Here is a 111969-nt window from a genome sequence, read left to right as displayed (position 1 = left end):
GCCACGGCGGCCATGGTGGTCGCGAGGGTGCTCGCGGGGAGGCTGAACGGCACCTGTTCGCCGACGAGGAGCCCGACACCGGCGGCCAGCGCCGCGCCCGCAGCGGTCCCGGCGGCGACCACGACGGCGGCCTGGGCCAGGGTGTGGCCGAGCAGGCGGCGGCGGGAGGCGCCCATCGCGCGGAGCAGGGCGAGTTCGGGGGTGCGCTGGACGGTCCAGACGGCGAAGAACGCTCCGACGACGAGCGGGGCGATGAGGAAGAGGAAGCTCTGGATGGAGGTCATGGTCAGGCGTTCGCCCTCGTAGCCGGGGGCCGCCGCGAACGCCTCCTCCAGGGGGACGGTCGTCGTGCCGTCGCGCCGGTCGGCCGCCGCGAGGGCCCCGGGGTCGGCGTCGGCGGGGAGCCGGAGGGCCAGGGCGCTGTACTGGCGCGGGAGTTCGGCGGGCGCGGTCGTCGCACCGGGCACGGTGAACCGGATCCGGCGCCAGGTGTCGGCGGTGACGTACGCGACGGGGACGTGGCCGTAGGAGGAGCGGCCGGTGGTGCCGAGGACGGTGAGGCGGATGCCGAGGCGGTCGACGATGACGGTGTCCCCGATCCGTACGCCCTCGTCGACGAGCCGGCGGGAGACGACGACGCCCAGGGGGCGGGCCGGGTCCAGGCGGTCGCCGGTGTCGGCGCCGGGGTCGATGAAGGAGCCGGGCTCGACCCCGAAGGCCGCGAGGTCGACTTCGACACCCCGGCCGGTGGTGCCTCGGGTGAGGGCGACGCCGAGCGGGGTGGCCTCGGCCGCCTGGGGGGTCCCGGGGCGCGGCGGGTCGATCAGGCCGCGGGCGAACTGGTCGGAGTCCGAGCCGGCCGCGAAGGCGATGTGGGTGGCGGGAAGCCTGCGCAGCGCGGAGACGGTGTCGTCGCCGAGGCCGGTGGTGAAGCCGGAGACGATGCCGACGAGCGCGGCGACGAGGACGACGACGCTGCCCATCAAAAGGAAGCGGCCGCGGGCCGCTCTCAGTTCCAGCAGGGCGAGGAACACGGTGTTCCCTCCAAGGGTCCGGGATGGGACGAGATGAGGTGGGGTGGGGTGAGGTGAGCCGGGATGGGCCGGGATGGGCCGGGACTAGATAGGGACGCTGCGTCCCTAAGTTGGCGAGCTCACGATAGATGATGGCGACGGTCCGTCCCCAAGGGGGGGGTGCCGGTCCCGAATATCGGTTGATGTTCCGGTGCGGGCCGGGTGCACTGGGGCCGGGCGGGGCCCCACCTCGGGGCGTCCGCGATCAGGGGAGGCCGCAGCACCCATGCACATCCGCGCCACGACCAGTGATGACCACGACGTCTTCGTCGACACGCTCCACACCGCGTTCGGGCGCTTCCCCGAGTCGGCCCCCGACGAGGACGGCGGCGGGGTGTGGTGGGCGGCGCTGGAGATGGACCGCTGCCTGTTCGCCCTCGCGCCGGAGGACGGGCGGCCGGTCGGCACCGCCGGGGCGTACGGGTTCGAGCTCACGCTCCCCGGCGGCGCCCTCGCCCCGGCCGCCGGGATCACGGCGGTCGGGGTGCTGCCCACGCACCGGCGCCGGGGCGTGCTCAGCGCGCTCATGCGGCACCAGCTCGCCGAACTGCGGGAGCGCGGGGAGTTCCTGGCGGTGCTGCTGGCGTCCGAGGCGCCGATCTACGGCCGCTTCGGCTACGGACCGGCCACCCATACGCGCCGGCTGACGGTCCGGCGCCACGAGGCCGCCTTCGCGCCGGGGCGCGCGCCCTCGGTGGCCGCACCCGGTGGCGCCGGTTCGGTCGAGGTCCTGCGGCGCGCCGACTGCGGCGAGCTCCTGGAGCGGGTCTACGACCGGTACCGCCGCGCCCAGCCCGGCGCGCTGTCCCGGCCCGCGCACTGGTGGGCGCGGGGCGCGGGACAGCCTCCGGTCGCCCGGACGCCGCGCCTGGTGGCCGTACACCGGGACGCGGACGGCGTCCCGGACGGGTACGCGAGCTACGCGCTCGACGGCGCCGGGACCCTGACGGTCGACGAGACGATCGCCATAGACGACGCCGTCTTCACCGAGCTGGCGCGTTTCCTCCTCGGTCACGACCTGGTGAGCCAGGTCGTGTTCCGGCACCTTCCGCCGGAGCACCCGCTGCGCTGGCGGCTCGCCGACTTCCGCGCGGGGCGGCTGAGCGACGAGACGGACTGGCTGTGGGTACGGCTGCTGGACGTGCCGCGCGCGCTGACCGCGCGCGGCTGGTCCGCCGACGGGGAGCTCATCCTCGACGTGACCGACCCGTTCCTCGGCGAGCACGCCCGCCACCTGCTGACGGTGCGCGGCGGCGAGGCCACGTGCGTGCCGACGGACCGGGAGCCCGACCTGTCCCTGGACGTACGGGACCTGGGCGCCGTCTACCTCGGCGGCACCGCCCCGAGCACCCTGGTCCGCGCCGGGCACGTCCGGGCCCACCACCCGGCGGCTCCCGCCCTCGCCGACGCCCTGTTCCGCGCCGAGCGGCCGCCGCACTGCCTCCACTGGTTCTGAGCGCGGCGGCGCGTTCGCCGAGGGAGGGGCCGGTCACAGGGCGAGCAGGGTCCGGCCGGTCGGTTTCGGGGCGGCCAGGGGTCTCAGCGCCAGGCGCAGCAGGGCGAGCGGGTTGTCGTCCCCCGCGACGCGGTTGGCGCTGAGCTCGTCGCAGGAGGCGCACTGGTGGATGATCATCCACTCGCCGTCCGGGCGGGCGGACAGGCCCAGCGCCTCCATCCGGCCGCGGCACTCCGCGGCGCGGTCGCCCGGGACCCTGCGGTCCACGTGCAGGCTGGCGAGGCAGTTGGGGCAGTGGTTGCGGTGCGCGGTGCCGGGCGCGTCCAGGGACACGTCGAGCCGGCAGGACACGCAGCGGAAGTCGTGGGCCCGGTGGCGGCCCTGGGTGTGCAGGACGTCCTTGCGCCGCTGGGGGCGGCGCCGTCCGCGACCGGTGTTGTTGCGCGACATGGCGGGTGCTCCTTCTCTTCGGGCGGTCAGAGGGTTCCGAACGCTTCGAGCGGGAAGGGCGGTTGGGCCAGCGGGCGGACCGCGATGCGCATGAGGATGAGCTGGTTGTCGTCGGTGTGGACCGGGTTCGAGGTCAGCTCGTCGCAGCGGACGCAGCGGTGGATCACCATCCAGTCGCCGGTGCGGAGCACGGCGATGGCGATCGGGGACATCCGGCCCGCGCAGTCGCCGGGACCGCCCTCGACGTGGTCGAGGACGTGCCGGGAGTGCAGACAGGACGGGCAGTGGTTGCGCGGGGCGCCGTCGGGGGCGTACGCGGACACGGTCAGCCCGCACCAGGCGCAGGGGAAGGTGCCGAGGCTGAGAGTGTGGGTGTGGCTGGAGTGGGAGTTGCTGGAGGTGTGGCTGGAGGTGTGGCTGGACACCCGGTGCTCCTTGCTGAGAAGTCGTCATGACAGCAAGAGCAGGCCGAGCGGCCTCGTCAGGAGTCGGCCCGAGGCCACCGTGGAACGGCGGGCGGGCAGGTCGGAACACCGGAGAACGCGTCCGGCAGCCGCCAGAGGAGACGGGCGGCGGAAAACAGCGGACGGTTACGCGGTGCGGCGAGGCGCACTCGGCGCGGTCCGGGACATCAAGACACCCTCTTCATGCGGGCGCGGAGGCCCTGGAGCGGAAACGAATCACTACGACCCCCGCAGGCTAACAAGGCACCGGGCGGGGCCGTCAACGCATTTAGACGCCGCGGGGGCGGCCTCCGGGCGACGACGGGAGTCCGACGACAGGACCTAGACTGAGGCCGTGCCCAAGATCCACGCTGCCACGGTCGCCGACCACCGCACCCAGCAGCGTGCCGCCCTGCTGGACGCCGCGCGGGAGCTGCTCGCCGAGGGCGACGCCTCCCGGGTCACGTTCGCCGAGGTGGCGCGCCGCACGGGGCTGGCCCGTAACAGCGTCTACAAGTACTTCCCGGACCGGCAGCACCTGCTGACCGAGGTGGTGCGGGAGGCCGCGCCGCGCTGGACCGAGCGCATCCGCACCGCGCTGGCCGCCGCCGGGGACGCCCCGCGCGACCGCGTCGCCGCCTACGTCACCGCGCAGCTGGAGATGGTCCGCGACGGCGAGCACCGGGTCGCCCGCGCCTCCGCCGACGCGCGGGACACGGCCGCCCTGCGCGCGGGCGCTGAGGAGGCGCACCGGGCGCTGCTCGCACCGCTCGTCGAAGCCCTCGCGGAGCTCGGCGACGACGCGCCGCTGCTCACCGCGCGCCTCCTCCAGGGCTTCGTGAACGCCGCGACGACCGCGCTGGAGGGCGGCGCCGACTACACCGCGGTGACCGCCCGCGCCGTACGCCTGGCGGTAGCCGCCCTCGACGGGGTGCCCGGCGGCCCGTGACGGCCGGGGCGCGCGGGGAACGGGCCGTCCCGTCCCCCGCGCGCCCCTAACGCGCCACTCCTAGCGCGACAGGTACTCCTGCCGCAGCGCGTCCAGGATCTGCGCCGCCTCGTCGAGCCCCGCGTGGCGGCAGCGGGCCGCGGCCGCGGTGAGGCGGGTGATGGCGTCGTTGAACTTCTCCAGGCCGTTGCCCTCGATCAGGGCGGCGATCCGTACGGCCTCGGCGCGCGGGATCTCGCCGTGCTCCCCGCCCTCCTCGTGGGCGTCGATCGCGGCCTGGGCCTCGACGAGCGCCTCGTCGAAACGGCCGGCCTCGGCGAGGACCCGGGAGCGCCGGTAGTGGACGGAGCCCGTCTCGTACCAGACGGAGAACTCCGCCTTCCCCTCCGCCGCCGCGGCGGCCACGAGGGCGTCCGCGCGGGTCAGGTGCGCCAGCGCCGTCTCGACGCCCTCGGCGTCCTGGGCCAGCATCGTCAGCCGGGCGAACTCCCGCATCATCTCGGCGATGACCGGCGGGTTCGGCGCCTCGGCGTGCGCCTCGACGGCCCGCTCGTACGCCGCGTCGGCCTGCTCCCAGCGGTCGGCCATGGCCAGCGTGGTGGCGGCCTCGGCGGCGACCAGGGTGTGGACGTACCGGTCCTCCTCCCACGCCGCCACGGTGTCCGCGAGCCGCAGGAACTCGGTGGCCGCGGCCAGGTACTCCTCCAGCTCCCGCAGGCCGCGCGCCAGGTTCAGGCGCGCCTGCGCGAGGACGGGTTCGTCCAGGCCGGTCGTCCGCTCGTCGGCGAGGACCGATTCGAGGACGGCGACCGCGTCGGCGTGCCGCCCGTCGCGGGTCAGGACGTCGGCGAGGCGCAGCCGTGTCTCGGACGCCTCCTCCTGCTCGTCCGCCTGGTCGAAGCGCGCCGCCGCCTCCGACATGTACCGGACGGCGCCCGCGGTGTCGCCGAGGTGTGAGAGCGCGTGCCCAAGGAGGGAGTACGTGGGGGCCAGCGGGAAGTCGGTCTCGTCGTGCCGCACGGCGTCGGCGATCGCCTGGTGCAGCAGCTCCACGGCCTCCTCGCGCTGCCCCCGGCCCATGAGGACCTGGGCGAGCAGGGCGCGCGGCCGCGAGCCGCGCCAGGGCCGCCCGGCGGCCTCGACCAGCTTCAGGGCCTCGCGGAGATCCGCTTCGGCACGCTCGAACTCGCCGTTCCGGGCGCTCAGGTCCGCGATGTACTGCCGCGCGTTGGCGAGCTGGTGCGGGACGGCATGACGCTCCGCCTCCGTGATCAGGACGCCGACGCTGTCGTCGAACCGGCGCCGCACGGCCTCGGGAGCCTCGGGGTGCCGGCGCGCCACCGCCTTGTAGGCGGCGAACGCGTAACCGCTCAGCACCGAGAGGTATTCGAGGACCCGCTCCCGGCCGACCGCCTCGGCGGAGCCGGTCTCCCCCGCCCCCGGGTGCTCGCCCGAGAACGGGGCCTGCGCCTTCAGAAGCTCCGCCTCCGCCAGGAAGCCGTCGAGACGGGCCCACATGGCGGACTCGTCCGACCCGGTGGCGGAATCGGTGGCCGACTCGGTGGTCGACTCGGTGGCGGACTCGGTGGCCGAATCAGTGCCCTCGGCGCCCGACCCCGTGGCCGAATCCCGCTCCGCCGCCTGCTCCTGCTCCTGCTCCTGCTCCCCCAGCTTCGTTCCCCAGGCCACCGCCCGCGTGCGTACGGAGAGCTCGTGCCAGCGCATCCCGAGCTCGCCGTACAGTTCGGCGGCCCGCTCCATCTCGACGACGGCCTCGTCGTCATGGTCGGCGTTGCCGAGCTCGGCGGCGCGGTGTTCGGCGCACTCCGCCTGGAGGAGCGCCTCCGGGCCGAGGTCGTCGGTGTGCTCGGCCGTGCCGGCGGCGACGCGCTCCTCGACGGCCGTCCACAGCCGGTCGGCCGTGGGGTGCCCGTCGGCCGACAGGCGGCGGGCCTCGCGGACGAGGGCCGCGAAGTCGTCGGGGACCGCGACGGCGGCGCTCTTCGGCGGCGCGGGCTTGGGCGCGGTGCCGACCGCGCCGGACGAGCGCAGGCCCAGCGGCAGCGGGGCGTCGACCAGCGGCTTGCGGGCGAGCCGCTCGGCGCGCCGGTCGCCCACGGCGGTCGTGCCGTTGCGCGCGTCGAAGGCCGCGGCCAGCCGGTCCGCCTCGGTACGGACGTGGGCGAGGAGCCCGGTGGCCGTCCAGCCGCGGCCGGGCGGGCCGGCGACGACGGTGTCCGCGTGCCCGTCCTCGACCAGGCGGGCGACCAGCACCTCGACCCCGGTGAGGAATTCGAGGTGGGCGAGCGGGGCGCCGGTGGCCTCGAACAGCGGCCGGTTCTCCGCCAGGATCTCCAGGCCGCGGCCCTCGTTGCGGGACAGGGCGCAGAACTCCAGGTGGAGGCCGACCTCCTCCTGGGTGCCGGTGCCGCCGCGGACCTGCCGGTAGCCGGTGAGGTGGTGGGAGCGGACCTCGTCGGTGCGGCCCTCGCGGAGCAGCGACAGCAGCACGCGGGCCTGGCTGGCCTGCGGCTCCTCGCTGCAGGACTGGGCTCCCGCGAGGACGGGGGCCCAGCTGTCGACGGCCCCGGCGTCGTCGCCGGCCAGCACCTGGTGCCAGGCGAGGTGGCGGGTCTCGCACGCCTCGCAGTCGCTGAGCCGGGTGCGGCCGCGGGTCGCCCACAGGTCGTACGCGTCGGCGACGTCGGTGCCGGTGTGGACGGCGACGTGGTAGCGCATGGCGGCCACCGGCTGCATGCCGTGCCCGGCCGCCTCGTAGCGGGAGCGCATCCGGTCGATCCAGGCGTGCACGGTGGCCAGCGGCACCTCGGGGACCTGGAGGAGCGAGGTGGTGACCCACTTGAAGCGCCAGAAGACCTGGTGGGCCTCCCAGTCGCTGAAGGATTCGGGCGCGGTGTCCCACAGCTTGAGCAGCCGGGCGAAGACGACGGGCGACTTGCGGTGCTCGCCGGTGTACTCGTACGCCGTCATGAGTTCGAGCAGTGCGGTGATGAGCATGTCGGGCTTGTCGAACGGCTCGGCCGCCTCGGCGAGCTCCTCGGCGGTGACGGTGCGGTGCAGGCCGTGCGGGCGGTCGTGGTTCTCCCGCAGCGCTTCCAGCACGGCCTCGGGGGTGTCCAGCATCTACAGTTCCTTCCGGGGCTCGGTGCCGGGTGCTTCGCCGCCCGGGTGGTGCATGGCGTGGGTCAGCAGCCCGATGAACGCGCGGTTGAGCAGGGCGCTCTCGCTCGCCTTGAGCGGGCGGCGGCTGAGCAGCAGGGCCTGCCCGTACAGCGCTTCGGCGGTCGTGACGGCCAGACCGCGCTCGGCGATCGTGATCGCCTGGCGGACCAGCGGGTTGAGGTGGTTGAGGACGAGCTGCGCGCGGGGCGTCTCGTGCCGCAGGGAGCCCAGGATGTCGGCCCACAGGCCGTCGCTGTCGGCGGCGAGGTGGGACCGGGTCCGCTCGTGGCGGGCCTCGCGGTTGTCGAGGAGCAGCGCGGGGGCGGTGACGGGCTGGAAGTCGCGCAGGACGACGTCGCAGTCGTGGATGGCGACGGTCTCGCGCGCGACGGCGAGGAACCCGGCGGCGCGGAGCTCGGCGGTCGGGTCGACGGCGTCCAGGTGGGCGGTGACGGTGGCCGGGTCGAGGTCGGTGACGCTCGTGCCGGGCCGGATCTCGGGGAGCCGGTGCACCAGGTCGCGGTCGTAGGTGTAGCCGCCGTTGACGACGCCGAGCCCGGCGGCGGAGGCGATGGGGGCGACCTGGCGGAACTCCTCGACGCTCCGGGTGACCAGGAGGGTCGGGTGGGTCCGCGCGAACTCCTCCAGGGTGACGTTGCCGTCGGTGGTCTCGAACGGCAGCCAGGGCAGCACGATCCGGAGCAGTTCGTCGTCGTAGCGGGCGAGTGCCTTGACCGCGAGGTGGTGGGTGTCGATGAAGCGGTGCAGGAGGGCCGGGTCGCTCGCGGCGAGTCCGGTGAGCCAGTCGCGGATCCGCTCGCCGAGGGCGTCGCGTACGGCGGACAGGGTGCCGTCCTCGTACAGCGACTCGCGGGAGGCGGTGGGCCGCAGGCTGGTGGTGTCGACGACGCAGCGGACGAAGAAGGCCCAGTCCGGGAGCAGTTCGGGGGCCTGGTCGGTGAGCAGCATCCCCTTGAGGTGCACGCGGTGGCCGGCGCGCTGGGCGGGGCTCACGGGGGTGGGGAGCACGTAGGCGACACCGCGCAGGCCGGCCGCCGGGAGGTCCAGCTCGATGGTGTCGAGCGGGGTGAAGTCGAAGAGGGCGCGGCCGTATTCGGCCAGCGCCTCGCGCCGGGCCAGCGGGGAGCGGTGGGTACGGTCCCAGGGCGGCGTCTCGTTGACGCGGTGGCTCTCGCCGCGCGGGCCGACGACGGTGACCTCGTGGCGCAGCAGTCCGCCGTAGTGCCGGGCGAGCTCGACGACCCGCTCGGGGCTCGTCCACTCGGCGTTGTCGAGGCGCGGGACGAGCCGCACGGTGGTGCCGGGCTCGGGCACGGCCGAGGCGGGCAGGGTGCGGATGGTGTAGCGGCCGTCGGAGTGGCCGCGCCATTCGACGGCGGGCGCGCCGGGTTCGGCGGCGGACCGGGTGAGGACGGTGATCTCGTCGGCGACGACGAAGCAGGCGAGCAGGCCGATGCCGAACTGTCCGATGAACTCCCCGCGCGCCGCGTCGAGCCCGGCGCCGTCGAGGGCGCCGTCGGGGGTGCGCTTGGAGCTGCGCCCGATGGTGGCGAGGAAGCGGTGGACGTCGGCCTCGGTCAGACCGACGCCGGTGTCGGTGACGGTGAGGGTGTCACCGGTGCGCACGGTGATGGCGCCGTGTGCCGACGGGTCGAGTGCCTGGCGGGCGGTGATGGCGTCGACGGCGTTCTGCAGCAGTTCGCGCAGGTAGACGCGCGGGCTGGAGTAGAGGTGGTGGGACAGCAGGTCGACCAGGCCGCGCAGGTCGACCTGGAAGGTGTGCGCGGTCTCGGCGTCGGAAGGGGACAACAGGCGAAGTCCTTCACTGGGCCCACCGCTCGGGGCGAGCGGGACGGGCGGGGCGTACGGGAGGGAGATGTGGGGGCGCGGAGGGGCGGGGCGGGGGCGCCGGATACGGGGACGGGGACGGGGACGGGCCCGGGGCCGTGCTCGGTCCGGACGCGGTCCGGACGCGGTCCGGTTCCCCGGGCCCGGTGTCCCCGGGCTTCGCCCCTCCGGGTGTCAGCGACCGGCCAGCGAGCGCATCTTGCGGTACGCCTCGGTCGGGTCGTCGCCGTTGAGGTAGTACCAGGGCGCCTCGGTGACCCGGCCCTCGGCGGCGCGGAAGCACTCGCGGGCGCCGGCCCGGTCGCCGGCCAGCGAGAAGGCCATGGCGAAGGTGTTGACCAGCGGCAGCCAGCCGCGGTTCCGCTGGAAGTCCGGGTGCCGGTAGGTGTGGTCGGCGGCCTCGTTGAGGGAGGCGGCGACCTGGGGGCCGGAGATGTACGCGGCGTCCTCGCCCCGGTCGAGGTCCAGCCAGTGCTCGATGTGCGCGTACGCGACGAGCTGTCCGAGCAGGTTGCCGCCGGGCGCGCCGAAGGTCGAGGCGCGGGCGAAGGCGTGCATCTCCTCGTGCGAGCCGTTCCACTTGGCGCAGAGGTGCTGGAGCTGCTGCTGGTGGGCGCCCAGGTGGAGCGGGGCGCGGCGCAGGGTGGCCTCGAAACGGCGGCGCGCGGTGTCCTTGGTGACCTGGAGGCCGCGGCCGGTGACCTGGAGGCCGTACCAGGGCGAGGTCCAGCCCGGTTCGCGCTCGGCGGCCTCGTACAGCCGGCTCTCGGCGATGCGCAGCCGCGCGTGGAACACGTCGAACTGCTCGCGCGAGACGTCCTTGGCGCGGGCGTCGGTCCGCGCCTCCCAGCCCCAGGTGATGTGCCGGATGCCGGCGACGAGCCGCGGCAGCGGGGCGTCGGGCTCGGCTTCGATCACGGGATCGATCCAGCGTTCCACCCCGGCGGCGTCCGCGACGGCCCAGAGCAGCTCGGTGCGGTCCTCGCTCTCGGGCCGGGCCTCCAGGATCGCCCGTACCGTCGGCCAGTCCGCGGCCTCGGCGGCCTCGCGTACGCGCGGCACCTCGGGATCGCCGGAGTCCTTCTGCAGTGTCAGGCCGGGCCGGCCGGCCCATTTCCCCAGCGTGAGCCCCAGATCACGGAGCAACGCCATTTCCCCACCCCTTGCCATGTCCGAACGGGCGGCTCATCGATCGTCCCGCGATCTTCCCGCCCGGTGCAGTAGTGACTATCACGGGTGACCGACAATCGCACATCAGTTTCCCCGGCCGTCCTGGCCCAGCTTCCACGCCTCGATGTCGCGGTAGCGGATCGGGCCGGGCCCGCGCCCCGTGTTGCTGCCGACGAGGTGGAGCCGGTCGGTGTGCCAGGTGCGGCCCCGGAAGTCCGCGAGCGCGGCGGCGGTGTCGACGACGCCGGCCGGGTCGTCGCGGCGGGCGCGGGCCAGGGTGAGGTGGGGGCGCAGGGGGCGCCCCTCGTAGGGGATGCCGCAGGCGCGCACGAGGGCGCGGACGTCGTCGGCGAGGCGGTGCAGTCCTTCGAGGTCTCCGTCGACGCCGCTCCACAGGACGCGCTCGTCGAAGTGGCCGCCGCCGCGCAGCGCCAGCGCGAGGGGGGCGCGGGCGGCGGCGAGTGCGGCGAGGGGCGCCCGGAGCGGCGGTACGGCGGCGACGGGGAGTTCACCGAGGAAGGCGAGGGTGAGGTGCCAGTCCTCGATGCGGTTCCAGCGCATCCGGGGGTGGGCCGCGTAGGCGGGGAGCAGCTCCCGTTCCAGCTCGTCCTTGGCGTCGTCGGGCGGGGCGAGGGCGATGAAGACGCGGGTGGTCGCCGCGCCGTTCTCTTCGTTCACAGCGGTTTTCGTACCTTGTCGTTCCCGGCGTCGCCGCCGCCTTCGCCCTCACCCGGCCCGGTGGGTCAGTCCTGGTCGCCCAGGTCCCGGCGGGTCAGCCTGCGGGACTTGCCCAGGCCGCGCCGGACGGCGGCCGGGTCCTTCTCGGAGCGGCCGGTGCCGCGCACCTTGTGCGGCGCGCACAGCGGGCAGCAGCCCTTCCAGCGCCGGTGCGGTGAGTGTGCCATCGTTCGAGTCCTTTCCCAGCCGCCCCGCCTTGGGGCTGGGCTGGCTCGGACGTCTGGGGAGGGCGGGTCGCTACCGGCATGGGGCCATTCTCACCCACCGGCCGGGGCCCTGACCAGCGGTTCTCCAGAGGCACAGGGCCGCGAGCGGCAGTTCCGCGAGGAGGGCCATCGCCAGGGCCACGGCCCGTTCGGGGCCGGGGGCGGCGGTGGCGAGGTCGGCGCAGGCGTCGGCGACGAGGAGGACGGCCGCCGCGAGCGCCGGGGCGCGGTACCGGGCGTCGCCGGCGAGGAGCCGGGTGCCGGCGGTGAGGAGCGCGGCGGCCTCCAGGGCGTCGAGGACGACCCAGGCCACCGCCTCGGCGGGCGGCAGGGTGCCCGCGAGATAGCCGAGCCAGGGCAGCAGGACCAGTCCGGCGCCGCACAGGATCCGTCCCCTGAACCGCTGTGCGCGACCGGTCCGTTGACGCGGGATCACCGCGGTGGCGTCGACGACCGGGGTGCCGGTCGGGGCGGCGGGCGCGGTGGCGGCCTGGGTGGCGGTCGGGGCCATGACGAAAGCCTCTCGGGGTCCGGTATCGCAGGAGGAGAGCGGGCCGGCCGGGGGCGTCCCGGCCGTGATCCACACTCCCCCGCGCCCGCGCCCCCGTCGTTAGCACCCGTTTCAGACTTGGGGTGGCACTGGTGCCACCCCCTCGGCGGACGCCGGCCGCATTCCGGGCGGCGGGCTCCGGACCGTACGGTTGGATCATGAAGGTCCCGCCCAGGACGCGGCGCGCGCTGACCCGCGCGGCCCGAGACACGTCCTTCCTCGCCCTGGGGGCTCCGCTCCATCTCCTCATGGGCTTCCTGCTGTTCGTCGGCGCCGGTCTCCTCGCGGAGGTCGTCGACGGCGGTGACACCAGCGCCCCGGTCGTCCTGGGGGTCGTCGTCGTCCTCGGGATCCTGGCCGTGCCCGCGCTGACGGAGGCCCAGATCCGGCGGTTCCGGCGCCTGCTCGGCATCGGGATCGCCCGCCCGGGGTGGCGGCGCCCGCTGCGGCAGGCCGGCTACCACTGCCTGACCGGCGCGTTCCTGGGCGCGCTCGAAACGCTGCTGCTCGCGCTGCTGCTGGCCGGGGCGGCCGGGAGCACGGTGTACGGGTGGATCTGGGCGGTGCCCTCGGAGTGGCGGGCCGCGCACCCCGGGCACCTGGTCCAGGCGCTGTACGTGACGGTGGCCGGGCTCGGCGCGCTCGCCGCGGTGCCCGCGCTGGCGGGGGCCCTGGTGCGCGCGGAGGCCGTGCTCGGGCCGCGGCTGCTGGGGCCGGACGCGCGCGAGGACCTGGCGCGCCGGGTCGCGGACCTGACCGAGAGCCGGGCCGGGGCCGTCGACGCGGCGGACGCGGAACGGCGCCGGATCGAGCGGGACCTGCACGACGGCGCCCAGCAGCGGCTGGTGTCGCTGGCGCTCAACCTCGGGATCGCCCGCGCGACGCTGAAGGACCTGCCGCCGGAGGCGCGGGCCGTGATCGAGGCGGCGCACGAGGAGGCGAAGGCGGCGATCGAGGAGCTCGGCGACCTGGTCCGGGGGCTGCACCCGGCGGTGCTGGACGAACGGGGCCTGGACGCGGCCCTGTCGGGCCTGGCGGCCCGGGCGCCGCTGCCCGTGCGGCTGCGGGTGGACCTGCCGCCCGGTCCCGCGGGCCCGGGGGCGCGGACGGCGTCGGCGGTCGAGGCCGTCGCGTACTACGTGGTCTCGGAGGCGCTGACGAACGTCGCCAAGCACGCCCCCGACGCGACCCGGGCGGAGGTGACCGTCACCCGCCTGGGCGGGATACTGCGGGTGGTGGTCGCCGACGACGGGGTGGGCGGGGCCGATCCGTCCCGGGGCAGCGGCCTGCGGGGACTCGCGCAGCGCGTGGGCTCCGTGGACGGGACTTTCCGGATGAGCAGTCCCGTGGGGGGACCGACCATGATGAACGTGGAGTTGCCGTGCCCGAGGTGAGGCGTGCCGTGATCGCCGAGGATTCCGTGCTGCTGCGGATCGGCCTGGTCAAGGTCGTGGAGATGGCCGGTTTCGAGGTGGCGGCCGAGGCGGGTGACGCGGAGGGGCTGCTGGCCGCCGTCGCGGAGCACCGGCCGAGCCTCGCCGTGGTGGACGTGCGGATGCCGCCCGGCTTCACGGACGAGGGGGTGCGGGCGGCCCTGTCGATCCGGCGGGAGCGGCCGGAGACGGCGGTGCTGCTGCTCTCCCAGTACGTGGAGGAGCGGTACGCGGCCGAGCTGCTGGCGGCCCACACGAGCGGGGTCGGCTACCTGTTGAAGCAGCGGGTCGCGGACGTGGAGGAGTTCGTGGAGGCGCTGCGGCGGGTCGCCGACGGCGGCACCGCGCTCGACCCGCAGGTCGTGGCGCAGTTGCTGGTGCGCAGGCCGAGCGATCCGCTGGAGCGGCTGACGGCCCGCGAGCGCGATGTGCTGGCGCTGATGGCGGAGGGGCGTTCCAACGCGGGCATCGCGGCTCGGCTGGTGGTGAGCGAGAGCGCCGTCGCGAAGCACATCAACAGCATCCTGGCCAAGCTGGACCTGCCCCGCGCGGACGCCGACCACCGCCGGGTGCTGGCCGTGCTCCGCTTCCTCGGCGTGGCGGGCTGACTGCGGCGGGCTCCGCGGGGCCCGCGGGCCCCGCGGTCACGGCGTCGGGGTCACGCCGTCGGGGTCGGGTCCGGGTCCCGGGCCGGGTCCGGGTCCGTGGTCGGGCCCGGGGCCGGGGTCTTGCCCGGGGCTTCCTGCGGGCGGCGGGTGCGCTCCGCCCAGGCGGCCAGCGGCGGGCCGGCCGCGCCGAGCGCGGCGAAGAAGACGCCGAGCAGCAGCCAGCCCGCGTGCCCGAGGCCGAGGACCGCCGTGGTGAGGACGGCGGGCGCGAGGGCCTGTCCGGCGGCGAAGCCGATGCCGAAGAAGCCCTGGTACTGCCCCTGGGCGTGGTCGGGGGCCAGGCCGAAGCCGAGGGCGAAGCCGCCGGAGGACTCCCACACCTCGCCGAGGCTGTGCACGACGACGGCGAGGACGGCGAGCAGCGGCGCGACCCAGGCGGGCACGTCGGCGGTCAGGGCCATCAGGGGACAGCTGACCAGGAAGAGGAGTCCGGCGACGCGGAGGGCCCGGCCGCCCTGCCGGGGGGTCTCCACGCGGGAGCCGATGCGGCTCTGGAGCAGCACGCACACGCCGCTGTTGACGGCGTAGACCACCGCCACCGTCCAGCGGGGCGCGTCGGTGTGGGCGGAGAGCCAGATCGGCAGGAGCAGCGACACGGCCTGGTAGTGCAGGCCCATGACGCCGTAGAGGGCGACGAAGCTGACGTACGGCCGGTCGGCGAGGACCGCCCAGCGGCGGTGGCCCTCGGGCGCGGGCAGCGGCCGGTAGTCGGGCACGCCGAAGAGGGCGACGGCGCCCGCGCAGACGAAGCTGGCGGCGTTGGCGAGGATGAGGACGGTGTAGGCGGCGCGGGTGTCGACGGCGATGGCGAAGGCGGCGCCGAGGGTGCCGAGGACCACGCCGAGGTTCACGTAGGTGCGGAGCCTGGCCCGGAACGCGGCCGGGTGCTCGCCGCCCGCGCGGGCGATGAGGGCGCCGCCCGCCGCGCCGCTCGCGGTGGCCGCGAGCCGGTCGAGGGTGGCGATGACGGTGAAGGTGAGCCAGTCGTCGATGAGGACGAACGCGGCCATGGCGACGGCCTGCACACCGAAGGAGACGAGCCAGACGGTGCGGGGCCCGTGGCGGTCGGCCAGGTTTCCGGCGGGGATCCCGGCGAGCAGCCCGACGAGACCGGCGACGGTGAGCCCGATGCCGACCTGCGCGGCGGGCAGGTGGACGACGAGCGTGAAGTAGAGGATGGCGGCGGTGTTGAAGAGGCCGTTGCCGACCCGGTTGACGAAACTGGCGGCGATGAGCGCCCGTTGGGGGCGGCTCGAGACCGGTCGGCCGGATCCGGATACACGTGTCCCGCTGCTCTCCCCGTTCACGCCCGCAGGCTAACAACCCCGCCGCGAGCCCCGGGGAGCCGGTCGCGCCTCCTCAGCGGCCGCCGGTCCGGGCGCCGTTCCGGCCGCCGCGCGCGGGGGTGTCGAGGCTGCCGGCGAGGGCCCAGATGACGAACACGTCGATCGCCATCATGAGGATCGACCAGAAGGGCGCGTACGGCAGGAAGAGGAACTGCGCGAGCAGGCTGAGGGTGACGAGGAGCAGGCCGGTGAAGCGGGCCCAGGTGGCGCCCTTGAGCAGCCCGGCGCCGGTGAGGGCGACGAGCGCGCCGAGGACGATGTGGATCCAGCCCCAGCTCGTGAGGCTGAGCTCGTACACGTACGAGCCGATGCGGGTGTACACGTCGTTCTCGGCCACGGCGGAGATGCCCTGGAGGATCGCGAGGACGCCGCCGCACAGCATCAGCACCGCCGCGAACACCACCCCGCCCGCGACCCAGCCGTCGGTGTCCCGGCCGTGCCGGGGTGCTCCTGGAGGCGGCGTTGTCTGCTGGCTCATGCCCGTGTTCCCTTCCGGTGCTCCTGGACCTGGTGCTGCCGGACCGGGTGCTCCTGGACGCGCTGGTTGGTTCGAGCGTCCTCGGGCAGCCGTCCGGCAACCACATGGAATCCGCCGAACAGGTGAACGCGGGGCCCGCTCAGGCCAGGGCGAGGAAGAGCTTCTCCAGCTCCTCCTCCGACATGGGCGGGGCGTCGGTGTCGCTCTCGGCGAGGCACTGCCGCATCCCGCTCGCCACGATCTTGAACCCGGCCCGGTCGAGGGCCCGGGAGACGGCGGCGAGCTGGGTGACCACGTCCTTGCAGTCGCGGCCGGCCTCGATCATCGCGATGACGGCGGTGAGCTGCCCCTGGGCGCGGCGCAGCCTGTTCAGCACGGGACGCACGGCCCCTTCTTCGACCTGCACGGAGACCTCCTCCACTCTCACCCCCGCCCATCATGATACCCCCAGGGGTATCAAATCGCCCTAACCGCTGCTTTTCATTCGCCACCGGGCGGCCATCGCGGCGCCTCCCCCGGCCAGCAGCACCGCGCCGAGCACGCCCCAGGTCGCCGGGTGCGTCCACAGCCCCGCGCCGAGCTGCTGGGTGAGGACGAAGACGCCCATCACCACGACGAACCAGCCGAAGACCCGGCGCAGCACCCCTTGCGGGATCCGGCCCGCGAAGCGCGCGCCCAGCGCGCTGCCCGCGACCGCCACGGCCGTGACCGTCAGGGCCAGGCCCCAGTCGATCCGCACCCCGGCGAGGTGCCCGGCCAGGCCCGCGAACGAGTTCATGGCGATGACGAGCAGCGACGTGCCGACGGCGGCGCTCATGGACAGTCCGCCGAGCAGGGCGAGCGCCGGTACGACGAGGAAGCCGCCGCCCGAGCCGACCAGGCCGGTGACCGCGCCGACGACGAGGCCCTCGACCGCGACCCGGCGCACCGGCAGCTCGCGCTCCCGGGGCCCCGGCCCGGCGTTCCGGCGCGGACCGCGCAGCATCGCGGCGGCCGTGGCGAGCATCATCAGCGCGAAGGCGATGAGCAGCGCCGTGCCGGGGACGTACTCCGCGAGCCGGCCGCCGCCGTAGGCGCCCGCCATGCTGAAGGCGCCGAACAGCAGGCCGGTCCGCCAGCGCACCCGCCGGGCGCGCGCGTGCGGCACGAGCGCGGCCAGGCTGGTGACGCCCACGACGAACAGCGAGGTCGCGATCGCCTCCTTCGTGCCCTGCCCGGCCAGGTAGACCAGGAGGGGCACGGTCAGGATCGAGCCGCCGCCGCCCAGGACGCCGAGGGTGACACCCACGAGCAGGGCGCCCGCGAGGACGAGGACGGTCACGGGGTGCTCCGCAGCTCCGCGAGGACGGTGCCGATGTCGGTGCGCGGGCCCCGGTTGTAGGGGAGCTTGGAGAGCAGGACGCCCATGGCGCAGGTGTTGCTGAGGGCCGCGTACGTCAGCCCGGCGCCGACCGCGGTGCCGACCAGGTGCGCGCCCGGCACGAACACGCCGACGAGCCCGGTGACCAGCACGATCGAGCCGGCGACGAGGCGGACCTGGCGCTCCATGTCCCAGCGCTCGGGGCCCCGGTTCGCGGGGGCGCCGGCCGCCTCCCAGGCGTTCATGCCGCCTTCGAGGACCCGCAGGTTCGGCAGGCCCGCCTCCGCGAGGGCCTTCTCGGCCTGGGTGGCCCGGGCGCCGGAGCGGCAGACGAGCACGACCTCCTCGTCCAGGTGCGAGAGCAGCTCGGCGCGGTGCTCGCGCAGGGTGGCGAGGGGCACGTTGTACGAGCCGGGTATGTGCGCGGTCCGGAACTCCCCCGGTGTCCGCACGTCGAGCAGCCGCGGCGCCCGGCCTTCACGGAAGAGCGCGTGGAGGACGGCGGGGGTGACGGAGGAAGAGGAGGGGGCTGCGGAGGAGGGGGTGGGATTCTCGGCCATGGGTGGCTCCAATGCGTCGGTACGGGTGAGGGGAAGCGAAAGGGGGAGAGGGCGGCGGCGCGGGGCGCCGGGGCGCGCGTACGGGTCAGGCGCCGGCGGGCTCGGCAGCCGGGGCCTGCTCCGCGAACTCGCTGGACAGGGCCCAGGCCGCGTAGCCGCCGAGGATGTCGGAGATGTCGTCGAAGCCGCGGTGGCGGAGCAGGCTCGCCGCGATGGACGAGCGGTGGCCGCCCGCGCAGTGCAGGACGAGGGGGCGGTCGGCGGGCAGCTCTGCGGCCCGCGCCGGGAGCTCGCTCAGCGGGATGTGCAGGGCGCCGTCGATGGTGCCGTTGGCCCCGCGCTCCCCGCAGGTGCGCACGTCGACGACGAGCGGCGGCGTGGGTCCGGCGAGGGCGGCGCGCAGGTGCGCGGCGGTCAGGCGGCTGGCGGGGGCGACCTCGTCGGCGAGCGCGGCGAGGGCGTCCTCCGGGTTGCGGAGGTAGCCGACGGCCCGGTCGAAGCCGATGCGGGCGAGGCGCGTGACGACCTCCTCCTCGCGGTTCTCCGGGGCCATGACGATCAGCTCGTCGGCCGGGTCGAGGACGGTGCCGGCCTGTTCGGCGAACCGGCCCTCGGCGGGCACGTTCACCGCGCCGCGCAGGTGCCCGTTGGCGAAGTCCTGCGGCGAGCGGGCGTCGACCACGACGGCGCCCGAGCGGCGCAGCGCGGTGAACTCGGCGAGGGACAGCGGCCGGGGCGCCGCCGCGTCGTACAGCAGCCGCTCCTTGCGGTTCAGCTCGGCGTCGTACGCGAAGTAGCCGGGCGCGGCGGACTGTCCGGCGGTGACGAGCGCGACGAACTCCTCGCGGCTCATCGGGGCGCAGGCGTAGTTGGTGGCGCGCTGTTCGCCGATGGTCGACCACTTCTCGGTGGAGAGGTTCTTGCCGCAGGCGGAGCCCGCCCCGTGGGCGGGGAACACGCGCACCTCGTCGGGGAGGGCCATGAGCTTGTGCTGGACGCTGTCGTGGAGCATGGCGCCGAGCTCCTCGGCGGTGACGCCGACGGAGGCGAGCAGGTCGGGGCGGCCGACGTCGCCGATGAACAGGGCGTCGCCGGTGAGCACGCCGTACGGGACGGTGTCGGCGGCGTGCTCGTACACGAGGACGCTGATCGACTCGGGGGTGTGGCCGGGGGTCTCCAGGATCCGGAGCGTGACGTCGCCGAGCGAGACGCGCTCGCCCTCGGCGAGCGCGCGGATGGGGTACTCGGTCTCGGCGCGGCGGCCATAGCCGATCCAGGCGCCGGTGCTGTCGGCCATCTCCAGGTGTCCCGCGACGAAGTCGGCGTGGAAGTGGGTGTTGATGACGCCGACGACGGTGAATCCGTGGGCGGCGGCGTCGGCGAGGTACTCGGAGACGTCGCGGCGGGGGTCGACGACGACGGCCTGGCCGGTGGTCTCGTCGGCGATCATGTACGACGCCTGGGAGAGGCAGTCGAGGTAGTACTGCGCGAAGAACACGACGTTTCCTCCATCGGGGACGCGCGTCCGGCCGCCTGAGCGGGGCGGGCGGGGGCGGACGCATCGGACGTCGATACCCCCCTGGGTATCGACGCATCCGACCGTAAGCAGCCCGACCCTCGCGAGTCAAATACCCCCCTAGGTATCCTGGGTCACATCTCCAGAATACGGGTGGGGGTATTGTGGCCAGCCGAAACACGGACGCGAAGGCAAAGCGAAGCGAAGGCGAAGGCGAAGGAACGAGATGAACCGGCACACGGCCGCGACCCTGCCGCCCCCTCCCGCCTCCGGTCCCGGCCCCACCCCCGCCCCCGGCGCGGTGCGTCTGGGGCTGCGGGAGAACCGGGCGCAGTTCGCCCTGCTCGTCCTCGTCACCGCGGCGGTCGGCGCGCTCGTCGGCCTGGAGCGGACGACGGTGCCGCTGATCGGGACCGAGGTGTTCGGGCTCACCGGCAATCTGGCGGTGTTCTCGTTCATCGTGGCCTTCGGCCTGACCAAGGCGCTGACCAACCTCGCGGCCGGTGCCCTCACGGCCCGCTTCCGCCGCCGCCAGCTGCTGCTCGCGGGCTGGCTGGCCGGTGTGCCGGTGCCGTTCGCGCTGGCGTGGGCGCCGTCGTGGTGGTGGATCGTGGCCGCGAACGTGCTGCTCGGCCTGAACCAGGGGCTGACCTGGTCGATGACCGTGAACATGAAGATCGACCTGGTGGGCCCGGCCCGCCGCGGCCTCGCCACCGGCCTGAACGAGGCCGCCGGATACGTCGCCGTCGGCGCGTCCGCGCTGCTCACCGGCTTCCTCGCCACCCGCTACGGGCTGCGACCCGCCCCCGAGCTCGTCGGCGTCGTCTTCGTCGCCGCGGGTCTCGCGCTCTCCCTCCTGGCCAAGGACACCGCCGCCCACCTGGCCCTCGAACTCTCCCGCCACCCGGCCCCGCCGCCGCGAGCGGGAACGGGAACGGGGCGGCCCATGTCCTTCTGGACCGTCTTCGCCCGCACGTCCTGGCGGGACCGCTCGCTGCGCGGCGCGAGCCAGGCGGGCCTGGTGAACAACCTCAACGACGGCCTCACCTGGGGCGTCTTCCCCCTCCTCTTCGCCGACCGCGGCCTCGGCATCGCGGCGATCGGCCTGATCAAGGGGCTCTACCCGCTCCTGTGGGGCCTCGGCCAGATCCCGGCCGGCCACCTGGCCGACCGGATCGGCCGCAGACCCCTCGTGGTCACCGGCATGTCGGTCCAGGCCGCCGGACTCCTCGTCGCCCTCGCGCTCCTCGACCGCCCCCTCCTCGCCGGACTCCTCTCCGCCGTCGGCCTCGGCCTCGGCACCGCGCTCGTCTACCCGGCCCTGATCGCCGCCGTCTCCGACCGCGCGCACCCGGCCTGGCGGGCCGACGCCCTCGGCACGTACCGCTTCTGGCGCGACCTCGGCTACGCGGCCGGGGCCCTCCTCGCCGGTGTCCTCGCCGACACCCTCGGCCTGGCCCCGACCGTCCTCGTCGCCGCCGTCCTCACCGCCGCCTCGGGCCTCCTGGCGGCCCGGTGGATGAGCGACCGGGCCGCCGGGGACTGACCCGAGCCGCCCGGGTGCGCGGCCCCGGCCCTCGGCCCCCGGCCCCCCCGGCCCTCAGCCCTCGGCCCCGGCCCCCGGCTCAGGCGCGGTACGCGACGAGCGCCATCATCCCCGCCTCCCCGTGGTAGGCGTTGTGGCAGTGGAGCATCCAGCGGCCGGGGTTGTCCGCGTCGAAGTCGACGGCCAGGGTCCTGCCGGGCAGGACGATGGCGGTGTCCTTGCGGGGGCCGTCGGCGCCCAACTGGTAGGTGTGGCCGTGCAGGTGCATCGGATGCCACATGCCGGTCCTGTTGACGAACCCCAGGCGCACCCGCCGCCCCTCCTCGATCAGCAGCGGGGCGGTGTCCGGGGCGTTCATGTCGAACCGCCTGCCGTTCAGGGCCCAGTCGTACTTCGCCATGCCGCCGCCGAGCTCGATGCGGTGCACCAGGTCCGGCTTCGCCGTGTCCAGCCGTACGTCGTCGGCGGCGCGCAGCCGGTCCGCCGTCACGATCCGGCCGCCCAGCTCCTTCGGCCGCACGGTCGGGGCCGGGGGCGCGCCCGCGCCCGTGCGCACGAGGGCCATGCCGGTGGCGTCCTTGCCCTCGGCGAGGGCGACGAGCGGGAAGACGCCGTCCGCGAGCGTGACCAGCACGTCGTACCGCTCCCCCATTCCGACGAGCAGCGCGTCCACCACCTCGTGGCGCACGGGGAAGCCGTCGGTGTGGGTGATCGTCATCCGGTGGCCGCCGAGCGCCACGCGGTACGCGGTGTCCGCGCCCGCGTTGACGATCCGCAGGCGCACCCGCTGCCCCGGCTTGCCCCGGTGGACCTCCGGGTCGGCGGCGACCCTGCCGTTGACGAGGTGGTGCGGGTAGGCCACGTCCCCGGCGTCACCGCCGAGCAGTTCGCTGCGGGCGCCCATCAGCATGAGCCCCGTCGCGGCGGGCGGCGCGTCCGTGCCGCCGCCGGTGCCGTGGCCCCCCATGTCATGGCCGCCCATGCCCATGTCCATGCCCCGTGTGAGCTCCGCGAACGCCCGGTCCGGTGTGCCGGTGACGCCGTCGAGCCAGTCGTCGAGGACGACCACCCACTCCGTGTCGTAGGCCAACGGCTCCCTCGGGTCCTCCACGATCAGCGGCGCGTGCAGCCCCCGGTCGAGCTGCACCCCGACGTGCGGGTGGAAGAAGTACGTGCCGGGGTCCGGGGCGATGAACCGGTACGTGAACGAGGCCCCCGCCCGGACTGCCGCCTGCGTCACGGGCGGCACGCCGTCCATGTCGGAGCGCAGGGCGAGCCCGTGCCAGTGGAGGGAGGTGGGGGTGCGGTCCGGGAGCTGGTTGGAGAGCTCCGCGACGAGCGTGTCGCCCGCGCCGATCCTGATCTCCCGGCCCGGGGCCCGGCCGTCGAAGGCCCAGGTCCTGGCGGTGATCCCGGCGCCGAGACCGACCTTGGCCGCGGCGGCGGTGAGGGTGTGCCGCCGCTCGGTGCCGGTGCCCCCGCGGGCCTTCTCGACGGCGACGACCTCGGGCCCGCCGACGCCGACGAGCGCCGCGCCTCCGCCCGCGCCCGTACCCCTGCTCGTACCGCTTCCGCCTCCGCTTCCGGAGCAGGCGGTGAGGGCGCCGGCGCCGGCCGCGCCGAGTCCGGCGCGCAGGAGGGAGCGGCGGTCGATGGGAAATGTACGCGTCATGATGTGATGCCTCGTCTCGAATTACCGGCAAGCGGAGCGGTACGCGCGTGGCGGCACGACGGGTCGCCGCCTGGAGGCGGGGCCTATATGCGCAGGCGGGACGAGGCGGAGAGGGCGGGTGGGGAGAGCCCTGACGCGGGGCCGGACATCGGCTCTCGGCCGGGGCTGACGGGCCGGTGCGTGCGGTCGGCGCCCCCGGGCGCCTGCGCGGTGAACGTGGGCGGGTCGCCGACCGGGGCCGAGCAGTGACCCGAACCGGGGCTGGGACAGGCCCCCATGGCGGCCTTCGCCTCCGGGTGCGCGTCCGTCGCCGTGGCCGCGCCCATCGGCATGGCCTGGGTCATGGCCCGCGCGGCGGACGCCGTCGCGCCGGGCGGCGCGGCCTCGTGGTGGACGAGCACGGCGAAGGCGGCCAGGAGCGGCACCAGCACCGCCAGCACGCACCGCGATCCGATCCGTACCATCCCGCCTCCCCCTCCCTGACTCCATCCGCCACCGACCACCGTCCAGCAGCTGCCGGCTAACCGACTACCGGCCACCGGCCACCGGCCACCGGCCACCGGCCAATCTGCTAAGTGGATTCACATTTTCACGTCACGGCACAGACTAGCGGGCATCGCGCCCACCCCGATCAGCCTGTGGATAACCGTTGATCAGGAGCCGGTTGTCACCATTCAGCTAAGCGGCTTAGTATTCGAGCGCTCCTCCGGCCGCCTGTCGGGCCCCGTGCCCCGGCCCCGGCCGGGGGAGCCTTCCCGAGGAAGAAGGAGCTGGCCGATCGTGGCGTCCCACCGCCGTCCCAAGACCTCCCGCCCCCGCTACGCGGGCGTGCTCACGACGACCGCGGCGGCGGCCGTCGCCCTGTCCGCGCAGACCGCGTGGGCCGACCCGGCGCCCGACCCGACGAAGAAGGGCGTCCAGGCCGAGATCGACCGGCTCTACGAGGCGGCGACGCAGGCGACGGAGAAGTTCAACGGCGCCAAGGAGAAGGCCGACACGCTCCAGAAGCAGGTGGACTCCCTCCAGGACGCCACCGCCCGCAAGCAGGGTGAGCTCAACAGACTGCGCGACCGGGTCGGTTCGCTGGCCGCGGCGCAGTACCGAGGGGGCGGGCTCGAACCGTCGATGCAGCTGATGCTCTCCGCCGACCCCGACTCGTTCCTGGAGCGCGCGAGCCTGCAGCAGCGGCTCAGCCAGCGCGACGTGAACACCCTCCAGCTCTTCGAGGCGCAGCGCCGGGAGCTCCAGCAGCAGCGGACCGAGGCGGCGCGGAAGCTCGCCGAGCTGGAGGAGACCCGCGGGGAGCAGCGCCGCAAGAAGGCGGAGGTGCAGGGCAAGCTGGCGAAGGCGCAGAAGCTGATGAACACCCTCTCCGCCGAGGAGCGGGCGCAGATCGCCGCGAAGGAGGACCGGGCCAACCGGGCGAGCTCCCGCGTGGACCTCGGCAACGAGGCGAGCGCCTCCTCACGGGGTGCCGCCGCGTTCGCCGCGGCGCAGAGCCGGGTCGGGATGCCGTACGTGTGGGGGGCGAGCGGCCCGGGGTCGTTCGACTGCTCGGGGCTGACCTCGTGGGCCTTCCGGCAGGCGAACGTGAACATCCCCCGCACCTCGCAGGCGCAGGCGAACGTGGGCACCCGGATCAACTCGCTGAGCGCCCTGCGCCCCGGCGACCTCATCATCATGCGGACCGACCTGAGCCACGTGGGCTTCTACGCGGGCAACGGGCAGATCCTGCACTCCCCCAAGCCGGGGGCGCAGGTCCGCTACGAGTCGATCGCGCGCAGCGGGATGCCGTTCATGTGGGGCGTCCGGCTCTGAGCCCGCCCGCCCCCCCGCGCGCGGGGCGCGGTCAGAAGGGCCCGCAGCCGAGGAGCAGCGGGAACAGCGGGGCGCCGGCCGCCGCGAGGGCGACGCCGAGGCGGGCCGCTCCGTGCGGCCTGGGCTGCGGGGTGAGGACCCGGCGGAGCCGGATGAGGGCGCTCGGGCCGCCCATCCCGAGGGCGGGCCGAGGTACGCGGCCCGCGGCCACCTCGCACAGCGCGGTCGCGAGGGCCTCGCGCGAGTGCAGACGCAGGGCGCGGTCGTCGGCGACCATCTCCAGCAGGAGCAGCACCTGTTCGCGGGCGTGCCGGGCGAGCGGGAGCCGGGGGAAGGCACGGGCGAAGGCACTCAGGAGCATCTGGACCAGGTGGTGGCGTCCGTCGATGTGCGCGCGCTCGTGCGCGAGGGCGGCGCGGAGCTGCTCGTCGTCGAGGGCGTCGAGGGCGCCCCGGGTGACGACGACGCGGGCGGGCCGGGCCGGCAGGCAGTACACGGCGGCGACGGGGTGTTCGACGACGGTCGCCCCGTACGCGGGTGCCGGGCGGCCGATCAGGCGCAGCGTGTCGAGCTGCCGTCGGCGCTCGGCCCGGGCGGTGCGCGCGGTGCGCAGCAGCCAGACGAGGGGCAGCGCGACGACGGCGCCCGCGGCGGCGAGCCCGGCGGCGTCCCACACGTCCGGGTCGGCGGCGCTGTCGGCGAGCGTGCCGTGCGGGCCGAGGCCGCAGGCGCTGAGCAGGCCGATCAGGCCGCCGTGCACGTGCCGGTCCGCCATCACGAGGTGGTGGGCGGCGAGCGCGGTGGAGACGACGAACGTCAGCATCAGGAGCAGCCAGACGCCGACGGCGAGGGCGGGCGCGCGGTGGGTCCAGCGGGCGCGGGCCAGGTAGCGGGGCGAGGCGGCGCCGACGAGCAGGGCGTAGCCCGCCAGGACGGCGGAGGTGATCACGACTCGGCCCGGCGCCGGGCGGCACGGAGCGCGGCGCGCAGGGCCTCCACCTCGTCGGGGGTGATCTGCTCGACGAAGCTGGCCATCACGCCGGCGGTGTCGGGACTGCCCTCCAGGGCGTCCTGCATCCGGGCGGCGGTGTACTGCTGGCGGGAGCAGGTGGGCTGGTAGAGCCAGGCCCGGCCGTCCTTCTCGCGGGTCAGCATGCCCTTGCCGTAGAGGATGTCGGCGACGGTCTTGACGGTGCTGTACGCGAGGGGCCGCTGCTTGGTGAGGTCGTTGAGGACCTCCCGCGCGGTGGCGGGGCGGCCCCAGGACCACAGGCGGTCCATGATCTCCGCCTCCAGCTCGCCCAACTGACGCACGCCCGCTCCCTTCGGCACCGGCGGCCGCACCGTCGGGCCGCGGTCCCCCCATCGTAACGGCGGTGCTCAGGGCCTGACGGCGTGCTCGGTGAACCGGCCGCAGTCGCGGAAGCCCAGGCGGCGGTAGACGGGCTCGCCGTCGGCGGACGCCTGGAGGACGGCGACGCGGTGGCCCCGTTCGCGGGCGGCTCGGAGGGCCGCGAGGGTGACGGCCCCGCCGTACCCGCGCCCGCGGTGCGCGGCCAGGGTGGAGATGTTGTAGACACCCGCGACCCCGGCGTGCAGGAACACCTCGGCGGAGCAGACCGGGCGGTCTCCCGCGTATCCGACCAGGTAGCGGGCCGGGCAGTCCGCGTCGAGGGCCCGGGGGGCCGCCCGGGCGAAGAAGCGGCGGACGGTGTCGGCGGGCGGGTCCCAGTTCGCGGCGAGGACCGTGGCGTAGTCGGCGAGTTCGGCGGGGGTGGTCACGGGCCGGATGTCGAGTCCCGGGGCGGCTGGCGGCGGGAGGGTGCCGTCCAGGGCGGCCCACATCGCCGTCTCGTGCTCGGACGCGGGGAGTCCGGCCGCCGCGAGCCGCGCGCCGAGGTCGGCGGGGGTGGAGGCGGGCCCGACCCACCAGGAGAAGGGCCGCCCGGTGGCGGCCAGCGTCCGGGCCGTGCCGGCGACGCGCGCGTCGGCGTCGGCCGGGGTGAGGCGGGCGGCGGCGACGATGTTGAAGGTGTCGTCGTCGAGCCCGCTGTCCGCGACCAGCAGGTCCCCGGTGTCGGTGACGGTGGCGCCCGCCATGCCGCGGTGGAGGTGGCAGGCGTGTTCCGCCAGATTCCGCTCCATCCGGTCCAGGAGGTCTGGGAGGTCCGCCGGGTCCGTAGACGCCGGAAGGTCCAGCGGGTCGGCGCCCTCGGAGAAGTACTCGTTCACAGGAAGCGATCCCAGCACGTCCGGACGCCCCGCGCACCCTGCTTTTTCCCCCGCTACGAGCGGCGCCGGTACTCGCGCGCGCTCTTCGGGTTCCGGGCGCAGGTCCACACGCCGTGCGGGCAGTAGTCGGCGAGCGACTCGTAGAGCGGGCGCTGGGCGCGGAACCAGTCGAGCATCCCCTTCACGTACGCCGGGTCGTCGCCGTTGCGGAAGAGGCCCCACTCCGGATAGGAGACGCGCTTGCGGTGCCGCTTGGCGAAGTCGACCTGGTCGCGCAGTCCGTACGGCTCGTCGACCTGGCGGCGGAAGGAGGTGCCGCGCGGCTGGTCGTAGGCGTCCATGCCGATGACGTCCACGTACGCGTCGCCCGGATAGCAGCGGGTCCAGGGGATGGCGTCGCGTCCGCGGCTGGGCGCGAAGTCGAAGCGGAAGCGCTGGCCGGGGACGGCGCGCATCGTCCTGACGATCCGGCGCCAGTACGCCTGCCACTGCGCCGGGGCGGGGTGGCAGCGGTGGGTGTAGGTGATGCCGTTCATCTCCCAGCCGAGCACCAGGACGCTGTCCCCGAGCCGCTGGCGTACGAGGCGCTGGGCGAGGACCCGGAAGTGCGCGTCGTTGCGTCCGCCCGCGCCCGCCTTGAGCAGCGCGGCGACGCGCCGGTCGGGCAGTCCGGCCTCGCTGCGGTCGAGCATGGGCACGTTCAGGACGAGGACCCGGCCGGGGCGCGCGGCGCGCCAGGCGGCCCAGGGGCGCAGGAACGCCTCGGCTCCCTCGATGCTGACCCAGTCGTCGCCCGGGAGGTAGGTCCGCCCGGCCTGGAGCGCCCCGTGGCCGCGCCAGCTCTCGAAGCGCGGCAGCCGGGCGACGCCCTCGGCGCCGGAGCCGAGGAACGCTCCGTGCAGGGTCGTGGCGGTGGCCCGGGGCGGTTTGGCGTCGCCGCCGCGCTCCGGGGCGGGCCCGGCGAAGGAGCCCAGCACCAGGGCGCCCACGACCCAGGGGACGATGCCGCCGCGCACCCGCCGCACCAACGGCACCTCCCTCGGGACCTGACCGATCATCAGCCTAGGTGGCGGGTGGAAGGCCCGCACGCGCGGGACGCGGGGCGGGGGGCGGCGCGCGGGGTCCTCTTGATCCCGAGGCGGCGGGCAGGGCACGGTGGGGGCATGACGTGGACAGCACCGCCGTTCGAGCGCGGCCAGGAGCTCGGGGCACTGGGTGCCGTGGACGAGCGCCGGATGCTGGAGGGCTGGCTCCGCCGGCACCGGGAGACCCTGCTCGCCAAGTGCGCGGGGCTGGACGCGGACCAGCTCGCCAGAGCCGCGGTGGAGCCCTCCGGGCTCACTCTGCTGGGGCTGGTGCGGCACATGGCGGAGGTGGAGCGGTTCTGGTTCCGCCGCTCGTTCGCGCGGGAGGCGGTCGGGCCGGTGTTCACCGGCCCCGGGGACGGCGACGAGGGGCTGGCCGGCGTCGATCCGGCGCACGCGGAGCGCGATTTCGGGCGCTTTCTGGCCGAAGTGGAGGCGTGCGACGCGGCTGCCGCCGGGCACGGCCTGGACGAGACCTTCGAGTCCACCACCGGCGTCCCGCTCAGCCTCCGCTTCGTCTACACCCTGATGATCCAGGAGTACGCGCGCCACAACGGCCACGCCGACCTGCTGCGGGAGCGGACGGACGGGGCGACCGGGGACTGAAAACGGTGCCCCGCGCGGGACGCCGTTTTCAGGGCTCGTCGGTCCAGCCGTCATCGAGGTGGATCGTCCAGGTGTCCCCGACCGCCCGCCGCAGCCGCACGAGTTCCGCGACGGCCGCGACAGGGGCCGGGGCGTCGGCCAGGCGCAGCGGGGCGGCGGGGACGCCCCGCCGGGTGTAGGTCGGCAGTTCGCCGTAGCAGGTGAAGGCGTGCAGCGGCGGTACGGGCTCGTCGGCGAACCAGCGGGGGCGGTGCTCCTCGGCCCAGGCCGCCGCGGCGTCGATCCGGTCCAGGTGCGCGAGCAGCGTCACGGGGGCGGGGCCGTGGCTGAACTGGACCAGGAGCCCGTCGGCGTCCACCGCCCACCAGTCCCAGGTGAACCCGGGGCGCGGGTGGCGCAGACGGGCCGTCACCGGCGTGCCGCGCGTGCCGTGCCGGGGACGGCGGGAGCGTCGGGGGCGCCGGAGAGCGTTGTGGCGCCTGGGACGTCCGGGGCGCTCGGGATCTCGGCGCTCGTGGCCACCGTGCCCGCGCCGCCCGGGGCGCCCGCGCCGCCGGGGGTGCCGGGGGTGCCGGGGGTGCCGGGGGCGCCGACGGGCGTCGCGAGGAGGCGGCTCAGCCAGCGGGTGCGGGTCTCGCGGGCGTGCAGGGTGAGGGCCGCGTGGGGGGCGACGCTGTCGAAGCCGTGGAAGGCGCCGGGCCAGACGTGGAGTTCGGCCTGGCCGCCCGAGCGCCACAGGGTGGCGGCGTAGGCCACGCACTCGTCGCGGAACGTCTCCGCCGAGCCGACCTCGATGTACGCGGGCGGCAGTCCGGTCAGCTCGGTGGCCCGCGCGGGCGCCGCGTGCGGCGGCAGGTCGGGGGCGCCGCGGCGGTCGCCGAGGAGGGCGCCCCAGGCGGTCGCGTTGGAGGTGCGGTCCCAGGTGTCGACGCCGGCCATCTGGTGGCTGGAGAAGGTGTCGCCGCGGTCGTCGAGCATGGGCGACAGCAGGAGCTGGCCGATCGGGACGGGGCCGCCGCAGTCGCGGGTGAGGAGGGCCAGGGCCGCGGCGAGGCCGCCGCCCGCGCTCTTGCCGCCGATGACGATGCGGGCGGGGTCGACGCCGAGCTCGGGGGCGTGTTCGGCCGCCCAGACCAGCCCTGCGTAGCAGTCCTCCAGCGGGGCGGGGTAGCGCGCGCCCGGCGCGAGGCGGTATTCGGCCGAGACGACGGCCATCCCCAGCGGCTGCGCCCAGGCGCGGAGGAGCTGGGGGACGACCGACCGGGCGTTGCCCATGATCATGCCGCCGCCGTGCAGGTAGTAGAGCAGCGGGAGGGGGCCGGTGGTCCCGGTGGGGCGGGCGCTGACCAGGGTGAGCTCGGGCGCTCCGGGCGGTCCGGGGACGCGCAGTTCCACGACGTCGAAGCGGCCGTCCGCGCGGAGCTCGTGGACCGTGGGCCGGGGGCGGGCCGCCGCGTCGCGCGCCAGGCGGGCGGCGAGGTTCCCGGGGGTGTACGGCTCTCGCGCGCCCTCACCCAAGGCGGCGAGGGCCGCGCCGAGTTCGGGGTCGAAGGGGGGCGTGGGGGCGGGGTGCGGGGCGGCCGTCATGGAGGCAGTATCCCGGGGCGCGTACAGTGGCCGCGGCGCGGCGTGACGATCGGGAGTATCCATGACCGCGGTGAGCCTTGAGCACACGACCGTCCCCGCCGACGCGGGTGAGGTGACCCTGCTGATAGCCCGGCGGGTCGAGCCCGGCTACGAAGCCGTGTTCGAACGGTGGGCGAGGGGCATCCTCGACACCGCCGCCGCGTTCCCCGGCCACCTCGGCTACGGCCTGTTCCGCTCGTCCGGCGGGGACGCCCCCTGGTTCCTCGTGCACCGGTTCCGGGACGCGGAGGCGTGTCGGGTGTGGCAGGAGTCGCCGGAGCGGGCGGCGTGGTTCGCGAACTGCGAGGGCCATCACCACACGGAGATCGCGCGGCGGAAGCTGACCGGGATGGAGACGTGGTTCGCGAAGCCCGGCTCGACCCGCCCGGCGCCGCCGAGGTGGAAGATGGCGATCAGCGCGACCGTGGCGATCTATCCGGTCTCGCTGCTGGGGGGCCTGTTCCTGGTGCCCCGCCTGACGGGGCTGCCGCTGCCGCTGAGCACCCTGGTCACCGCGTGCGTCTTCAACGTCCTGATGACGTACGTGACGATGCCGGCGGTGAGCAGGGCGCTGCGCGGCTGGCTCGGCCGCTAGGACGTGCCCCGCTCCTTGCGCCGGGCGGTGCCCAGGGTCACGGTGGCCGCGATCCCGGCGACGACGCCCCAGGTCAGCGCGGCCGGCACCCCGTGGCCGAGGTTGCCGAGCGCGCTCAGCGGGCCGGGCCCCTGGCCCGCCCCGTCGAGAGCGCCGCGCAGCGACTGGCCCGCCAGCAGGGCCAGGACGGTCGCGCTCACTGCACCGGCGGCCATCGCGGGGACCGTGACGCGGGTGAGGAGCCCCGGCAGCAGCCGCAGCGCCCACCAGACGAGGACGAGCACCAGCACGTCGACGGCCCGGTACAGCACCCACTCCCCGAGCGGTCCGGCGACGGGGGCGGTCCAGCCGCCGAGCAGCAGCCACTGGCGGAGCAGGTCGCCCGGCTCGTCGAGGAAGCCGCCCGGGGAGGGTGCCGACTGGATGGCGGCGGCGATCCCGTCGTACGACAGGACGAGCAGCGACAGCGCGACGGCCGCCGTCCCGACGGTGGCGGCGCGGCGGGCCGGGCCGGCCGGGACGGGCGTACGGGGCGGGATGCCGGCCCCCTTGGCGGCGACCCGGGCGACGAGCACGGTCACGGCCGCCGCCACGAGGGCGGCCACCACGAGCACCTGCCGTCCGGAGGCGAGGACTGCGGCGAGCTGGGGCAGGAAGCGGTAGCTGCCGCGTCCGCCGGAGGCGATGAGCCACGGCGCGGAGACCCCCACGGCGAGGGTGCCGGCGACCGTGCCCCAGCCCCAGAGCGCGAGCAGGGTGGCGGGCGTCCGGCCGTGGGTCGGGGGCAGTCGGCGGAGCAGGAGCAGGGCGCCGGGGAGGAAGAGGGCGAAGACCGCGCAGAAACGGATCTGCAGGGCGGTGGCGTGCAGGGCGAGATAGCGGCTGCCACCGACCTTGTACGCCGTGTCGCCGGGCGTCTGGCTGCCGGGGCGGAGGAAGTCCGGCGGGTCGTACGCCCAGGGGGCGAGCCAGCGTTCGAGTTCGGCGGCCGTTCCAGCGCCGAGGGTGTCGGCGCCGCCGGGCAGCCGCACGGCGGCGGTGCTCGCGCCCGCCCACCACAGCAGGGCCGTGAGCAGGAGCGCTCCGGCCAGTGCGGGTATCACCGCGCGCAGGTATGTCATGAGTCGTCCCCCGTCGACGTGGGCGCGGCTGGTCCGCGCCCGGCCCGTGGAGGGTACGGGTCGCCGCCCGCGCGGAGGCGGGCGGGGACGCCGGGGCCTGGCGGAGATACCCGGGACTCCGGGCGCGCGCGGGCTGGTGACGCTTGCGGAGCGACCCACGCCCGGACTATCTTGCATTGCATGGTTCCTGGTGAAGCAATGAACGAGACGGGGGGCCGGGTTCCCAGTCAGCTCCGCAAGGGGGTGCTGGAGCACTGCGTCCTCGCACTGCTCAGGGACGGGCCGAGGTACGGGGTGGAGCTGCTGTCCGAGCTCTCCGCGGTCAGCGTCATGACCACCAGTCAGGGCACGATCTACCCCCTGCTGTCGCGGCTGCGCCGCGAGGGGTTCGTCGAGACCGAGCTGCGCGAGTCCCCCAGCGGGCCGCCGCGCCGCTACTACACGCTGACCGCCCTCGGGCGGGCCGCCCTCACCGAGTTCACCCAGGCGTGGCCGTCCTTCCGGGACGCCGTCGACCACTTTCTCAACGACCCGCAGGGGGATCCCGCATGAACGCCATCGACCACCCGCTGGTGACCGCCTATCTCGACGCCGTCGCCCGCGAGACCTCCGTCCTGCCCGCCGAGCGCCGGGCCGAGCTCCTGGCCGACCTGCGCGAGCACGTCGAGGTCAGCGGCGCCGCCTCGGACGACGAGGTCCGCGCGGTGCTGGCGGGCCTGGGCGACCCCCGCGCCGTGGCCGCGTCCGCGCTGGCCGAGGAGCCGCACGTCCTGCTGGCCCCGGCGGCCCCGCCCGTCAGCCGCACGCGCGTCCGGGTCACCGTCGGACTGCTGGCCCTTGCCGGGCTGCTGTCGGCGCTGAACGCCTTCGTGGGAACGACGGCCCTGATCATCGGCCTCGTGCTGCTGTGGGGCTCGCCGGTATGGGACCGGCGTCAGAAGACGATCGGCACGGTGAGCTGCGCGATCGTCCCGCTCGCCCTGGTCGCCGCCGGTTTCCTGCTGGCCGGCGGGCGCCTCGGACCGATCGAGGTGCTGCTGATCATCGCCGTCTCGCTGATCGCCCCGATCGCCGGCGCCACCACCCTGCTGCGCGCCGCCCGCCGCTGACGCCCCCGGGCTCAGCCGACGACGATGCAGAACGGGTGCCCCGCCGGATCGGTGAGCACCCGCCAGCGCCCCTCGTCCGGCTGCCACTCCGGCTTCCCCGCGCCCAGCGCCAACAGGCGCGCCTCGGCCGCGTCCAGATCGGCGACGTCGAAGCACAGGTGGAGCTGCTGGGGGACGGCCGGTTCCGGCCAGGTCGGGGGCCGGTGGCCGTCGACCCTCTGGAAGCCGATGATCGGGCCGTCGCCGTCCCCCGACCGCAGGCTCGCGAAGTCGTCGTCGGAGCGGGGGTGCGGTTCGAGCCCGGTGACCTCCTGGTAGAAGGCGGCGAGGACCCTCGGCTCGGCGCAGTCGAGCGTGATCGCGCTCAGCTTCATGAGCGGGGACATCGCACCTCCGGACGTTCGAAGTCGCTGGCCCGTCCACCCTAGGGTGGACGGGCCTTCGGCCGTCAGGGGTAGGCGACCAGGTTGGCGACGTTGGTGGTGGCGTCGGAGGGGCCGCCTCGGTCGTTGACGACGTGGCGGATGGTGCCGGTGCCGCCGAGGGAGACCGTCACCATGTCGCGGAAGCGGATGCCGGGGCCGGTGGGGGTCTCGATGGCGTGGTCCGCCGTCACGCGCGGGTCGGCGTTGAAGTAGCAGTAGCTGCCGAGGCCGTACGCCTGGTGGGTGGTGACGGTGTCCGCGACCTTGTAGGCGGCGTAGCCGCGGGTGGCGCCGTTCATCCACGCCGCCTGGTTCGGCGGGTCGTAGGGCATCTCGTTCTGGTAGAAGTACGTCCGGCCGCCGTTGCCGTTCCAGACGGTCTGGTGCTTCTGGTAGTGCTCGACGAACAGGCCGTACATCGTCACGTCGTCGCCGTTGACGACGAGTCCGGTGTCGGCGGTGTTGGTGTTCCAGCCGACGCCGGTGCCGTGGTCGGCGCGCCAGATCCACATGTGGTCGCCGATGACGTGGTCGCTGTTGACGACGAGGCTCGTGGTGGCCTTGCCGACGCCCGCGCCGCCGACGCGGACGTACACGTCGTGCAGCGAGGTCGGGTTCGCCGCGTGGGAGGCGGCGGATCCGGGCGGGCCGATCTCCAGCAGGGTCGGCGAGTTCACCGGCCCGGCGTCGAAGAGGAGCCCGGCGAGCTTCACTCCGTCGACGTCGGCGACGGTCATCGCGGTGACGCCGTTGTCGGGGACGAGGGTGGCCAGGCCGAGGCCCAGGACCACGGTGTCGGGGCGGGTGACCCGCAGGGTCTGGTCCAGGTGGTAGACGCCCGGCGTGACCAGCAGGTTCTTTCCGGCGGCGAGGGCCGCGTTGAGCTGGGCGGCGGTCGCGCCCGGCTTCACGACGTAGAAGGCGTCCATGCCGAGCGAGGTCCCGGCCGGGGCTCCCGCGCCCCAGCTCGTCGCGGTGGAGTCGGTCCGCGTGGCGGGCACGAACACCTTGTAGGCGCCGGCCCCGTCCACGTACAGGAACGGCTTCTCGCGGACGACGGGGGTGCGGTCGACGGTGGTGTAGGGCGGGCTGGGGAAGCTGGTGGCGGGGACGCCCTGGCTGCCGACGAAGACCATGTTCCAGTTGGCCCCGGTCCAGCCGCCGAGCTGCGCGTTGCGGGTGAGCCACTGCTGCTGGGTGCCGGAGCGGACCTGGCCGTCGACCTTGGTGTCGGCGAGGAAGCCGCCGCTGGACCAGCCGCCGTCGCTGAGCTCCAGATTGCCCCGCACGTGCATCCGCCGGTACGCGGACGCCTGCGAGACGGCCCAGCGGTCGGTGCCGCCGGTGGGGGTGACGGAGAGGTTCTCGGCGCCGCGCCAGAAGTTCTGGGTGGCGTTCTGCGGCGGGAACCAGTCGGCCTCCACGTGCACCGCGCCGTTGATCGTCACCGCGTCCGGGGACTGGCCGAGGCCGAGGACCTGGGTGTAGAAGCCGACGTTGACATCGTTGGCATAGGTGCCCGGCTTGAACAGCACCGCGTACCGCTGCGCCCCGAACTGGTTGGTCTCCTGGCTTCGGAAGATGGCGTCGAGGCGGCTCTGGATCGTCGCGGACGGCATCGACGGGTCGAACACGGCGACGTTCGGGCCGAGGTCGACGTCGCCGGGCGGGAGCTGGGCGGCGGTCACCTGGAAGCGCTGGGCGGCCGTCCCGTTGCAGGTGTACTGCGCGAGCTGCACGCCGTCGGCGGTCGCGGCGGCGGGGACGTCGAGGCACTTGCCGCTGTTGCGGTTGACGAACCGGTAGGCCCCTCCCCCGTCGTCGACGGCCCGCCACTGCTGGTTGAGCCCGCCGCCGTAGGTCCACAGGTGGACCGGCGCGTTGTCGGCGGTGGAGACGTCCTTGACGTCGACGACCTGCGCGGAGTCGTTGCGGTTGCCGAGCCGCAGATAGCCGTCGGAGGTCGGGGTGAGGGCCCACTGCTGGGCGGTCGTGCCGTTGCAGGCGTACTGCTGCACGGCGGTGCCGTTGACGGTCGCGGCGGCGCGCGCGTCCAGGCACTTGCCGCTGCCCGCGTTGGTCACGGTCGCCCAGCCGGTGGGCAGCGCGGCGGCCTGGGCGCCGGCCGGGCGCGGGGTGAGTCCGACGAGGGCCGAGGCCAGGAGCGCGCCCAGGGCGAGGGCGGTGCCGAGGCCGGGCCGCCGGGACGGCGAGGGTCCACGCGACGTACGAGGTGCACGAGGCGTACGAGGTGTACCAGGAATACGAGGTATACGCGGCATACGGGGGCCTTTCTCGGAGTACGTGTGGGGCCGGTGGTCCGAGGAGGAACTGAGGCGTGAGTGAACTGCCGCGACGGCCCGCCGTCAAGCCCTCGCGCGTTCATCTCCTGAACACGCAACTCCCCTAACCGGCCGCATAGTTCGATTCCAGCCGGTTCCGCAGTGAACTCTTGACGCCATAGCCCCAGGCGGCGCTCCCGGTGCCGGGCGGCGGAATCCGGAACGGCGGGGGCGATTTGCCGCCATCGCACCACGAAAGGGAGTTTCGGCGGTACTGTGTTCTCAGGCCCGGCCTCGTACCTCCCCCGTGTACGAGGCCGGGCCCTTCTCATGCCCCGGCGCGCGGGTCCGGCGCCGGGAGTGCGCGGACCCGGTCGGCGCACCCGGCCCTCTCGGTCGCCGATCGTCCCGTACCGGGGCATGGCCGCCACGAATCCGTCGGCCGGAACGAGCGGCGCCCCGTACGGCATCAACGTATCGGCACCCGCGCGGGCGAATGGACGACCTCGTTCCGGTGGATTGGCCGAACTGTGCGTAGACCAGATAGGTGCCTGAGGCATGTAGTGGAGACGGCAACCCACGTCAGAGCCACCGATTCGCCCTTGCGAGGCCCCCCATGACGGAAGCCGTTGCGTTCCCGCAGGACCGGACCTGCCCCTACCACCCGCCCACCGCCTACGACCCCCTGCGCGAGGACCGCCCGCTGTCGCGGGTGACGCTCTGGGACGGGCGCTCCGTGTGGGCCGTGACCGGCCACGCGACCGCCCGGGCGCTGCTGTCCGATCCGCGCCTGTCCACCGACTCCACCCGCCCGGACTTCCCGCTGCCGACCGAGCGGGCCGCCGCCCTGCGCAGGTCGCGCCGGGCCGCGCTGCTCGGCTGGGACGACCCCGAGCACAACCACCAGCGCCGGATGCTGATCCCGAGCTTCACGCTCAAGCGCGCCGAGCGGCTGCGGCCCCGTATCCAGGAGACCGTGGACGGGCTGCTCGACGCGATGGAGGCGGCGGGGCCGCCGGCCGAGCTGGTGAGCGCGTTCGCGCTGCCGGTGCCCTCGATCGTGATCTGCGACCTGCTGGGCGTGCCGTACGAGGACCACGAGTTCTTCGAGGCGCAGTCGCGGCGGCTGCTGCGCGGCCCGACCGGCGCGGACACCGAGGAGGCTCTGGAGCAGCTGGAGGGCTACCTCGGCGACCTGATCGAGCGGAAGCGCGCCAAGCCCGGCGAGGGGGTGCTGGACGACCTGGTGGCCCGGCAGCTCCAGGACGGCGGGCCGGACCGCGACGAAGTGGTGCAGCTCGCCACGATCCTGCTGGTCGCGGGGCACGAGACCACCGCGAACATGATCTCCCTCGGCACGTACACGCTGCTCCGCCACCCGGAGCGGCTGGCCGAACTGCGGGCGGACCCCGGGCTCGTGCCCTCCGCCGTGGAGGAGCTGCTGCGGTTCCTGTCGATCGCGGACGGGATGCTGCGGGTGGCGCGCGAGGACGTGGAGATCGACGGCACGGTGATCCGCGCGGGAGAGGGGGTCGTGTTCTCCACCTCCGTCATCAACCGGGACGCCACCGCCTATCCGGACGCCGACACGCTGGACTGGGCCCGCCCGGCCCGGCACCACCTGGCCTTCGGCTTCGGCATCCACCAGTGCCTGGGGCAGAACCTGGCGCGCGCCGAGATGGAGATCGCCCTCGGGACGCTGCTGCGTCGGCTGCCGGGGCTGCGGCTCGCCGCGCCGGCGGAGGAGATCCCGTTCAAGCCGGGCGACACGATCCAGGGGATGCTCGAACTCCCCGTCACATGGTGAAAGGACCCGCACGGATGCGCATCTCGATCGACGGGGACATCTGCATCGGCGCCGGACAGTGCGCGCTGACCTCGCCCGGCTACTTCACCCAGGACGACGACGGCTTCGGCACCGTCGTCGAGGGCCGCGAGGAGGGCGCCGACGGCCCGCTGGTCCGCGAGGCCGCGCGAGCCTGCCCGGTCCGGGCGATCACGGTCGAGGAGGAGTAGGAGCAGGAGCAGGAGCAGGGGGAGGAGTGGGCGGGCGCTCGTTCCGTTCCGTTCCGTCCCGTCCCGCCCCGCCTCGCCCGGCCGCGCGGCTTTCCGTCGCGCGGCCGGACGGGCGTACGGCCCGCCGGGGTCGCGGATCCGTCGGCCCGCCCGGGTCGAGAACCCGCCCGCCCCCGCCCTCGCCCCCCGGTCGCACCTACGCCGAGACGCCCGCCCTGTGCTCCACATACTCCAGGACGACTCCCCCGGCGTGCCGCACCATGGCGTTGCGTCCGGTCGGCACCTCCTGGGGGCCCGCCAGCAGTTCGCCGCCGTGGGTGTCGAGGAGCGCGGGGAGCCCGTCGAGGTCGTCGACGAGGACCGTGCTCTGCACCGCGCGGAACGGCGCCAGCGCCTCCTCGGTGCCCGCGACCAGCAGGAAGCCGCCGATGACGGCCACCTCGACGCCGGCGTACGGGAACCTCAGGCCCACCTCCTCGCCGGTCAGTTCGCGCAGGGCGGGCAGCGCGCGGTCCACGTCGTCGACGTACAGGCGGGCCAGTGTGGTCAGTGCCTTCATCAGAACTCCCGAGAGCCGCGGGACGGCGGGCCGCCCACGCGATCGATTCGACATTCCCGAACTGTGGAACAGGGCGTCATACTAGGCGGATCACCGGCGGAAGAGGAACCGTGCGCACCCTGCCCCAGCCCCAGCCCGAGGACTTCGATCTGGCCACCGTGATGCACGCCCTCGGCGATCCGGTCCGGCTCGAACTCGTCCGGCGGCTCGCCGTGGAGGGCGAGACGACGTGCAGCCCCGAGGGGCTGCCGGTGCCGCGCTCCACGCTCTCCAACCACTGGCGCCTGCTGCGCGAGGCCGGGGTCGTGAGCGTGCGCCTCAACGGCAAGACGCGGCTGGTCACGCTCCGCCGCGACGCGCTCGACCTCCGCTACCCGCTGCTCCTGACGGCCGTTCTCGACGAGCTCACGGGGACCGGATCCGGCCACTGAGGGTGTCGGCTGCCGGGTGTCAGCCGAAGATGTCGGCTGAAGCCGTCGACCGAAGGTGTCGACTGTCCATCCCGGCGCACGGCGGGCCGCGCTTTGGCCGCCGCGTCGGACGTGCGCCCGGCGCCGGGCCCGCATGATCGTTCCACCAGCGAGAACGAGAAGGTGTGAGTCCATGTCGACCGAGATCAAGGTCCGTCCCGCAGCCCCCGAGGACTTCGCGGGGTGGCGCGCCCTCTACCGCGGCTACGCCGACTTCTACCGGGTCGAGCAGACCGAGGAGGCCGCCGGGACGGTCTGGGCGTGGATCCACGACCCCGCGCACGAGGTGAACGCCCTGGTCGCCGAGGACGCGGCCGGCCGGCTCGTCGGGCTCGCGCACTACCGGCCCTTCGCCCGCCCGCTCTCGGCGACGACCGGCTGCTTCCTGGACGACCTGTTCGTCGCGCCGGACAGCCGGGGTTCGGGCGCCGCCGACGCGCTGCTCGCGGCGCTGCGCGTGCTCGCCGCCGAGCGCGGCTGGAGCGTCGTGCGCTGGATCACCGCCGACGACAACCACCGCGCCCGCGCCAAGTACGACCAGGTGGCGACGCGCACGATGTGGGTCACGTACGACATGACGCCGGGCTCCTGACACCAGCCTCCTGGCGCGGCGCGACCCGGGCTCAGTCGGCGGCGCGCGCCTCCTTGAGCCGGGGCGCGCCGGGGCCCGTCGGGGACGGCGGGCGGGTCCGGGCGGTCAGCGGGGCGACGAGGAGCGGCTGGGCGGCGGCGAGGGCGAGGGCGAGGACCGCCGTCGCGGTCCACAGGGTGGTCGCGCCGAAGCGGTCCAGGAGCTGGGTCGCGGTGATCGGGGCGGCCGTGGTGGCGATGCCCCAGCTGATGCCGTACGAGGCGAGGTAGCGGTCCGAGCCGCCGGGCGGCGCCAGCGCGGCCACCACACCGAACACCGGGCCGAGCACGAAGACTTCCCCGAGGCTCCACAGCCCGGTGCCGACGAGGAATCCGGACAGGGACGACGCAAGGGCGTATCCGGCCAGTCCCAGCGTCATGAGGACGTAGCCGAGGGCGAGCGCCGCCGGGTCGGACAGGGCGGCGATCCGGCGCAGCCGCAGGGCGGGCTGGGCGGTGACGACGATGACGGCCGAGGCGGTGAACAGCAGCCCCGCGTCGGCGGGTTCGAGGCCGCGGAGGCCGAGGGTCAGCGGCAGCCCCATCACGACCTGCATGGCGAGCAGCGCGAAGACCGTGCCGCAGCCGAACATCGCCCAGAGCGCCCGGTCCCGCCAGGGGTGGACCGGGACGCCGCCCGCCGCGCGGTCCTCGGCCTGGCGGCGGGGGCGGTCGGCGGGCAGCACGAGGCGCAGGGCCAGGGCGCAGGCGAGGCAGGTGACCGCGTCGACGACGAACAGCCAGCGCAGGTCCCACCGGCCCACGGCCGCAGCGATCAGGCCGGCGCCGGTGCCGGCGACCGCGAGCGCGGCGTTGAGCAGGCTGAACGCGCGGACCCGGTCGGCCGGGCCGACCGCGTCGGCGATCAGGCCCTGGCTCGGCGGCTCGTACAGCTCGAAGGCGAGGCCGAGGACGACGGCGAAGACCGCGACCTGGAGCAGCGAGTCGGCGGCGGCGATGGCCAGTTGCGCGACCGCGCAGCCGGTGAGGCCGAGGACGATGGTGCGGCGGCGCCCGAGGATGCCCGCTAGGCGCCCGCCGGCCAGCCGCGAGGGGATGGTCGCGAGGCCGAACGCGGCCGAGAGCAGCCCGGCGGTGGTCATGCTCGCGCCGAAGTCGCCGCTGATCAGGACGGTCAGGAAGGGCAGCGAGAAGGCGCCCAGCTTGTTGATCGCCCGCGCGACCACCAGCGCCCACACGACCCTCGGCATCGCCGCCCCCTGTACGTAACCGTCGAATCGAGTAACGTCAGTGACGTATCAGACCATCGAAGGAGTGACTGGTCAAGTGATGTTCGACAGTCACGTGACGGTGCTGCTGGATCAGGCGGTGGCGCTCGTGAACGCGTTGACGGACGGCGAGGCGCGCGGGCGCGCCCACCCCGCGCCCCGGGGCGAGGAGCGGACGGCGGCGATCGAGGCGGCGGTGCCGAGCACGGCGTCCTCGCTCCCGCGCGCCCTGGACACGGCCGAGGCGGACGCCCTGGCCGCTGCGGCCCTACGGATGCGCGCGGTGTTCCGGGCGGTACGGGACGGGGACCTGGACACGGCCGCCGCCGAGGTGAACGCCCTGCTCCTGGACAGCGGCGCCCGGCCGCACCTGGACCGGCGCGCGGGCGAGCCCTGGCGGCTGCACTTCCACGGCGCCGACGAGACCTTCGCCGCGGGCACCACCGCCGCCTGCGCCACCGCGCTCGCGCTGGCGGTGGGCGGCAGCCTGGCCGGGCGGCTGGGGGTCTGCCACGCCGAGCGCTGCGACCGGGTCTACGTGGACGCCTCGCGCAACGGCGCGCGCCAGTTCTGCTCGACGGCCTGCCAGAACCGCGCCAAGGCCGCGGCCTTCCGGGCGCGGCAGGGCACGACGGGGCGCTGAGCGCCGGTCCCTGGGGCCCGGCCCCAGGGGGGCCGCCTCCCGGCCCCCGGGGTCCTCGTCAGAAGGGCCTGCGCCCCGGGCGGTTGCCCTGGGGCCGGCCCCGGCCGGTGCGGCGGCGGCCCGCGGGCGGGGTCGGGGCCTCGCCCCCGGCGGCGCCCGGCGAGGAGAAGCCGACCGCGACCGGCGGCGGGCCCGCGGGCGCGCCGGGGGCCGCGGCGCCGGTGCCGCCGGGGCCGGACTGGGGGGCGACGGTCCGGCCGCCCGCGAGGACGGTGGCGTGCGTGATGAGGGGGGCGCACGCCTGGCAGATCTCGGCGAGCGTCCAGACCTCGGCGACGGCCGGGTTGTGGATGAGGACGAGCAGGGTCGTGCCCGTGCAGCTGGCGCGGGCGGTGTGGTGGCGGCAGCCGCTCGCCCCGCACGCGCAGGCGGCGCTCGGGCGCGGGCTGGCGAGGCGCGCGTGGGCGCGGGCGTGTTCGCCCGCGAAGACGCGCAGGGCCGCGATGTCCCTGGACCTCGCGGGCATACGGCAGCCTTCCGTCGTGCAGCTGACGGTGGCGGAGTGGTCCGGGTGGCCGGTGAGTCGGACCGTCCAGGTCCGGCCCGGGACACGTGATCCGGGAAGCATGGTCAACGCGCGCGTGTCCGTTCGAATGAGAGGGGTGTTGGTCATGGTTTTACCCCGAAGGGGGCGGAGGTTCACATCCGGGGCCCGACATCCCGGACCGAGGTCGTCCGGTCGGCCGATCCGGTCGGGATACGCGGGGGCCGCCGGTGACACACGATCGTCATCCCCCGTGCATGGATCGCCGGACGGCCTCGCCCCATGATCGACGCTACCGCGCGGGACGCTCCCGCCGCGCCGCCGCCCCTCCTAGGAGCCGCCCCATGCCCAGTCGCCGCCGTTTCCTCGCCGGTTCGGCCGCCGCCACGGCCGGACTCGGCGCACTGCCCGGGGTCCTCTCCCCCGCCGTCGCGGCGGCGGCCGTACGGGAGACGGGGCCGGAGCCCGCCGGGGCGGGCGGCGCGGCGGACCGGCCGCCGAACCTGGTCCTCGTGCTGGCCGACGATCTCGGCTACGGCGAGCTCGGCGCGTACGGGCAGCGGCTGATCCGCACCCCGCGCCTCGACCGGCTGGCCGCCGAGGGGCTGCGCTTCACCGACTCGTACTCGACGGCCGCGGTCTGCGCCCCGTCCCGCTGCTCCCTGCTGACCGGGCTGCACACCGGTCACGCCACCGTGCGCGCCAACCCGTCCGGGGCGCAGGGCGCGCTGACCGCCGCCGACACCACCTTCGCGCAGGTGCTGCGGGCGCGCGGCTACCGCACCGGCCTCATCGGCAAGTGGGGCTTCGGGCCGGAGGCCGGCGGACAGGACAGCCATCCGAACGCCCGGGGCTTCGAGGAGTTCTACGGGTACATCGACCACGGGCACGCCCACCAGTACTACCCCGAGTACCTGTGGCGCGACGGCGTCAAGGAGCCGATCCCGGCCAACGCGGGCGGCGCGCGGGCCGTGTACGCGCCCGACCTGATCCGGCAGCGGGCGCTGGACTTCATCGACCGGCACGCGGCCGAACCGTTCCTGCTGCTGCTCACCCCGACCGTCCCGCACGCCCCAAGCGACATCCCCGACACCGGCGCGTACGCGGGGATCGGCTGGAGCGCCGCGAACAAGGGCCACGCCGCGCAGGTGACGCTCTTCGACAGCCTCGTCGGCGACGTGGTCGACCGGCTGCGCGCGCGGGGCCTCGACGGCTCCACCGTCCTGCTGGTCACCAGCGACAACGGGCCGCACGAGGAGGGCGGGGTGAACCCCGACCTGTTCGACGCCAACGGACCGCTGCGCGGCTACAAGCGCAACCTGTACGAGGGCGGGGTCCGCGTCCCGCTCATCGCCTGGGGCCCCGGGCGGGTGCGGCCGGGCACCAGCGACCGGCCCACCTCCCTCACCGATCTGCTGCCCACCCTCGCGGAGCTCGGCGGGGCGCCCGCGCCCTCCGACGTCGACGGCCTGTCCGTCGCCCCGCTGCTCACCGGCGCCGCCGCGCCCGCCCGCCACGACCACCTCTACTGGTTCCGCGACGAGAGCGGCGTCACCGCCCGCGCGAACGCGCAGGACAGGCAGCGGGCCGGCTGGCTCGCCGAGGCGCTGCGCAAGGAGAACTACAAGGCCGTCCGCTTCGCCCCGGTCCGCGACCACGCGCTGCCCGACGCGCGGTGGCAGGTCGAGCTGTACGACCTGGCCGCGGACCCCGGCGAGACGCGGGACCTGGCCGCCGACCGGCCGTCCAAGACGGACGAGCTCGTCGCCCTGATGCGCTCCTCCTGGCGGGACAGCTATCCGCGCACGCCCTTCGGCGCCGCGCTCGCGCTGCCCCCGCTCGCCGTGCCCGGGCAGCCCTTCGCCGTGACGGCCACGCTCGCCAACGGCTCCTCGCGGCCCTGGGACGCCGCCGCGCTCACCCTGCGCGCGCCCGCCGGCTGGACCGTGACCCCGGCCTCGGCCACCACCGCCGACCGGCTCGCCGCGGGCGCCCGGCTCACCGCCGCCTGGCAGGTCACCGCGCCCGCCGGAACGGCCCCGGGCGGGGCGTGGCCGCTCACCGCCGAGGGCGCGGCGCTGGCGCCGGGCGGGCCGGTGCGGTACGCCGCCGACGGGACCGTGCCGACGCCGCCGCCCGCGCCGACCGCCGACGCGTACCTCTCCGACCTGGCGTGGATCTCCGCCGTCAACGGCTGGGGCCCGGTCGAGCGCGACGCCTCCAACGGGAAGAACGCCGCCGGGGACGGCACCCCGATCGCCTTCGGCGGCACCGTGTACGCCAAGGGCCTCGGCACCCACGCGTACAGCGAGGTCGCCTACCACCTGGGCGGCGCCGCGCGGCGGTTCACCGCGCTCGTCGGCATCGACGACTTCTCGGCCCGGCAGAGCGCACTGGGCGCCACCCGTGCCACGGTCTACGGGGACGACCGGCCGCTCCTGACCACCCCGACGCTGACCGCCGCGACCGGGCCCGTCCCGGTCGACGTGGACGTGCGCGGGGTGCGGGTGCTGCGCCTGGTCGTGGAGGACGCGAACAGCCGCACGTCCTTCGACCACACGTCCTGGGCGCTGGCCCGGGTCACGGTGGCCTGACCGGGCCGCGCCCGGGCGGCCCGCGGCCCACACCCCGGCCGCGTGGGGGGGCGCGCGGGCTCGCGCCCCGGCACGTACCGCCGGAGCGTGCGCCTGCGGTGATCCTTCGCGCTGGCCGGCGGGGGTGACGGGTCGTTGAGGCGCCCGTCCCGCCCCGCGCATCCTGGACCGCATGACGAAGCATCAGCGGTGGGGCAGGGCGGCGGTCGTCGGCGGGAGTTACGCGGGGCTGGTGACCGCGCGGGTGCTCGCCGACTTCTTCGACGAGGTCGTCGTGCTCGAACGGGATCCGGTGGACGCGGGCACCGGCAGCCATCCGGGGGCGCCGCAGGGCTATCACGCGCACGCCATGCTGGCCAAGGGCGGCGAGGTCCTGGAGAAGCTGTTCCCGGGGCTGCGCCGGGAGCTGAGCGAGGCGGGCGCGCCGGTCTTCGACTACGGCGAGGGCATGGACTTCCTGCAGCCCGCGGGCACCGCGCCGCGCGCCCGCACGGGGGTGGAGATCCAGACCTTCACCCGGGACGGCCTGGAACGGCGGCTGCGGGCCCGGGTGCTGGCGCTGCCGCGGGTGACGCTGATGTCCGCGACCTCGTGCACGGGGCTGCTGCGCGACGGGCGGGGCCGGGTGACCGGGCTGTCGTACCGGCCGGCCGGCGGCGAGGGCACGGAGCCGCCCGCCGAGCTGGCGGCCGACCTCGTGGTCGACGCCTCGGGCCGGTCGAGCGCGCTGGAGAAGTGGCTGGGCGACCTGGGCGTGAGCGTGCCGCCGATGCGCACGGTGAAGGCGAAGGTCACGTACACCTCGATGAACTTCGACCGGCCCGAGCAGGGGCATCCGGACTACTTCGTCGCCTACGAGATGCTCTTCGCCCCGAAGATCGCGCGCGCCGGGGTGCTGCTGGCGGTGGAGGGCGGCCGGTGGACGTGCTCGCTGTTCGGCTTCCAGCAGCAGCCGCCGACCGACGACGCCGGATACCTGGAGTTCGCGCACTCGCTGCGCAACCCGCACCTGGCGGAGCAGCTCAAGCGGCGCGCGACGCAGGAGCCGACGTACCGCTACACCAACGTGGACAACCGCTGGCGGCAGTACCACCGGGTGAAGGACTGGCCCGAGGGGCTCATCGCGGTGGGCGACTCGGTCTGCGTGTTCAATCCGGTGTACGGGCAGGGGCTGACGGTCGCCGCGATGGAGGCCGATCTGCTGGGCGGGCTGCTGGCCCGGCGGCGGGCCTCGGGGCGCGGGCTCGCCGGGGCCGCGCGGGACTTCCAGCGGCGGGTGGGGCGGCTGGTGCTCACGCCGTGGACGCTGTCGACCAACTCGGACCTGATGTGGAACCCGGCCGGGCAGCCGGCGGGCGCCCGCTTCGCGCACTGGTACAACAGCCGGCTGTTCCGGGTGGCGGTTCGGGACCCGGACGTGTGGGCGCGGTTCGTGCGGGTGGTGAACATGACGGCGTCCCCGGCCGTGCTGTTCCACCCGGCGGTCGCGGTGAAGGTGCTGGCGGGCGCGGGCGGACCCGGCCCCGTCAGGCCGGACCCGGACGGGCGGGGCCGGTAGGCGCGGCAGGCCCGGAAGGCGCGGGCCCCGAAGGCGCGGCGGGCCCGGTCGGCGCGGCGAGGCCCGTGAGGTAGCCGTCGAGCAGGGCGACCTGGCGCTCGGGGCTGAACTCGGCGGGGGCGAAGAGGGCCTGGACGACGAGGCCGAGCACGAAGGACTGGGCGGAGGCGGCGAGGTCGTCCGGGTCGCTCGGGGGCAGTTCGCCCAGCTCCTGGGCGCGGGCGACGCGCTCGGCGAGGCGGGTGCGGCTGCGCCCGTACTTCCCGGCGTAGTCCTCGGTGAGGGCCGGGTCGGCGAGTGCGGTGTCCCAGGAGGAGACCCAGATCCGGTTGCTCGCGGTGGCCTCGGCGGTGAGCGGCAGGATGTCGAGCAGGGCGCTGCGCAGGGCGGCGAGGCCGGGGCCCGCGGCGCGCCGGGGGCGGGCGGCGGTGCGCGTGTCGAGCAGGTCGAGGGCGTGCGCGACCAGGTCGCGCTTGGCCGGGAAGTAGTGCGTGAGCAGGCCGGTGGTGGCGCCGAGCTCGGCCGCGACGGCGCGCAGGGTGAGGCCGTGGAAGCCGTGCGCGGCGAGGACGCGCCAGACGGCCTCGGAGACGTCGCGGCGGCGGGCTTCGTGATCGCCCTTGGTGCGTGGCATCCTGCTACGGTACATAACCGTAACGCTTGTTGTGTGAATGGGGTCGCCATGTTCTCCCTCCCGCTGCGGGACGGCGCCGTGCTCCGTCCGCTGGAGGTCCACCACGCCGAGGAGTTCGCCGCCCACATGGGCCGGGCGCGCGAGCACATCCGGCCGTGGGTCGGCGCGGGCTTCCTGTCCTCGGACGTCGAGGGCGCGCGGGGCACGCTGCGCCGGTACGCGGAGCGCCAGGCCGGGGACGGCGGGCGCCTGTTCGGCATATGGCTCGACGGGACGCTGGTCGGCGGCGTGATGTTCACGGACTTCTCGACGGCCACGGAGCTGTGCGAGGTCGGCTGCTGGCTGGAGCCCGCCGCCGAGGGCAAGGGCCTGATCACGCCGGCCTGCGAGCTGCTGCTGGACTGGGCGCTGGTCGAGCGCGGGCTGCACCGCGCGGAGTGGCACTGCCGGGCCGACAACGCGCGCAGCGCGGCGGTGGCGCGGCGGCTCGGGATGACCCTGGAGGGCGTGAACCGCGAGACCTGGTCGTACGGGGGCGTCCGCCACGACAAGCAGGTGTGGGCGGTGCTCGCGCCGGAGTGGCGGGCCCACCGGGGGCTCTGAGCTCCCCGGCGGCGGGCCCGCCGGGCCGCGCGTGCGGGGCCGCTCCATGAGCGGCCCCGCACCGATGTCCCCCGGGCGCGTCGGCCCGGGGTGTCAGCCGGTGATCGAGAAGGACTCCCCGTAGACGCTCCAGTACAGCGGGGTGTCGAGGGAGAGGTTGCCCTCGTTGAGGAAGCGGCGCTGGGCGGTGCTGACCCGGGTCGTGTCGCTGTGCGCCTCCTCCTTGCGCATCTCCTCCTCGCGGGCGTCGAGGAACGCCTTCAGGTACGCCTTCTCGTCGCCGCCCCGGGCGGGCGGGAGGGCGCGGGAGAGGGCGACCGTGCGGATGCTCCGGAAGCCGTCCTCGCCGTGCATGACGGCGGCGTCGTAGTACGCGAACTGGCCGAGCGCCCGCAGGCCGTCCTGCTTGGCCTGGGAGACCGCGGGGTTGAAGTAGACGCGGTCGCGCTCCTCCTCCTGGGTCTGCTGGAAGACGGCGTCCTGGGCGGCCTGGCGCCAGGCGTTCGGGAAGCCCGGGTCGAGGCCCTTGTGGGAGTCGGTGCCGTTCACGGCGCGCAGCGCGGGCAGGTAGGGGGCGAGCGGGTTGGACGGCTTCTTGGCGGTGTAGCGCTCGACGAGGTCGAGCATGTCGCCCGTGCCGGAGCAGAAGCCGATGATGCCGGCGGTGTAGCCGCGCTTGTCGCCGATGTCCTCGATGTAGGCGAACTGGGCGCGCCAGTCGAGCGAGGAGTTCTCGAAGGAGGAGACCAGCTTCATGGCGACCTCCTTCTTGCGGGGGTCGTCGAGGGGGGTGCCGGTGGTCGGCGGCGGGGTGGTGGTGCCGGAGCCGTACGCCTCCACCTCCCACAGCGAGTAGCCGTAGGCGGTGGCGCGCTGGGTGCCGAAGACCCGCAGATAGCGGCCGGTGCCGTTGACGGCGAGGTCGTCGGTGGCGCCGTCGCCGGAGGAGGTCGCGTAGAGCTGCCGCCAGGTGGAGCCGTCGTCGGAGAGCTCGACGCGGTAGGACTTGGCGTAGGCGGCCTCCCACTTGAGGACGACGCGCCTGACCTCCGTCGAGGGGCCGAGGTCGATCCGTATCCACTGGTTGTCGGCGCCCTCGGCGCTGGCCCAGCGGGTGGTGGCGGAGCCGTCGACGGCCTTGGCCCCGGCGTAGCCGCTGCCCTCGGTGGACGAGGTGGTGACCGGGCGGCCCTGGGCGAGGTTGCCGGCGGCCGCGGTGGTCGCGGCTCCGGCGGTGGTGGCGGCGAGGAGCGCGGCGGCGGCCGGGACCAGGACGCCGGTGGCCGCGGCGACGGCGAGCGCGGCGGAGCGCCGGCGCCGGAGCGCGTGGTTCGTGGGGGGCATGTCACTCCATCGTGGGGACTCGATGATCGTTGACTGTTAGGAAAGCTTCCTAACATTGGGGTGAGGCGAGAGTAGGGGGCGCTTTCACGGGGCGCAAGAGGTGCGGCGGAAAGCCGAGTTGACGGGCTTCCGCGTGTGCGGAGAGGGCGGGCGGTCCGGCCCGGTAGGGTCGCGCCGTCCCTGGATTCGCCACGGGACGCACGAGCGGCACCGGAAGCGTGGGGGTCCCTGTGAAGCGTGCGGTCGTCCTGGGCGGGAGCTACGCGGGCCTGTTCGCGGCCCGGGTGCTGAGCGGGTACGCCGACGAGGTCGTCGTCCTCGACGCGGACACCATCGGCGAGGACGGGCTCGGCCGCCTCGCGCCCCAGCGGAGCCAGCTGCACGCGCTGCTCGCCATGGGGCACGCGCGCCTGGAGCGGTGGTTCCCGGGGCTGACCGAGGAGCTCGTCGCGGCCGGGGCGCGCCTCGGCGAGGGCGACGAGGTGCGGTTCTACGTGGACGGCCGGCTGAAGGCACCGGCCGAGGGCACCCGGATGCTCGGCGTCACCCGCCCGTTCCTGGAGAGCCGGATCCGCCGCCGGGTCGCGGCCCTCCCCGGCGTCCGGCTCGTCGCCGGGGAGGCGGCCCGCGGCCTCGTCTTCGAGCGGGACCGCGTCGGCGGGGTGCGCACCGCCTCCGGGGAGGTCCTCGGCGCGGAGTTCGTCGTGGACGCCATGGGCCGTTCCAGCAGGCTCGGCGAGTGGCTGGAGGGGGCGGGCTGGGAGCGGGCGCCGCTGGGCCGGATGCGGATCGACCTCGGCTACGCCACGGCGACGTTCCGGCGCGGCGACGAACTGGGCCGCACCGTGATCGCCCACTCGACACCGGGCCCCGCGAGCGACTACCTGCCCACGCTGACCGAACCGGGCGGGCTCGCCGCCGTCGAGGGCGACCGCTGGTCCGTGGTGCTCGCCGGGTACGCGGACCGGCGGCCGGGCACCGACCCGAAGGAGTTCCGGAGCCGGATGCGCCGGTGCGTCGAGCCGCTGCGGACGGTCGCGGACGCGTGCGAGCTGACCGGCGGGGTGGAGACCTTCCACTTCGCCGAGAGCCGGCGGCGGGACTACCTGCGCCTGCCCCGCTTCCCCGGCGGCCTCGTGGTCGTCGGCGACGCGCTGGCCAGCGTGAACCCGGTGTACGGGCAGGGGCTCACGCTCGCCGCCCTCCAGGCCGACTCGCTCGCCGCGCACCTGCGGTCGGGCGCCGCCTGGCACGAGCCCGCGCGGGGCTACTTCCGCCGCGCGACGGCCTTCGTCGACGCCGCCTGGCAGCTCTCCACCACCGCCGACCTCGCCCAGCCGCACGTCGAGGGGCCGTACCCGCGCGGCTACCGGCTGCTGCGGTGGGCGGGCGACCGGATCACCGAGGCGTCGGTGCTCGACCCGGTCGTGAACACCACGTACCTGAACGTGATCAACATGGTGGAGCCCCCGCGCGCCCTCACCCGGCCCGCCACGCTGCTGCGCACGGCCCGGGTCCTCGCCCGCGCCAAGAGGACGGCCCCCGTCCGCGGGGAGCGCGGGCGGGGGCCGGATGCCGTCAGCCCTGGCGGGCCTTCGAGCGGGGGTCCTTCTTGTTGATCACGAACGTCCTGCCGCGGCGGCGGACCACCTGGGCGCCGGGCTTCGACTTGAGCGCGTGGAGGGAGTTGCGGACCTTCATCGTCAGCGCACCTCACGGAAGTCGACGTGTGCCGCCACGACCGGGTCGTACTTGCGCAGGACCATGCGGTCGGGGTCGTTCTGGCGGTTCTTGCGGGTCACATAGGTGACGCCGGTGCCGGCGGTGGACCGGAGGGTGACCACCGGGCGCTGGGTGCTGCGGGCCATGCTGTGCTCCTTCCGGCCGACACGCCCCGAGATCGATTGAGTCGGGCATGTCAGCTTCGTCGGGTGTAACAGGCGGCCCGCCCGTCCCATTCCCGGCGCCCCCACCGCCCCGCCCCCGCCGCCTCACCCGGCGGGGCGCTCCCCCGGCCGGTCCGTGACCGCCCTCGCCAGGACGGCGCTGCCGCCGAGGACCGTGCCGGCCGGGCCCGCCGCCGACGGAGCCGTCAGGACCGTGCGCTGCCCGAGGAAGGCCGAGGTCTTCCGGTCGAAGATCCACTGGAGCTGCTCGCCGTGGGCGGTGCGGGCCACGGCGACGCCCTCGCGGCCCGCCGCGTCCCGCGCGCTCGGCAGCACGGTGGTGCCCGGGATCCGGGCGGCGGCCCCGTACAGCGCGGCCGTCACCTTCGGCGGCGCCCACGTCTCGGCGAGCAGGGTGCCGATGGCCGCGAAGGCCCGCTGGTCCGGGTCGGCGCCCGCCGAGTCGGTCCGGGTCTGCGCGTAGACCAGGCTCAGCAGGGCCGCCGGGTCCGTCGGCAGCGAGGCGACGAAGGTGTGCGTCGGGTCGGTGACCGAGGCGGCCGGGCCGCCGTCGGGCGCCCTGCGGGGCGTCGCACCCCGGTGGTCGAGCGTATAGACGGGCCCCCGGGCGCCGAGTGGGCTGTCGGGCGCGCCCTGTTCGCGCAGCAGTCCCTCGCGGCTGCCGTCGGCGGAGAGCCAGACCTGCCGCCGGTGCGCCGGGGGCAGCGTGGCGGGCCCGCCGTCGGCACCGCGGGCCGCGTAGGAGACCAGGCTCTCGATGTACACGAACTGCTCGGGGCGCGCCTTCGCCATCGGACCGGCCGCCGCGGCGAGCGCCGCCCGCGTCAGGACCTGGCCCGAACCGGAGGCGGCGGCCCCCGTGTACGGGGCGGGGGCGGGCGGTACGGGCGACTCCCCGGCCACCACGACCAGGGCGACGGCGGTCACGGCGGCGGTGCAGGCCAGCGCGGGAAACGCGAAGCGCGGGACCCGGCGGCGGGCGCGGGGGGCCTCGGTCGCGTTCAGGATCCGGTGCTTCAGCGCCTGCCGGCGCGGCGGGGTCAGCTCCGGCACCTCGGGGGGCGGCAGCAGCGCGGTGAGCTCGGCGCGGAGGGCTTCGTCGGAGGGCGTGTTCACAGCGAGTTCTCCGAATCGGGACGGCGCACGCCGACGGCGGCGCGGAGGGGGACGGGGGTGCGGTTGGGGGTGGGGACGGGGGTGGGGGGCGCGGACGCGGACGCGGCAGGTGGGAGCAGTGGCGTGGTGCTGTGGGCGACGGGAGCCGGGCCCGGATGCGCGCCCGCCCTCCCCGACGGACCGCGCCGGGCCTTCCGTACCGCCTTCAGCTCCGCGTCCGCCAGCGCCCGGAGGCGGTCGCGGGCGCGGGAGAGGCGGGAGCGGACGGTGCCGACCGGGATGCCGAGGGCCTCGCCCGCCGCCGCGTAGTCGAGCCCGGCCCACACCACCAGGGCGAAGACCTCGCGGTCGCAGCGGCGCAGGCGGGTCAGGGCCGCGCGGGCGGCGGCCAGCTGCTCCGTGTCGTACAGGCGCGTGACGACCTCGTCCGCGAAGTCCGGGAGCACGCCCCGGTCGGCCAGCCGGGCCAGGGCGGTGTCGCGGCGGCGGGCCTCGCGGGCGGTGCCGCGCAGGATGTTGGTCGCGATGCCGAGCAGCCAGGGGCGCAGCCCGTCGCCCTCGGGCCGCAACTTCTCGCGGCAGCGCCAAGCCTCCAGGAAGGTGGCGGAGACGACGTCCTCCGCCGCCGCCTGGTCGCCGCAGACGCGCAGCGCGTACCGGTACAGGACCTGCGCGTGCTCGTCGTACGCCTCCCCGAGCGCCTCGGTGTCCCCGGCTCGGAAACGATTCCTCATAGGTGATTCCACATGAAGCACTGGCCGCCGGTTCGCGCGGGTTCCGGTGACCTGCGCCACATTCGCCGCAGCCGCCTCATCCCTCTCATGGACCACACACCCGCCCCACTGGCCTCATGTGGCGCAGGTCACGGGAACGGGACCGCCCGTCCGTCCAGTACTGATCATGAACAACATCGTCAAGAAGCGCCCGACCCGCCGGACCCTGCTGCGCGGGCTCACCCTCGCCGCCGCCGGCACCTGCCTGCCCGCCGTCGCCGCCGGGGCCGCCGCACCGGCCGCCGCCGCGGGCGCCGCCCCCGCCGAGACGTACACGCTGACGCTCACCCACCTCGGGCGCACCGGCGAGCCGACCACCGACTACGTGACCAATGTCGCGGGCGTCTCCGGTGCCGCCGCCGGGTTCCAGGAGCGGCTGCGCGAGCAGACGGCCGGGACCGTCACCCTCCGCGTGCCCAAGGGGCGTTATCTGCTGGACTCCTCGATCAGCGTGTTCGAGCCGCGGATCGAGACGGACTGGATCGTGCGGCCGAGGCTGGACGTCGACGGCGACACGACCGTCGTCTTCGATCCCCGTACGGCGCTGCCGATGGACGTGCGCCCGCCGGAGGCCGGGGCCGAGATGCGGCTGAGCGGGGTGCTCGTCGAGGTCGCCCACGAGGGCGGCACCGCGTACGCGCACCTCATCAACAACACGCCGACCCTGCGGATGGCGCACCAGGGCCCGGCGGCCGAACCCGGCTCGGTGCGGCAGTGGGTGGACGCGTACTGGAAGGGCGAGAAGCAGTGGTACGCCCTGGGCTACGCCTTCACCTCCGACCGGGCGCTGACCGGCCTGGTGCGCCACCCGAAGGCAGCCGAACTGGGCACGCTCACGGTCCGCGCGCCCGCGCCGGAGACCGGGCCGGGGTACGGCTTCCTCTCGCTCGAACCGTCCGGTCCGACCGTCGCCACGCTGCCCGATCCGCTCCAGGTCCCGGGGAGCACCACGTTCCTGGCGTCGCCCGAGCGCGGGTCCTGGAACGTCGGCTACAGCACCCCCCGGGTGACGGACGAGTCCACGCCGACCGTCTACGAGGCGCCCGAGGTCCGGGTGCGGGCCGGTGCCACCACGCACGTCACCTTCGACATGCCGGTCTTCGGCCCCGCCCTCGACCCGAGGCCCGGCGCGCGGCCGGCGGGCCTGCGCACCGGGAACACCCTCGGCCTCGACCTGTCCCTGCTCGCCGACGGCGAGGGGCACCTGTCGCGGGATCCGCTCTTCGAGGGCGCGAGCACCACCCTGCACCGCGACGGAGCGCTGGTCGGCACCGTGCGCGGCACGCCGGGGAAGGCCGAGTTCACCGTGCCGTCCCCGCGCGCCGACTACCGGCTCACCACGACCGCCGCCCGCCCCGGCGGCCGGGTCACGGCCGCCTGGACCTTCTCCTCGGCGGCGACGGCGGCCCCCACCGGACTCCCGCTCAGCGTCGTCCGGTTCACGCCCGAGCTGCGGCCGGACGGGACGGCGGCTCCGTACACGACGTCGCTGGTGCCGGTGACCGTGACGGGCGCGGCCGCCACGGCGGGCGTCCGGAGCCTCGCCGTGTCGGTCTCCACCGACGCCGGGACCACCTGGAACCGGGCGCCGATGACGGGGGGCAAGGTCTGCGTGCGGACACAGGGACCGGGCCGGGCGGTCTCGCTGCGCGCCGAACTCACGGACACCGCGGGCAACACGCTCGTCCAGACGCAGATCGGCGCGTACCGGGTGACCGCGGGCTGATGCGTACGGCTGGCCCGTACGCATCAGATGTACGGATCGGCCGTACGGATCAGCCGGCCGTACCGCCGCCCGCGGAGTCGGCCTCGGGAACGTCCAGGACGTCGAGCCGCATCCCCGCGAGCCGTTCGGGTTCCGCGACGACCTCGATCGCGGTGATCAGGCCGTCCGTCACCGCGAAGGTGAGCACCAGGGCCAGGCGGCCCAGGGGCGCCATCGCCAGGCCGGCCGTGCCGTCGACGAGCGCGACACCCGTGAAGCGGGCGCGGCCCATCGCCGCCATCGCGCCCTGCGCGACGGTCCGGCCGCCCCGGATGACGAGGGGTTCGGGTGTCGGGACGACCATGCGGTCGGCGTGCAGCACGACGTCCGGGTGGAGCAGGGAGACCAGCGCGGCGAAGTCGCCGCCGCGGGTCGCGGCGAGGAACGCGTCGACGACCGTCCGCCGCCTGGCCAGGTCGGCCGCTCCCGCCGGGGCGGGGGCGGCGCCGCCCTTGACCCTGCGCCGGGCGCGGCTGGCGAGCTGCCGGGCGGCGGCCGTGTTGCGCTCCAGGAGCGGGGCGATGTCCTCGAAGGGCACGGCGAACATGTCGTGCAGGACGAAGGCGAGGCGTTCGGCCGGGGCGAGGGTGTCGAGCACGACGAGGAGGGCGACGCCGACGGAGTCGGCCATCAGCGCCTCCTCCTCCGGGTCGCCGCCCGCGCGGCCGGACCCGTCGGGCCGGTCGGCCCCGGGCTCGCGGAGCAGGTCGTCGAGGGCGTCCTCGCGGCGCCGGTCGCGGGACCTCAGCAGGTTGAGGCAGACGCGGGAGACCACGGTCGTGAGCCAGCCGCCGAGGTTGTCGACCCCCTGGATCCCGGCGGCGTCCGCGCGCAGCCACGCCTCCTGGAGGGCGTCGTCGGCCTCGGCGAGCGAGCCGAGCATCCGGTAGGCCACCGCCCGCAGATGCCCCCGGTCCGCGTCGAACCGCCGGGCGAGCAGCTCGCTCTGGCCCCCGCCCTCCGCACGCCCTATGTGGTCGGTGTGCTCGGTGTGGTCTGTGTGCTCCATGGTCGTCCCCCGTTCGACGCGCCGTCCCGTCGGCCGTTCATGATCACGGCCGATCGGCACGACGCATCATGGCAGCAGGGGAGTTCACCCGGCCGGGACGGGGGTCCCCTGGTGGTAGTACATGCGCCAGCCCGCGTCGCCCGCCCCCTTCCGCCAGATCGAACTGCGGCGCGCCCGGCGGCCGTCGATGAGCGTCTCGTACGTCACGTGCACGAGGTCCGGCGCGAGCAGCACCCCGCGGAGCTCCGAGGGCTCGAACCGCGAGCCGTCCGGCAGGCCGCCTTCGAGCTCGGGGAGTTCGGCGAGCATCTCCTCGTACGTCCAGCGCCGCCCGGAGGCGCCGACCTCGACGAACTCGGGGTCGAAGAGGCGGCGGGCCTCGTCGCGGGTGCGGCGGACGGCGGGGTCGAGCAGGGCGAGTTCACCGGCGAGCGCGGCGGCGACGGCCTCGGCCGCGGACTCGGCGTCCGCCCCGGTACCGGCCGCGGTACCGGCCGCTGACCCGGCCTCGCTCCCGTACCCGTCGGGCTTCTCGTTCTGCGTCTGCTTCTGCGTCTGCTTCTCGTCGTGCATGCCCGCATCGTCTCCTGGCCGGGGGCCGCGTTCCAGGGAATTTCGTACCGATGGGTAGGCGGGCGGGCGGTCTTGTTATACCTTCCGTCTCACAGCTTGCTAGACACGCTGTCTAATAAGGCGGCGTACTCCCCGAGGTCACCAAGGAGCCGCAACCATGGCGAGCAGCACCGTCCGGCCGGCGGACCAGGCCGCGCCCCCCGAGCCCCCGGCCGAGCGCGAGGCGGCCCGGCGGCTGCTCGACTCCTCCGCCAAGCTCTCCTACGACCCGGCCGTCGAGGTGGACTGGGACACCCCGCTCGACGAGGGCCACCACGGCATGAGCCCCGAGTGGAGCACCCTCTACGGCACCCGCTACTGGCAGGAGCTGACCGAGGCCCAGCGCCGCGAGCTCACCCGGCAGGAGTCCGCGTCCGTGGCCAGCACGGGCATCTGGTTCGAGATGATCCTCCAGCAGCTCATCCTGCGTGACATGTACGCCAAGGACCCGACCGACCCGCGCTTCCAGTGGGCCCTGACCGAGATCGCCGACGAGTGCCGGCACTCGATCATGTTCGGGCGCGGCGCGGCCAAGCTCGGCGCCCCGGCCTACCGCCCGGGCCGCCTCGTCCTCGAACTCGGGCGCGTCTTCAAGACGCTCGCCGTCGGCGAGGCCGCGTACGCCTCGATCCTCGTCGCCGAGGAGGTGCTCGACGTCATGCAGCGCGACTGGATGCGCGACGAGCGGGTCACCCCCTTCGTCCGCACGATCAACAACATCCATGTCGTGGAGGAGTCGCGGCACATGAAGTTCGCCCGCGAGGAGACCCGCGCCCGGCTGCGGCGGGCCGGGCCGCTGCGCCGCCACACCCAGGCGCTGGTCGTCGCCCTCGCCTCGTACTTCATCGTCACCAGCATGGTGAACCGCTCGGTGTACGCGAACGCCGGCCTCGACACGGACCGGGCGCTCGCCGAGGCGCGGGCCAACGAGCACCACAAGTCCCTGATGCGGTCGAGCTGCGCGGGCCTGATGGAGTTCCTGGCCTCCTGCCGCCTCCTCACCCGCCCCGCCGTCGCCTTCTACCGGCGCGCCCACCTCATCTGACCTGCCCGAGCGACGAGCGGACGACCGACGACGCCATGACGTACGCCATCACCCAGACCTGCTGCAACGACGCCACCTGCATCGCCGTCTGCCCGGTCAACTGCATCCACCCGACCCCGGACGAGCCGGACTTCGGGCGCACCGAGATGCTCTACATCGACCCCCGGTCCTGCATCGACTGCGGCGCCTGCGCCGACGCCTGCCCGGTCGACGCGATCTTCCCCGCCGACGCCCTCGCCCCCGGGCAGGAGGGGTACGCGGCCGTGAACGCGGGCTACTACGAGCGGCGCGGGCCGGAGCCCGAGGCCCCCGCCGGGCCGACCTTCCGCTCCTGGGGGCAGCCCTCGTTCGCGCGGAGCCTGCCCGCCGACTTCGCGCCCGTCCGGGTCGCCGTCGTCGGCACCGGGCCCGCCGGGATGTACGCGGCGGAGGACCTGCTCCTGCACACCAACGCCGAGGTGACGCTGGTCGACCGGCTGCCGGTGGCCGGCGGACTCGTCCGCTACGGCGTCGCCCCCGACCATCCCGCGACCAAGCGGATCGGCGACTCCTTCGCCCGCTTCCACACCCACCCCCGGGTCCGCATGTACCTCGGCGTCACCGTCGGTACGGACGTGTCGGCGGATGAGCTGGCCGCCCACCACGACGCCGTCGTCTACGCGGTGGGCGCGGCGGCCGACCGGCGGCTCGGCATCCCGGGCGAGGACCTGCCGGGCAGCCTCTCGGCGACCGCGTTCGTCGCCTGGTACAACGCGCACCCCGAGGTCGCGCCCGACGCCGTGGACCTGTCGGGCACCGAGCGGGTCGTCGTGGTCGGCACCGGGAACGTCGCCCTCGACGTGGCCCGCGTCCTCGTGACCGACCCCGAGGCCCTCGCCGCCACCGACATCGCCGACCACGCGCTCGCCGCCCTGCGCGCCTCCGCCGTCCGGGAGGTGGTGCTGCTGGGGCGGCGCGGCCCCGAGGACGCCTCCTGCACCGCCTCCGAACTCCTCGCCCTCGGCGGGCTGCCCGGGGTGCGGCTCGTCGTGGACACCCACGACGAGCGGACCTGGGCCGCCGTCGAGGCCGCCGCACCCCACGAGAAGGCGGCGCTGCTGCGCGGGGCGGAGCGCGAGCGGGTGGACTGGTCCGCCCCGCCCCCGCCCGGACCGGAGCGGCGGATCGTCTTCCGCTTCCACTCCGCGCCCGAGGAGATCGTGCCCGGCGCGGTACGGGTGACGGGCACCGACCCGGCCGTGCCCACCGACATCCCGGCGGGCACGGTGCTGCGGGCCGTCGGCTACCGGGGGACGCCCCTGGCGGGGCTGCCCTTCGACGAGGCGACCGGCACCGTGCCGCACGAGCACGGGCGGGTGGCGGGGCGCCCCGGCACGTACGTCGTCGGCTGGATCAAGCGCGGGCCCTCGGGTGGCATCGGCGCCAACCGGACCTGCGCGGCGGAGACCGTGGGCACGCTCCTCGCCGACGCCGTCGACGGGACGCTCCCGCCGCCCTCCGGGGGCGCCCGCGCCTTCGACCGGCTGGTGCGCGGCCGGGCGGGGACGGTCGTGGACGCCCGCGGTCTCGCCGCCATCGAACGCGCCGAGCTCGCGCGCGGGGACGCGGCCGGACGCCCCCGGGTCAAGCTGGGGACCGTCCCCGAACTGGTCGCGGCGGCCCGCGGCCGACGCCGGTTGCGCGGCTGACACGCGCGGGCCTCCCCCGCCGTCGGCCGTCCCCGGACCGGCTCTCGTCATCGGCCGTCCCCGGACCGGCTCTCGTCATCGGCCGGTCCCGCGCCCGGCTCCCTGCTCCCGGCTCCCGTCACGCGTGCGGCGTGGCGGGAGCCGACCGGAGCGGGAGACCCTGTCCGCGCCCGCCCCGCCGGTTCCTGAACCGGGCCGCGAGGCCGTGCCGGGGCGCGCACAGCCAGACGGCGGCGAACAGGGCCGTGAGCACCACCACGACCGAGCCGCCGGCCGCCAGGTCGTACGCGTAACTCACGTACAGCCCGGCCAGGCTGCCCAGGCAGCCGAACACGGAGGCCAGCAGGGTCATCGCCCACAGCCGCTCGGTCAGCAGCCGGGCGGTGGCCGCCGGGGTGATGAGCAGGGCGAGGACCAGGATGTTGCCGACGGCCTCCAGCGACATCACGATCGTGGCCGTCACCACCACGTACAGCGTGAGGTCGAGCGGCAGCACGGGGAGCCCGGCGGCGCGGGCCGTCTCGCGGTCCAGGGTCACCGCCGTCAGCTCCTTGCGCAGCGCCAGCAGGACGGCGACGAGGACCGCGCCGATGACGGCGACCCGCAGGATGTCGCCGCCGTCGACGGCCAGCACCTGCCCGAAGAGGAACGAGGACAGGTCGGTCGTCCAGCTGTCCCGGGTGGAGACGAGCACGATGCCGAGACCGAAGGCGAAGGCGAAGAAGACCCCGATGACGGTGTCCTCCTTCAGCCGCCGGTTCTGTGAGACGAAGGCGATCAGGACGGCCGTGGCGAGCCCGGCCGCCGCCCCGCCGAGGAGCAGGTTGCCCTCGAAGGCGTAGGCCAGGGCCACGCCGGGGAACGCGGAGTGCGCGACGGCGTCGCCGATGAACGCCATGCCGCGCAGCACGACGTACACGCCCACCACGCCGCAGACCAGGCCGACGATCGCGGCGACCGCGAACGCGCGCCGCATGAACGGCAGGTGCCAGGGTTCGGCGAGCAGGGCCAGCAGCTCGGTCATGCCGCCGCCCCCGGTCGCTCCAGGCCGAAGGCGCGCAGCATCCGCTCGGAGTCGTCGAGCAGCGCGGGGCCGCCCTCCGCGACGACCGTACGGTTGAGGAGGACGATCCGCGAGCAGCTGCGGGCCGCCGCCGCGAGGTCGTGCGTGGTCATCAGCAGCCCGCACCCCTCGGCGGCGAGCCGCCCGAAGAGCTCGCCCAGGAGCTCCTGGGTCGGCACGTCCACGCCGGTGAACGGCTCGTCGAGCAGCAGCAGCCGGGGCTCGGCCGCGAGGGCCCGCGCCACCAGGACGCGCTGGCGCTGGCCGCCGGAGAGCTCGCCGATCGGGCGGCGGCGCAGCTCCGTGAGACCCGCCCGCTCCAGCGCCCGCGCCGCGGCGGCCCGGTCGCGGGCGCCGGGCCGCCGGAGCCAGCCGACGGCTCGGGTGCGCCCGCTGAGGACGGCCCCGGCGACGTCGATGGGGAAGTCCCAGGCGAACTCGTGCCGTTGGGGCACGTAGCCGACCGGCCCCGCCGCCGCCACGGAGCCGCCGCTGACGGCGGTGAGGCCGAGCACGGCCCGCAGCAGGGTCGTCTTGCCCGCCCCGTTGGGCCCGAGCAGCCCGACGAACTCGCCGGGCCGGACGCTCAGCGAGGCGTCCGCCACGGCCGGGCGGCCACCGAGGACGACGGAGACGGCGGAGACGCGGAGGAGGGGCGGCGGCGGGGCCGCCGGGTCGGCGGGGAGGGCGGCCGGGGAAGGTAGGGCGGGCGTCGGGTCGATGGTGGCGGGCGGGTCGGTGGAGGCAGGCGTCAGGTCGGTGGACGCGGGCGTCGGGTGCTTCGTCATGCCGACCGCCTCCGTGCCGTCCGTACGGCCGCCGCGCCCGCCGCCGCCATCGCCAGGGCCGCCCCGCCGAGGAGCGCGGCGGAGCCCGTGCCGGTCGCGGCCAGGGAGCCCCGGGACAGCGGCGCCCCTTCGGGTGTACGGCCCTCCGGGCGCGCGTCCGGGGTGCCGTCCCCCGGTGCGGGCGGGGCTCCCGGGGTGGCGGTGGTGCCGGGTCCGCCGGGCGCGGGCCCGCCGTCCCCCACCTCGAAGGTCAGGGTCTCGGTGTCGCTCACCCGGGTGCCGTCCGCGCCGGTCGCGGTCATCGCCACGGTCAGCCGGTAGGTGCCCTCGGCGCCGAAGGCCCAGCCGCCGTGCGCGTGCGAGTTCGGCGGGACCCGGAAGGCGTCCGGCACCCCGTCGGCGCTGTTGAAGCGGACCGTCGCGCCCGACAGGCCGTCGTAGTTGTACAGCGCGAACCGTCCCGGCCCCGCCGCCTTCACCAGCCGGAACTCCACGTCGCCGCGCGTGGCCCCGGCGGGCAGGTTGTCCGTGGACCAGCCCGGCCACAGCAGCCCCGGCCGCTGGATCTGGTCGAGCAGCCAGACCGGGTCGCCGGCCCGCCCGAGGAAGGCGAAGTGCGCGGCGGCGGGGATCTGCCGCCTGGCCGCCGCCCCGACCCGGAGCACGACCGAGGAGGGCTCGCGCCAGACGGTCCGCCCCGGGACGGTGCCGTCCTTGATCTGGATGCCGAACCGGCCGTCCACGAGCCGGGCGGCGATGTCCACGTGCCCGTCGTCGAGCACCCGGCGCCCCGTCTCGGCCGGTGCCTCCGACCGGCCCGCGGCCACCGGCTCTGCGGACGCGACCGCGCGGGCGGCCCGCCGGGGGGCGGGGGCGTCGCTGGTCGCGACGGGCACGGGAGCGGGCACGGGCGCAGCCTCGGGACCGGCTCCTGGCCCCGGCCCCAGCTCCCCGCCCTCGACGCCGTCGGCGCCACCGACGCGCACCGTGTGGCGGACTTCCGCCGAGGCGCCCGCCGGGATCCGCGCGGTGAGCGTCAGCCGGTACGTACCGGGGGTGTCGAAGACCCAGCGGTCCTCGCCCCGCCGCCCGGCCGGCAACTCGGCGCCGTCGGGCAGCCCGTCGCCGCTGTCGAAGCGTACGAGGGCGTCCGCTCCCCCGGCGCCGGGCTCCAGGACCCGGACCGTGCCCGGTCCTTCGGCGGCGGTGAGCTCCCAGTGGACGGGCTCGCCGCCCGCGCCGGCCCGGGTGGTGTCCCAGGCTGCTGGTGTCTCCCAGCGCGTGACGCCGTCGGCGCCGGTGACCCGGTGCCCGTCGCCGAGCTCCAGGACCCGGTCGGGGCCGAGGTCCAGCGCGTACCCGGTCGTGGTCGCGGTCAGCGTGACCGGTGCCAGGACGGGCGGTGCGGTCGTCTCCGCCGCCGCGTGGGCCGGAATGGTCGCCCCCGTGCCCGCGAGGGCGAGGGCGCCCGCCGCGGCGAGGGCGGTCCTGGTGCGGTGGCCGAGCCTCATCGGGCTGCTCCCTTCGGGCCCAGGCAGCGGGCCAGTTCGTTCGCGTTGTGGCGCATCATCGCGACGTAGTCGCGGACCTCGTCGTCGAAGGAGTCGCCGTAGACGGTGCAGATGCCGACGCCCTCGTCCTCGGCGACCCGGCGCAGGACGTCGGCGCGGGCGGCGAGGTTGGGTTCGAGGAAGACGGCGGGGACGCGCTGTTCCCGGATGGTGTCGCGGAGCCGCGCGACCTCGGCGGCGCTCGGCTCCCGGCTGGGCACGGGCACGACGAACCCGGCCACCTCCAGGCCGTAGGCGTGCGCGAGGTAGCCGAAGGCGTCGTGCGTGGTGACCAGCCGGCGGCGCTCGGCGGGGATGCCCGCGAGGGTGCGGGCCACCTCCTCGTCGAGCCGCCCGAGGCGGGCCAGATACGCGGCGGCGTTGCGCTCGTAGACGGCGCGCCCGGCCGGGTCGGCGCGGACGAGTTCGGCCTCGATCCGGCGCACGTACGCCTCGGCGTTGCCGACGTCCTGCCAGGTGTGCGGGTCCAGGTCGCCGTGGACGTGCTTGCCGACGACGGCCTGCGGCAGCCGCCACAGCGGCGCCCCCGGCGCGCCGAGGAAGCGGTACGGGCCCTCGCGCGGCACGGTCTCGCGCGCCCGGTCGGGGACGGACAGGACGACGGATTCGGGCGGGTGGTGGGCGCGCCGCCCGGTCGCCGGGTCGTCGGAGCGCACCCGGACGGTGCGGCCGCGCGCGTCGAGGGCGATGTCGGCGTGCCCGCCGTCGAGCAGGGTCCGGCCCTGCGCGGCGCGCGCCGCCGCCGCGCCGACGGCGAAGGTGACGGTGCCGCCGCCGATCGGGGCGCCGGTGCCGTCGAGCGCCTCGGTGCGGCCCTCGACGGTGAGCCGGTACGTACCGGGGGCGCTGAACGCCCAGTTGACGTGGGTGTGCGCCTCGGGCGGCAGGACGAAGGAGTCGGCGGCGTCGAAGCCGTCCGCCGAGTCGACGGTCACGGTCGGGGTGCCGAGCGTGTCGGTGAGGTAGACGCGCAGCTCGCCGGGGCCTTCGAGACCGGTGACGGTGGTGCGGACCTGGCTGCCGTCGCCCGCGACCTCGCCCTCCACGGCCCAGCCGAGCCAGAGGACGTCGAGCCCGAGGTCCTCCTTCAGTTCGATGACGGCGCCGCCGTACGGTTCGAGCCTGTCGCCGAGGGCGATCTTCGGGGTGCCGGCGGGGGCGTTGGTGTGGATCGTCTTCAGGATGCCGGGCTCCTCCAGGAGCAGCCCGTTGCTGAAGACGAGGTCCGAGCGGGCCACCCGGGCGGCGTCGCCGGGGCTCGGCTCGTACGAGTGGGGGTCGCCGTGCGGCGGGACGACGGAGGCGACGTCGACGCGGTCGCCGCCGACGTTGCGGACCAGGTCCGCGATGATCGCCGTGGTCGTGGACACGGTCGGTCCCGGCGCGCCGGAGCGGCCGGCCGACGGCGCGGCACAGCCGCTGCCGCCGAGCAGCAGCGCCCCGGCGAGCCCGGCGGCGACGACGGTGGTGGAGGCCGTACGTGTGGGGCGCGGGCGGCGGTTCATCGGGCACCCTTCTTCCGGCGTACGAGGACGACGAGGGCCCCGCCCGCGAGCAGCGCGGCTCCCGCGATCCCGGCGGGCAGCGCGAGGCCCGCGCCGGTGGCGGCCAGCCGTCCGGGACCGGGACCGGGACCGGCCTGGGACGGTGTACGGGTGGGCTGGGGCGAGGGGCCGGGGCCGCTGCCGGACGCGGAGGGGGACGGGGTCCCCGTAGGCACCCCGGTCGGGTCCGGGTCCGGGTCCTGCGTCGGGCTCGGGGTCGTCGTCCGCGTCGGCGTGGGACTCCCCGTCGATGTAGATGTCGGCATCGGCGTCGGGGACGGGGACGGGCCGCCGCCCGGCTCCGTGGGCCGAGGCGACTCCCCCGGGCCACCGCCATCACCGTCGCCCGCCCCCTCCCCCGGCACCACCGTCGAGGCGTCGAGGTCGCCGACGGCCACGGCGAGGGTCTCGCGGTCGGAGACCTTCGCGCCGGAGGGCAGGGTGGCGGTCATCTCCAGGGTGACGCGGTAGACGCCCTCGGTGTCGAGGATCCACAGCGGGTGGGAGTGGCTGTAGGGGCGCAGCGCGACGCGGCCGGGGTCAGGCTTCGCGCCGTCGACGAGGATGCCGACGCGGACGCCGAGTTCGGGGTCGTCGGCCCACTGGCCGAGGACGAGGCGGCCGGGTCCGACGATCCTCGGGAAGCTCACCTCGACCGTTCCCGCGACGGCGGCGGGCAGGATCTCCATGGTGCTCCAGCCGGGCCACAGCAGCCCGTCCACCGAGGCGAAGTCCTTGTCCACCCAGAGCCGTCGGCCCGGTTCGCCGAGGCCCTCGAACTGGGGGACCTCCTCGCGGGGCGGGACGACGAGGGCGTGCCGGGGGTCGAAGTGGAGGACGACGTCGGAGGGTTGGCGCCAGACGGTGCGGCCGGGCACCGTGCCGTCCTTGATCATGAAGTCGAGCCGGCCGTCGCGGAGCCGGGCGGCGAGGTCGAGGTGGCCGCCGCTGAGGACGGTCCGCTGTCCGGCGGGCGCCTCGGTCGTGGGCGGGTCGGCGGCGAGCGCGGGCGGCGGGGCGGCGAGCGGGAGGAGGACCGCGGCGGCGACGGCGGCGGTGAGGGCGGGGCGTGACACGAGTGGGGCCCGCATGGCGGGGCGGCTCCTTCGGCGGGGCGGGCGGCGGGTCGGACGGGGCCGCCGGGGGCGGTCCGCGGGGTGCGCGGACCGCCCCCGGCGCGGGGGTCAGCCGACCTGGAAGGTGTAGACGGCGGAGGTGGGGCCGACCTTGGTGCCGTTGGCGAGGGTGCCGCTCACCTTGAAGGTGGCGGTGTACGTGCCGGCCTTGGTGAAGGCCCAGTTGGCGTGGTCGTGTTCGCCCGCGGCGACGTCGCGGGTGTTGGCGAGGGCCGTGTCGGCGCTGTCGTAGGAGCGGTTGTTCTTCGGGCAGAGCCCGTTCTTGTAGACGGTGATCTTGCCGGGGCCGCTCACCGAGGCGAGCGAGACCTGGACCTTGTCGCCCTGGAAGACGCCGGGGGCGAGGTGTTCGCCGGAGACGCCGGGCCAGAGCAGTCCGGTGGTCTCGGTCTGCGGGAGGCGGTAGACGGTCGTCCCGGCGGTGCCGAGGTGGCTGTGGCAGGTGCCGGCGGGGACGGTGTACGCGGCGGCGGGCAGGACGCGCAGGACGACGTCGCCGGGCGCGTACTCGACGGCCGGTGCGACGGAGTGGTCGTGGACGTGGAACTGGAGCGCGGTGCCGTCGTATTCGACGTCGATGGCGTCGATGTGCCCCTGGGACAGGGTGGTTCCGGCGGCGTGGGCGGTGCCGAGCCCGGCGAGCGAGACGGCGGCGGCGAGGGCGCCGACGACGGTGAGCGAGCGCGGCGAGGTGCGGACCCGGGCAGGGGTCGAGGCCGGGGTCGAGGCAGGAATCGAGGTACGCAAAAGAAGCCCCCCTTGGGCTGTGTCGAGTGGAGGACGCGCGATGCGCGAACAATCGAGACGATAATCATTTTCATTAAGAACGCGCAAGGTGCTTCCGGCGTGGCATCCGAAAGGCGGCGGATGATCCCGATATGAGTGCGAAGCATGAGTGAGAAGACAGCTGTTGTGGTGGCGGTGGACGGTTCCGAGCACAGCCTGCGGGCGCTCGAATGGGCCCTCGGGACCGCACGCGCCCTGCGGGCGCCGCTGACCGTCGCCCACGTCCGCCCCGAGGCGCTCCAGCTCGGCAGCGCCCGCATCGCCTCCCTCGGGCCGGCGCCCGAGCTCCCCGACACCGTCCTGAACGCCGTCGCGAACGACCTCGGCGGCCGGACCGAGGGCCTCGACGTGCGGTACGAGTCCCTGGACGGCTCCGTCGTCGACGCCCTGACCGCGGCGGCGCGCGGCGCCCGGCTCCTGGTGGTCGGCTCGCGCGGCCGGGGCGGCTTCAAGAGCCTGCTCCTCGGCTCCACCAGCCGCACCCTGGCCGCCTCCGCGCCCTGCACCGTCGTGGTCGTCCCGCACGAGGCCAGGGCCGCTTCACTGGCCGGCGGGTCCGGGGCCGGCCGGGTGCTGCTCGGGCTGCACCCGGACGAGACCGGGGACGAGGTGGTCGAGTTCGCGTTCCGCGCGGCCGAGCGGCGCGGGGTGCCGCTGGAGGTGGTGACGGCCTATCCCGTACCGCCCTCCCCCGCCCTGCTCATCGGGGCGCCCGCGCCCGCGCTCCAGGTGCCGCCGCCGCTGCCCGACGAGACCCCGGAGCTCGTCGACACCACCACCCGCCGCCAGGAGGAGCGGCTGCGCCCCTTCACCGCGCGCCACCCCGGGGTCCGGGTCGTGCCCGGGGTGACCCCGGTCGACGCGGCCGGACGGCTGGTCGAGGACTCCCGTGAGGCCGGGCTGCTGGTCGTCGGACGGCACCGCAGGCACCGGGTGGAAACCCTGCTCGTGGGCTCCGTCGCGCACGCCGTGCTCCACCACGCGTCCTGCCCGGTGGCCGTCGTGCCGCCGCCCGGGCGGCCCTGACCGCTCCCCGGCGGCGCCGGAGCGCGAGCGGGCGGAAATGCGCCACGTTCACCTCTTCGGGTGATGGCAGAGGTGGAGAAACGTGTCTGCCCCGGTGGGGGCCGACACCCTCGACCCACGGGGGCCGATCCACTGGAGCGTGTCCATGCATCTGATCCGACGCCGCGAACCCCACCTCGCCGTCCGGTCGAGCGGGGGCCTGACCACCGTCGAGCTGTACGGCGAGCTCGACCTGGTGCTGGTGCAGCGCGTCCGGCCCGAGCTGGACGCACTCGTCCGCGAGGCCGGGGCGCTCACGGTAGACCTGCGCCACCTCACCTTCTGCGACGCGTCGGGGCTCGGGCTCCTGGTGCGGTGCGCCCAGCGCGTACGGCAGCGGGGCGCGCGCTGGCGCCTCGTCTGCGAGCAGCCGATGATCCTGCGGCTGATCCGCCTGGCGGCGCTCGACGAGACCCTGTGCCCCGAGCCCGGGAGCCCCGCGCCGGCCACGATCCCCGGGCCGGCGGCCCCACGCTCAGGACACCCGGGACGGCTGCCGGTCTGAGCCGGGGGCCGCGGGCCAGAGGCGGTCAAGGGCGGCACAAGCGCTCCGGGCGGGCGGGCCGGGTCCGAGACGGTCCGGGCAGTCCGGGCGGCCGGGGCGGCCCGGCCGCCGGAGCGGTCCGAGACGCCCCGGACCATCCCGGGACGCCTTGGCCCCCGGGACGCCCCGGCCCCCCGTACGGATGGCCCGGCGCGCCCCGTACTCCCCTCAGGCGGGCAGGAGTTCGCCCGCGCCGCCGTGCTCCCGGGTCTCGCCCGGGAAGCCGTGCCCGAGGACGCCCTGCGGGCGCAGTCCGGGGAGGCGGAGCTCGATGATGCCGCGCACCGCCGGCCACTCCTCGTCGAGGATGGAGTAGAAGGCCGTGTCGCGGACGACCCCGTCCAGGCCCCGGGAGTGCGCCCGGCGCACGCCCTCGCAGGTGGCGCCGAGGCGTTCGATCGCGGCCCGCGAGCGGGCGTTGCGCGCGTCGGCGCGCATCGAGAGCCGGCGCACCCGCCAGGTTTCGAACGCATGACGCAGCATGAGGTACTTGGCCTCGGTGTTGACGCCGGTGCCGCGCGCCTCGGTGGAGATCCAGGTGTTGCCGATCTCCACCGCGTCGGGCACCGCCGTCAGCGGATCGCCGTGCGGCGTGCCGGTGGTCGGCGGCCACACGAGGGGCCCGCGCCAGTAGTCGAGTTCCAGGAACCGGGTGGATCCCAGGACACGGCCGTTGCGGGGATTGACCAGCGCGAAGGGCAACGCCCGGCCCGCCGACTGTTCGGCGAGCGCGCGGGCGATGTAGTCGCAGGAGGCGTCAAGGCCGTGGGGCACGGCGGTATAGGCATAGGCCGCACGATCCAGTGCGCCCGCCCAGGCGAGACCCTCGGCGTGGCGCATGGCCAGCGGCTCCAGGCGCACGGTGCGCCCGGCAAGGACTACAGGTACTGGCACGGAACCTCGGGTCTTTCACGGGCAGGGGACATCCCGCGCCGGATCACGGCGGGAATGACGGGGTGAGGTTCGCGCCGGATGCCGACCACTTCGCCGGATGGGCAAAACGGGCACTGAAACGGTTCGTCACCGGTGCGAGGAGGACAGTATGCAGCCCCGAGCGCCTCCTGAACAGAACCCCACACGAACCCGAGGGCACGGCTGGGTGAATGTCCGGTTCACCCCGTTCCCTCACATGGCGCAAGCCCCCTGCCGGAGGGCCTCAGGAGGCGGTGTCGGCGCAGGTCGGATGGCCCCAGCCGTCGGCGTTCTTGGTGATCGTCTCACCCTTGTCGTACGCCTTGCCGCAGCGGCACCGGCCGGGGAACCTCGCCTTGAGCGAGGGGCTCCCGGAGGAGCCCGTCCGGCGGGCGCCGCGGGCCGCCCCGGCCGCCTTCGGGACGCGCTTGGCCGCCGCCGGGCGCGCGGAGCCGGGGTCGGGCGGCGGGAGCGGCGAACCGGCGGCGGACCCGGCGGGCTCCTGGGTGCGGGCGCTGTGGCTGGCGGCGCGGTCGGCGGCGTCGTTCAGCGGGTCGCCGTCGACCTGGTGGGCGGGGGTGTACACGAATTCGACGGAGCGGTCGGTGAGCAGCTCGTCGATGCGCACGACGAGGTCCTTGTTGGCCACGGGGGTGCCGGCCGAGGTCTTCCAGCCCTTGCGGCGCCAGCCGGGCAGCCAGGTGGTGACGGCCTTCATCGCGTACTGGGAGTCCATCCGCACCTCGGCGGGCGCGGCGGGGTCCAGGTGCTCCAGGAGCCTGAGCAGCGCGGTGAGTTCGGCCACGTTGTTGGTGGCCGTGCCGAGCGGTCCGGCCTCCCAGTGGGCGATCGCGCCGTCTCCGCCGCCGATGACCCAGGCCCAGGCGGCGGGTCCGGGGTTGCCCTTGGAGGCGCCGTCACAGGCCGCGATGATCTTGTCTGTCATCCTCCGATCCTGACATGTCCGCCGACAGGTCAGTGACCACCGGCCGCGGCGCGCAGCCGGGCCACCTCCGCGCGGAGCGCCTCGCGCCCGATGGCGTCGGTACGGGTCGCGGGCACGGTGCACGCGTACGCCCCGGCGACGGAGCCGTGCAGGGCGCACTCCGCCACGGGCGCCCCGGCCAGCCAGGCGGCCAGGAAACCGGCGGCGAAGGCGTCCCCGGCGCCGTTGCTGTCGACGACGGGGCGGGGCGGCGCGACGGGCGGCACGTGGACGAGCTCCGCGTGGGCGCCGGCCAGGAGGTGGGCGCCCGAGGCCCCGGCGGTGCCGACGACGACGGAGGCGCGGCCCCGGGCGGCGATGGCCCGCAGGGTGCCCTCGACGTCGGTGAGGGCGACGGTGGAGAGGAAGACGACGTCCGCTTCGTAGGCGAAGGGCTCGTGGTAGGCGGAGACGCCGTCCCAGTCGTGCAGGTCGGTCGAGAGGGTCACCCCGGCGTCGCGCAGCTCGGGCAGGGCGTGGGCGCAGGGCTGGGTGAGCGAGACGTGGGCGTGGCCGCTGCGGGCGGCGAGCGCCTTCACGGTGCCGGACGGCAGCCGGTCCTCGTCGCGGGCGCGGGTGGCGTCGTACAGGGAGAGCCTGCGCCCGTCGGGGCCGACGAGGTTGACGGCCCGCTTGGTCCCGGCGGGGTGCGGCACCTCGGTGAACGGGATGCCCTGCTCGCGGTGGAAGCGCCGCACCAGCTCGCCCTCGGGGTCGGCGCCGAGCTGGTCGAGGTGGTGGACGCGCAGGCCGAGCCGGTGCAGCCCGAGCGCGACGAAGTCGCCGGTCTGTCCGGCGCGGGTCTCGATGCCGGGCCGGATCAGGTGGCTGTCGGCGTAGGGCAGCGGCAGCTCGGGGACGTACACGATGGTGTCGACACCGGCGCCGCCGAGGACGAGGACGTCGATGTCGTCGTCCTCGCCGCCCTCGTCGCCGTACTCACCGACGTACTCGCCGACGTCTCCGTAGTCGTCCGCGTGATCGTCCCCGCGATCGCCCTGGTGATCGCCCTCGTGATCGTCCTCGGCGTCGAAGGGTCCGGGGGCGCTGTCTCTGCTCATGCGCGCAGTCAAACAGCGCCCGCCGAAGCCCTGCAAGATCCTGCAAGAACTTTCCGCAAGGGTCGGCCGGGCCCCGCCCGGCCCCCGGTCAGTCCTCGGCCGGGAGGCTGTCCATGAAGGAGCTGACGGAGAAGACCGCGCGGCCGGGCCCGGCCTGGCCGTAACCGGGGGGCGAGCTGAGCCCGTTGGCCTCCATGGTGGCGCGGTACGCCTCCAGCAGCCGGATGTGGTACTCCAGCGGCGCGCCCGCCGGGTTGGCCTTGCCGAGCGGCGTGGTGGGCTCGGGGCACCAGGTGGTGAAGCGGGGCGTGATGCCGCGCGACATGAAGTACTCCAGGCCCTCCGTGGTCGAGGCGATGGCCTCGTCGACGGTGGTGAAGCCGAAGGGCTCGGCCATCTCGACACCGGCGACGAAGTTGGGGATCACGTTGCGCGGGCCGAAGACCTCGGCGGAGTCCAGGATGCGGCGGTGCCACTCGTCGCGGCCGACGTAGCGCTCCTTGCCGGGGCAGTAGAGCTCGAACAGGCGCTTGTCCCACACCTCGTAGTTGGGGTGGTAGATCTGGATGCCGTAGTCCTTGAAGCGCTGGACGTCCGCCTTGGGCAGCGCCTGGGCGACGACCTTGCCGATCCAGCGGCCGGGGAAGCGCTCCTCGATGGCCTGCGCGTACTGGCCGTAGAAGTCGGCCTCGTCCTTGCCGCCGATGTGCGAGGTGACCGCGCCGCCGGTGAGGGTGTACGCGGTCGAGGCGCCGGTCGTGTCGTACTTGTCGATGATCGCCAGCGCCTCCAGGACCTCCTCCACGTCCTTGACGCCGGTGTAGGGGCGCCCGGCGGCCTTGTGCTGGCGCCAGTTGTGGTTGATGTCGCAGTACTGGCACTCCTCCTTGGCGCCGAAGTACTGGCAGACCCGGAAGACGGTCAGGTAGATCAGGTAGCCCCACTGGATGGTGGGGGCCACCTCCATGACGGACTTCCCGTTGGAGAGGGTGTGCCGGTAGTACTCCGGCATGGGCGGCAGGCCGACGTCCGCGATCCGGCGCCCGTCCAGGTACAGCCCGAGCATCCCGTCCTCGCCGGCGGCGACGCGGTACGGCGAGGAGGGGTTGACGCGCACGGACACGACCGTGCGGCGCAGCTCGTAGGGGCCGCCGGTGAGGACGATCTCCTCCGGCGGGCGGCGCAGGGCGGCCTCGCCGAGCTCGGGCAGGGTGCGGTGGTCGAAGGAGAAGATGAAGTACGACTTGGGCTTGACCTCGCCGGACGCCTCGTTGGCGCTGTCCGTCAGGGCCGATTCGTCGAAGGCGATGCCCCCGCGCAGCAGGTCCTCCTTGATCACCGCCTCCCTGGGGACGTGCGGGAAGCGCTGCATGAGGTCTTCGACCTCGTCGGTACGGCGGATCATGCGCGGTTACATCTCCTCGGTCGGACGGTCAGGAGCCGTGGTGTGCCCCCGCCAGCCTAGGACGGCGGGTGCCGCCGCGGCATCCGGCCCCGGTCCCCGCCGTCCTCCGTCCCGGGACGGAGGACGGCCGGGGTCCGCTGCTCAGAAGTTGCCGTAGTTGACCTGCCAGGTGGGCAGGCCCATGCGGCGCCACACGGCGACGACCCGGTCGCGGTCGTCGAGCGAGACGCGGACCGCGTAGCGCGGGCGCACGTGCGCGTCGAAGAGCTCGGCCTTGACGATGTCGTCGGAGCGGCCGTCGCCGGACGCGCGCATCCACAGCTCGTCGTACGGCACCTCGTACCGCGCCAGCCATGCCTCGGTCAGCGCCCGGTGGTCCTCGCTGCGGCCGGAGAGCAGCACGATCCGGTCCCCCTGGGTGGCCCGGAAGGCGCGCAGGGCCTCGCGGACGGGCGGGTTGAGCAGGTCCTCGTCGCAGCGGCCGAAGTCGTACGGGCCCCGGTCGCCGCGCAGCGCGAGGGTGCCGTCGATGTCGCACATGACCGCCGAGGGCAGCGCCGGGTCGGCGACGTACGGGGTGGCGGCCGGGCGGTCGTTCAGCCAGGCGGCGGTGAGCCGCCAGCCGCCCCGGGTGGCCTTGGCGTGCTTGTCGGCGAGGATGCGGATGATCTCCTCGCCGACGGGCCGCTCGCGGGCCGCGTCGCGGCGCACGCACTCGTCGACGGGGACGTCGGTGAAGTCGTGCACGACGAACGTGGCCGCCAGGCCCGCGACGGCGGCCTTGAGGCGCTTGGGGATGTGCGGGGTGAGATGGGTGTTGTCGACGACCACGTCGAAGCCGTCGTCGACGGCGGCGCGCACGGCCGCGTCCTGGATCTCCAGGACGGTCCGCTCGTGGGCGCCCGAGCGGCGCTCGCCCGGCACGTCGAGCATGGTGCGCAGGTCGTCGAGGTTGACCCGGCGCAGCCGGCCCTCGGACTGCTCCTGGAGGGCGCGGGCGGCGGTCGTCTTGCCGGAAGCGGGCAGTCCGGTCATGACGTGGACCACGGGCACGGTCAGTTCTCCTCGTCGGTGGTGAAGGGGTCGGCGGTCTCGGGGCGCAGGGACCGCCAGGTGTGCAGCTCGGTGGAGCGCCCGTCGAGGCGCGTGAAGAGGACGGAGCGCAGGCTACGGTCCGGCAGCTCGTTGGCCGCGCGGGCGAACGCGCCCCGGTCCCCGGCGAGCGGGGCGAGCGCGTCGTAGGCGGCGTCGATAGCCCGCTCGCGCGCGGCGAAGGCGTCCTCCAGGCGTCCGATGAGCTCCCGGACCCAGGTGTCGAACTCGTCCGGCACCTGCTCCAGGAGCGCGTCCAGCGGCCGGCCGCCCTTGGCTCGGGCGTCGGCGAGGTCGGCCGGGGAGAGCCCGAGGCCCTGGGCGAGCACCTTGTCGGGGGTGCCGGCGAAGCGCTGGATGCCGTGGCCGCGCCAGATGTCCCGCTCGGTGACGCCGGTGAGGAGCTTGTGCAGGCGCACGTACTCGGCGATCTTCGCCTTGGCGCGGACGCCGGAGGCGAAGCGCAGCACGAAGCCCTCGGCGTCGATGCCCGTGGCGGCCCCGCCGCCGGGCAGGGTGCTGGTCTCGGTCAGCTTGACGAGCTCGTCGAGCGGCATCGGCGGGTGGACCGTGACGACGGAGCCGACCCCCGCCCAGGCCCCGGCTGCCTCGGCGAGCGGGACCTCGGTGCCGTCGGGGCCGAAGGCGGCGAGCAGGACCAGGTCCCGGCGCTCGCCGTAGTCGACGACGATACGGTTCTGCGGGTAGAGGATCTCGGCCAGGTACGTGACGCCGGGGACGAGCGCCGAGGTGTCGGCGGCGTCCAGGCGGCGCTGCGCCCAGGTGGCCTGGGTGCTGGTGAAGGACGCCTTGGAGGCGACCCGCCAGCGGCCCTCGTAGTGGAAGACGAGGCCGAGGCTGCCGTCGACCTTCTCGTACACCTCGAAGGGCTCGTCGGGCAGCGCGGACGCGTAGGGGCGCCCGCTCTCGTGCTCGGAGACGTTGAAGAACTTCGGCAGCGGCAGGGCCACGATCCGGCCGGTGACGTCGTCGGCGACGAGGCCCCGGCAGCGGACCGTCACGTCGTTCCAGACGCCTTCGTACTGACACACCCGCGTGTACGTGTAGATGGACAGCGGCAGCTCGGGGTGTGACTTGCGGGTCACATGCCCGGCTTCGACGGCCGCTGCCAGCTCCTGTGCCGGCAGCAGGGCGTCGAGAGTCAGGTACGCCTGGCTCATGGGTTCCCTCCCGGTGTGTCGAGGAGGCCCATTCTTCCCTTCCGTCCGCCGTCCTGACCAGCCGTTTTACGGGCGCCTGGCGGCCACCCCGGCGAGCAGGCGGCGCCGCTGGGCCGCGTCGGAGGCCAGCGCGATCGCCGTCCAGGCCATGGCGAGGCCGCCGTCGAGGACGGCGCGGTCGGCGGCGGGGGTGGTGCCGAAGCGGGTGAACTCCGGGTTGTGCATGATCGCGTCGCCGCAGTCGTAGCCGATCATCGGGTGGATGGCCGGGACGAGGTGGGAGACGTTGCCCATGTCGGTGGAGCCGCCGCGCAGGCCCGGGTCGGAGGCGGGGACGGCGCGGCCGAGGTCCTGGGCGGCGGTCCGGTACGCCTCGCCCATGGCGAGGTCCTGGCGCAGGTCGGCGTAGTCGTTGCCGACGGTCTCCAGGGCGAGTTCGGCGCCGGTGGCCAGCGCCCCGGCCTCGAAGCAGGCGCGGACGCGGGCCTTGAGCTCGGCGAGCTCCTCGCTGGTGCCGGCCCGGCAGTCGTACGAGGCGGTGGCGCGGCCGGGGATGACGTTGGCGGCGTCGCCCGCGGAGGTGACGACGCCGGAGACGACGGCGCCGGGGATCATCTGCTGGCGGTGGGCGGCGATGGCGACCTGGGCGATCATCAGGGCGTCGGCGGCGTTGACGCCGCGGTGCGGCATGGCGGCGGCGTGCGCGGGGACGCCGGTGTACGCCACGTCGAGGCTGCTGATGGCGAGCGAGCTCATGCCGACGGCGTCCTGCGGGGCGGCGTGGACCATCATCGCGGCGGCGACGTCGTCGAAGGCCCCGGCGTTCAGCAGGTCGACCTTGCCGCCGCCCGACTCCTCGGCGGGGGTGCCGAGGAGGGCGACGGTGAGGCCGAGCTCGTCGGCGAGCGGGGCGAGGGCGAGGGCGGCGGAGACTGCGGCGGCGCCGTTGACGTTGTGGCCGCAGGCGTGGCCGATGCCGGGCAGGGCGTCGTACTCGGCGCAGATGCCGATGACGAGGTCGCCGCTGCCCGCGGTGGCCCGGAAGGCGGTGGGCAGCCCGTACGCCTCGCGGGTCACGTCGAAGCCGGCGCCCTCGACGAGGTCGGCGATGCGGCGGGCCGCCCGGTGCTCCTCGTAGGCGAGTTCGGGGTCGGCGTGCAGCGCGTGGCTGAGGCCGATGACGGCGTCCTCGCGGCGGGCGAGGGTGCGGCGGGCCTCCTGGCGGAGCCGGGCGGTCAGGGCGGAGGGGGCCGGGGCGGGGGCGGCGGGGGTGCTCATCGGGGGTCCTTGGCGACGGCGGGGCGGGCGGCGGGGGCGCGCAGCAGGAGCGCGGCGGCGGCGCCCGCGAGGGAGACGCCCAGGCACACGGTCCAGGAGGTGGTGTAGGCGCCGATCTCGGGGAGGGTGTGCCCGGCGGGGGTGCGGGCGGCGAAGACGGTGAGGACGGCGGCGGCGCCGAGCGAGCCGCCGACGTTGATGAGGAGCTCGTTGATGCCTGAGCCGACGGAGGTGCGGTCGTGCGGCACGGACTCGACGGCGAGGGTGCGGGTGGAGTGCTGGAGCAGTCCCGTGCCGAAGCCCGCGAGGGCGGTGCCGAGGAGGAAGAGCGCGGCCGTGTCGTAGCCGAGGAGGTCGATCCCGTACCCGGCGCTCATCAGGAGCGAGCCCCCGACGAGGGTGCGGCGGTCCGAGATCCGGGCGGCGACGGCCGGGGCGGCGAGGGCGCCGACGGCGAGCGAGAGCAGGTTGGGGAGCATCGCCAGGCCGATGGCTATGGGCCCGAGGCCGAAGCCGTAGCCGGTCTCGGCGCGGGCGGTGCCGAGGAAGACGGGGTGCGCGATCTGGAGGCCGAGCATGCAGAAGCTGAAGGTGAGGGTGGTGAGCGAGACGACGACCACGTTGCGGTGCCGGAACATCCGCACGTCGATCATCGGCTCGGCGGTGCGCAGCTCCACGCCCACCCACAGGGCGGTGACGAGGACGCCCGCCACGAGGGTGCCCAGGGTGCGGGCGGAGCCCCACTCCCAGCCGGGGGTGCCGCCGAGGCCGAGGGCGAGCATCAGGGCCACGAGTCCGGCGCAGAGCAGCAGTCCGCCGGCCCAGTCGACGGAGCCGCCGGGCCGGTCGGCGGACTCGGGCAGGAAGGGCCAGGTGGCGACGAGGGCGAGGGTGGCGCCGACGGCGGGGACCCAGAGGGCGGCGGTGGGGCTGTCGACGGAGGCGGCGACGAAGCCGCTGGCGAGCAGGCCGAGGGTGAGTCCGCCGACGAGCGCGGCGACCATGTAGCTGATGCCTCGGCGGCTCTCCGCGTCGCCGCCGGCGCCCGCGCGGTTGCGCAGGATGCCGACGAGGAGCGGGAAGAACCCGGCGATGGCGCCCTGGAGGATCTGCCCGGCGAGCAGCACGGGGAAGGAGCGGCTGAGCCCGACGAGGACGGAGCCGAGGATCACCAGGAGCAGGTTCCAGCGCAGCATCCGGCGGTGGCCGTAGAGGTCGCCCATGCGGGAGAGCACGGGGGTGAAGGCGACGCTGGCCAGGAGGTTGGCGATGCTGATCCAGTTGAGGTCGGCGGCCGTGACGCCCAGCGTCTCGGTCAGCCCCTTGAGCAGCGGGGAGAGGAAGCCCTGGGTGACGCCGCTGGAGAGCTCGACGAGGGCGACGGAGGCGATGACCACCCCGGTGGGGGTCGCGCGGGGCCCGGAGGGTCTGTGGACGGGTGTGGTGCGGGTGCTGCCTGAGGAGAGGGTCATACGTACAACCTGTCCGGGAGGGCCGCGGGGATCGGCAGGATCGGTGAGGCGCGGGAAGCCGCCGCTGAGCGGGGTGGAACGCGCACCACAATGTGGCGAGCGGGCCCCCCTCCGGGCAAGACTTGAAGGTCAACACGGCCGATTGCGGCAGCGGCCGGGGGCCGCGCGGCGGATTCCGGCACACCGGGCCTTCCCGGTACGGGTTCGGGCGCGCCGGACACGGAGGCCGCGCGACCGCGTACAAGGGCGGAGTACGGGAGCCCGTACGCGGACGGCATGCGGGGAGCCGTACGTGGACGGCGTACGCGGACCGCGTACGTGGACGGCATACGGGGAGCCCGTACGAGGACCGCCTACGCCGACAGCATGGCGGACGGCAGGGCACACGAGGAGGAGCGGGATGGGCGACAGGACCGCGGCGGGGCCCCGGGGCGCCCCGCTGCTCCTCGACGAGGTGGATCACGCCGTCCTGCGGGTCCTGCACCGCGCCCCGCGCGCCGCGTTCGCCGATGTGGCGGCGGCGGTCGGGGTGCACGAGCGGACCGTGGCGCGCCGCCTGGAGCGCATGACGGCGAGCGGCCGGGTCGCCTTCGTCGCCGCCCTGGTCCCGGAGTACCTGCACGAGGGCGTCACCGCCGAGCTGGCCGTGCGGTGCGCCCCGGGCCGGGTGCACGAGGTGGCGCTGGCGCTCGCCGCGCTGGACGAGGCCCGCTCGGTGGAGGTGGCGACCGGGGCCCTCGACGTCTTCGTCGAGCTCACCCTGCCCGACCACGGCGCCCTGCTCACCCTGCTCGACACCGTGGTGGGGCGGCTGGACGGCGTGGTCGACGTCCACTCGGCGCTGGTCCTGCGGCTGCTGCTGACCGCGAGCGACTGGGCGCCGTACGCGGACGCGCCGACCGAGGTGCGGCGGCACGCCATGGAGGGCCGGGCGCTGCCGGAGCCCCCGGCCGTCGACGAGCTGGACCGGCGGCTGGTGGAGCTGCTGCGCCGGGACGCCCGGATGTCCACCACCCGGCTCGCCCGGGAGCTGCGGACGGGCGAGACGACGGCCCGGCGGCGGCTGGCCCGACTGATGGACTCGCACGTCCTGCACCTGCGGCTGCGGGCCGACCCGGCGGTGCTCGGCTATCCGGTCGAGGCCCGCTTCCGGCTCGCCCTGCCGTACCGGGCGCTCGACCCGGCGATCCGGCTGCTGGCCCGCGAGCCCGCCGTCCGGCACCTCGTGGTCACCTCGGGCACGACGAACCTGCTGGGCTACTCCAGCCACCGCGACGTGCGTGATGTGCACGACTTCGCGGCCCGGGTGCTGGGCCGCCTCGACGGGGTCACGGACACCGAAACGGCCCTGCTCATGCGGACGTACAAGAGGGCCGGGTTCGCGGCGGAGGGCTGAACCCGTACCCCGGGGTAGGCCGGGGGCCCCGTAGACTCCCGGCCTGAGCACGCCCGAGAAGCCCCGAGAAGCCCCCGGGACCCCGAGAACCCCGAGAACCCCGAGAACACCAAGGATGCGAACCCGATGAATCACGCGGACACCACCGCCCCCATCTACTCCGAGCTGATACGCGAGCAGGGGGACGTGCCCGGTGACGTGCGCCGGACCGCCGAAGAGGTGCTGCGCGACCTCAGCCGCGTGATCCAGATGCCGCCGGCGGGGATGCCGCAGATGCCGCAGGCCGGAATGCAGCAGGCTGGTATACCGCAGGCCGGTGCCCCGCAGGCCGGTGTGCCGCAGGCCGGGATGGCCCCCGTCGGGATGGCCCCGGTGCCGCAGGGCGGGCCGCAGCCGATGCAGCAGGCGCCCCAGCTCCCGCAGCGCCCCCAGCTCCCGCAGGGCGGGCAGCAGCCCATGCAGCACCCGGCGCACTGACGGAACGGATCCGTACGCACGCGGCCCCCGGCGGGCCGCGCACACCGGAGGGGGCCGGACGATGACGGATACGGCGGACACGACGGATACGGCGGATACAGCGAATATGGCGGACACGCGCACGGGGGTCCGGCGGCCCGGTCACGAGCGGGTGCGGCGGAGTTACGACACCGTGGCCTGCACGTACCTGGAGCGGATCGGCGACGAGCTCGACGGCAAGCCGCTCGACCGGGCGCTGCTCGGCGCGCTCGTCGAGCAGGCGGGCGAGGGCGCGGTCATCGCCGACCTGGGCTGCGGCCCCGGCCACGTCGCCGCCTGGATCGCCGCCCAGGGCCGCGCGGGGCACGTCGTGGGCGTGGACCTGTCCCCCGCGATGGTGGCCCTCGGTCGCGAGCGGCACCCGGCGGCCGAGTTCCGCGAGGGCGACCTGCTGCGGCTGCCCGCCGCCGACGGCGAGTTCGACGCGGCCGTCGCCCTCTACTCGCTGATCCATCTGGCGCCCGGGGAGCTGGAGCCGGCGCTGGCCGAGATCCGGCGGACGCTGCGGCCCGGCGGCCTGCTGCTGGTCTCCTTCCACGTGGGCGCCGAGGTGCGCACCCTCACGGAGTGGTGGGGGCATGACGTGGACGTCGACTTCCACTTCCTGCGTCCGGCCGAGGTGGCCGGGGCGCTGCGCGCGGCGGGCTTCCGCGTGGAGGCGGAGCTGGAGCGCGCCCCGTACCCGCACGAGGCCGAGACGCGGCGCTGCTCCCTGCTGGCGCGGCGCGAGGACTGAGGCGCCCGGCCCCGGCCCGGCCCGGGTGCGCGTGGTATACCAAACGGCGTCCGCCCGTTTTCGCCGTCCAGCGCCCCGGAGGCCCCCGCCGTGACCACGCCTGTCCCGCCCGTCCCCTCCGGCTCCCCTGTCTCTTCCGACTCCTCCGATTCCCCCGGCTCCTCCGTCTCCGTGACCGTGTTCCGGGACGTGCGGCCGTACGGCGGGCCGGTGACCGAACTGGTGGCCGTGGACGGGGTGCTGGTGGCCTCGGTGCCGGAGGGCGCGGCGGTCGAGGTGGTCGAGGGCGGCGGCCGGATGGCGCTGCCGACGCTGGTGGACGCGCACATCCACCCGGACAAGACCGCGTGGGGCGAGCCCTGGCACAGCCGCCGGGCGGCGGCCGGGATCGCGGAGTACGTCGAGGGGGACGTGGAGCTGGCCCACGCGCTGCCCACGCCGGTCGGCGAGCGGGCGCTGCGGCTGATGTCGCACGCGGCGGCGCGGGGCACCCGGGCGATGCGGGCGCACGCCGACGTGGCGCCCGCGTTCGGGCTCGCGGGCCTGGAGGGGCTGGCCGAGGCGCGGGAGAGGCTGCGCGGGGTCGTGGACGTGGAGCTGGTCGCGTTCCCGCAGCACGGCGTGGTCCGCGCGCCGGGGGTCGCGGAGCTGCTGGCGGAGGCGGCGGCGGGCGGGCTGATCACGCACATGGGCGGGATCGACCCGGCCGGCTTCGACGCCGAGGGCGGCGCGGGGGACGGGGACCAGTTGGGGACGGTGTTCGGCCTGGCCGAGCGCCATGGCCTCGGGCTCGACATCCATCTGCACGACCGGGGCGAGCAGGGTCTGGCGCCGCTGCGGGACATCGCCGCCCGGACCCGGGCGCTGGGGCTCCAGGGGCGGGTGACGGTCTCGCACGCGTTCGCGGTCGCCCAGCTGTCGGGGCGGGCGCTCGACGAGACGGCGGACCTGCTGGCCGGGGCGGACATCGCGCTGACGACGGTCGCGCTGTCGGCGACGACGATCCTGCCGTTCCGGCGCCTTGCGGAGCGCGGGGTGCGGGTGGGGCTCGGCTCGGACGGGGTGCGGGACACGTGGAGCCCGTTCGGCAACGCGGACATGCTGCACCGGGCCTGGCTCGCGGGCTGGGCGCTGGACGCGCGGCTGGACGAGGAGCTGACGGCCTGTTTCGAGCTCGCCGCGCACGGGGGCGCCGCGCTGCTCGGCCTGGACCGGGCCGACCTGCGGCCGGGCGCGCCCGCCGACTTCATGCTGGTCGAGGGCGCGTGCGTGCCGCAGGCTGTGGTGGACGTGCCGAGCCGGGACCTGGTGGTCCGGGCGGGCCGGGTCGTGGCCCGGGACGGCGCCCTGGTCTGACCGGGCGCCGGGCGGCGCCTGGCCCGCGCCCGCCCGCCCCACCCGTCGCCGGGCCCGGCAGCGACCGGTCAGGGCCCGGTGGGCGCCGGGATTGACCGGTCACGGCCCGGCAGGCCCCGGCTGGGCCCCGTCAGGACCCCAGCGTGCGCCACAGGAAGGTGTGCTCCAACGCGCTGTTGTAGGCGGTCTGCTCGTGGTCGGTGGCGCCCGCGTGCCCGCCGGCCAGGGTCTCGTGCAGCAGCACCCGGTAGCCGAGCTCCCGCAGCCGGGCCGTCGCCTTGCGGGCGTGGCCGGGGTGGACGCGGTCGTCGCGGGTCGAGGTGGTGAGCAGGACCGGCGGGTAGGGGCGGCCGGGGGCGAGCCGGTGGTACGGGGAGAGCGCGGCGAGGTGCGGCCGGTCGGCCGGGTCGTCGGGGTCGCCGTACTCCGCGATCCAGCTCGCGCCGGCGAGGAGCCGGTGGAAGCGGAGCATGTCGAGCAGCGGGACGTGGCCGACGATCGCGCCGAAGAGCTCGGGGCTGCGGACGAGCATGGCGCCCATGAGGAGGCCGCCGTTGCTGCCGCCGGTGATGCCGAGCCGCCCGGGGGTGGTGATGCCGCGTGCGACCAGGTCGCGGGCGACGGCCTCGAAGTCCTCGTAGGCGCGGGGCCGGTCGGCCTTGAGGGCGCTGCGGTGCCAGCGGGGGCCGTACTCGCCGCCGCCGCGGATGCCGGCGATCACGTACGTGCCGCCGCGGGCGAGCCAGGCCCGGCCCCGGACGGAGTCGTAGGAGGGGGTCAGGGAGATCTCGAAGCCGCCGTAGCCGGTGAGGAGGGTGGGGCCGGGGAGGGCGCCGTGCCGTCCGACGACGGTGTACGGGACGCGGGTGCCGTCGGCGGAGGTCGCGAAGTACTGGCGGGCGTCGAGGCCGGTGGTGTCGAAGCGGGCGGGGGCCTGCTTGATCAGCTCGTCGGGGCCGCCGATCTCGCCACGGTGCAGGGAGGGCGGGACGAGGTGGCCGGTGACGGAGAGGAAGTACTCGTCGCCGGAGTCGGGATCGGTGTCGGTGACGGCGGCGGAGGCGAGCGGCGGGATCGCGGTCGCCTCGCGGCGCTCCCAGGCGCCGGTGCCGGAGCCGGTGGGCGGGGTGAGGATGTGGAGGCGGCTGGCGACGTCCTGGAGGGTCTCGACGATGAGGTGGCCGCGGGTCCAGGAGTGGCCGACGAGGGCGGTGCGCTCGTCGGGGGTGAACAGCACCTCGTGCGCGCGGTCCCCGGCGAGGAAGGCGCCGAAGTCGAAGGCGAGCAGGGAGCCGGCGGGCCGGCCGAGCCAGGGGGTCTTGGGGGTGACGAGGAGCCGGTCGCGGTGGACGTAGCTGTCGGCGTCGTCGGGGACGTCGAGGCGGACGAGCTCGCCGTCCTCGGTGAGCAGCCGGGTCTCCTGGTGCCAGAAGTCCCGGTAGCGGACGACGAAGTCGCGCTCGTACCCCTCGGTCGGGTCGTGCCAGGCGGAGACGCCCAGGTCGGACTCGACGCCCTCGTAGACGGGTTCGGCGGTGTCGAGCGGGGTGCCGCGCCGCCAGCGGCGGGCGGTGCGCGGGTAGCCGGAGGCGGTGAGAGAGCCGGGGCCGTGGTCGGTGCCGACGAAGACGTGGTCCTCGTCGATCCAGCCGATGTCGGTCTTGGCCTCGGGCAGCCGGAAGCCGTCGGCGACGAAGGCCCGGTCCGCCAGGTCGTATTCGCGGACGACGACGGCGTCGCCGCCGCCGCGCGCGAGGCTCAGCAGGGCGCGCCGGTGGCCGGGGCGCAGCACCTGGGCGCCGGCCCAGGTCCAGTCCTCGCCCTCGGCCTCGGCGAGCGCGTCGAGGTCGAGGAGCACGTCCCAGTCGGGCGCGTCGGTGCGGTACTCCTCCAGGGTGGTGCGGCGCCAGACGCCCCGGGTGTGTCCGGCGCCCTGCCAGAAGTTGTAGAGGTGGGGGCCGCGGCGGCGAGTGTAGGGGATGCGGTCGGGGGCGTCGAGGACCTCGCGGAGCTCGGCGACGAGGGCGTCGAAGCCTTCGCCGCCGGCGAGCTCGGCGTGGGTCTCGGCGTTGCGCTCGCGGACCCAGGCGAGGGCGCGCTCGCCCTCGACCTCCTCCAGCCACTGGTGGGGGTCGGTGGCGGCGGGGTCGGTGCCGGTCTCGGTCGTCTCGCTCATGCCGTCGATTGTGGCGCACGGCGCCGACAGTGCGGGTCCTAGCCGTCCGGATGGCGTGCGACGGGACCGTCACCCTCGCATTGGTTCGAATGCGGACCAATCATCGGGCGCTGTCAGCCGTACCACTCAGCGTCCTCCGTAAGTTAACCAATCGATTACTGCACGGCCGTATACCTTTGGGGCTCGGTCCCCCATCCTGTCCTCGGCGTGCCGCCAGGGCATGCCGTGACATGAGGGGCGGGGCATGCTTCCCATCAGCCGCAGAGGGTTCGTCGGGATCGGGGCGGGGCTCGCCGCCGGGGCCGCGTGGCCGGCCGGGCGGGCCTCGGCCGCCGCCGGGGAGGCCGTGTCGGCCGCCGCCGGGGAGGCCGTGTCGGCCGCCGCCGCCGGGGCCACCGGGACGATCACCGACGTGAAGCACGTGGTGGTCCTCATGCAGGAGAACCGCAGCTTCGACCACTACTTCGGGCGGCTGCGCGGGGTCCGGGGCTTCGGCGACCGGGCCGCCGGGAACATCCCGGGCGGCTGGGGCATGTTCAACCAGCCCAACTGGGGCGGCCGGCAGTACCCCTGGAAGCTGAGCGCGACTCCCCCGGCCGGCGGCGTGGACGGCGAGACCCTGGCGCAGTGCAACGGCGACCTGCCGCACAGCTGGTCCTCGCAGCACGCCGCCTGGAACAAGGGCCGGATGGACAACTGGGTCACCGGTGTCGGCAACACCCGCACCCTGGGCCACCTGGACCGCGGCGACATCCCGTTCCACTACGCGCTGGCCGACAACTACACCATCTGCGACGCCTACTTCTGCTCGACGCTCAGCGCCACCGGCCCCAACCGCACCTTCCTGTGGAGCGGCAAGGTCGACGCCTCCAGCAAGGACGGCGGCGACGAGTCGGGGCTGACCTGGGAGACGTACGCGGAGGCGCTGCAGCGCGCCGGGATGAGCTGGAAGGTCTACCAGAACGCCCAGGACAACTACGGCGACAACGGGCTGGCGTACTTCAAGAGGTTCACCGACGCCAAGCCCGGCGACCCGCTGTACGACCGGGGCATGGGCTCGGTCCCGAAGGTCACCGGCTCGACCCCGGACGACATCGCCGCCGCCATCCGCGCGGACGTCGTCGCGGGCACCCTGCCGCAGGTCTCCTGGGTGGTCGCCAACGAGGCGTTCTCGGAGCACCCGTACGCCCCGCCCGGCGACGGCGCGCACTTCGTGGACCTGGTGTACCGGGCGCTGGCCGCGAACCCCGAGGTCTTCGACTCGACGGTGCTCTTCCTCAACTACGACGAGAACGACGGCTTCTTCGACCACGTGCCGCCGCCGGTCGCCCCGCCCGGGACCCCCGGCGAGTACATCGACGGGATACCGGTCGGCCTCGGCTTCCGGGTCCCGATGATCGTCATGTCGCCGTGGACCCGCGGCGGCTGGGTCAGCTCCGAGGTCTTCGACCACACCTCCGTGCTGCGCTTCATGGAGACCTGGACGGCGGCCCTCGGCACCCCGGCCGCCTGCCCCAACATCAGCGCCTGGCGGCGCAAGGTGGTCGGCGACCTGACCGGCGTCTTCGACTTCACCCGCCCGGTGTACGGCGTCCCCGCGAACCTCCCCTCGACCGCCAAGGTCATCGGCCAGTCCACCTGCGGCCCGCTGCCCAACCCGGTCCCCCAGGACAACGCGCTGCCGCCGCAGGAGCCGGGGACGCGTCCCGCGCGGGCGGTCCCGTACCAGGTCAACGGCAATCTCGACCGCTTCGAGTTCGGCGCCGCCGGGAAGATCCTGGCCTGGTTCTCGATGACCAACCAGGGCACCGAGGCGCGCCGTCCCGCGCACTTCTCGATCCACCCGCACCAGCACCGGGACACCGCCGCCTGGCAGTACACCGTGGACCCCGGCGGCACGGCGAGCGACTACTTCAACATCGGGCTCGGCTCGGGCTCGGGGAAGTACGACATCTCGATGATGGGCCCCAACCGCTTCCTGCGCCGCTTCATCGGCGACGCCTCCAAGGCGGGCAAGGACATCGAGGTGGCGGCCCGGTTCGCCGTCGAGTCCGGCACCGGCAAGACCGCGATCTGGTTCCGGATGACCAACGCGTCGGGCTCCCCGGTCACCTTCACGATCCGCCCCAACGCCTACCGCACGGACGGCCCCTGGAGGTACACGGTCCCGGCGAACTCCTCCCGCGAGGACTACTTCAACGCCGTGGCGTACAGCGACGGCTGGTACGACTTCACGGTCCTCGCCGACTCCGACGGCACTTGGTCGCGGCGGTACACCGGCCACATCGAGACGGGGGCGCCCAGCATCAGCGGCTGAGCCGCCCGGCACCCGGCGTCCGGCGTCCGGCACCCGCCCGCCGGGCGCCGGGCGCCGCGCCCGTCAGAGCCCGACGATGAGCTGGATGCAGACGATCTTCACCAGGATCGCGAGGGCGAAGAGCGTCGCGTAGCCGGTGTTCACCCGGCTGTCGGAGACCCTGCTGTTCGCGTACGCGGTGATGGCGGGGTTTCCGACGTAGCCGGCCAGCAGGCCCATGGTCCGGGGGCGGCTCTGGCCCAGCAGCCGGGCCACCAGCACCATCAGGGCGTAGCTCAGAACGGCGCTCACCAGCAGGACCAGCAGCAGCTTCAGGCCGAACACCGAGAAGGCGTCGCGCCGGAAGGCGTAGCCGGAGGTGAGCCCGACGCAGGCCAGGAAGACCAGCAGGCCGATCTGGCGCAGGGTCAGGTTGGCGCGGGTGGGCAGCACCCACACCAGGGGTCCGGTGCGCCGCAGCCGCCCCAGGATCATCGCCATCACCAGGGGTCCGGCGGCGGTGCCGAGGGACAGGGTGGTGGAGCCGAGGGTCAGCTTGGGGATGCCGATGAGGAATCCGGCGGCGAGGCCGAGGCCCATGCTGACGGCGCTGACCTCGCTCACCTTGGCCTCGGTGTCGCCGAGGTAGCCGGTGACCTCGGGGGTGCGCTCGCGCGGCATGACCACCCGGACCCGGTCGTCGAGCTGGAGCAGCAGGTCGTCGTGGGCGAGGAGGTCCTGGTCGCCTCGGCGGACCCGGGTCGCCATCGCCCCGAAGCGGTCCGCGAGGCCGAGCTCGCCGACGGTGCGCCCGGCCAGGTCGGGGTTGGTGAGCAGGATGCGGCGGTAGTCGACGATGTCGCGGCGTTCCAGCAGGTGGTGGGGGTCCTCCCGGCCGAGGGCCGCGGTGCCCGCGTCGACGGCCTCGGGGCCGCCGACCAGGACGACCCGGTCGCCGGGGGCGAGCGCGCCCAGCCCCTCGGCGACCTGCGGGGGCCCGCCCGCGGGCTGGTGGACGCTGGCCAGGAGCTGCCCGTCGGCGACACCGGGGACCTCGTCCCAGCGCGCCGCCCGGTCGACGGTGACCGTGCGGGTGACGAGCCGGTCGGGCAGGCCGGTGCCGGGGTCGCGGCGGCCGGGCCAGGAGCGGACGGCGGCGATGCCCGCGACGAACAGGATGGTGAGCACGACCGCGAGCGGATAGCCGATGGCGTATCCGGTGGCCGGTTCGGTGGGCTCGGCGGAGGACGCCTGGGCGGCGGCCAGGCCGGGGGTGGTGGTGCCGATGCCGGCGTAGCCGCCGGCCAGGTAGCTGCCCGGGATGTCGAAGACCTTGTTGCCGAGGAGGCCGACCGCGACGGCGGTGAGGACGAGCGCGAGGATCGCGCCGGTCATCACGCCGAGCTGGGGGCGCAGCTCGCGGAAGAAGGCGGGGCCCGCCTCCAGGCCGACGGTGTACACGTACAGGGCGAGGCCGAAGACGGCCAGCCCCGCGGGCACGGCGGGGCCGATGTCGGGGTCGAGGGCGCCGAGCAGCAGCCCGATGAAGAGCACCCCGGCGGCGCCGAGCCGGACGGGTCCGAAACGGACCATGCCGAAGAGGGAGCCGGCGGCGATGACGAGGAACAGCGTGAACCAGGGGTTGTCCGCGAAGAACTGCCACATGGTCCCACTCAGCCACACCCCCGGGCGGGTCGCACCCGTTCACCACTCTTTCGGACGATACAAATACTTTCATCACTGTATGCCCGGTTACGGTTGGTCAATCCCCAAGGGCCGTCGACGGCCGGCAACGCGGAAAGGCGGGCTGACATCGTGTCTCGACCGAGGATCCTCGTGGTGGGCGCAGGTTTCGCGGGAGTCGGCTGCGTAAGGCGACTGGAACGGCGGCTGACCGCGCGGGAGGCGGCGATCTCGCTGCTGTCGCCCTTCTCGTACCAGCTGTACCTGCCGCTGCTGCCGCAGGTCGCCTCCGGCGTGCTCACCCCGCAGTCGGTGGCCCTGTCGCTGCGGCGCAGCGAGCGGCACCGGACCCGGATCATCCCGGGCGGCGCGGTCGGCGTGGACCCGGCCGCCAAGGCGGTCGTGGTGCGCACGATCTCGGGCGAGCTGGAGACGGAGCCGTACGACCACCTGGTGCTGGCGCCCGGCAGCGTGACCAGGAGCTTCGACATCCCGGGGCTCGCGGACCACGCCCGGGGCATGAAGACGCTCGCCGAGGCCGCGTACATCCGCGATCACGTCATCGCCCAGCTGGACCTCGCGGACGCGAGCCAGGACGAGGCCGAGCGGGCGGCCCGGCTGTGCTTCGTGGTGGTCGGCGGCGGCTACGCGGGCACCGAGACGGCCGCCTGCCTGCAACTGCTCACCCGCAACGCGGTCAAGCGCTACCCGCGCCTGGACCCGAGGCTCATCAAGTGGCACCTGGTGGACATCGCGCCCACGCTCATGCCGGAGCTCGGCGCCAAGCTCGGCGGCGCCGCCCTGGAGATCCTGCGCAAGCGCGGGATCGAGGTCTCCCTGGGGGTGTCGGTGGCCTCCGTCGACGACGAGAACGTCACCCTCACCGACGGGCGCGTGCTGCCCTGCCGCACCCTCATCTGGACGGCGGGCGTCGCCGCGAGCCCGCTCATCGGCACCCTCGGCGCCGAGACGCTGCGCGGCCGGCTGGTGGTCGGCTCCGACATGGCGGTGCCCGGCCTGGACGGCGTGTGGGCGCTCGGCGACGCGGCGGCGGTGCCGGACCTCGCCAAGGGCGAGGCGGGCGCGATCTGCCCGCCCACCGCCCAGCACGCCATGCGCCAGGGCAAGGCGGTCGCCGACAACCTGGTGGCGACGCTGCGGGGCGAGGCCACCCGGCCGTACGTCCACAAGGACCTGGGCCTGGTCGTCGACCTGGGCGGCCTCGACGGCGTCTCCAAGCCGCTCGGCGTCGAACTGCACGGCGTCCCGGCGCAGGCGGTCGCCCGCGCCTACCACTGGGCGGCGCTGCGCACGAACGTCGCCAAGACCCGGGTGATGACCAACTGGCTGCTGAACGCGGTCGCCGGCGACGACTTCGTACGCACCGGCTTCCTCTCCTCGAAGTCGGGCACCCTGCGGGACTTCGAGTACACGGACGCCTATCTGACCCCGGACCAGATCCGCTCCCACACGGCACCGCTGCGGGCGGCGGGGTCCTGAGCCCGCGCCAGCGCCGTCCCGGCGAGGACGGCGCCGGTGAGCGCCGCTCTGGTCAGCGTCTTCCTGAAACGCATGGGTCTCCTCCTGTCCGGTCCGCAGCCCGGAGCGGCGGCGGGTCTCGCCCGTCAGGAGACCAGGACCCGGCCGCCGTCGGCCGCCGCGCGGGTCGGGTCCTGCCCGAAGGGGCCGCGTTCCCGCCCCTCAGCGCGCGAGTTCGGCCGCCGGACCCATCATCACCACCGGCTCGCGCGCGGGGTCGAGGGCACGCAGCAGCGCGGCCATGTCCTCGCGCGGCAGCGAGACGCACGCCTGGGTGGGGCCGCCGTGGTCGACGTGGATCCACACCCCGCCGCCCCGCTCCGGTCCCAGCGGGCGCTCCTTGTTCAGCGGGGTGGTCCCGGACACGCGGTTGTAGTCGATGGCGACGACGTAGTCGAAGGAGCCCTCCAGGGGCTCGCCGAGGAACCCGGTGCCCGAGACGGCGAACTCCTCGTCCTGGTCGTACGGGATCCGGGCGCCCGGATCCGGCAGCCGGCCGCCCGCGTCGCCGAGCCGGAAGACCCCGGTGGGCGAGCGCAGGTCCCCGGCGACATGGGCGTCGGTCCAGCCGCGCAGGGCGTTGTGACCCGTCCAGGGCCCGCCGATGGTACGCCAGCCGCCCCTCCCGTCGCGCTCGTGGAGGACGGCGGTCGCCACGTTGCCGTCGGGGCCGTCGCCGCTCACCATGAGGACCTGGCTGGTGCCGTCCGGGACGCGGGCGTACGTCACGGGCCCGGTGCCCGGGATCCGGGCCGGCCGCTGCGGCGGTGTCGGCGCGGCGCCGGGGCCCGCGCCCCCGTCCCGGCCGTCGTGCCGGGCCTGGGCGGTGGGCGGCGCCGGGGCCGGGGCCGGGGAGCGCCCGGCGGAGCAGCCGGTCAGCACCAGGGCCGCGGACAGGGCGCAGGTCAGCACCGTTGTGGTGCCCTTGCGGACGGGCATGGGTCGGGCCACCTCCGAGATCGGGGCAATGCGGGCATCCGTACCCGGTCGGCCGCTTCCCTGTCACCCCGTCGCCGCCTCCTCACCCGTCCGGGTCAGACCGGGAAAGAAGTTGACCGCGCGGGACGCGCACGGTTTCCTGCGCCCATGAACGATCTTCGCTTCGAGACGGCCGGGCCCGCGAACCCCGCCGGCACCGCGCCCGCGCTCCTGGAGGACTGGCGACTGATCCACAACGCGATCATCCCGACCGCCCCGCTCTCCCCCGGGGACGTCCGCGAACGCGCGGGCCGCAACCGGCTCGACGTCGTCTACGTCGACGGCGTCGCCGTCGGCTGCTCCACCGTCCGCCCGCCCGACGAGGAGACCCCCGCGGCCACCGTCATCGCGCGCGTGCTGCCGGAGTACCGGGGGCGCGGCTACGGAACGGCGCTGTACGCGCACGGGCTCGCGCACGCCCGGACGCTGAGCGACGCGGGCGTGGAGACCGTCGTCCTCGCGAGCAACGAGGAGGGGCTGCGCTTCGCGCTGGCCCGCGGCTTCGTGGAGACCGAGCGGTATGTCCTGCCGGGCGACACCGTGCCGTTCGTGACCCTCCGGCTGGCCGAGAACGAGACCGCCGGGACCGACGTCGCCGCCGATTAGGGCCGGAAGACCTGGACGGACCGGCCTCCCGTACGGCAGCATCGGAAGCATGATCGACGGAATCGAGTACACCTCCGCCCGGTGAGCGCCCCGGACGAGCGCGCGACGCTCACCCCCCGGCCCGCTCCCCTCTCCCTGCACGCGTACGTACGCGCCCGGCTCGACACAGAGCCGGGCGGGCGTCTTCCCGAGCACTGCTACGAGCCTCCGGACGGCGCCGTCCGGCCGGACGACCCCGAAACAGAGGACGACGCCGAGGAGCCGACGTACGAGGAGGAACGGGCCGCCGTCCTGGCGGCCCTGGAACCCCCCCTCGCACCACCCGGCACGGCCCCGGCCGCCTCAACCGCACCCGCGTCACCCACATCACCCGCCCACCCCGCTCCTCCCGCCTGCCCCGACCGCACCACCCGCATCCTGCGCGACCGCCTGGCCGAGCTCTCGGCCGAGGACACGACCCTGTGCGCGGCCGTCGCCGACGTCCCCCTGCCCGACGAGCCCACCGCCCGCGCGCTCGCCCGCCGACTGGTGCGCACGGCGCCCGAGATGCGGAGCGTCCTGGTCGGCATCTGCCTGCTGAGACGACTGGGCGAGCCCGAGGACGTGCCGTATCTGAGCGCGCTGGGCCTGCTGGACGGGCTCACCCATCCCGCCGTGGCCGCGCTGGCGCGCCTCGACGTGCGCGCCGCCGCCCTGCTGCGGCTCGCCTGCGGCGCGGCCCGCAGCACGCACCGCGCCCTCGTCGACGCGCTCGCCTCCGGCGATCCGCGCGCCGCCGCGACCGCGTTCGCGGAGCAGTCGCCCGGCCGCCGCGAGCAGGCCCCGAACGGCGCCCGGAGCCTCGCCGAGGCGGTCGGCCTGGCCGCGCTGCTGCGCGCCCCGCGCGTCGACCCGAGGATCCTCGTCCACGCCGGGCGCCTGCTCGTCCGGATGGGCCTGCCGCACGACTACGCCTGCGAGCTGCTGTGCTACGCCGACGCCGCCGAGGTCGTCGAGGCCGTCGTCCGGCGGGGCTGCTCGCTGCCGCCGACGGTCGAGCGGGCGGCCCTGCTGCTCGCGCTCGCCCAGGAGCTGCACAGCGGGCCCGCCCATCTGCTGCCCTGGCGGGAAGGGCAGCGCGAACAGCTCCTGGACGCGCTCGGCGCGCTGCTCACCTCGCCCGAGTGGGCCGCCGTCCCCGACCGGATCCGTGAGTCGGCGCCGCCCGAGGAGCGGCACCGCGCGGCCTGGCTGCGGGCCACGGCGGAACGTCTCTTCGCCCCGCGCCCGGCCGCTCCCCCGCGCCTGCGGATCGAGGTGGCCGCCCACGACCCGGTGGACCGGCAGTACGTCGAGACCCGGTTCCTGATCGACGGCCGGCCGCTCGTGCCGGAGGTGTTCCGGCGCGGTGCGGGCCTCTCCCCCGAGGAACTGCTCGGCACCGGGGCGCTGGTCGCGACCGAGGAGCCCCGGCAGGTGCTGCTGGCCGAGGCGTGGTGCACCGAGGGGTGCTGCGGGGCGCTGCGCGTCACCGTCGTGCGCGAGGGCCCCGAGGTGGTGTGGCGGGACTGGTCGCACCCCGTCGTGCTGCCCGGCGGCGAGCCGCCGCCGCCCCTTCCCCCGTACCGCTTCGACGCCGTCGCGTACGACGCGGAGCTCGCCCGGGAGGACCCTCGGGGCTACGCCGGGGACGGCCCACGGCACTGGATCTGATAGACCGTCAGCAAATCGCGGCACGGCTCTGGGAACCTCGCACCCCCGGCGCTACCCTCCGCGCATGATTCCGACGGTGGTGTGGGGAACCGGAAATGTCGGGCGGGCGGCCATCCGTGCCGTCGCGGCCCATCCGGAGCTCGAACTCTCGGCCGTCCTCGTCGCCAACCCGGAGAAGGTCGGCCGCGACGCCGGCCGGCTCGCCGGGCTCGGGCACGACCTGGGCGTCGCCGCCCGGGACGACGTCGAGGCGGTCCTCGCGCAGGCACCGGGCGCCGTGGTGTACGCGGCCTCCGGTGACATGCGCCCCGACGAGGCGCTCGCCGACGTCGTACGGGCGGTACGGGCGGGCGCGGTGGTCGTGACACCCGCGCTGTACCCGCTGTACGACCCGCGGGGCGCGCCCGACGAGTTCCGCGATCCGGTCCTGGCGGCGGTGAAGGAGGGCGGCGGCTCGCTGTTCGCCTCCGGCGTCGACCCGGGCTGGGGCAACGACGTGCTGCCGCTGCTGCTCAGCGGGCTCGGCAGCACGGTGGACGCGATCCGCTGCCAGGAGGTCTTCGACTACTCGACGTACGAGCAGGAGGAGTCGGTCCGCTATCTCATCGGCATGGGGCAGCCCATGGAGTACGAGCCGCCGATGCTGCTGCCCTCGGTGCCCACGATGGTGTGGGGCGGGCAGTTGCGGCTGATGGCGCGGGCGCTCGGCGTGGAGCTGGAGGAGATCCGCGAGACGCTCCAGCGGCGCCCGCTGGAGGCGACCGTGCGGACCCGGACGATGGGCGAGTTCGCGGCCGGCACCCAGGGCGCGGTCCGCTTCGAGGTGCAGGGGATCGTCGACGGCGAGCCGCGGCTGGTCATCGAGCACGTGACCCGGATCCATCCCGACTGCGCCCCGGACTGGCCGGTGCCGCCGGACGGTTCGGGGGCGCACCGGGTGATCGTCGAGGGGCGGCCCCGGATCGAGGTCACGGTCGAGGCGACGGACGAGGGCGAGAACCGTTCCGCGGGCGGCAACGCCACGGCCGTGGGGCGGCTGGTGGGGGCGATCGACTGGCTCGTGGCCGCCGAGCCGGGACTGTACGACGCGCTGGACGTGCCGCTGCGGCCGGCGACCGGACGACTGGGAAGGAGCGCGCGGTGATCATCGACATCCCCGAGGGCCAGGAGCCGATCGGGTACGTATGGGGCGACATGGTGCCCGGGATCGGGATGGCGGCGGCGAACTTCTCGCTGTCCGTGTACGCCCATACGACCCTCGGGCTGCGCGAGTTCGAGGCGGCCCGGCTGCGGATCGCACAGATCAACGGCTGCGGGTTCTGCCTGGACTGGCGGACCGACCGGGACGGCGAGAAGGTCGAGGAGGAGTTCGCTGAGGCCGTCGAGGCATGGCGGACCACCGACACTTTCGACGAGCGCACCCGGCTGGCCGCGGAGTACGCGGAGCGGTACGCACTGGACCACCACGGCCTGGACGAGGAGTTCTGGGCTCGGATGACGGCCGCGTACAGCCAGGTGGAGATCGTGGAGCTGACCATGAGCCTGGGCTCGTGGCTGGCGTTCGGGCGGCTCAACCGGGTGCTGGGGCTGGACACGGTCTGCGTGCTGCCGACCCACTGATCGGGCGGGAACGCCGAGGGGGCCGGCCGGGCCCGAAGCCCGGCCGGCCCCCTCGCGTCGGCCCCGTCACAGGTCGGTGGCGATGATCTTCTCGATGTTGCGCTCGGCGAGCGCGGTGATGGTGACGAAGGGGTTGACGGTGGTGCTGCCCGGGATGAGGGCGCCGTCGATGACGTACAGGCCGTCGTAGCCGTGCAGCCGCCCGTAGTTGTCGGTGGCCTCGCCGAGGACGGCGCCGCCGAGCGGGTGGTACGTGAGGTGGTCGCCCCAGATCTTGTACGTGCCGAAGAGGTCGGTGCGGTAGATCGTCCCCTCCTTGGAGTTGATCTTGTCGAAGATGGTCTTCGCCGCGTCGATGGAGGTCTGCTTCCAGGCCCGGTCCCAGTTGAGGTCGACGCGCCCGGCGGCCGCGTTCCAGCTGAACTCGGCGCGGTGCGGGGTCTTGGTGATGGAGAGGTAGAAGGACGCGTAGGTCTCGATGCCGGTGGGCAGCGGGGCGACCTCGGCGAACGCGCCGCCGGCGTCCCAGTTGTCGATGCCGGCCGTCGGCATCGAGGACTGGAGCTTCCCGGTGGCGTCCCACATGTGGTTGGCCCGGCCGCACATGACGTTGCCGTTGTCGCCCCAGTTCTTGCCGATCCGGTCGTTCAGGGCGGGCAGGGCGCCGGTGGCCTTCAGCTTGGTGAGCAGCTTGCTGGTGCCGACGCTGCCGGCGGCGAAGAAGACCCGGTCGGCGGTGACGGACTTGGTCTCGACGACGTTGCCCGCGTTGTCGATCCGCTCCATGACGACGGTGTAGCCGCCGCCGGTGGCCTGGGTGACGGTGGTGACCCGGTGCAGCGGCGAGATGTCGACCCGGCCGGTCTCGGCGGCGCGGGCCAGATAGGACTTCTGGAGGCTCTTCTTGCCGTGGTTGTTGCCGTAGATGACCTCGGCCACGAGCGCGGACTTGGGGACGGTGCCGATGGCCTCCTGCTTCATGTAGTCCCAGTCGTAGACGTTGGGCACGAAGACGAAGGGGAAGCCGGAGCGTTCGGCGTGCTTGCGGCCGACGCGCGCGTACTGGTAGCAGTCGGCGCTCTCCCACCAGGACCGGTCCACCTCGGTGACGCCGAGTCCGGCGTTGGCGCGCGGGTAGTACGTGCCGTACATCTCGGCCGGGTCGACGGTCGGGAGGATGCCCGGGAAGAGCTCCCGGCGCGGGGTGACGGCCATGCCGCCGTTCACGAGCGAGCCGCCGCCGACGCCGCGGCCCTGGTAGACGGTGATGCCCGCGAAGTCCTCGGCGTCGAGGATGCCGGTGTAGCGGGGCACGTCCTTGTCGAGCGGGAAGCCCAGGAAGTTACTGAGGGGCTGCTTGGTGCGGGTGCGCAGCCAGAAGGAACGGTAGTCCGGCTTGGTGGTGTTGGCGAAGATGTTCCCGTCGGGTCCGGCCGTGTCCCAGGCCATCCCCATCTCCACCATGTGGACGTCGACACCGGCCTGGGCGAGCCGGAGCGCGGCGACGGAGCCGCCGTAGCCGCTGCCGACGACGAGGACGGGGACGTGGGAGCCGTTCGGGATGGGGGCGGAGAGGGCGCCGAGCTCGGCGGCGCTCGCCGGGGTGGCGGCAGTCGCGGCGGCGACCTGCCCGGCGAGGGCGAGGCCGCCGATAAGGGAACCGGTTCCACTGACGAACCGACGCCGGGTGATGCCTCCGGAAGGCGAGGCCGGAATGGGTGTGTCACTCACGTGATGCCCCTCACTCTTGAGCGAATGGGAACACGTTCTACTGGGGGGTTCTCACGAAGTCACGAGAAACCGACCGGTAACTTACGGCCGAAAACCTTCACCATGATCACGGTCCGGTAAAAATGCCCACCCCGCCGCCCCGAACACAAGTGCGGGACTGATACATCTTCACTCCTGGTCGTCGCACCGGCGCGTGACATGTGCGCGGGAACGGCACCGGGGGGACCCACGCGTCCCGGCCGACGGCATCCGTACGCCGCGGCCGGAGCACCGGCACGACACCTCTCCTTCCCGGGCCGCCTCCTGCCCGCGCGACGCCGCGACGCGGAACGTGAAAAGGGAGCGTGTGCATGGGCCGAACCGCCCGTGAGAAGGCATTCAGATGGGGTGCGGCCACCGTCGCCGCCCTGGCCGTCGCCACGGCCGCAGTCCCGGCCACCGCCACCGCGGCCCCCGCCGCGGGCGACCCCGGCCCGCAGCGGGTCGGCGCCGCGCCGCGGGTGCCGCAGGGCGCCGTCCGCACGGCCGACCCGGCCCCCGGCAAGCCGCTCGACCTGAGCGTCGTCCTGGAGCCCCGCGACCCGGCCGCCCTCCAGCGCTTCGTCGCCGAGGTCTCCACACCCGGGTCCCCGCGCTACCGCCAGTACCTCGGTACGGGCGAGTTCGCGAAGGTCTTCGGCGCCGAGCCGGCCACCGTCGCCCGCGTGCGCGCGGAGCTGGAGGCGCAGGGCCTGACCGTCGGCGAGCTGGCGGCCGACGGCCTCACGCTGCCGGTGAAGACGACCGTCGAGGGGGCGGGCGAGGCGTTCCGCACCGACTTCGACGGCTACCGGCTGACGGACGGCACCACCGGCGTCACCAACACCGCCGCCCCGGCCCTCGACGGCCGGATAGCCGGCGAGGTCCGCACGGTCGTGGGCCTGAGCACGCTGGGCTCGTACAAGCCGCGCAACGCCGGCGCCAAGGCCAAGGCCCGCCAGAAGGGCACCGAGCGGGCGGGCGCCGCCCAGACCGGCCCCCAGCCGCGGCTGACCGGCACCACGCCGGCGATGTGCGCCGACGTCAAGAACCTGTTCGCGACGGACTTCCCGAACTCCCCGGCGCTGTACGACACCCAGGACTACTGGGCGCCGCGCTCGCTGGCCACGCAGTACAACATGGCGAACCAGCCGAACGTGCAGACCGGCAGCACGATCGCCGTGTACTCCCTGGAGAACTACGACCCCCGGGACAACGCGGAGTTCCAGCGCTGCTTCGGCACCAAGGTGCCGGTCACCCCGGTGAAGGTCAACGGCGGCCCGACCGTGCCGGTGACCTCGACCAACGGCGTCGGCCTGGAGACCGCGCTCGACGTCCAGACCATCATCGGTCAGGCCCCGCAGTCCAAGATCCTCGTCTACCAGGGCCCCAACACCTGGAACGACGCCACGGCCGTCTACCGCCAGATCGTCACCGAGAACCGCGCCAAGGTCATCTCGGTGAGCTGGGGCCTGTGCGAGCTGAACACGCCGACCTCCGCGCAGGACGCCGAGAACCTGGTCTTCCAGCAGGCCGCGGCGCAGGGCCAGACGATCGTCGTCGCCTCCGGTGACAGCGGCTCGACCGGCTGCTTCGTCCCGGACGAGTACGGCAACCCGACCTCGGGCGTCCTCAACCAGGACAAGCTCGCCGTCGACTTCCCGTCCTCCTCGCCGTACGTCCTGAGCGTCGGCGGCACCACCATGCAGGGCTCCGTCGCCAACCAGACCACCTGGGTGGGCTCGGGCGGCGGCGTCTCGACCCGCTACACCGTCGCCGCCGACGGCTTCCAGTCCGGCGTCAGCGGCGCCGGCTACTCCGACGCCTGCAAGACGGCGGCCGGAAGCTGCCGCCAGGTCCCGGACGTCGCTGGTGTCGGCGACTACAACACCGGCTACCCCGTCGCGTACGGCGCCGGCGAGTACTGGAACGTCATCGGCGGCACCAGCGGCGCGGCCCCAGTCTGGGCGGCGCTCCTCGGCCAGGCCAACCAGGACCTCGCCTGCCAGGCCAACGGCCCCGTGGGCTACGTCCACCCGGCGCTGTACAAGCTGCCCGCGAGCGCCTTCCGCGACGTCACCACCGGCGACAACACGGTGCTCCAGTCCGGCTACAAGGGCGACCTCTACAAGGCCGGCCCCGGCTACGACCTCGCCACCGGCCTCGGCACGCCCAACGGGCGCGCCATCGTCAGCGGCCTGTGCCAGGCCGTCGCGCCCACCCCGGCCACCGCGTTCAACGCGCTCACCCCGGCCCGGATCCTCGACACCCGCTACGGCATCGGCCGCACCGGCACCGCGCCGGTCGCCGCCAACGGCACCGTCAAGCTGAAGGTCGCCGGCGTCGGCGGCGTCCCGACGACCGGTGTGACCTCCGTGGTCATGAACGTCACCGCCGTGAACCCCACCGCCGCCGGCTACCTCATCGCGTACCCGACCGGCACCACCCGCCCGGCCTCGTCGAACATGAACTGGCTGAAGGGCCAGGTCGTCCCGAACCTGGTGACCGTCCCGGTCGGCAAGGACGGCACGGTCTCCCTGTTCGCCGCGGGCGGCGGCACGACCCACCTCATCGCCGACGTCTCCGGCTACTTCTCCGCGGCGCCCGGCGGCGGCACCTACCTGCCGACCGGCCCGGCCCGCATCCTCGACACCCGCTCCGCCATCGGCGTCCCCGGCACCACGCCGGTCGCCGGCAAGGGCACCGTCGGCCTGACGGTCGCCGGCCAGGGCGGCGTCCCGGCGACCGGCGCCACCGCGGTGGTCCTCAACGTGACGGCGACCGCGCCGAAGTCGGACGGGCACCTCATCACGTACCCGAGCGGCTCGACCCGCCCGACCGCGTCGAACATCAACTGGCTGGCCGGCCAGACGCGGCCCAACATGGTCGTCCTGCCGATCGGCGCCGACGGCAAGGTGAACCTGTACAACGCCGGTTCCGGCACCGTGCACCTCATCGCCGACGTCTTCGGCTACTACACCCCCGGCACGGACGGCGCGAGCTTCCACTCCGCCGGACCGGCCCGGCTGCTCGACACCCGCTCGGCCCTCGGCGCGGCCACCGCCAACCCGATGAAGGGCGGCGTCACCCAGGTCCTCGACCTGAACGACGGCCACACCCTGAAGAACGCCAAGGCGGTCGTGCTCAACGTCACCGTCACCGCTCCCACCGCGGGCGGCTTCCTGACGGTCTGGCCCGACGGCACCCCCCTGCCCAACGCGTCCAACATCAACTGGACCGCCGGGCAGACGGTGGCGAACCTGGTGACCGTCCCGGTCGTCAACGGAAAGATCGACTTCCGTCCGAACACCGGCACCGCGCACGTCATCGCCGACCTCTTCGGCTACTACTCCTGATCCCGGGAGCCCTCGGGCCCCGTCCCCCGCGCACGCGCGCGGAGGGCGGGGCCCTTCCCGTTTGCCGGAGCGTCCGCCGCCCGCTCAGCCCGCCAGGAAGCCCTCGATGGCGTCCGCGAGAGCCTTCGGGGTCTCCTCGGGGGCGTAGTGGCCCGCGTCGGGCAGCACCTCCAGGCGCGCGTTCGGGTACCAGCGCAGCCAGGTGGCCTCCATCGCCTCCTTGCCGAGCGCCGGGTCGTGGGCGCCGACCACGAGGAGGACGGGCGCCGGGTTGTCGCGGACCCGCTCGTGGAAGTCGGTGCGCGACCAGGAGTCCAGGTAGGCGCGGAAGGCGGCCGGGGAGGAGCGCCGCACCGAACGCTCGACGAGCCCGCCGAGCCAGTCGTCGCCGTACCGGCCGCCGGTGGTGTTGTCGATGATGGCCCGCCGACGGCCGTGGTCCTCGGCGGCGCCGGCGAACAGCTCCCAGGTCTCCGCGTCGAGCGGGAAGCCGGCCGCGGAGACCGGCGAGATCCCGACGATCGAGCGCACCCGCTCCGGCGCGTCGAGCAGCATCAGCTGGGCCGCCTTGCCGCCCATGGAGTGCCCGATGACCGAGAACGCGTCCCAGCCGAGCTCGTCCGCGACGGCCAGCGCGTCGGCCGCGACCTCCTCCATCGTGTACGCCCCGTCGGCGTCGATCGCCTCCCCGTAACCGCGGCAGTCGAGGAAGGCGTAGGACCCGGCGCCGTCGTCGAGCTCGGCCCGCAGCGGGTCGAAGCTCGTGCGGTCGCCGAACCAGTTGTGCAGCACGAGCGCGCGGTGCGGACCGCTGCCGTGGACGTCGTACGGAAGAACCCGGCCGGTCATCAGGCCCCCTGGTCGCGAGGTGGTGGGGCTGCGCGCCCGCCGCGGCAGCCGAGGACCGAGTCTGGCGAGCGCCCGGGGACCCGGTCAATGGGGCCGTCGGGCGGTTCACACGTTCGTACCTCGGGATGCGTGGGCCGTCGGGGCCGGAGCATCCTGGCTGTGTGACGTCGTACGGCGCGGCCGGACCCGCCCCGTCGGCCGAGTCCGGTCCCCCGTCCCGGGGCGCCGGCGTCGACGGGCCGGTCCCCGACGCCCTGGCGCTGGTCCTCACGGAGGCGGCGCTGCGGGCCGTGGAGGCGGTCGGCGGGTACGCGGGCGGGGTCTATCTGCGCTCGGGTACGCAGGGGCTGCTGCGGCTCGCGATGCTGGCGGGGCTGCCGGGGTCGCTGTTCCGCCCGTGGTGGCGGATGCATGTGAACCGGCCGTTTCCGGTCGCCGAGGCCCACCGCTCCGGGCAGCCGGTGCACCTGGCGGACGTGGAGGAGGCCATGCGGCTCTTCCCGCAGATGGTGGCGAGCCTCCCGTTCCCCTTCGCCTCGATGTTCGCGCCGGTCGTCGGCGGGCGGGAGCGGTACGGGGTCCTGGTGGTGCTGCGGGCGCCCACCCCGGGTGTCCCGGTGGCCGCGCGGGACCGCGGCAGGATCCTGCACGAGGCCCGGCGGCTGGGCACGGAGCTGGCGGCGCTGGAGGGCGCCGGGACGCCCGTCGAGTGGCGCGGGGAGCCGGTCTGCGTGCAGGTCCCGACCCGGACGTCGCCGCCGGTGCGGATCGGCTACTTCGACTGGGACCTGGACACCGACGAGGTGACCGCCGACGCCGGGCTGCGGGCGATCCTGGGCGAGGCCACCCCGCTGCCCTGGACCGTCGGCGCGCTCACCTCCCGGCTGACGCCGGAGGACGCGTACGCGCTGTGGGCGCTGGCCCGGCAGGCGGCGGGTTCGGGCGGCCCGGCGGCGCGCCGGATCCGGCTGAAGGGGCCGGACGGCGGCCTGCACCTGCTGGAGGTGACCGCGCGCCCGGTGGAGGGCGGCAGCGGCGGGAAGGTGCTCACCGGCTCACTGGTCGACCTCGGGACCGGTCTGGTGGGCTCGGACGCCACCGACCGGCTGCCGCGCGCGATCCTCGCGATCGACCGGCTCGGCCGGATCACCTACGTCAACGCCCGCACCGAGTCGCTGCTGGGCGTCCCGCGCCGCGCGCTGGCCGGGCGCCCACTGTGGGAGGCGCTGCCGTGGTTCGGGCACCCGTACCACGAGGAGCAGTTGCGCGGGGCGCTGCTCTCGGACCGGGCCACGCACTTCCTGGCCCACCCGGGGCACGACGAGTGGCTGTCGGTGTCGCTCTACCCGGGGCACGACGGGGTGACGATGGTGCTGGTCCCGGAGAGCGACCCGGCGCACCGGCCGGCGGACGCCGAGGCGGACGACACGGACGGGCTCGCCTCCCCCGAGGGGCGGGCCGAAGAGCTGTACCGTCCGGTGGCGCTCGCCATCGCGCTGTCCGAGGCGGTGACGGCCCGCCAGGTGTCGGCGGTGGTCACGGAGGAGCTGCTGCCCGCGTTCGGGGGGCGGCAGCTGGCGATCTACCTGCTGAGCGAGCGGCACCTGTACCTGGCCTGGGAGACGGGCTTCCCGCCGGGTTTCCTGGAGCCCTTCGACGGGGTGCGGCTGGACGCGCGGGTGCCCGGCGTGGAGACGCTGACCACGGGCCGCCCGCTGTTCTTCGAGTCGATGTCGCAGCTGGGCGCCGCCTATCCGGGGCTGCCGCTGGACGCGCACTCGGGCGCGCGGGCCTTCCTGCCGCTGATCGCCTCGGGGCGGCCCGTGGGCTCCTGCATCCTCGGCTTCGACCGGCCGCGCGGCTTCACGGCGGAGGAGCGCACGGTGCTCACCGCCCTGGCCGGGCTGATCGCCCAGGCGCTCGAACGGGCCCAGCGGTACGACTCGGAGGCGGCGCTCGCCCGGGGGCTCCAGGACGCGCTGCTGCCCCACCGGCTGCCGGTGCACGAGGGTGTGGACACCATCGGGCGGTATCTGCCGGGCACCGAGGGCATGGACGTGGGCGGCGACTGGTACGACGTGATCGAGACGGGCCACGGGCAGCTCGCCCTGGTCATCGGCGACGTCCAGGGGCACGGGGTGGCCGCCGCCGCGACGATGGGTCAGCTGCGCAGCGCGGTACGGGCCTTCGCGCTGGGCGGGCACCGCCCGCAGGACGTGGTGCGGGGCACCAACCGGCTGCTGATCGACCTGGACCCCGGCCAGTTCGCGAGCTGCTGCTACGTGGTCCTCGACGCGGCGACGGGCGGCCTGCACGCGGTCCGCGCGGGGCATCCGCAGCCGCTGCTGCGCCGGGCCGACGGGAGCACCGAGGTGGTGGAGCTGGCGGGCGGCGTGGTGCTCGGCGTGGACAGCGCCGCGACCTATCCGGTGACCCGGCTGCGGCTCGACCCGGGCGAGGTGCTCGCCCTGTTCACGGACGGCCTGGTGGAGCGGCCGGGCACGGACATCGACGAGGGCGTCGAGAGCCTGCGCCGCGTCTTCGCCTCGACGGGCTCGGCCGCCCTCGCGGACACCGCCGACCGGCTGATCCGCGACGCCCGCCAGGCCCCGGACCGCCCGGACGACATCGCCCTCCTGCTGGCGGCCCGCTGGGGGCCGCACGGGCACGGGTCCTGAGGGTCCCGTCACCCGCTCGGGCCTGCGGCGCTGGTCGTGCGGGCCGGGCCCGGGGAGGCTGGGCGGACCGGGGGAAGTGCGCCACCGCGTCCGAGGAGGACAAGTGCAGCAGGACAAGCAGCCGGAGTACGGGCCCGTGGTCTTCCGGGACCGTTCCGCGGGGTTCGCCTTTCTGACCCGCTCCACGGCGGGCAGCGACGAGACGATCGAGTGGGACGACGGCAACACCTATCCGGTGGTGGACGTCGAGATCTCCTCGGAGAGCCACCCCTTCTACACGGGCAAGGCGCGGACCGTGGACAGCGAGGGCCGGATCGCGAAGTTCGAGCGCCGCTACGGCGAAGGGGCCGCGGGGAGCTGAGCCCCGGGCCGTTGTCGGTGGCGCCTCGTAGGGTGGCCGGTGCCGGTGGGGAGCCGGCGGGCGAGGCGTGACGAAGGGGTGTGGGGCGATGCGGGAGCTGTTCCTGGCGGAGGCGGCGGGGCACGTGCGCTGGCTGGACCTGCCCGGCGGGGGCCCCGCGCGGGTCTTCGTGCACGGTCTGGGCTGCACGGGCGGTTCCGACTTCGCGCACATCGCCGCGCATCCGGCGCTGGCCGGGCGCCGCTCGCTCCTGGTGGACCTGCTGGGGTTCGGGCTGAGCGACCGGCCGGCCGCCTTCGACTACCGGATGGAGTCGCAGGCGGCGGCGGTCGCCCGGATCCTCGACCACGAGGGGCTGTCCGGCGTCGAGCTGGTCGGGCACTCGATGGGCGGGGCGGTCGCCGTGCACCTGGCGGCGTCCCGGCCGGACCTGGTGGACCGCCTGGTGGTGGCGGAGCCGAATCTCCGACCGGGCGGGGGCGCCTTCTCCTCCCCCGTCGCCGCGCAGGACGAGGCGTTCTTCGTCCGCGAGGGCTTCGCCGCGATGCTGGCGGGCGCGGACGCGGAGCGGCCGGACTGGGCGGCGCGGCTGCGGCTCGCCGACCCGCTGGCGGTGCACCGCAGCGCGGTGGCGCTGGTGGCGGGCTCGGTCCCGGCGGCGGGCGAGCTGCTCGCCGCGCTGCCGCGCCCGAAGACCTTCCTGGTGGGCGGGCTGAGCCTGCCGGACCCCGACGCCGAGAAGGCGGCGGGGCTCGGCATACCCGTGGTCGAGGTCCCGGCGGCGGGTCACAACATGATGATCGACAACCCGGACGGCTTCGCCCGCGCCCTGGCGCTGGCGTTCAGCGCAGGGGCTTGAAGAAGTCCCGCAGTTCCCCGGCGACCTGGTCCGGCTCCTCGTGGGCCATGAAGTGGCCGCCCCGGCCGGGGGTACTCCAGTGCCTCAGGTCGCGGAAGACCCGCTCGGCGAGGCTGCGGGGGTAGTCGGCGTAGGCGGGCTCGTGGCTGAGGGTGACGGCCGCGGGGACGTGGACGGGCGGCACGGGGCGGTTGTGCCGGTGGTAGTCGTAGTACTGCCGGAAGGAGGAGCCGATCGTGCCGGTCGCCCAGTAGAGGGTGACGACGGTGAGCAGGGTGTCGCGGTCCCAGCGCTTCTCCAGGTCCCCGCCGCAGTCGCTCCAGTCGCGGTATTTGTCGGAGATCCAGGCGAGCAGTCCGGCGGGCGAGTCCCGCAGGGCCGCCGCGAGGGTGTCGGGCCGGGTGCACATGATCTCGCTGTAGCCCTGGTCCTCGCGGTCGTAGGTGTCGAGGGCGTCGAGGTAGACGCTCTCGCGGGCGGTCGGCGGCTGGGCCTCGAAGTCGGCGGAGACGACGGCGGAGGTGATGTGGACACCCGCCACGGCCTCGGGGTGGAGGGCGCCCAGCCACTGGGTCACGCCGCCTCCGATGTCGCCGCCGAAGGCGCCGTAGCGCCGGTAGCCGAGGACCTCGGTCATCATGGTGTGCCAGGTCTCGGCGACGCCTCGCCGGGTGAAGGGTCCGGCGGGCAGCTCGGAGTAGAGGAAGCCCGGCAGGGAGGGCACGACGACGTCGACGGCGTCGGCCGGGTCGCCGCCGTACGCGGCGGGGTCGGCCAGCCGCTCGGCGAGCTGCAGCATCTCCACGAAGCTGCTCGGCCAGCCGTGGCTGAGGACGAGCGGCAGCGGGGCGGGCCCTTCGGGGGCGGCGGCGCGCCGGGCGCGCAGGTGGACGAAGTGCGTGGACCGGCCGGCGATGTCGGCGCGGTACTGCGGGAAGGCGTTGAGCCGGGCCTCGGCGGCGGCCCAGTCGAAGCCGTCGGCCCAGTAGGCGACGGTCTCGCGGAGCCAGCCGGGGTCGGTGCCGGCGGCCCAGTAGGCGGAGTCGGAGGGCTCGGTGAAGAGCGTGCGGGTGAGCCGGGCGCGCAGATCGCGCAGGACGTCCTCGGACACGGAGATCCGGAAAGGGGTGGCGTTCATGATTCCTTCGCTGGGGAGTGCTCGACGGTGCGGGCGCTCCCGGCGCGGATCAGTGCGACGCGGCGGTGGGGAGGGCCCGGACGGGGTACTGCTCGCGCATCTGGGGTTCACCTCCCGGTACGGCGTGGGTCGGACGCGGCGGGTGCCGCGGACCGTGCTGGACTCGAACCTACCCGCCGGGGCGGCGCGGCGCATCCCGATAAGGGCCGGCCGGCGGCGGGGGACGTTCGACCGCCCCCGGCCCTGGTGGGCGCGGGGGCGGTTCGACGGACTGCTCGGCGTGCGCCGTGCGGTCGGGTCAGGCTTCGACGGTGCCGGAGGCGGCGACCTTGATGGTGCCGCGGGTGGCACCGGTCTGGGAGCCGAGCGCCTCGATCTTCTTGACGAGGTCGGAGCCCTCGACGACCTCGCCGAAGACGACGTGCTTGCCGTCGAGCCAGTCGGTCACGATCGTGGTGATGAAGAACTGCGAGCCGTTGGTGTTCTTGCCGGCGTTCGCCATCGAGAGCAGGAACGGGCGGTCGTGCTTGAGGGTGAAGTTCTCGTCCTCGAACTTCTCGCCGTAGATGCTCTTGCCGCCCGTGCCGTTGCCGCGGGTGAAGTCGCCGCCCTGGAGCATGAAGGCGGGGATGACGCGGTGGAACGGGGAGCCCGCGTAGCCGAAGCCGTGCTCGCCGGTGGCCAGCTCGCGGAAGTTGCGCGCCGTCTTCGGGACGACCTCGTCGAACAGCTTGAAGACGATCCGGCCGGCCGGCTCGTCGTTGATGGTGATGTCGAAGTACACGTTGTTCTTGTTGTCGCTCATGGGGACATCCTGTCATTCCCCCGGCACTCCACGCGCACGGGCCACCCCCGCCCGGGGGGCGGGGTGCGGGGAATCAGGCGAGGTCACCCGCCCCGGGGGCCTGGACGAGGCTCGCGGCGCCGCCGGTGCCCTGGACGGTGTCCTCCACGAGCGAGTCGATCTGGGTGTCGTCCTGGAGGAGCTGGTCCTCCTGGAGCAGGCCGGTGACGGAGTCGGCGGGGCCGTGCTCGGCGGCGTCGGCGTGCGGGGCCGGGGAGACCAGGGCGGTGACGACGCCGGCGGCCAGGGAGGCGATGGCGAGCATGCTGCGCTTCTTCATGGCCTGGTCAACTGCGGAGGGGCGCGGAGGTTACGGCCGCCGCGCGGATTCGCGCGGCGGCGCGGCCGGGACCGTCGGTGTCCGTCAGGGCCCGTCAGGGTCCGTCGGTGACCGTCAGTGGTCCCCGGCGCTCTCCACGTACAGGGTCGTGCCCGTGCGGCGGGCACCGTCGATCTCGGCGAGGCGCCGGAAGGCGCTCGGGGTCATCTCCCGCTCCCATGCGGCGAGGGTCAGCAGCCGGTACTCGCTGTGTTCCTCGGGGTCGAGGACGACGGAGGCGATCTGGGCGTCGGTCAGCTCGCCGCCGTCGAAGTAGAAGCCGATGGTGTTGGCCGGCCAGTGGTCGCCCCGGTCGGAGATGAAGTGGGTGGCGAGCAGCCGGGGTTCGCCCTCGAAGACCAGTCCGGTCTCCTCGCGGCACTCCCGTACCGCGGTCTCCCAGGGGGTCTCCCCCGGGTCCATGTTCCCGCCGGGCGAGTGCCACAGCCCGGTCTCGTAGGTGGTGCGCAGCTGGAAGGGTCGGCCCTGGGTGTCGGTGAAGTAGAGACACGCGTACGCGGTCGCTCGCGGCAGCGTCGCGATGTACTCGGCGGGCGGCAGCCAGGTGTGGGCCATGGGCGGCTCTCTTTCGACGGAGCGTGGGGTGGGGGTCGTCTCCCATCCAAGCGGTCCGGGCGGCCCTTCCGGGCGTCGCGCGGCGGCGTCACCGGATCGTGTGATCACCGGGGTGGCCGAATCCGCGGGTCACCCCGGGACCGGCGGTTCCGGGGTCAGCGGTGCCGGGGGCCCGGGCGGAGCGCCTCCCGGGCGGCCCGGTCCAGGCGGCGCAGGACGAGGTGCTCGTGGACGAGGCGCCCGGCGAGGGCGCCGCCGTAGACGACGAAGCCGACGCCGACGAGCCAGGACTGCAGGACGAGGACGGTGCCGAACTGTCCGTAGGTGACGGCGTTGGAGGCGATCAGCGGGGAGAAGACGAACTGGGAGAAGATCCGCAGGCCGAGCAGGCCGAGGGCGGTCAGGACGGCGCCGGGGAGCAGGGCTCGCCAGCGGATGCGGCCGCAGACCAGGAGCCGTTGGGACCACCAGAAGAAGAGGAAGGTGCCGACGAGGTCGCCGAGGGCGACGAGGAGGGTGACTCCGGCGGGGGACGTGTCGGGGGTGGGGCTGGCGACGAAGAGGAGCAGGGCGGCGACGAGGACGGCGAGCCAGACGACGTGGCGCCAGGCGGTGTGCCAGCGGGCGGTGGGCAGGTCCCAGACGCGTTCGTAGCCGGTCTGGACGGCGGAGCCGAAGGTCACGCCGAAGGCGGCGAGGGCGGCGAGGCCGAAGGCGGTGGTGCGCTGGAGCGCCTGTCCCGGCTGTCCGAAGAGCCGCTCGACCTCCTCCTGGGAGACCTGGGAGACGCCGAGGCCCTGGATGAGCCAGCGGGCGAAGCCCTGGCCGCTGGCGAGGTCGGCGGCGGCCACGACGATGAGCAGGGGGACGAGAGTGAGCAGGCTGAGCGCGGCGAACCCCATGGCGCGGTGCATGAGTTCCATCTCCCGCCCGCGGTTCCAGGCGAGTCCGGCGGGCGAGGCGAGGACGCGTGCGTGGAGCCGGTGGAACCAGTGGCCGTGCTCGGCGGGGGCAGTGTCGTGCGGCGCACCGGAATCGGGGGACATGTCTCGTGGGGTACCCCGCTCGCCGCCCGAACCCGCCCGGGGTGCCGCCGATCGGGTGCAGCGGGGTCAGGCGGGGCGGGGGCGGGCGGCGGGTCCTGGGCGGACGGTGACCTCGTACGGGGTGAGGACGGCGTGCTCCTCGTCGGCGCAGACGACCTCGACGCGGACGGGGGCGTCGCAGCCGGAGTGGCGGATGTCGAGCGGGGTCCCGGCGGGGTCGCCCGCGTGGCTGTCGCCCCACTGCTTGAGGGCGAGCAGGACGGGCCAGAGGTCGCGGCCCTTGGCGGTGAGGCGGTACCGGGAGCGGGTGCGGGCGCCGGGTTCGCGGTAGGGCTCGGCGCGCAGGATGCCGGCGGCGACCAGTTTGCGGAGCCGGTCGGCGAGGACGGCCTCGGAGAGGCCGAGGTGGCGGCGGAAGTCGTCGTAGCGGCGCACCCCGTTGAAGGCGTCCCGCAGGATCAGCAGGGACCACTTCTCGCCGACGAGGTCGAGCGTCCGGCGGACCGGGCAGTTCTCGGTGTCCATCTCCAGGTACCGCATCGCCCCACTGTAGAGGGCTGGCTGCGTTGTTGACAGTCAGCCGAGGCCCCCCTAACTTCGATCTTCGAAGTCAGAAGGCATTCAGAAGGCAGAGGCGCACGGCCCGCCGGACGGTCGGCACGGGCACGGCCCCGGCGAAAGGATGGCGCGATGGAGCGGTCACGGACGGTCCACTGGCAGGACGCGGCGGCCACCGCCGACGCCGCGGGCACGATGGCGGGCCTGGACTTCCTGCGGGAGATCGCCGCGGGCCGGCTGCCCCCGGCGCCGCTCGGCTCGCTGCTGGGCTTCGGCCTGGAGGAGGTGGAGCACGGCAGGGCCGTGTTCGGCTTCGAGCCGGGCGAGGAGCACTACAACCCGATCGGCAGCGTGCACGGCGGGGTCTACGCGACGCTGCTCGACTCGGCGGCGGGCTGCGCGGTGCACTCCACGCTGCCGCGGGGCATGGCGTACACCTCGCTGGACCTGTCCACCCGGTTCCTGCGGCCGATCACCAAGGACACCGGGAAGGTGCGGGCGATCGGCACGGTGCTCAGCCAGGGGCGGCGCACGGCGCTGGCGGAGGCGGGGCTGTACGACGCGGAGGACCGGCTGCTCGGCCACGCCACCAGCACGTGCATGATCTTCCCGATGCCGTAGGCGCGGGTCAGCAGGGTATGCGGGTCCTGGTGCAGTGGTCGGGGGCCGGGTCGTGGGCGGGGTAGGGGGCGCCGGTCGCCTGGAGGGCGGCGCTCACCAGGGTGGCCAGCAGGTCGATGTCCGAGCCCATGTCCAGACGGACCGTCACCCAGCCGGAGCCGGCCCGCAGGCGCAGGGCGCTCGACCCGAGGAGGGCCGGGCGCAGCCGGGCGATCATGGCGCGGGTCAGGTGGACGTCGGCCTCGTGTTCGCTGTGGAAGTGCACGATCTCCTGCGTCGCGGTGCGCAGTCCGAGCTCGGCGCCGCAGGGCGCGCGGTCGGCGATCAGCGAGGGCCAGCTCATCAGGCGTTCACTGGCGTGCCTGGCTGTGTTCATACGAGGAGCGTGCCCCTCCCGGGGGTGCCGCACAAGCGTCCTGCTGGAAAGAATCGCGCCGAGGCGAGAAATCGCCGATTCCGTTCAGGGCGCGGGGCGTTCGCGGACCCGGGCCGCCAGTACGGCGACGTCGTCCTCGGCGGTGTGCGCGTCGAGTCCGCGGAGCACTTCGTCGACGACCGCAGCCGGGCCGGAACCCGCCGGCAGCCGCAGGGCGGCGAGGCGGGCGAGGGAGTGGTCGATGTCCTCGCCGCGCCGTTCGACGAGCCCGTCGGTGAAGAGCAGCAGGGTGTCGGCCGGGGTGAGGGTGCGGACGGCCGGTTCGTAGCCGCCGAGGCCGGTGCCGAGCGGCGGGCCGACCGGGAGGTCCACCAGTTCGGCGGAGCCGTCGGCGGCGAAGACGGCCGGCGGGAGGTGGCCGGCGCTGGCGAAGGTCGCGGTGGAGCGGGCCGGGTCGACCTGGATCAGCAGGCAGGTGGCGGGGCGGCGGCCCTCGTCCTCGGCGACGACGGCGTCGAGCTGGCGCAGCACCCGGTGCGGGGGCAGGTCGGTGGCGGCCACCTCGCGCAGGGCGCCCCGGTAGGCGTTCATGTCGACGGCGGCGTCCAGGCCGTGCCCCATGACGTCGCCGACGACGAGGAGGCTGCGCCCGAAGTGCAGCCGGACCGTCTCGAACCAGTCGCCGCCGACGAGGGTGCGCGGCCCGGCCGGGAGGTAGCGTCCGGCGATCTCCAGGTTGGGGTGCGGGCGGCCCGGTTCGGCGACCAGCGCGCGCTGGAGGTGCAGCGCGGTGGCCTCGGTGGCGGCGAGCGTGCGGGCGTGGCCGAGGTGGAGGGCGGCGAGGCGGGCGGCGTGGGCCACGACGGCGGTCTCGTGCGCGGTGAGCCCGCGCCCGGCCCTGGCGGCCCGTACCCGGCCGAGGACCGTGCCGTCGCCGGCGGTCAGGGGCAGCGCGAGCGGCGGGCGCGGGCCGTCGAGGAGCGCGGTGTCGCCGGCCGCGGCGACCGGGGCGGACGCGGCGGCCGGGGTGCCGTCCGGGGGCCCGAGGGTGACATCGGCGGCGTCGGCGACCCGGCGGACCAGGAAGGCGGCGAGCTCGGCGCAGACGGTCCGCTCGTCGAGCGCGGTGCCGATCTCGGCCGCCGCGTGCTCCAGGGCGTCGAGCCGGGCCAGGACGGCCTCGTGCTCCCCCTCCGGCCAGGCCGCCCGCTCCCCAGCTCGCTCCGCCACCGCACCTCCACCGCCGTTCCCCTCACCCCCAGCTTCACCCCCCATTCCATCAGCGGCCCGTCCGCCCCGCGCGCGGCACCCCCCGGACCAGCGCCGGGTCACCCTGCGTGAAGGCCGGCGGAAGGATCCCGGCGGCGGGGCGCCCCAGGCGGGTACGCTGCCACTACTGGGCGGTAACTCACCTGCGCATCTCGGGGGGACAGCATGACGACCGGGTACTTCCACTCCGTCGACGAGGTCGCCGAACGGCTCGCCGCCACCGGCTACCTGGCCTCGCCCGCCGTCGCCACCACCGTCTTCCTGGCCGACCGGCTCGGCAAGCCGCTGCTCGTCGAGGGGCCCGCCGGGGTCGGCAAGACCGAGCTCGCCAAGGCCGTCGCCCGGGTCGCCGGGGCCCGCCTGGTCCGGCTCCAGTGCTACGAGGGCGTCGACGAGGCCCGCGCCCTGTACGAGTGGAACCACGCCAAGCAGCTGCTGCGGATCACCGCCGGGCGCGGCGAGAGCTGGGACGAGGCCCGCACCGACGTCTTCGGCGAGGAGTTCCTGCTCCCCCGCCCGCTGCTCACCGCGATCCGCTCCGAGGAGCCCACCGTGCTGCTCGTCGACGAGACCGACAAGGCGGACGTCGAGATCGAGGGGCTGCTCCTGGAGGTGCTGAGCGACTTCCAGGTCACCGTGCCCGAGCTCGGCACCATCACCGCCACCCGCCGCCCCTTCGTCGTCCTCACCTCCAACGCGAGCCGCGAGCTCTCGGAGGCGCTGCGCCGCCGCTGCCTCTTCCTGCACATCGGCTTCCCCGACGAGGAGCTGGAGCGTCGGATCGTCCGGGAGAAGGTGCCGGGCCTCGACGCGGCCCTCACCGCCTCGGTGGTCCGGGTCGTGAACGCGCTGCGCGCGATGGACCTGCGCAAGGCGCCCTCCGTGGCGGAGACCGTCGACTGGGCCCGCACCCTGCTCGCGCTCGGCGCGGACACGCTGTCCGAGGAGGTCGTGCGGACCAGCCTCGGGGTGCTCCTCAAGCACCAGGAGGACATCCGGAAGGCGGCGGGCAAGCTGGACCTGGGCACGCCGTGACCGCCGCCGACCGGGTCACCGGTCTGGTGCGGGCGCTGCGGGAGCACGGCTTCCGGATCGGCACCGGGGAGACCGTCGACGCGGGCCTGGCGCTGGCGGCGGTCGGCTTCGCGGACCGGGAGCGGACGCGGGCCGCGCTCGCCGCGACGCTGCTGCGCGGCGAGGCCCAGCGGCCGGTGTTCGACCGGGTCTTCGACCTGTACTTCCCGCTGGTGGAGGACCTGCCGGACGGAACGGCGGGGGCGCCCCGGGAGCCGCGCGACGCCGCCGCCGTATCGCCCGGGGAGCTCGCCCGGCTGCGCGAGGAGCTGCGCGAGCGGCTGGCCCTCGCGCTCGCCGCGGGCGACGACGCGGCCCTGAACCGGCTGGCCGGGGAGGCGGTGGGCGGGCTCGGGGCGTACGGCTCCGGCGCCGCGCCCGGCTCGGACGGCTGGTCCTCGTACCAGACGCTGTCCCGGCTGCGGCCCGAGACGCTGCTGGCCCGGGTCCGGGCGATGCTGCGCGAAGGGGCCGCCGGGGAGGCGGAGTTCGCCGACCGGCTGACCGACGACGAGATCCGGCGCCGCATCGAGGGCTTCCGGGAGCGGGTGCGCACCGAGGCGCGCCGCCGGGTGGCCGAGCGCCAGGGCCGGGACCGGGTGGCCCGCCGGGCCGTCGGCACGACGCCGGACCGGATCGACTTCCTGCTCGCCGGGCGGGACCAGCTCGACGAACTGCGGCGTACGGTACGGCCGCTGGCCCGGCTGCTCGCGACCCGGCTGGCCGCCCGCCGCCGCCGGGCCGCGCGCGGCGAGATCGATCTGCGGCGCACCCTGCGGCGCTCGCTGGCCACCGGGGGCGTGCCGGTGCGCCCGGTGCTGCGGCGCAGGCGGCCCGCGCGGCCGGAGCTGGTGCTGCTGTGCGACGTCTCCGGTTCCGTCGCGGGTTTCGCGAGCTTCACGATGCTGCTGGTGCGGGCGCTGCACGACCAGTTCAGCCGCGTCCGGGTGTTCGCCTTCGTCAACCGGACCGACGAGGTGACGGACCTGGTGGCGCGGCACCGGGACGACCCGGCCGGGCTCGGCGCGCGGATCCTGGCCGAGGCGGCGGTGACCGGCTGGCACGGGCAGAGCGACTACGGGACGGCGCTCGACGAGTTCGCCGAGCGCTACGCGGACGCGCTGGGGCCCCGTACCGTCGTGTTCGTGCTCGGCGACGCCCGCACCAACCACAGCGACCCCCGGCTCCCGGCGCTCGCGCTGATCGCCGCGCGGGTCCGCCGGGTGTACTGGCTCAACCCCGAGCAGCGCGCCCTGTGGTCCACCGGCGACTCGGTCGCCCACACCTACGCGGAGCTCGTCGACATGCGGCCCTGCCGGGACGCCCGGCAGCTCGGGGAGCTCATCGGACGCCTGCTCCCGGTCTGAGCGCCGCCCGCTAGGGCCTGTCGTCACACTCCCGTCTGCCTCGGGCGACGACGGGAGGGACTTCATGACCGGCGACGAGGAGCAGATCCTGCTCAACAAGGCATACGGCTCCGTCCCGCCGGTCAAGACCGCGCAGGCCGACGCGGCC

Annotated in this window: 104 protein-coding genes and 2 pseudogenes (1 of these 106 only partly in view); 41 read left to right on the top strand and 65 right to left on the bottom strand. The window is 74.9% G+C overall.

The window, feature by feature from the left end:
• Positions 1–1034 carry the 5' portion of an FtsX-like permease family protein gene (locus AB0C99_RS20135; RefSeq protein WP_362476653.1) on the bottom strand. It extends 85 nt beyond the left edge of the window, so the window shows 1034 of its 1119 coding nt (coding positions 1–1034); the start codon lies at positions 1032–1034; its stop codon lies off the left edge, out of view.
• A 265-nt stretch (positions 1035–1299) separates the two neighbouring features.
• Here AB0C99_RS20135 and AB0C99_RS20130 point away from each other — a divergent pair, with 265 nt between their 5' ends.
• Positions 1300–2529 (top strand): GNAT family N-acetyltransferase, encoded by a 1230-nt coding sequence (locus tag AB0C99_RS20130; protein WP_362476651.1) that lies wholly within the window; start codon positions 1300–1302, stop codon positions 2527–2529.
• 33 nt (positions 2530–2562) lie between these two features.
• Here AB0C99_RS20130 and AB0C99_RS20125 read toward each other — a convergent pair whose 3' ends face one another.
• Both AB0C99_RS20125 and AB0C99_RS20120 read right to left on the bottom strand, forming a co-directional pair.
• The gene (locus tag AB0C99_RS20125; RefSeq protein ID WP_362476649.1) at positions 2563–2979 is read right to left on the bottom strand and encodes an RNHCP domain-containing protein; all 417 of its coding nucleotides are present in this window, start codon (positions 2977–2979) and stop codon (positions 2563–2565) included.
• Positions 2980–3005: 26 nt separating this feature from the next.
• The gene (locus AB0C99_RS20120; RefSeq protein ID WP_362476647.1) at positions 3006–3404 is read right to left on the bottom strand and encodes an RNHCP domain-containing protein; all 399 of its coding nucleotides are present in this window, start codon (positions 3402–3404) and stop codon (positions 3006–3008) included.
• A gap of 373 nt (positions 3405–3777) precedes the next feature.
• Between AB0C99_RS20120 and AB0C99_RS20115 the strand changes: the two genes are divergently transcribed.
• Complete coding sequence (locus AB0C99_RS20115) at positions 3778–4371, top strand: TetR family transcriptional regulator (protein WP_362476645.1); 594 nt, start codon at positions 3778–3780, stop codon at positions 4369–4371.
• Positions 4372–4431: 60 nt separating this feature from the next.
• Here AB0C99_RS20115 and AB0C99_RS20110 read toward each other — a convergent pair whose 3' ends face one another.
• The 6 genes from AB0C99_RS20110 to AB0C99_RS20085 form a co-directional block, all read right to left on the bottom strand.
• Positions 4432–7515, bottom strand: coding sequence for a tetratricopeptide repeat protein (locus AB0C99_RS20110; RefSeq protein ID WP_362476643.1), 3084 nt, complete (start codon positions 7513–7515; stop codon positions 4432–4434).
• A complete protein-coding gene (locus tag AB0C99_RS20105) occupies positions 7516–9387 on the bottom strand; it encodes an HSP90 family protein (protein WP_362476670.1) in 1872 nt (623 codons plus the stop codon).
• 210 nt (positions 9388–9597) lie between these two features.
• Positions 9598–10575: a hypothetical protein gene (locus AB0C99_RS20100; protein ID WP_362476641.1), complete on the bottom strand. Its 978-nt coding sequence runs from the start codon at positions 10573–10575 to the stop codon at positions 9598–9600.
• A gap of 102 nt (positions 10576–10677) precedes the next feature.
• Entirely contained in the window at positions 10678–11271 is a 594-nt protein-coding gene (gene thpR / locus AB0C99_RS20095; RefSeq protein WP_362476639.1) for an RNA 2',3'-cyclic phosphodiesterase, read from the bottom strand.
• Positions 11272–11336: 65 nt separating this feature from the next.
• Complete coding sequence (locus tag AB0C99_RS20090; RefSeq protein ID WP_362476637.1) at positions 11337–11498, bottom strand: hypothetical protein; 162 nt, start codon at positions 11496–11498, stop codon at positions 11337–11339.
• 70 nt (positions 11499–11568) lie between these two features.
• On the bottom strand, positions 11569–12048 hold the full coding sequence (locus AB0C99_RS20085; RefSeq protein ID WP_362476635.1) for a hypothetical protein: 480 nt from the start codon (positions 12046–12048) through the stop codon (positions 11569–11571).
• 197 nt (positions 12049–12245) lie between these two features.
• On the opposite strand from AB0C99_RS20085, the gene AB0C99_RS20080 reads away from it, so the two are divergent.
• Both AB0C99_RS20080 and AB0C99_RS20075 read left to right on the top strand, forming a co-directional pair.
• Positions 12246–13481, top strand: coding sequence for a histidine kinase (locus tag AB0C99_RS20080; RefSeq protein ID WP_362476633.1), 1236 nt, complete (start codon positions 12246–12248; stop codon positions 13479–13481).
• Between the two features lie 8 nt (positions 13482–13489).
• Complete coding sequence (locus tag AB0C99_RS20075; protein ID WP_362476631.1) at positions 13490–14128, top strand: response regulator transcription factor; 639 nt, start codon at positions 13490–13492, stop codon at positions 14126–14128.
• Positions 14129–14178: 50 nt separating this feature from the next.
• Here the strand turns inward: AB0C99_RS20075 and AB0C99_RS20070 are convergent, their stop codons facing one another.
• From AB0C99_RS20070 to AB0C99_RS20045, 6 genes are all read right to left on the bottom strand, one after another.
• Positions 14179–15495, bottom strand: a complete 1317-nt coding sequence (locus tag AB0C99_RS20070; RefSeq protein ID WP_362476629.1) for an MFS transporter — start codon at positions 15493–15495, stop codon at positions 14179–14181.
• Positions 15496–15547: 52 nt separating this feature from the next.
• Complete coding sequence (locus tag AB0C99_RS20065) at positions 15548–16012, bottom strand: hypothetical protein (RefSeq protein WP_362476627.1); 465 nt, start codon at positions 16010–16012, stop codon at positions 15548–15550.
• A 139-nt stretch (positions 16013–16151) separates the two neighbouring features.
• Positions 16152–16418, bottom strand: coding sequence for a metal-sensitive transcriptional regulator (locus AB0C99_RS20060; protein ID WP_362476626.1), 267 nt, complete (start codon positions 16416–16418; stop codon positions 16152–16154).
• 60 nt (positions 16419–16478) lie between these two features.
• Entirely contained in the window at positions 16479–17333 is an 855-nt protein-coding gene (locus AB0C99_RS20055) for a sulfite exporter TauE/SafE family protein (RefSeq protein WP_362476624.1), read from the bottom strand.
• Positions 17330–17932 (bottom strand): rhodanese-like domain-containing protein, encoded by a 603-nt coding sequence (locus AB0C99_RS20050; protein WP_362476622.1) that lies wholly within the window; start codon positions 17930–17932, stop codon positions 17330–17332. Before AB0C99_RS20050 ends, AB0C99_RS20055 begins: the two co-directional genes overlap by 4 nt.
• A gap of 85 nt (positions 17933–18017) precedes the next feature.
• The gene (locus tag AB0C99_RS20045) at positions 18018–19430 is read right to left on the bottom strand and encodes a rhodanese-like domain-containing protein (protein WP_362476620.1); all 1413 of its coding nucleotides are present in this window, start codon (positions 19428–19430) and stop codon (positions 18018–18020) included.
• 244 nt (positions 19431–19674) lie between these two features.
• On the opposite strand from AB0C99_RS20045, the gene AB0C99_RS20040 reads away from it, so the two are divergent.
• Positions 19675–20994, top strand: a complete 1320-nt coding sequence (locus tag AB0C99_RS20040) for an MFS transporter (protein WP_362476618.1) — start codon at positions 19675–19677, stop codon at positions 20992–20994.
• 79 nt (positions 20995–21073) lie between these two features.
• Here AB0C99_RS20040 and AB0C99_RS20035 read toward each other — a convergent pair whose 3' ends face one another.
• Complete coding sequence (locus AB0C99_RS20035) at positions 21074–22666, bottom strand: multicopper oxidase family protein (protein WP_362476616.1); 1593 nt, start codon at positions 22664–22666, stop codon at positions 21074–21076.
• Positions 22667–22749: 83 nt separating this feature from the next.
• Entirely contained in the window at positions 22750–23130 is a 381-nt protein-coding gene (locus AB0C99_RS20030; protein ID WP_362476614.1) for a hypothetical protein, read from the bottom strand.
• A gap of 316 nt (positions 23131–23446) precedes the next feature.
• Between AB0C99_RS20030 and AB0C99_RS20025 the strand changes: the two genes are divergently transcribed.
• Complete coding sequence (locus AB0C99_RS20025; protein ID WP_362476612.1) at positions 23447–24484, top strand: NlpC/P60 family protein; 1038 nt, start codon at positions 23447–23449, stop codon at positions 24482–24484.
• A gap of 31 nt (positions 24485–24515) precedes the next feature.
• On the opposite strand, the gene AB0C99_RS20020 is transcribed toward AB0C99_RS20025, so the two are convergent.
• The 4 genes from AB0C99_RS20020 to AB0C99_RS20005 all read right to left on the bottom strand — a co-directional run bounded on the left by AB0C99_RS20020 (position 24516) and on the right by AB0C99_RS20005 (position 27774).
• Complete coding sequence (locus AB0C99_RS20020) at positions 24516–25433, bottom strand: M56 family metallopeptidase (protein ID WP_362476610.1); 918 nt, start codon at positions 25431–25433, stop codon at positions 24516–24518.
• The gene (locus AB0C99_RS20015) at positions 25430–25798 is read right to left on the bottom strand and encodes a BlaI/MecI/CopY family transcriptional regulator (protein ID WP_362476608.1); all 369 of its coding nucleotides are present in this window, start codon (positions 25796–25798) and stop codon (positions 25430–25432) included. The genes AB0C99_RS20020 and AB0C99_RS20015 overlap by 4 nt, the downstream gene beginning before the upstream one ends.
• 66 nt (positions 25799–25864) lie before the next feature.
• Entirely contained in the window at positions 25865–26629 is a 765-nt protein-coding gene (locus tag AB0C99_RS20010) for a GNAT family N-acetyltransferase (RefSeq protein WP_362476668.1), read from the bottom strand.
• 140 nt (positions 26630–26769) lie between these two features.
• Positions 26770–27774: a glycosyl hydrolase gene (locus tag AB0C99_RS20005; protein ID WP_362476606.1), complete on the bottom strand. Its 1005-nt coding sequence runs from the start codon at positions 27772–27774 to the stop codon at positions 26770–26772.
• 105 nt (positions 27775–27879) lie between these two features.
• Here AB0C99_RS20005 and AB0C99_RS20000 point away from each other — a divergent pair, with 105 nt between their 5' ends.
• A complete protein-coding gene (locus AB0C99_RS20000) occupies positions 27880–28407 on the top strand; it encodes a DinB family protein (protein ID WP_362476604.1) in 528 nt (175 codons plus the stop codon).
• 28 nt (positions 28408–28435) lie between these two features.
• Here the strand turns inward: AB0C99_RS20000 and AB0C99_RS19995 are convergent, their stop codons facing one another.
• Complete coding sequence (locus AB0C99_RS19995; protein WP_362476602.1) at positions 28436–28819, bottom strand: hypothetical protein; 384 nt, start codon at positions 28817–28819, stop codon at positions 28436–28438.
• On the bottom strand, positions 28816–29994 hold the full coding sequence (locus tag AB0C99_RS19990; RefSeq protein ID WP_362476601.1) for an alpha/beta hydrolase fold domain-containing protein: 1179 nt from the start codon (positions 29992–29994) through the stop codon (positions 28816–28818). Before AB0C99_RS19990 ends, AB0C99_RS19995 begins: the two co-directional genes overlap by 4 nt.
• 61 nt (positions 29995–30055) lie before the next feature.
• On the opposite strand from AB0C99_RS19990, the gene AB0C99_RS19985 reads away from it, so the two are divergent.
• Positions 30056–30628 (top strand): antibiotic biosynthesis monooxygenase, encoded by a 573-nt coding sequence (locus tag AB0C99_RS19985; protein ID WP_362476599.1) that lies wholly within the window; start codon positions 30056–30058, stop codon positions 30626–30628.
• Here the strand turns inward: AB0C99_RS19985 and AB0C99_RS19980 are convergent.
• On the bottom strand, positions 30625–31749 hold the full coding sequence (locus AB0C99_RS19980) for a hypothetical protein (protein ID WP_362476597.1): 1125 nt from the start codon (positions 31747–31749) through the stop codon (positions 30625–30627). The genes AB0C99_RS19985 and AB0C99_RS19980 overlap by 4 nt on opposite strands.
• A 180-nt stretch (positions 31750–31929) precedes the next feature.
• On the opposite strand from AB0C99_RS19980, the gene AB0C99_RS19975 reads away from it, so the two are divergent.
• Positions 31930–32301, top strand: a complete 372-nt coding sequence (locus tag AB0C99_RS19975) for a PadR family transcriptional regulator (protein WP_362476595.1) — start codon at positions 31930–31932, stop codon at positions 32299–32301.
• The gene (locus tag AB0C99_RS19970; protein WP_362476594.1) at positions 32298–32858 is read left to right on the top strand and encodes a hypothetical protein; all 561 of its coding nucleotides are present in this window, start codon (positions 32298–32300) and stop codon (positions 32856–32858) included. Before AB0C99_RS19975 ends, AB0C99_RS19970 begins: the two co-directional genes overlap by 4 nt.
• A gap of 11 nt (positions 32859–32869) precedes the next feature.
• On the opposite strand, the gene AB0C99_RS19965 is transcribed toward AB0C99_RS19970, so the two are convergent.
• Together AB0C99_RS19965 and AB0C99_RS19960 are read right to left on the bottom strand one after the other, a co-directional pair.
• Positions 32870–33244: a VOC family protein gene (locus tag AB0C99_RS19965; RefSeq protein ID WP_362476592.1), complete on the bottom strand. Its 375-nt coding sequence runs from the start codon at positions 33242–33244 to the stop codon at positions 32870–32872.
• A gap of 62 nt (positions 33245–33306) precedes the next feature.
• Positions 33307–35565, bottom strand: a complete 2259-nt coding sequence (locus AB0C99_RS19960) for an RICIN domain-containing protein (RefSeq protein WP_362476590.1) — start codon at positions 35563–35565, stop codon at positions 33307–33309.
• A 616-nt stretch (positions 35566–36181) separates the two neighbouring features.
• Here AB0C99_RS19960 and AB0C99_RS19955 point away from each other — a divergent pair.
• Together AB0C99_RS19955 and AB0C99_RS19950 are read left to right on the top strand one after the other, a co-directional pair.
• Positions 36182–37372, top strand: coding sequence for a cytochrome P450 (locus AB0C99_RS19955; RefSeq protein WP_362476588.1), 1191 nt, complete (start codon positions 36182–36184; stop codon positions 37370–37372).
• A gap of 14 nt (positions 37373–37386) precedes the next feature.
• On the top strand, positions 37387–37581 hold the full coding sequence (locus AB0C99_RS19950; protein WP_362476586.1) for a ferredoxin: 195 nt from the start codon (positions 37387–37389) through the stop codon (positions 37579–37581).
• 196 nt (positions 37582–37777) lie between these two features.
• Here AB0C99_RS19950 and AB0C99_RS19945 read toward each other — a convergent pair whose 3' ends face one another.
• Positions 37778–38140, bottom strand: coding sequence for a hypothetical protein (locus AB0C99_RS19945; protein WP_362476584.1), 363 nt, complete (start codon positions 38138–38140; stop codon positions 37778–37780).
• Between the two features lie 110 nt (positions 38141–38250).
• On the opposite strand from AB0C99_RS19945, the gene AB0C99_RS19940 reads away from it, so the two are divergent.
• Together AB0C99_RS19940 and AB0C99_RS19935 are read left to right on the top strand one after the other, a co-directional pair.
• Positions 38251–38571, top strand: a complete 321-nt coding sequence (locus AB0C99_RS19940; RefSeq protein WP_362476582.1) for a helix-turn-helix domain-containing protein — start codon at positions 38251–38253, stop codon at positions 38569–38571.
• A gap of 172 nt (positions 38572–38743) precedes the next feature.
• Entirely contained in the window at positions 38744–39202 is a 459-nt protein-coding gene (locus tag AB0C99_RS19935; RefSeq protein WP_362476580.1) for a GNAT family N-acetyltransferase, read from the top strand.
• Positions 39203–39233: 31 nt separating this feature from the next.
• Here the strand turns inward: AB0C99_RS19935 and AB0C99_RS19930 are convergent, their stop codons facing one another.
• Positions 39234–40451 (bottom strand): MFS transporter, encoded by a 1218-nt coding sequence (locus tag AB0C99_RS19930; RefSeq protein WP_362476578.1) that lies wholly within the window; start codon positions 40449–40451, stop codon positions 39234–39236.
• Positions 40452–40530: 79 nt separating this feature from the next.
• Between AB0C99_RS19930 and AB0C99_RS19925 the strand changes: the two genes are divergently transcribed.
• Positions 40531–41112 (top strand): CGNR zinc finger domain-containing protein, encoded by a 582-nt coding sequence (locus tag AB0C99_RS19925; protein WP_362476667.1) that lies wholly within the window; start codon positions 40531–40533, stop codon positions 41110–41112.
• A gap of 58 nt (positions 41113–41170) precedes the next feature.
• On the opposite strand, the gene AB0C99_RS19920 is transcribed toward AB0C99_RS19925, so the two are convergent.
• Complete coding sequence (locus AB0C99_RS19920; RefSeq protein ID WP_362476576.1) at positions 41171–41638, bottom strand: hypothetical protein; 468 nt, start codon at positions 41636–41638, stop codon at positions 41171–41173.
• Positions 41639–42000: 362 nt separating this feature from the next.
• On the opposite strand from AB0C99_RS19920, the gene AB0C99_RS19915 reads away from it, so the two are divergent.
• Both AB0C99_RS19915 and AB0C99_RS19910 read left to right on the top strand, forming a co-directional pair.
• Positions 42001–44250: a sulfatase-like hydrolase/transferase gene (locus AB0C99_RS19915; protein ID WP_362476574.1), complete on the top strand. Its 2250-nt coding sequence runs from the start codon at positions 42001–42003 to the stop codon at positions 44248–44250.
• Positions 44251–44422: 172 nt separating this feature from the next.
• Entirely contained in the window at positions 44423–45808 is a 1386-nt protein-coding gene (locus tag AB0C99_RS19910) for an FAD-dependent monooxygenase (RefSeq protein WP_362476573.1), read from the top strand.
• On the opposite strand, the gene AB0C99_RS19905 is transcribed toward AB0C99_RS19910, so the two are convergent.
• Complete coding sequence (locus AB0C99_RS19905; RefSeq protein ID WP_362476572.1) at positions 45777–46442, bottom strand: TetR/AcrR family transcriptional regulator; 666 nt, start codon at positions 46440–46442, stop codon at positions 45777–45779. The two genes, AB0C99_RS19910 and AB0C99_RS19905, sit on opposite strands and share 32 nt — an antisense overlap.
• Before the next feature lie 48 nt (positions 46443–46490).
• On the opposite strand from AB0C99_RS19905, the gene AB0C99_RS19900 reads away from it, so the two are divergent.
• On the top strand, positions 46491–47045 hold the full coding sequence (locus AB0C99_RS19900; RefSeq protein ID WP_362476665.1) for a GNAT family protein: 555 nt from the start codon (positions 46491–46493) through the stop codon (positions 47043–47045).
• Positions 47046–47138: 93 nt separating this feature from the next.
• On the opposite strand, the pseudogene AB0C99_RS19895 reads toward AB0C99_RS19900, so the two are convergent.
• Together AB0C99_RS19895 and AB0C99_RS19890 are read right to left on the bottom strand one after the other, a co-directional pair.
• Positions 47139–47831 (bottom strand): annotated as a pseudogene (locus AB0C99_RS19895) (chitosanase); the annotation flags it as partial.
• Between the two features lie 114 nt (positions 47832–47945).
• Positions 47946–48389: pseudogene (locus AB0C99_RS19890) on the bottom strand (discoidin domain-containing protein); the annotation flags it as partial.
• 230 nt (positions 48390–48619) lie between these two features.
• Here AB0C99_RS19890 and AB0C99_RS19885 point away from each other — a divergent pair.
• On the top strand, positions 48620–50008 hold the full coding sequence (locus tag AB0C99_RS19885; protein ID WP_362476570.1) for a hypothetical protein: 1389 nt from the start codon (positions 48620–48622) through the stop codon (positions 50006–50008).
• Here the strand turns inward: AB0C99_RS19885 and ykgO are convergent.
• The 4 genes from ykgO to AB0C99_RS19865 form a co-directional block, all read right to left on the bottom strand.
• Positions 49968–50090, bottom strand: coding sequence for a type B 50S ribosomal protein L36 (gene ykgO, locus AB0C99_RS19880; protein ID WP_362476568.1), 123 nt, complete (start codon positions 50088–50090; stop codon positions 49968–49970). The two genes, AB0C99_RS19885 and ykgO, sit on opposite strands and share 41 nt — an antisense overlap.
• A 2-nt stretch (positions 50091–50092) precedes the next feature.
• Positions 50093–50257 carry a 50S ribosomal protein L33 gene (gene rpmG / locus AB0C99_RS19875; protein WP_362476566.1) on the bottom strand — a complete coding sequence of 55 codons (165 nt, stop codon included), beginning with the start codon at positions 50255–50257 and terminating at the stop codon, positions 50093–50095.
• A gap of 123 nt (positions 50258–50380) precedes the next feature.
• On the bottom strand, positions 50381–51412 hold the full coding sequence (locus AB0C99_RS19870) for a CU044_5270 family protein (protein WP_362476564.1): 1032 nt from the start codon (positions 51410–51412) through the stop codon (positions 50381–50383).
• Entirely contained in the window at positions 51409–52146 is a 738-nt protein-coding gene (locus AB0C99_RS19865; protein ID WP_362476562.1) for a sigma-70 family RNA polymerase sigma factor, read from the bottom strand. The genes AB0C99_RS19870 and AB0C99_RS19865 overlap by 4 nt, the downstream gene beginning before the upstream one ends.
• A 166-nt stretch (positions 52147–52312) precedes the next feature.
• Here AB0C99_RS19865 and AB0C99_RS19860 point away from each other — a divergent pair, with 166 nt between their 5' ends.
• Positions 52313–53911, top strand: coding sequence for a serine protease (locus AB0C99_RS19860; protein WP_362476560.1), 1599 nt, complete (start codon positions 52313–52315; stop codon positions 53909–53911).
• 49 nt (positions 53912–53960) lie between these two features.
• On the opposite strand, the gene AB0C99_RS19855 is transcribed toward AB0C99_RS19860, so the two are convergent.
• Both AB0C99_RS19855 and AB0C99_RS19850 read right to left on the bottom strand, forming a co-directional pair.
• On the bottom strand, positions 53961–54959 hold the full coding sequence (locus AB0C99_RS19855; protein ID WP_362476558.1) for a sigma-70 family RNA polymerase sigma factor: 999 nt from the start codon (positions 54957–54959) through the stop codon (positions 53961–53963).
• An 84-nt stretch (positions 54960–55043) separates the two neighbouring features.
• On the bottom strand, positions 55044–55373 hold the full coding sequence (locus AB0C99_RS19850) for a DUF4440 domain-containing protein (RefSeq protein WP_362476663.1): 330 nt from the start codon (positions 55371–55373) through the stop codon (positions 55044–55046).
• A gap of 316 nt (positions 55374–55689) precedes the next feature.
• On the opposite strand from AB0C99_RS19850, the gene AB0C99_RS19845 reads away from it, so the two are divergent.
• On the top strand, positions 55690–56616 hold the full coding sequence (locus tag AB0C99_RS19845) for a diiron oxygenase (protein ID WP_362476557.1): 927 nt from the start codon (positions 55690–55692) through the stop codon (positions 56614–56616).
• 35 nt (positions 56617–56651) lie between these two features.
• Positions 56652–58304 (top strand): FAD-dependent oxidoreductase, encoded by a 1653-nt coding sequence (locus tag AB0C99_RS19840; protein ID WP_362476555.1) that lies wholly within the window; start codon positions 56652–56654, stop codon positions 58302–58304.
• A gap of 118 nt (positions 58305–58422) precedes the next feature.
• Here AB0C99_RS19840 and AB0C99_RS19835 read toward each other — a convergent pair whose 3' ends face one another.
• The 6 genes from AB0C99_RS19835 to AB0C99_RS19810 all read right to left on the bottom strand — a co-directional run bounded on the left by AB0C99_RS19835 (position 58423) and on the right by AB0C99_RS19810 (position 65153).
• Positions 58423–59328, bottom strand: coding sequence for an anchored repeat-type ABC transporter permease subunit (locus AB0C99_RS19835; RefSeq protein WP_362476553.1), 906 nt, complete (start codon positions 59326–59328; stop codon positions 58423–58425).
• Positions 59325–60155, bottom strand: a complete 831-nt coding sequence (locus tag AB0C99_RS19830; protein WP_362476551.1) for an anchored repeat-type ABC transporter ATP-binding subunit — start codon at positions 60153–60155, stop codon at positions 59325–59327. Before AB0C99_RS19830 ends, AB0C99_RS19835 begins: the two co-directional genes overlap by 4 nt.
• Entirely contained in the window at positions 60152–61666 is a 1515-nt protein-coding gene (locus AB0C99_RS19825) for a choice-of-anchor M domain-containing protein (RefSeq protein WP_362476549.1), read from the bottom strand. The genes AB0C99_RS19830 and AB0C99_RS19825 overlap by 4 nt, the downstream gene beginning before the upstream one ends.
• The gene (locus tag AB0C99_RS19820; RefSeq protein WP_362476547.1) at positions 61663–63231 is read right to left on the bottom strand and encodes an anchored repeat ABC transporter, substrate-binding protein; all 1569 of its coding nucleotides are present in this window, start codon (positions 63229–63231) and stop codon (positions 61663–61665) included. The genes AB0C99_RS19825 and AB0C99_RS19820 overlap by 4 nt, the downstream gene beginning before the upstream one ends.
• Complete coding sequence (locus tag AB0C99_RS19815) at positions 63228–64361, bottom strand: choice-of-anchor M domain-containing protein (protein ID WP_362476546.1); 1134 nt, start codon at positions 64359–64361, stop codon at positions 63228–63230. The genes AB0C99_RS19820 and AB0C99_RS19815 overlap by 4 nt, the downstream gene beginning before the upstream one ends.
• 93 nt (positions 64362–64454) lie before the next feature.
• Positions 64455–65153 (bottom strand): choice-of-anchor M domain-containing protein, encoded by a 699-nt coding sequence (locus AB0C99_RS19810; RefSeq protein WP_362476544.1) that lies wholly within the window; start codon positions 65151–65153, stop codon positions 64455–64457.
• Positions 65154–65297: 144 nt separating this feature from the next.
• On the opposite strand from AB0C99_RS19810, the gene AB0C99_RS19805 reads away from it, so the two are divergent.
• Complete coding sequence (locus tag AB0C99_RS19805; RefSeq protein ID WP_362476542.1) at positions 65298–66218, top strand: universal stress protein; 921 nt, start codon at positions 65298–65300, stop codon at positions 66216–66218.
• 145 nt (positions 66219–66363) lie between these two features.
• Positions 66364–66762, top strand: a complete 399-nt coding sequence (locus AB0C99_RS19800; RefSeq protein ID WP_362476541.1) for an STAS domain-containing protein — start codon at positions 66364–66366, stop codon at positions 66760–66762.
• 207 nt (positions 66763–66969) lie between these two features.
• Here the strand turns inward: AB0C99_RS19800 and AB0C99_RS19795 are convergent, their stop codons facing one another.
• The 8 genes from AB0C99_RS19795 to AB0C99_RS19760 form a co-directional block, all read right to left on the bottom strand.
• A complete protein-coding gene (locus tag AB0C99_RS19795) occupies positions 66970–67695 on the bottom strand; it encodes a GNAT family protein (protein ID WP_362476539.1) in 726 nt (241 codons plus the stop codon).
• A 262-nt stretch (positions 67696–67957) separates the two neighbouring features.
• Positions 67958–68659, bottom strand: a complete 702-nt coding sequence (locus AB0C99_RS19790; RefSeq protein WP_362476537.1) for a ribonuclease H — start codon at positions 68657–68659, stop codon at positions 67958–67960.
• A 29-nt stretch (positions 68660–68688) separates the two neighbouring features.
• Positions 68689–69759 (bottom strand): PfkB family carbohydrate kinase, encoded by a 1071-nt coding sequence (locus tag AB0C99_RS19785; protein WP_362476535.1) that lies wholly within the window; start codon positions 69757–69759, stop codon positions 68689–68691.
• A gap of 88 nt (positions 69760–69847) precedes the next feature.
• Complete coding sequence (locus AB0C99_RS19780; RefSeq protein WP_362476533.1) at positions 69848–71164, bottom strand: radical SAM protein; 1317 nt, start codon at positions 71162–71164, stop codon at positions 69848–69850.
• A 141-nt stretch (positions 71165–71305) separates the two neighbouring features.
• Positions 71306–72217, bottom strand: a complete 912-nt coding sequence (locus tag AB0C99_RS19775) for an AAA family ATPase (protein WP_362476531.1) — start codon at positions 72215–72217, stop codon at positions 71306–71308.
• Between the two features lie 2 nt (positions 72218–72219).
• A complete protein-coding gene (locus tag AB0C99_RS19770; protein WP_362476529.1) occupies positions 72220–73437 on the bottom strand; it encodes a T4 RnlA family RNA ligase in 1218 nt (405 codons plus the stop codon).
• A gap of 66 nt (positions 73438–73503) precedes the next feature.
• A complete protein-coding gene (locus AB0C99_RS19765; protein ID WP_362476527.1) occupies positions 73504–74715 on the bottom strand; it encodes an amidohydrolase in 1212 nt (403 codons plus the stop codon).
• Complete coding sequence (locus tag AB0C99_RS19760; RefSeq protein ID WP_362476525.1) at positions 74712–76187, bottom strand: MFS transporter; 1476 nt, start codon at positions 76185–76187, stop codon at positions 74712–74714. The genes AB0C99_RS19765 and AB0C99_RS19760 overlap by 4 nt, the downstream gene beginning before the upstream one ends.
• Positions 76188–76587: 400 nt before the next feature.
• Between AB0C99_RS19760 and AB0C99_RS19755 the strand changes: the two genes are divergently transcribed.
• The 4 genes from AB0C99_RS19755 (at position 76588) to AB0C99_RS19740 (ending at position 80191) form a co-directional block, all read left to right on the top strand.
• Positions 76588–77583: an Lrp/AsnC family transcriptional regulator gene (locus AB0C99_RS19755; RefSeq protein ID WP_362476523.1), complete on the top strand. Its 996-nt coding sequence runs from the start codon at positions 76588–76590 to the stop codon at positions 77581–77583.
• 126 nt (positions 77584–77709) lie between these two features.
• Positions 77710–78060 (top strand): hypothetical protein, encoded by a 351-nt coding sequence (locus tag AB0C99_RS19750; RefSeq protein WP_362476521.1) that lies wholly within the window; start codon positions 77710–77712, stop codon positions 78058–78060.
• Between the two features lie 106 nt (positions 78061–78166).
• A complete protein-coding gene (locus tag AB0C99_RS19745; protein ID WP_362476519.1) occupies positions 78167–78835 on the top strand; it encodes a methyltransferase domain-containing protein in 669 nt (222 codons plus the stop codon).
• A 171-nt stretch (positions 78836–79006) separates the two neighbouring features.
• Positions 79007–80191, top strand: a complete 1185-nt coding sequence (locus AB0C99_RS19740; RefSeq protein WP_362476662.1) for an amidohydrolase — start codon at positions 79007–79009, stop codon at positions 80189–80191.
• Positions 80192–80321: 130 nt separating this feature from the next.
• On the opposite strand, the gene AB0C99_RS19735 is transcribed toward AB0C99_RS19740, so the two are convergent.
• Positions 80322–82367: a prolyl oligopeptidase family serine peptidase gene (locus tag AB0C99_RS19735; RefSeq protein WP_362476517.1), complete on the bottom strand. Its 2046-nt coding sequence runs from the start codon at positions 82365–82367 to the stop codon at positions 80322–80324.
• A 244-nt stretch (positions 82368–82611) separates the two neighbouring features.
• On the opposite strand from AB0C99_RS19735, the gene AB0C99_RS19730 reads away from it, so the two are divergent.
• Positions 82612–84684: a phosphocholine-specific phospholipase C gene (locus AB0C99_RS19730; protein ID WP_362476516.1), complete on the top strand. Its 2073-nt coding sequence runs from the start codon at positions 82612–82614 to the stop codon at positions 84682–84684.
• Between the two features lie 63 nt (positions 84685–84747).
• On the opposite strand, the gene AB0C99_RS19725 is transcribed toward AB0C99_RS19730, so the two are convergent.
• On the bottom strand, positions 84748–86328 hold the full coding sequence (locus tag AB0C99_RS19725; protein WP_362476515.1) for a TrkA C-terminal domain-containing protein: 1581 nt from the start codon (positions 86326–86328) through the stop codon (positions 84748–84750).
• A gap of 150 nt (positions 86329–86478) precedes the next feature.
• Between AB0C99_RS19725 and AB0C99_RS19720 the strand changes: the two genes are divergently transcribed.
• Positions 86479–87846, top strand: a complete 1368-nt coding sequence (locus tag AB0C99_RS19720; protein WP_362476513.1) for an NAD(P)/FAD-dependent oxidoreductase — start codon at positions 86479–86481, stop codon at positions 87844–87846.
• Positions 87847–88047: 201 nt separating this feature from the next.
• On the opposite strand, the gene AB0C99_RS19715 is transcribed toward AB0C99_RS19720, so the two are convergent.
• Positions 88048–88824, bottom strand: coding sequence for a L,D-transpeptidase family protein (locus AB0C99_RS19715; protein WP_362476511.1), 777 nt, complete (start codon positions 88822–88824; stop codon positions 88048–88050).
• Between the two features lie 147 nt (positions 88825–88971).
• Here AB0C99_RS19715 and AB0C99_RS19710 point away from each other — a divergent pair, with 147 nt between their 5' ends.
• The 4 genes from AB0C99_RS19710 to AB0C99_RS19695 all read left to right on the top strand — a co-directional run bounded on the left by AB0C99_RS19710 (position 88972) and on the right by AB0C99_RS19695 (position 92781).
• On the top strand, positions 88972–89469 hold the full coding sequence (locus tag AB0C99_RS19710; protein WP_362476510.1) for a GNAT family N-acetyltransferase: 498 nt from the start codon (positions 88972–88974) through the stop codon (positions 89467–89469).
• An 81-nt stretch (positions 89470–89550) separates the two neighbouring features.
• Positions 89551–91161, top strand: coding sequence for a hypothetical protein (locus AB0C99_RS19705; protein WP_362476508.1), 1611 nt, complete (start codon positions 89551–89553; stop codon positions 91159–91161).
• Between the two features lie 64 nt (positions 91162–91225).
• On the top strand, positions 91226–92305 hold the full coding sequence (locus AB0C99_RS19700; protein WP_362476507.1) for a dihydrodipicolinate reductase: 1080 nt from the start codon (positions 91226–91228) through the stop codon (positions 92303–92305).
• Complete coding sequence (locus AB0C99_RS19695) at positions 92302–92781, top strand: carboxymuconolactone decarboxylase family protein (protein ID WP_362476505.1); 480 nt, start codon at positions 92302–92304, stop codon at positions 92779–92781. Before AB0C99_RS19700 ends, AB0C99_RS19695 begins: the two co-directional genes overlap by 4 nt.
• A 66-nt stretch (positions 92782–92847) precedes the next feature.
• Here the strand turns inward: AB0C99_RS19695 and AB0C99_RS19690 are convergent, their stop codons facing one another.
• Positions 92848–94512: a GMC oxidoreductase gene (locus AB0C99_RS19690; RefSeq protein WP_362476504.1), complete on the bottom strand. Its 1665-nt coding sequence runs from the start codon at positions 94510–94512 to the stop codon at positions 92848–92850.
• A gap of 350 nt (positions 94513–94862) precedes the next feature.
• Here AB0C99_RS19690 and AB0C99_RS19685 point away from each other — a divergent pair, with 350 nt between their 5' ends.
• The gene (locus AB0C99_RS19685) at positions 94863–97886 is read left to right on the top strand and encodes a protease pro-enzyme activation domain-containing protein (RefSeq protein ID WP_362476502.1); all 3024 of its coding nucleotides are present in this window, start codon (positions 94863–94865) and stop codon (positions 97884–97886) included.
• An 84-nt stretch (positions 97887–97970) separates the two neighbouring features.
• Here AB0C99_RS19685 and AB0C99_RS19680 read toward each other — a convergent pair whose 3' ends face one another.
• Positions 97971–98735 carry an alpha/beta hydrolase gene (locus AB0C99_RS19680; protein WP_362476501.1) on the bottom strand — a complete coding sequence of 255 codons (765 nt, stop codon included), beginning with the start codon at positions 98733–98735 and terminating at the stop codon, positions 97971–97973.
• A 161-nt stretch (positions 98736–98896) separates the two neighbouring features.
• Between AB0C99_RS19680 and AB0C99_RS19675 the strand changes: the two genes are divergently transcribed.
• The 3 genes from AB0C99_RS19675 to AB0C99_RS19665 all read left to right on the top strand — a co-directional run bounded on the left by AB0C99_RS19675 (position 98897) and on the right by AB0C99_RS19665 (position 102633).
• The gene (locus tag AB0C99_RS19675) at positions 98897–101413 is read left to right on the top strand and encodes a SpoIIE family protein phosphatase (protein WP_362476499.1); all 2517 of its coding nucleotides are present in this window, start codon (positions 98897–98899) and stop codon (positions 101411–101413) included.
• A 103-nt stretch (positions 101414–101516) separates the two neighbouring features.
• On the top strand, positions 101517–101774 hold the full coding sequence (locus tag AB0C99_RS19670; RefSeq protein WP_362476498.1) for a type B 50S ribosomal protein L31: 258 nt from the start codon (positions 101517–101519) through the stop codon (positions 101772–101774).
• A gap of 88 nt (positions 101775–101862) precedes the next feature.
• Positions 101863–102633, top strand: coding sequence for an alpha/beta fold hydrolase (locus AB0C99_RS19665; RefSeq protein WP_362476496.1), 771 nt, complete (start codon positions 101863–101865; stop codon positions 102631–102633).
• Here the strand turns inward: AB0C99_RS19665 and AB0C99_RS19660 are convergent.
• The 6 genes from AB0C99_RS19660 to AB0C99_RS19635 all read right to left on the bottom strand — a co-directional run bounded on the left by AB0C99_RS19660 (position 102617) and on the right by AB0C99_RS19635 (position 107096).
• The gene (locus AB0C99_RS19660) at positions 102617–103771 is read right to left on the bottom strand and encodes an epoxide hydrolase family protein (protein WP_362476494.1); all 1155 of its coding nucleotides are present in this window, start codon (positions 103769–103771) and stop codon (positions 102617–102619) included. The two genes, AB0C99_RS19665 and AB0C99_RS19660, sit on opposite strands and share 17 nt — an antisense overlap.
• A 298-nt stretch (positions 103772–104069) precedes the next feature.
• Positions 104070–104576, bottom strand: a complete 507-nt coding sequence (locus AB0C99_RS19655) for a peptidylprolyl isomerase (protein ID WP_362476493.1) — start codon at positions 104574–104576, stop codon at positions 104070–104072.
• 73 nt (positions 104577–104649) lie between these two features.
• Positions 104650–104895 (bottom strand): hypothetical protein, encoded by a 246-nt coding sequence (locus AB0C99_RS19650; RefSeq protein ID WP_362476492.1) that lies wholly within the window; start codon positions 104893–104895, stop codon positions 104650–104652.
• A 114-nt stretch (positions 104896–105009) separates the two neighbouring features.
• Entirely contained in the window at positions 105010–105510 is a 501-nt protein-coding gene (locus AB0C99_RS19645; RefSeq protein WP_362476490.1) for an NUDIX hydrolase, read from the bottom strand.
• Positions 105511–105665: 155 nt separating this feature from the next.
• Positions 105666–106556: a YhjD/YihY/BrkB family envelope integrity protein gene (locus tag AB0C99_RS19640; protein ID WP_362476488.1), complete on the bottom strand. Its 891-nt coding sequence runs from the start codon at positions 106554–106556 to the stop codon at positions 105666–105668.
• Between the two features lie 66 nt (positions 106557–106622).
• A complete protein-coding gene (locus AB0C99_RS19635; RefSeq protein WP_362476487.1) occupies positions 106623–107096 on the bottom strand; it encodes a helix-turn-helix domain-containing protein in 474 nt (157 codons plus the stop codon).
• Between the two features lie 150 nt (positions 107097–107246).
• Here AB0C99_RS19635 and AB0C99_RS19630 point away from each other — a divergent pair, with 150 nt between their 5' ends.
• The gene (locus AB0C99_RS19630) at positions 107247–107735 is read left to right on the top strand and encodes a PaaI family thioesterase (RefSeq protein ID WP_362476485.1); all 489 of its coding nucleotides are present in this window, start codon (positions 107247–107249) and stop codon (positions 107733–107735) included.
• Between the two features lie 7 nt (positions 107736–107742).
• Here AB0C99_RS19630 and AB0C99_RS19625 read toward each other — a convergent pair whose 3' ends face one another.
• On the bottom strand, positions 107743–108111 hold the full coding sequence (locus tag AB0C99_RS19625) for a luciferase family protein (protein WP_362476483.1): 369 nt from the start codon (positions 108109–108111) through the stop codon (positions 107743–107745).
• An 84-nt stretch (positions 108112–108195) separates the two neighbouring features.
• Positions 108196–109341, bottom strand: a complete 1146-nt coding sequence (locus AB0C99_RS19620; RefSeq protein ID WP_362476481.1) for a PP2C family protein-serine/threonine phosphatase — start codon at positions 109339–109341, stop codon at positions 108196–108198.
• A gap of 204 nt (positions 109342–109545) precedes the next feature.
• On the opposite strand from AB0C99_RS19620, the gene AB0C99_RS19615 reads away from it, so the two are divergent.
• Entirely contained in the window at positions 109546–110415 is an 870-nt protein-coding gene (locus AB0C99_RS19615; protein WP_362476479.1) for a MoxR family ATPase, read from the top strand.
• The gene (locus AB0C99_RS19610; protein ID WP_362476477.1) at positions 110412–111821 is read left to right on the top strand and encodes a VWA domain-containing protein; all 1410 of its coding nucleotides are present in this window, start codon (positions 110412–110414) and stop codon (positions 111819–111821) included. The genes AB0C99_RS19615 and AB0C99_RS19610 overlap by 4 nt, the downstream gene beginning before the upstream one ends.
• Positions 111822–111969 lie beyond the last annotated feature (148 nt).

The organism is Streptomyces sp. NPDC048659 (assembly GCF_040650575.1).
In the GTDB taxonomy this organism is placed as follows: domain Bacteria; phylum Actinomycetota; class Actinomycetes; order Streptomycetales; family Streptomycetaceae; genus Streptomyces.
Note: the sequence above shows the minus strand (reverse complement) of the source record. Positions and strands in the feature narration are given on the sequence as shown.

Bases quoted from the DNA above. Each gene is read 5' to 3' on its own strand.
- AB0C99_RS19800 (WP_362476541.1), top strand. From the start codon at position 66,364: ATGCATCTGATCCGACGCCGCGAACCCCACCTCGCCGTCCGGTCGAGC.
- AB0C99_RS19680 (WP_362476501.1), bottom strand. From the start codon at position 98,735: ATGACCGGCCGGGTTCTTCCGTACGACGTCCACGGCAGCGGTCCGCAC.
- AB0C99_RS20000 (WP_362476604.1), top strand. From the start codon at position 27,880: ATGACGTGGACAGCACCGCCGTTCGAGCGCGGCCAGGAGCTCGGGGCA.
- AB0C99_RS19725 (WP_362476515.1), bottom strand. From the start codon at position 86,328: ATGTGGCAGTTCTTCGCGGACAACCCCTGGTTCACGCTGTTCCTCGTC.
- AB0C99_RS19900 (WP_362476665.1), top strand. From the start codon at position 46,491: ATGTTCTCCCTCCCGCTGCGGGACGGCGCCGTGCTCCGTCCGCTGGAG.
- AB0C99_RS19925 (WP_362476667.1), top strand. From the start codon at position 40,531: ATGTTCGACAGTCACGTGACGGTGCTGCTGGATCAGGCGGTGGCGCTC.
- AB0C99_RS19845 (WP_362476557.1), top strand. From the start codon at position 55,690: ATGGCGAGCAGCACCGTCCGGCCGGCGGACCAGGCCGCGCCCCCCGAG.
- AB0C99_RS19990 (WP_362476601.1), bottom strand. From the start codon at position 29,994: ATGACGGCCGCCCCGCACCCCGCCCCCACGCCCCCCTTCGACCCCGAA.
- AB0C99_RS19790 (WP_362476537.1), bottom strand. From the start codon at position 68,659: ATGACAGACAAGATCATCGCGGCCTGTGACGGCGCCTCCAAGGGCAAC.
- AB0C99_RS20035 (WP_362476616.1), bottom strand. From the start codon at position 22,666: ATGACGCGTACATTTCCCATCGACCGCCGCTCCCTCCTGCGCGCCGGA.
- AB0C99_RS20125 (WP_362476649.1), bottom strand. From the start codon at position 2,979: ATGTCGCGCAACAACACCGGTCGCGGACGGCGCCGCCCCCAGCGGCGC.
- AB0C99_RS19755 (WP_362476523.1), top strand. From the start codon at position 76,588: ATGGGCGACAGGACCGCGGCGGGGCCCCGGGGCGCCCCGCTGCTCCTC.
- AB0C99_RS19745 (WP_362476519.1), top strand. From the start codon at position 78,167: ATGGCGGACACGCGCACGGGGGTCCGGCGGCCCGGTCACGAGCGGGTG.
- AB0C99_RS19825 (WP_362476549.1), bottom strand. From the start codon at position 61,666: ATGAGGCTCGGCCACCGCACCAGGACCGCCCTCGCCGCGGCGGGCGCC.
- AB0C99_RS20090 (WP_362476637.1), bottom strand. From the start codon at position 11,498: ATGGCACACTCACCGCACCGGCGCTGGAAGGGCTGCTGCCCGCTGTGC.
- AB0C99_RS19765 (WP_362476527.1), bottom strand. From the start codon at position 74,715: ATGAGCACCCCCGCCGCCCCCGCCCCGGCCCCCTCCGCCCTGACCGCC.
- AB0C99_RS19920 (WP_362476576.1), bottom strand. From the start codon at position 41,638: ATGCCCGCGAGGTCCAGGGACATCGCGGCCCTGCGCGTCTTCGCGGGC.
- AB0C99_RS19915 (WP_362476574.1), top strand. From the start codon at position 42,001: ATGCCCAGTCGCCGCCGTTTCCTCGCCGGTTCGGCCGCCGCCACGGCC.
- AB0C99_RS20085 (WP_362476635.1), bottom strand. From the start codon at position 12,048: ATGGCCCCGACCGCCACCCAGGCCGCCACCGCGCCCGCCGCCCCGACC.
- AB0C99_RS19815 (WP_362476546.1), bottom strand. From the start codon at position 64,361: ATGCGGGCCCCACTCGTGTCACGCCCCGCCCTCACCGCCGCCGTCGCC.
- AB0C99_RS19650 (WP_362476492.1), bottom strand. From the start codon at position 104,895: ATGAAGAAGCGCAGCATGCTCGCCATCGCCTCCCTGGCCGCCGGCGTC.
- AB0C99_RS19760 (WP_362476525.1), bottom strand. From the start codon at position 76,187: ATGACCCTCTCCTCAGGCAGCACCCGCACCACACCCGTCCACAGACCC.
- AB0C99_RS19660 (WP_362476494.1), bottom strand. From the start codon at position 103,771: ATGAACGCCACCCCTTTCCGGATCTCCGTGTCCGAGGACGTCCTGCGC.
- AB0C99_RS19960 (WP_362476590.1), bottom strand. From the start codon at position 35,565: ATGCCGCGTATACCTCGTATTCCTGGTACACCTCGTACGCCTCGTGCA.
- AB0C99_RS19735 (WP_362476517.1), bottom strand. From the start codon at position 82,367: ATGAGCGAGACGACCGAGACCGGCACCGACCCCGCCGCCACCGACCCC.
- AB0C99_RS19910 (WP_362476573.1), top strand. From the start codon at position 44,423: ATGACGAAGCATCAGCGGTGGGGCAGGGCGGCGGTCGTCGGCGGGAGT.
- AB0C99_RS19830 (WP_362476551.1), bottom strand. From the start codon at position 60,155: ATGACGAAGCACCCGACGCCCGCGTCCACCGACCTGACGCCTGCCTCC.
- AB0C99_RS19945 (WP_362476584.1), bottom strand. From the start codon at position 38,140: ATGAAGGCACTGACCACACTGGCCCGCCTGTACGTCGACGACGTGGAC.
- AB0C99_RS20050 (WP_362476622.1), bottom strand. From the start codon at position 17,932: ATGGCCGAGAATCCCACCCCCTCCTCCGCAGCCCCCTCCTCTTCCTCC.
- AB0C99_RS19970 (WP_362476594.1), top strand. From the start codon at position 32,298: ATGAACGCCATCGACCACCCGCTGGTGACCGCCTATCTCGACGCCGTC.
- AB0C99_RS19625 (WP_362476483.1), bottom strand. From the start codon at position 108,111: ATGAACACAGCCAGGCACGCCAGTGAACGCCTGATGAGCTGGCCCTCG.
- AB0C99_RS20080 (WP_362476633.1), top strand. From the start codon at position 12,246: ATGAAGGTCCCGCCCAGGACGCGGCGCGCGCTGACCCGCGCGGCCCGA.
- AB0C99_RS20065 (WP_362476627.1), bottom strand. From the start codon at position 16,012: ATGAGCCAGCAGACAACGCCGCCTCCAGGAGCACCCCGGCACGGCCGG.
- AB0C99_RS19700 (WP_362476507.1), top strand. From the start codon at position 91,226: ATGATTCCGACGGTGGTGTGGGGAACCGGAAATGTCGGGCGGGCGGCC.
- AB0C99_RS19750 (WP_362476521.1), top strand. From the start codon at position 77,710: ATGAATCACGCGGACACCACCGCCCCCATCTACTCCGAGCTGATACGC.
- AB0C99_RS19665 (WP_362476496.1), top strand. From the start codon at position 101,863: ATGCGGGAGCTGTTCCTGGCGGAGGCGGCGGGGCACGTGCGCTGGCTG.
- AB0C99_RS19710 (WP_362476510.1), top strand. From the start codon at position 88,972: ATGAACGATCTTCGCTTCGAGACGGCCGGGCCCGCGAACCCCGCCGGC.
- AB0C99_RS19655 (WP_362476493.1), bottom strand. From the start codon at position 104,576: ATGAGCGACAACAAGAACAACGTGTACTTCGACATCACCATCAACGAC.
- AB0C99_RS20010 (WP_362476668.1), bottom strand. From the start codon at position 26,629: ATGGAGCGGAATCTGGCGGAACACGCCTGCCACCTCCACCGCGGCATG.
- AB0C99_RS19730 (WP_362476516.1), top strand. From the start codon at position 82,612: ATGCTTCCCATCAGCCGCAGAGGGTTCGTCGGGATCGGGGCGGGGCTC.
- AB0C99_RS19865 (WP_362476562.1), bottom strand. From the start codon at position 52,146: ATGAGGAATCGTTTCCGAGCCGGGGACACCGAGGCGCTCGGGGAGGCG.
- AB0C99_RS19630 (WP_362476485.1), top strand. From the start codon at position 107,247: ATGGAGCGGTCACGGACGGTCCACTGGCAGGACGCGGCGGCCACCGCC.
- AB0C99_RS19930 (WP_362476578.1), bottom strand. From the start codon at position 40,451: ATGCCGAGGGTCGTGTGGGCGCTGGTGGTCGCGCGGGCGATCAACAAG.
- AB0C99_RS19955 (WP_362476588.1), top strand. From the start codon at position 36,182: ATGACGGAAGCCGTTGCGTTCCCGCAGGACCGGACCTGCCCCTACCAC.
- AB0C99_RS20130 (WP_362476651.1), top strand. From the start codon at position 1,300: ATGCACATCCGCGCCACGACCAGTGATGACCACGACGTCTTCGTCGAC.
- AB0C99_RS19820 (WP_362476547.1), bottom strand. From the start codon at position 63,231: ATGAACCGCCGCCCGCGCCCCACACGTACGGCCTCCACCACCGTCGTC.
- AB0C99_RS19715 (WP_362476511.1), bottom strand. From the start codon at position 88,824: ATGCCCGTCCGCAAGGGCACCACAACGGTGCTGACCTGCGCCCTGTCC.
- AB0C99_RS19835 (WP_362476553.1), bottom strand. From the start codon at position 59,328: ATGACCGAGCTGCTGGCCCTGCTCGCCGAACCCTGGCACCTGCCGTTC.
- AB0C99_RS19840 (WP_362476555.1), top strand. From the start codon at position 56,652: ATGACGTACGCCATCACCCAGACCTGCTGCAACGACGCCACCTGCATC.
- AB0C99_RS19780 (WP_362476533.1), bottom strand. From the start codon at position 71,164: ATGATCCGCCGTACCGACGAGGTCGAAGACCTCATGCAGCGCTTCCCG.
- AB0C99_RS19805 (WP_362476542.1), top strand. From the start codon at position 65,298: ATGAGTGAGAAGACAGCTGTTGTGGTGGCGGTGGACGGTTCCGAGCAC.
- ykgO (WP_362476568.1), bottom strand. From the start codon at position 50,090: ATGAAGGTCCGCAACTCCCTCCACGCGCTCAAGTCGAAGCCCGGCGCC.
- AB0C99_RS19985 (WP_362476599.1), top strand. From the start codon at position 30,056: ATGACCGCGGTGAGCCTTGAGCACACGACCGTCCCCGCCGACGCGGGT.
- AB0C99_RS20110 (WP_362476643.1), bottom strand. From the start codon at position 7,515: ATGCTGGACACCCCCGAGGCCGTGCTGGAAGCGCTGCGGGAGAACCAC.
- AB0C99_RS20030 (WP_362476614.1), bottom strand. From the start codon at position 23,130: ATGGTACGGATCGGATCGCGGTGCGTGCTGGCGGTGCTGGTGCCGCTC.
- AB0C99_RS19685 (WP_362476502.1), top strand. From the start codon at position 94,863: ATGGGCCGAACCGCCCGTGAGAAGGCATTCAGATGGGGTGCGGCCACC.
- AB0C99_RS19980 (WP_362476597.1), bottom strand. From the start codon at position 31,749: ATGACATACCTGCGCGCGGTGATACCCGCACTGGCCGGAGCGCTCCTG.
- AB0C99_RS20005 (WP_362476606.1), bottom strand. From the start codon at position 27,774: ATGATCGGTCAGGTCCCGAGGGAGGTGCCGTTGGTGCGGCGGGTGCGC.
- AB0C99_RS19860 (WP_362476560.1), top strand. From the start codon at position 52,313: ATGAACAACATCGTCAAGAAGCGCCCGACCCGCCGGACCCTGCTGCGC.
- AB0C99_RS19950 (WP_362476586.1), top strand. From the start codon at position 37,387: ATGCGCATCTCGATCGACGGGGACATCTGCATCGGCGCCGGACAGTGC.
- AB0C99_RS19975 (WP_362476595.1), top strand. From the start codon at position 31,930: ATGGTTCCTGGTGAAGCAATGAACGAGACGGGGGGCCGGGTTCCCAGT.
- AB0C99_RS19770 (WP_362476529.1), bottom strand. From the start codon at position 73,437: ATGAGCCAGGCGTACCTGACTCTCGACGCCCTGCTGCCGGCACAGGAG.
- AB0C99_RS19640 (WP_362476488.1), bottom strand. From the start codon at position 106,556: ATGTCCCCCGATTCCGGTGCGCCGCACGACACTGCCCCCGCCGAGCAC.
- rpmG (WP_362476566.1), bottom strand. From the start codon at position 50,257: ATGGCCCGCAGCACCCAGCGCCCGGTGGTCACCCTCCGGTCCACCGCC.
- AB0C99_RS19645 (WP_362476490.1), bottom strand. From the start codon at position 105,510: ATGGCCCACACCTGGCTGCCGCCCGCCGAGTACATCGCGACGCTGCCG.
- AB0C99_RS19935 (WP_362476580.1), top strand. From the start codon at position 38,744: ATGTCGACCGAGATCAAGGTCCGTCCCGCAGCCCCCGAGGACTTCGCG.
- AB0C99_RS19635 (WP_362476487.1), bottom strand. From the start codon at position 107,096: ATGCGGTACCTGGAGATGGACACCGAGAACTGCCCGGTCCGCCGGACG.
- AB0C99_RS19965 (WP_362476592.1), bottom strand. From the start codon at position 33,244: ATGTCCCCGCTCATGAAGCTGAGCGCGATCACGCTCGACTGCGCCGAG.
- AB0C99_RS19855 (WP_362476558.1), bottom strand. From the start codon at position 54,959: ATGGAGCACACAGACCACACCGAGCACACCGACCACATAGGGCGTGCG.
- AB0C99_RS19785 (WP_362476535.1), bottom strand. From the start codon at position 69,759: ATGAGCAGAGACAGCGCCCCCGGACCCTTCGACGCCGAGGACGATCAC.
- AB0C99_RS19905 (WP_362476572.1), bottom strand. From the start codon at position 46,442: ATGCCACGCACCAAGGGCGATCACGAAGCCCGCCGCCGCGACGTCTCC.
- AB0C99_RS20040 (WP_362476618.1), top strand. From the start codon at position 19,675: ATGAACCGGCACACGGCCGCGACCCTGCCGCCCCCTCCCGCCTCCGGT.
- AB0C99_RS20100 (WP_362476641.1), bottom strand. From the start codon at position 10,575: ATGGCGTTGCTCCGTGATCTGGGGCTCACGCTGGGGAAATGGGCCGGC.
- AB0C99_RS19615 (WP_362476479.1), top strand. From the start codon at position 109,546: ATGACGACCGGGTACTTCCACTCCGTCGACGAGGTCGCCGAACGGCTC.